At 42.7% G+C, this 115,343-nt stretch carries 75 protein-coding genes and 1 tRNA gene (2 of these 76 cut by a window edge); 37 read left to right on the forward strand and 39 right to left on the reverse strand.

Annotation, left to right across the window (positions count from 1 at the left end; genetic code table 11):
* Window positions 1-671, reverse strand: the 5' portion of a protein-coding gene (locus tag QE417_RS06260; protein WP_311948428.1) for a polysaccharide biosynthesis/export family protein. 124 nt of this gene lie to the left of the window's left edge; the window shows 671 of its 795 coding nt (coding positions 1-671); it begins with the start codon at window positions 669-671; the stop codon falls past the left edge of the window.
* A gap of 354 nt (window positions 672-1,025) precedes the next feature.
* Here QE417_RS06260 and QE417_RS06265 point away from each other — a divergent pair, with 354 nt between their 5' ends.
* The gene (locus QE417_RS06265; protein ID WP_311948430.1) at window positions 1,026-2,321 is read left to right on the forward strand and encodes a right-handed parallel beta-helix repeat-containing protein; all 1,296 of its coding nucleotides are present in this window, start codon (window positions 1,026-1,028) and stop codon (window positions 2,319-2,321) included.
* A gap of 750 nt (window positions 2,322-3,071) precedes the next feature.
* Here QE417_RS06265 and QE417_RS06270 read toward each other — a convergent pair.
* The 5 genes from QE417_RS06270 to QE417_RS06290 all read right to left on the reverse strand — a co-directional run bounded on the left by QE417_RS06270 (window position 3,072) and on the right by QE417_RS06290 (window position 9,210).
* The gene (locus QE417_RS06270; RefSeq protein WP_311948432.1) at window positions 3,072-4,232 is read right to left on the reverse strand and encodes an SDR family oxidoreductase; all 1,161 of its coding nucleotides are present in this window, start codon (window positions 4,230-4,232) and stop codon (window positions 3,072-3,074) included.
* Window positions 4,233-4,255: 23 nt separating this feature from the next.
* A complete protein-coding gene (locus QE417_RS06275) occupies window positions 4,256-4,570 on the reverse strand; it encodes a DMT family transporter (RefSeq protein ID WP_311948434.1) in 315 nt (104 codons plus the stop codon).
* A gap of 136 nt (window positions 4,571-4,706) precedes the next feature.
* Window positions 4,707-6,071, reverse strand: coding sequence for an ATP-binding protein (locus QE417_RS06280; RefSeq protein WP_311948436.1), 1,365 nt, complete (start codon window positions 6,069-6,071; stop codon window positions 4,707-4,709).
* An 8-nt stretch (window positions 6,072-6,079) separates the two neighbouring features.
* Complete coding sequence (locus QE417_RS06285) at window positions 6,080-6,757, reverse strand: response regulator transcription factor (RefSeq protein WP_311948437.1); 678 nt, start codon at window positions 6,755-6,757, stop codon at window positions 6,080-6,082.
* 35 nt (window positions 6,758-6,792) lie between these two features.
* The gene (locus tag QE417_RS06290; RefSeq protein WP_311948440.1) at window positions 6,793-9,210 is read right to left on the reverse strand and encodes an outer membrane beta-barrel protein; all 2,418 of its coding nucleotides are present in this window, start codon (window positions 9,208-9,210) and stop codon (window positions 6,793-6,795) included.
* Window positions 9,211-9,633: 423 nt separating this feature from the next.
* Here QE417_RS06290 and QE417_RS06295 point away from each other — a divergent pair, with 423 nt between their 5' ends.
* Entirely contained in the window at window positions 9,634-10,002 is a 369-nt protein-coding gene (locus tag QE417_RS06295) for an ATPase, T2SS/T4P/T4SS family (RefSeq protein WP_311948441.1), read from the forward strand.
* A 131-nt stretch (window positions 10,003-10,133) separates the two neighbouring features.
* Here the strand turns inward: QE417_RS06295 and QE417_RS23725 are convergent, their stop codons facing one another.
* Together QE417_RS23725 and QE417_RS06300 are read right to left on the reverse strand one after the other, a co-directional pair.
* Entirely contained in the window at window positions 10,134-10,307 is a 174-nt protein-coding gene (locus QE417_RS23725) for an IS1/IS1595 family N-terminal zinc-binding domain-containing protein (protein ID WP_446670063.1), read from the reverse strand.
* A 225-nt stretch (window positions 10,308-10,532) separates the two neighbouring features.
* Window positions 10,533-10,606, reverse strand: a tRNA-Pro gene (locus QE417_RS06300).
* Window positions 10,607-10,990: 384 nt separating this feature from the next.
* Here QE417_RS06300 and QE417_RS06305 point away from each other — a divergent pair.
* The 3 genes from QE417_RS06305 (at window position 10,991) to QE417_RS06315 (ending at window position 15,455) form a co-directional block, all read left to right on the forward strand.
* On the forward strand, window positions 10,991-11,500 hold the full coding sequence (locus QE417_RS06305; protein ID WP_311948443.1) for a glycosyltransferase family 117 protein: 510 nt from the start codon (window positions 10,991-10,993) through the stop codon (window positions 11,498-11,500).
* Window positions 11,501-11,537: 37 nt separating this feature from the next.
* Window positions 11,538-14,000: a protein O-mannosyl-transferase family gene (locus QE417_RS06310; protein ID WP_311954603.1), complete on the forward strand. Its 2,463-nt coding sequence runs from the start codon at window positions 11,538-11,540 to the stop codon at window positions 13,998-14,000.
* A 123-nt stretch (window positions 14,001-14,123) separates the two neighbouring features.
* Window positions 14,124-15,455, forward strand: a complete 1,332-nt coding sequence (locus QE417_RS06315) for a sensor histidine kinase (protein WP_311948445.1) — start codon at window positions 14,124-14,126, stop codon at window positions 15,453-15,455.
* A gap of 39 nt (window positions 15,456-15,494) precedes the next feature.
* On the opposite strand, the gene QE417_RS06320 is transcribed toward QE417_RS06315, so the two are convergent.
* The 3 genes from QE417_RS06320 to QE417_RS06330 are packed head-to-tail and all read right to left on the reverse strand — an operon-like array spanning window position 15,495 to window position 22,623.
* Window positions 15,495-17,468 (reverse strand): OmpA family protein, encoded by a 1,974-nt coding sequence (locus QE417_RS06320; RefSeq protein WP_311948446.1) that lies wholly within the window; start codon window positions 17,466-17,468, stop codon window positions 15,495-15,497.
* A gap of 21 nt (window positions 17,469-17,489) precedes the next feature.
* On the reverse strand, window positions 17,490-18,452 hold the full coding sequence (locus tag QE417_RS06325) for a PorP/SprF family type IX secretion system membrane protein (protein ID WP_311948449.1): 963 nt from the start codon (window positions 18,450-18,452) through the stop codon (window positions 17,490-17,492).
* Between the two features lie 28 nt (window positions 18,453-18,480).
* Window positions 18,481-22,623, reverse strand: coding sequence for a CshA/CshB family fibrillar adhesin-related protein (locus tag QE417_RS06330; protein ID WP_311948451.1), 4,143 nt, complete (start codon window positions 22,621-22,623; stop codon window positions 18,481-18,483).
* A gap of 406 nt (window positions 22,624-23,029) precedes the next feature.
* Here QE417_RS06330 and proB point away from each other — a divergent pair, with 406 nt between their 5' ends.
* Genes proB through QE417_RS06350 form a run of 4 tightly spaced genes read left to right on the forward strand, consistent with a single transcriptional unit; the run spans window position 23,030 to window position 26,744 of the window.
* On the forward strand, window positions 23,030-24,112 hold the full coding sequence (gene proB / locus QE417_RS06335; protein WP_311948454.1) for a glutamate 5-kinase: 1,083 nt from the start codon (window positions 23,030-23,032) through the stop codon (window positions 24,110-24,112).
* A gap of 3 nt (window positions 24,113-24,115) precedes the next feature.
* Window positions 24,116-25,363 (forward strand): glutamate-5-semialdehyde dehydrogenase, encoded by a 1,248-nt coding sequence (locus QE417_RS06340; protein ID WP_311948456.1) that lies wholly within the window; start codon window positions 24,116-24,118, stop codon window positions 25,361-25,363.
* Between the two features lie 31 nt (window positions 25,364-25,394).
* A complete protein-coding gene (locus tag QE417_RS06345) occupies window positions 25,395-25,616 on the forward strand; it encodes a hypothetical protein (RefSeq protein WP_311948458.1) in 222 nt (73 codons plus the stop codon).
* Window positions 25,617-26,744, forward strand: a complete 1,128-nt coding sequence (locus tag QE417_RS06350) for a formylglycine-generating enzyme family protein (RefSeq protein ID WP_311948461.1) — start codon at window positions 25,617-25,619, stop codon at window positions 26,742-26,744. It abuts the gene before it with no gap.
* A 50-nt stretch (window positions 26,745-26,794) separates the two neighbouring features.
* Here QE417_RS06350 and QE417_RS06355 read toward each other — a convergent pair whose 3' ends face one another.
* Window positions 26,795-27,685 carry a glycoside hydrolase family 25 protein gene (locus tag QE417_RS06355; RefSeq protein ID WP_311948462.1) on the reverse strand — a complete coding sequence of 297 codons (891 nt, stop codon included), beginning with the start codon at window positions 27,683-27,685 and terminating at the stop codon, window positions 26,795-26,797.
* Between the two features lie 113 nt (window positions 27,686-27,798).
* Between QE417_RS06355 and QE417_RS06360 the strand changes: the two genes are divergently transcribed.
* Entirely contained in the window at window positions 27,799-28,227 is a 429-nt protein-coding gene (locus QE417_RS06360) for an HIT family protein (protein WP_311948464.1), read from the forward strand.
* Window positions 28,228-28,286: 59 nt separating this feature from the next.
* On the opposite strand, the gene QE417_RS06365 is transcribed toward QE417_RS06360, so the two are convergent.
* From QE417_RS06365 to QE417_RS06415, 11 genes are all read right to left on the reverse strand, one after another.
* A complete protein-coding gene (locus QE417_RS06365; RefSeq protein WP_311948466.1) occupies window positions 28,287-29,081 on the reverse strand; it encodes a polysaccharide lyase family 7 protein in 795 nt (264 codons plus the stop codon).
* 61 nt (window positions 29,082-29,142) lie between these two features.
* Entirely contained in the window at window positions 29,143-30,723 is a 1,581-nt protein-coding gene (locus tag QE417_RS06370) for a hypothetical protein (RefSeq protein WP_311948468.1), read from the reverse strand.
* An 11-nt stretch (window positions 30,724-30,734) separates the two neighbouring features.
* Entirely contained in the window at window positions 30,735-32,333 is a 1,599-nt protein-coding gene (locus QE417_RS06375) for a RagB/SusD family nutrient uptake outer membrane protein (protein WP_311948469.1), read from the reverse strand.
* 11 nt (window positions 32,334-32,344) lie between these two features.
* Window positions 32,345-35,596 carry a SusC/RagA family TonB-linked outer membrane protein gene (locus tag QE417_RS06380; protein ID WP_311948471.1) on the reverse strand — a complete coding sequence of 1,084 codons (3,252 nt, stop codon included), beginning with the start codon at window positions 35,594-35,596 and terminating at the stop codon, window positions 32,345-32,347.
* Window positions 35,597-35,825: 229 nt separating this feature from the next.
* Window positions 35,826-36,578, reverse strand: coding sequence for an SDR family NAD(P)-dependent oxidoreductase (locus QE417_RS06385; RefSeq protein WP_311948474.1), 753 nt, complete (start codon window positions 36,576-36,578; stop codon window positions 35,826-35,828).
* Between the two features lie 15 nt (window positions 36,579-36,593).
* Window positions 36,594-37,877, reverse strand: a complete 1,284-nt coding sequence (locus QE417_RS06390) for an MFS transporter (protein ID WP_311948475.1) — start codon at window positions 37,875-37,877, stop codon at window positions 36,594-36,596.
* A 12-nt stretch (window positions 37,878-37,889) separates the two neighbouring features.
* Entirely contained in the window at window positions 37,890-38,777 is an 888-nt protein-coding gene (locus QE417_RS06395) for an alpha/beta hydrolase (RefSeq protein ID WP_311948477.1), read from the reverse strand.
* A gap of 16 nt (window positions 38,778-38,793) precedes the next feature.
* Complete coding sequence (locus QE417_RS06400; RefSeq protein ID WP_311948479.1) at window positions 38,794-39,144, reverse strand: cupin domain-containing protein; 351 nt, start codon at window positions 39,142-39,144, stop codon at window positions 38,794-38,796.
* Between the two features lie 6 nt (window positions 39,145-39,150).
* Window positions 39,151-41,286 (reverse strand): heparinase II/III domain-containing protein, encoded by a 2,136-nt coding sequence (locus tag QE417_RS06405; RefSeq protein ID WP_311948482.1) that lies wholly within the window; start codon window positions 41,284-41,286, stop codon window positions 39,151-39,153.
* A 48-nt stretch (window positions 41,287-41,334) separates the two neighbouring features.
* A complete protein-coding gene (locus QE417_RS06410; RefSeq protein ID WP_311948484.1) occupies window positions 41,335-42,072 on the reverse strand; it encodes a FadR/GntR family transcriptional regulator in 738 nt (245 codons plus the stop codon).
* Between the two features lie 136 nt (window positions 42,073-42,208).
* Complete coding sequence (locus QE417_RS06415; protein WP_311948487.1) at window positions 42,209-45,025, reverse strand: FAD-binding and (Fe-S)-binding domain-containing protein; 2,817 nt, start codon at window positions 45,023-45,025, stop codon at window positions 42,209-42,211.
* A gap of 314 nt (window positions 45,026-45,339) precedes the next feature.
* Between QE417_RS06415 and QE417_RS06420 the strand changes: the two genes are divergently transcribed.
* From QE417_RS06420 to QE417_RS06450, 7 genes are all read left to right on the forward strand, one after another.
* Window positions 45,340-49,434, forward strand: coding sequence for a hybrid sensor histidine kinase/response regulator transcription factor (locus QE417_RS06420; RefSeq protein WP_311948488.1), 4,095 nt, complete (start codon window positions 45,340-45,342; stop codon window positions 49,432-49,434).
* 271 nt (window positions 49,435-49,705) lie between these two features.
* On the forward strand, window positions 49,706-52,747 hold the full coding sequence (locus QE417_RS06425; protein ID WP_311948490.1) for a SusC/RagA family TonB-linked outer membrane protein: 3,042 nt from the start codon (window positions 49,706-49,708) through the stop codon (window positions 52,745-52,747).
* Window positions 52,748-52,760: 13 nt separating this feature from the next.
* A complete protein-coding gene (locus QE417_RS06430; RefSeq protein ID WP_311948493.1) occupies window positions 52,761-54,500 on the forward strand; it encodes a RagB/SusD family nutrient uptake outer membrane protein in 1,740 nt (579 codons plus the stop codon).
* Between the two features lie 36 nt (window positions 54,501-54,536).
* Window positions 54,537-57,689 carry a SusC/RagA family TonB-linked outer membrane protein gene (locus tag QE417_RS06435; protein WP_311948496.1) on the forward strand — a complete coding sequence of 1,051 codons (3,153 nt, stop codon included), beginning with the start codon at window positions 54,537-54,539 and terminating at the stop codon, window positions 57,687-57,689.
* Window positions 57,690-57,710: 21 nt separating this feature from the next.
* The gene (locus QE417_RS06440; RefSeq protein WP_311948498.1) at window positions 57,711-59,531 is read left to right on the forward strand and encodes a RagB/SusD family nutrient uptake outer membrane protein; all 1,821 of its coding nucleotides are present in this window, start codon (window positions 57,711-57,713) and stop codon (window positions 59,529-59,531) included.
* Window positions 59,532-59,790: 259 nt separating this feature from the next.
* Window positions 59,791-60,642 carry a glycoside hydrolase family 16 protein gene (locus QE417_RS06445; protein ID WP_311948501.1) on the forward strand — a complete coding sequence of 284 codons (852 nt, stop codon included), beginning with the start codon at window positions 59,791-59,793 and terminating at the stop codon, window positions 60,640-60,642.
* Between the two features lie 148 nt (window positions 60,643-60,790).
* On the forward strand, window positions 60,791-61,945 hold the full coding sequence (locus QE417_RS06450) for a glycoside hydrolase family 88/105 protein (RefSeq protein WP_311948503.1): 1,155 nt from the start codon (window positions 60,791-60,793) through the stop codon (window positions 61,943-61,945).
* Window positions 61,946-62,065: 120 nt separating this feature from the next.
* On the opposite strand, the gene QE417_RS06455 is transcribed toward QE417_RS06450, so the two are convergent.
* A complete protein-coding gene (locus QE417_RS06455) occupies window positions 62,066-63,172 on the reverse strand; it encodes a glycoside hydrolase family 43 protein (RefSeq protein ID WP_311948504.1) in 1,107 nt (368 codons plus the stop codon).
* 96 nt (window positions 63,173-63,268) lie between these two features.
* Here QE417_RS06455 and QE417_RS06460 point away from each other — a divergent pair, with 96 nt between their 5' ends.
* On the forward strand, window positions 63,269-65,209 hold the full coding sequence (locus tag QE417_RS06460; protein ID WP_311948507.1) for a sialate O-acetylesterase: 1,941 nt from the start codon (window positions 63,269-63,271) through the stop codon (window positions 65,207-65,209).
* Window positions 65,210-65,311: 102 nt separating this feature from the next.
* Window positions 65,312-68,173 (forward strand): glycosyl hydrolase 115 family protein, encoded by a 2,862-nt coding sequence (locus QE417_RS06465; RefSeq protein WP_311948508.1) that lies wholly within the window; start codon window positions 65,312-65,314, stop codon window positions 68,171-68,173.
* 62 nt (window positions 68,174-68,235) lie between these two features.
* Here the strand turns inward: QE417_RS06465 and QE417_RS06470 are convergent, their stop codons facing one another.
* Both QE417_RS06470 and yiaA read right to left on the reverse strand, forming a co-directional pair.
* Window positions 68,236-69,603 (reverse strand): sulfatase-like hydrolase/transferase, encoded by a 1,368-nt coding sequence (locus QE417_RS06470; RefSeq protein ID WP_311948510.1) that lies wholly within the window; start codon window positions 69,601-69,603, stop codon window positions 68,236-68,238.
* A gap of 246 nt (window positions 69,604-69,849) precedes the next feature.
* Window positions 69,850-70,317, reverse strand: a complete 468-nt coding sequence (yiaA, locus tag QE417_RS06475) for an inner membrane protein YiaA (protein WP_311948513.1) — start codon at window positions 70,315-70,317, stop codon at window positions 69,850-69,852.
* Between the two features lie 131 nt (window positions 70,318-70,448).
* Here yiaA and QE417_RS06480 point away from each other — a divergent pair, with 131 nt between their 5' ends.
* A complete protein-coding gene (locus QE417_RS06480; RefSeq protein WP_311948515.1) occupies window positions 70,449-71,285 on the forward strand; it encodes a hypothetical protein in 837 nt (278 codons plus the stop codon).
* A gap of 23 nt (window positions 71,286-71,308) precedes the next feature.
* On the forward strand, window positions 71,309-71,938 hold the full coding sequence (locus tag QE417_RS06485; RefSeq protein ID WP_311948517.1) for a hypothetical protein: 630 nt from the start codon (window positions 71,309-71,311) through the stop codon (window positions 71,936-71,938).
* 86 nt (window positions 71,939-72,024) lie between these two features.
* On the opposite strand, the gene QE417_RS06490 is transcribed toward QE417_RS06485, so the two are convergent.
* Entirely contained in the window at window positions 72,025-73,554 is a 1,530-nt protein-coding gene (locus QE417_RS06490) for an FAD-dependent oxidoreductase (protein WP_311948520.1), read from the reverse strand.
* A gap of 160 nt (window positions 73,555-73,714) precedes the next feature.
* On the opposite strand from QE417_RS06490, the gene QE417_RS06495 reads away from it, so the two are divergent.
* Together QE417_RS06495 and QE417_RS06500 are read left to right on the forward strand one after the other, a co-directional pair.
* Window positions 73,715-74,878: a zinc-dependent alcohol dehydrogenase gene (locus tag QE417_RS06495; protein ID WP_311948522.1), complete on the forward strand. Its 1,164-nt coding sequence runs from the start codon at window positions 73,715-73,717 to the stop codon at window positions 74,876-74,878.
* 105 nt (window positions 74,879-74,983) lie between these two features.
* Window positions 74,984-75,775, forward strand: a complete 792-nt coding sequence (locus QE417_RS06500; protein ID WP_311948524.1) for an SDR family NAD(P)-dependent oxidoreductase — start codon at window positions 74,984-74,986, stop codon at window positions 75,773-75,775.
* 80 nt (window positions 75,776-75,855) lie between these two features.
* On the opposite strand, the gene QE417_RS06505 is transcribed toward QE417_RS06500, so the two are convergent.
* The 3 genes from QE417_RS06505 to QE417_RS06515 form a co-directional block, all read right to left on the reverse strand.
* Window positions 75,856-76,077, reverse strand: coding sequence for a hypothetical protein (locus QE417_RS06505; protein ID WP_311948526.1), 222 nt, complete (start codon window positions 76,075-76,077; stop codon window positions 75,856-75,858).
* Between the two features lie 66 nt (window positions 76,078-76,143).
* A complete protein-coding gene (locus tag QE417_RS06510) occupies window positions 76,144-78,123 on the reverse strand; it encodes a PAS domain-containing sensor histidine kinase (protein ID WP_311948529.1) in 1,980 nt (659 codons plus the stop codon).
* Between the two features lie 69 nt (window positions 78,124-78,192).
* The gene (locus QE417_RS06515; RefSeq protein ID WP_311948532.1) at window positions 78,193-79,263 is read right to left on the reverse strand and encodes a PAS domain-containing protein; all 1,071 of its coding nucleotides are present in this window, start codon (window positions 79,261-79,263) and stop codon (window positions 78,193-78,195) included.
* A 298-nt stretch (window positions 79,264-79,561) separates the two neighbouring features.
* On the opposite strand from QE417_RS06515, the gene QE417_RS06520 reads away from it, so the two are divergent.
* The 9 genes from QE417_RS06520 (at window position 79,562) to QE417_RS06560 (ending at window position 95,850) form a co-directional block, all read left to right on the forward strand.
* Window positions 79,562-80,146 carry an RNA polymerase sigma-70 factor gene (locus QE417_RS06520; protein WP_311948533.1) on the forward strand — a complete coding sequence of 195 codons (585 nt, stop codon included), beginning with the start codon at window positions 79,562-79,564 and terminating at the stop codon, window positions 80,144-80,146.
* A 69-nt stretch (window positions 80,147-80,215) separates the two neighbouring features.
* On the forward strand, window positions 80,216-81,382 hold the full coding sequence (locus QE417_RS06525) for a FecR family protein (RefSeq protein ID WP_311948536.1): 1,167 nt from the start codon (window positions 80,216-80,218) through the stop codon (window positions 81,380-81,382).
* A 158-nt stretch (window positions 81,383-81,540) separates the two neighbouring features.
* Entirely contained in the window at window positions 81,541-85,143 is a 3,603-nt protein-coding gene (locus tag QE417_RS06530; RefSeq protein WP_311948537.1) for a SusC/RagA family TonB-linked outer membrane protein, read from the forward strand.
* Window positions 85,144-85,145: 2 nt separating this feature from the next.
* Window positions 85,146-86,654: a RagB/SusD family nutrient uptake outer membrane protein gene (locus tag QE417_RS06535; RefSeq protein ID WP_311948539.1), complete on the forward strand. Its 1,509-nt coding sequence runs from the start codon at window positions 85,146-85,148 to the stop codon at window positions 86,652-86,654.
* A 23-nt stretch (window positions 86,655-86,677) separates the two neighbouring features.
* Complete coding sequence (locus QE417_RS06540) at window positions 86,678-87,601, forward strand: putative zinc-binding metallopeptidase (RefSeq protein WP_311948541.1); 924 nt, start codon at window positions 86,678-86,680, stop codon at window positions 87,599-87,601.
* Between the two features lie 65 nt (window positions 87,602-87,666).
* Window positions 87,667-90,117, forward strand: a complete 2,451-nt coding sequence (locus QE417_RS06545; protein WP_311948543.1) for a zinc-dependent metalloprotease — start codon at window positions 87,667-87,669, stop codon at window positions 90,115-90,117.
* A gap of 34 nt (window positions 90,118-90,151) precedes the next feature.
* Window positions 90,152-92,488, forward strand: coding sequence for a DUF5117 and DUF5118 domain-containing protein (locus QE417_RS06550; protein WP_311948544.1), 2,337 nt, complete (start codon window positions 90,152-90,154; stop codon window positions 92,486-92,488).
* Between the two features lies 1 nt (window position 92,489).
* Window positions 92,490-93,599, forward strand: coding sequence for a thioredoxin family protein (locus QE417_RS06555; RefSeq protein WP_311948546.1), 1,110 nt, complete (start codon window positions 92,490-92,492; stop codon window positions 93,597-93,599).
* The gene (locus QE417_RS06560; protein ID WP_311948548.1) at window positions 93,586-95,850 is read left to right on the forward strand and encodes a S9 family peptidase; all 2,265 of its coding nucleotides are present in this window, start codon (window positions 93,586-93,588) and stop codon (window positions 95,848-95,850) included. Before QE417_RS06555 ends, QE417_RS06560 begins: the two co-directional genes overlap by 14 nt.
* Before the next feature lie 362 nt (window positions 95,851-96,212).
* On the opposite strand, the gene QE417_RS06565 is transcribed toward QE417_RS06560, so the two are convergent.
* From QE417_RS06565 to QE417_RS06590, 6 genes are all read right to left on the reverse strand, one after another.
* Complete coding sequence (locus QE417_RS06565; RefSeq protein WP_311948550.1) at window positions 96,213-97,328, reverse strand: FAD binding domain-containing protein; 1,116 nt, start codon at window positions 97,326-97,328, stop codon at window positions 96,213-96,215.
* Between the two features lie 8 nt (window positions 97,329-97,336).
* Window positions 97,337-98,497, reverse strand: coding sequence for an MFS transporter (locus tag QE417_RS06570; protein WP_311948552.1), 1,161 nt, complete (start codon window positions 98,495-98,497; stop codon window positions 97,337-97,339).
* Between the two features lie 135 nt (window positions 98,498-98,632).
* The gene (locus QE417_RS06575; RefSeq protein ID WP_311948554.1) at window positions 98,633-99,223 is read right to left on the reverse strand and encodes a Crp/Fnr family transcriptional regulator; all 591 of its coding nucleotides are present in this window, start codon (window positions 99,221-99,223) and stop codon (window positions 98,633-98,635) included.
* A gap of 432 nt (window positions 99,224-99,655) precedes the next feature.
* Window positions 99,656-102,910 carry a DEAD/DEAH box helicase gene (locus QE417_RS06580; protein WP_311948556.1) on the reverse strand — a complete coding sequence of 1,085 codons (3,255 nt, stop codon included), beginning with the start codon at window positions 102,908-102,910 and terminating at the stop codon, window positions 99,656-99,658.
* A 251-nt stretch (window positions 102,911-103,161) separates the two neighbouring features.
* Window positions 103,162-103,314 carry a hypothetical protein gene (locus tag QE417_RS06585; RefSeq protein WP_311948558.1) on the reverse strand — a complete coding sequence of 51 codons (153 nt, stop codon included), beginning with the start codon at window positions 103,312-103,314 and terminating at the stop codon, window positions 103,162-103,164.
* Between the two features lie 532 nt (window positions 103,315-103,846).
* Window positions 103,847-104,779: a hypothetical protein gene (locus QE417_RS06590; RefSeq protein WP_311948560.1), complete on the reverse strand. Its 933-nt coding sequence runs from the start codon at window positions 104,777-104,779 to the stop codon at window positions 103,847-103,849.
* A 572-nt stretch (window positions 104,780-105,351) separates the two neighbouring features.
* On the opposite strand from QE417_RS06590, the gene QE417_RS06595 reads away from it, so the two are divergent.
* Both QE417_RS06595 and QE417_RS06600 read left to right on the forward strand, forming a co-directional pair.
* The gene (locus tag QE417_RS06595) at window positions 105,352-107,010 is read left to right on the forward strand and encodes a tetratricopeptide repeat-containing sensor histidine kinase (RefSeq protein ID WP_311948561.1); all 1,659 of its coding nucleotides are present in this window, start codon (window positions 105,352-105,354) and stop codon (window positions 107,008-107,010) included.
* A 6-nt stretch (window positions 107,011-107,016) separates the two neighbouring features.
* Window positions 107,017-107,682, forward strand: coding sequence for a response regulator (locus QE417_RS06600; RefSeq protein ID WP_311948563.1), 666 nt, complete (start codon window positions 107,017-107,019; stop codon window positions 107,680-107,682).
* 16 nt (window positions 107,683-107,698) lie between these two features.
* Here QE417_RS06600 and QE417_RS06605 read toward each other — a convergent pair whose 3' ends face one another.
* Window positions 107,699-108,460, reverse strand: coding sequence for a hypothetical protein (locus QE417_RS06605; RefSeq protein ID WP_311948565.1), 762 nt, complete (start codon window positions 108,458-108,460; stop codon window positions 107,699-107,701).
* Window positions 108,461-108,976: 516 nt separating this feature from the next.
* Between QE417_RS06605 and QE417_RS06610 the strand changes: the two genes are divergently transcribed.
* The 3 genes from QE417_RS06610 to QE417_RS06620 are packed head-to-tail and all read left to right on the forward strand — an operon-like array spanning window position 108,977 to window position 112,230.
* Window positions 108,977-109,258: a hypothetical protein gene (locus tag QE417_RS06610; protein ID WP_311948568.1), complete on the forward strand. Its 282-nt coding sequence runs from the start codon at window positions 108,977-108,979 to the stop codon at window positions 109,256-109,258.
* Window positions 109,245-111,278 carry a phospholipase D-like domain-containing protein gene (locus QE417_RS06615; RefSeq protein ID WP_311948570.1) on the forward strand — a complete coding sequence of 678 codons (2,034 nt, stop codon included), beginning with the start codon at window positions 109,245-109,247 and terminating at the stop codon, window positions 111,276-111,278. Before QE417_RS06610 ends, QE417_RS06615 begins: the two co-directional genes overlap by 14 nt.
* Window positions 111,271-112,230, forward strand: a complete 960-nt coding sequence (locus QE417_RS06620) for a hypothetical protein (RefSeq protein ID WP_311948571.1) — start codon at window positions 111,271-111,273, stop codon at window positions 112,228-112,230. The genes QE417_RS06615 and QE417_RS06620 overlap by 8 nt, the downstream gene beginning before the upstream one ends.
* Before the next feature lie 192 nt (window positions 112,231-112,422).
* On the opposite strand, the gene QE417_RS06625 is transcribed toward QE417_RS06620, so the two are convergent.
* Together QE417_RS06625 and QE417_RS06630 are read right to left on the reverse strand one after the other, a co-directional pair.
* Window positions 112,423-114,957 carry a UvrD-helicase domain-containing protein gene (locus QE417_RS06625; protein WP_311948573.1) on the reverse strand — a complete coding sequence of 845 codons (2,535 nt, stop codon included), beginning with the start codon at window positions 114,955-114,957 and terminating at the stop codon, window positions 112,423-112,425.
* A 72-nt stretch (window positions 114,958-115,029) separates the two neighbouring features.
* Window positions 115,030-115,343 carry the final stretch of an HNH endonuclease domain-containing protein gene (locus QE417_RS06630; protein ID WP_311948575.1) on the reverse strand. The gene runs 784 nt beyond the window's last position, so 314 of the gene's 1,098 nt are visible here — the last part of the coding sequence; the start codon falls outside the window, past its right edge — the gene reads right to left on this strand; it ends in the stop codon at window positions 115,030-115,032.

Consider the following 115,343-nt stretch of genomic DNA (forward strand, 5'->3'; position numbering starts at 1 on the left):
TCGTTAGATTTCATGTAGAAGTATGGCGAAGTGAACAGATCTTTCGAATTCAAATTGATGGGGATATAAGTTCTTTTTCCATCAATTTCGCGCACCAGGGTAATGTCATCACGTTTTGCGGTGATGTTTAAATCTCCTGCCAAGCTTAAGGCTTCAGTAATAGTTAAACGATCGCTGCTGCTGCGGTAGATGTTAGGGCGCAAAACATCACCTAACACGGCTACTTTAAAGCTTACAATTTTAACCGATACATTGGGTTTGCTTAAATAAGTGGTTAATTGTTGTTGCAGTTTATCAGCCAGTTGTGAGCTCGACAAATCGGAAACTTTAACCACACCTAAAAGCGGTAAGGTAATTTCGCCTTTGTTATTCACTACATAACCATACACTGAATTTTCTGCATCAGTACCTGCATTTTGAATATTATTGGTAAATACGTTAGCCGCATCCTGGTTTAAGCTGGTTACACTAATTGATAACCGGTCTTCGGGCTGTATAATAAGCGGCGACATGTTAGTGATCTCTTCGGTAATTACTTTAGAACGATCGAGGTCTTGAAAGTAAGGTACTTTTTTATAAGAAGCACATGAGGATACGATAGTGGAGAGCGTTAACACCGCTAAACATATTTTTCCAATTTTAAAAAGGCTGGTACTGTTTTTTGATTTCATATAAAATAGTTAGAGAATTTGATTCTGTTAATTTTTAAAAAAATGTATGTGGTACGGAAACTTAATAACCGCCTACATAAATCGTTTTTATCGAATTTGGTTTGAATTAATATTTATTTTTTATTTTAAGTTTTAACAAAAAAAACTTTCAATTACAGTAAATTTTGTAAAAAACAAAAAGAGTGAATATTGATTTATTAACCAATATATAATATTAAGGCAGGCGGAAACTTCATGTCAACTATGGTGCCACACATCTATTTAAATACATTTTTTTTAAACAATAACTCTCTAAAAGGTTTGGTTTGTAAAAATTCATGGCTAAAATTTGCTGGCTCGTTCTTAATTTTATCAATGATTCCAGCGTTACTTTTTGGTAAAAACTACTACGTAAATGCTAAAACCGGGAACGATAAAAACAATGGTTTTTCGGTTAATCAACCCAAAAAAACCATACAAGCCGCAGCAAATCTTACCAGTCCAGGAGACACGGTATTTGTGATGAAGGGTACGTATAAAAATGATTGTAGTACCTGCAATGTACTTAACATTCCAAAGAGCGGAAAAAGTGCTAAGTACATCGTTTACACCAACTACCGTGATCACAAACCACAGATTGAGTTTGATGGCTGGGCGGGTATTTCTGTTAATAATGGCATTAGCTATATTAAAATTAACGGGTTTGAAGTGCACGGAAATAACGCAAACATAACCCTGGCACAAGCCCTGAAACAACCGCAAAGCTGCATAAACAAAAAAGGGAACTTTGAGCCAAAATACAATGGCAACGGGATAGTGGTAGAGAGCAATAAAAAAAAACGATCACATCATATTATTATCAGCAATAACAAAGTTCATGATTGCGGGGGTGGCGGTATAGGCGCATCGCAGTGTGACTACATAACCATTGAGGATAATGTTGTTTATAGCAACAGTTTGTATAGTTTATTTGGCACCAGTGGTATTGCTTTGTACCAATTTTGGAATTATGATAAGGCTAAAGGTTATCATAATGTAATACGAAGAAATAAATGTTATAATAACCGCTCGCTGGTACCCTGGATAAAAATGTGCAAAATATATGACGGTAACGGCATAATTGTAGATGATTTTAAGAATAAACAAAATGGCTCGAAGTTAGGCGAGTATAAAGGCCGTACATTGATAGAAAATAATATTTGCTGGTACAATGGCGGAACCGGTATACATACTTTTCAAAGTAGCCATGTTGATATTATTAATAATACGGCTTACTGTAATTCACGCAGCCCTGAGTTTAACCCGGGCCAGATATTGGCTGGTGTAAGTGATGATGTAAAAATCGTTAACAATGTGTTGGTTGCCGATCTATCGTCGGTTATTAACTCAAATTATCAAAACACCAATCTTACTTATGAAAATAACCTCCATTACAATATTACCTATCCCCTATCAGCCATCGTTAACTTATCAAGTGCAACCTGCATCGATGGAAGTAACCCTAATTTTAAAAATGCCGAAAACAGTTTAAACGCTGATTTCAGCATCGGAATAAATAGTCCTTGTGCTAATCATGGGAATAACCAGATTTACAGCAAAACTGATTTTACGAACCGATCTCGCAAAGTTTTTGGCCCGCCATGTATTGGAGCTTATGAACTTAGCTTTTAAACAATTCTATAGCAGAGATATTACATATCGGGCGCAAGATTGCAAGTCCTCGCGAATTGAGAGGAATTAAACAGGAAGCCTTTGCTATTGAACTGGGATTATCCAGCAAACCATTTCCAATATTGATAAAAGCGAAAAGATGAGGTTTTAAATATTATAGTTAAAGTTTTAGGCGTTTCTACGAAAGCCATCAAAACTTTAATGATGAGGCAGTGATTAACTTTATTGCAAACACCTTAATGACAATGCTGCATCTTAAGGCCTTTATTACAAATTAGTCCTAATGGCAGGACGAAAATACAGACACTTAAACCTATTATTTTCAAATACTTATATCAAAACCAGGCTGAACAGGGCACCGAATAGTGCACATATAATTCATACCATTTTGCGCCATTTATTTAGCGTCTGACTGTAACCTTCAGTCAATGAACTTATAACACAAACATATAAGTTATATTGAATTTAATAAAGCATTTTACTTTTAAAAGAGTTCAGCGTGTCGTGGTTCAGAATCAGATTATAGAGCAATCCATCCCCTTTATGTCGACATCCTTGGAATTTATCATGAAAGTTAAACCTAATTTTGTGTTGCAACGACCTCTATATTGCTGATTGATTGTATAAATATGAAGTAAATCAGCATTTTAAAAAAGCAAAAAAGCCGCACAAACCTGTGCAGCCTTTCCTCACTTGATAAATAGAAAACAACCACCTATGGAAATTGGTGTGGTTTCCTTTAACCGATTCTCACGGATCGATTGCACCTTCTAATAAGTTGATCCGCTCTATGTAGTGCAAGCAGTTATGTATGTACTGGTGTCCGGGTTCTGATGGTTCAATACCCAAATCTTCAATAATGCGTGAGTTGTCAAAACGCTGGCCTAATTCGGCAAATTCAATGTATGGGTCGAGGCCGGCAAACAGGATGCGCAGGTTGCTCAGGTCTTCAAACTCATATTTAAGGTGCTCCAGGTATTCGTAGTGCTGGTATAACTCGTGGCCTACGGGTAATTTGCCTTTTGCCCAAAGTTTTAGCGGGTTAAGCATTTCTTTGCCTACAAACAAATGCGGCAGCATATCGTCAAAATACTCATCAAATACCTGTGCCAGTTGCCTTGCCGATGTGCAGGCATCATTGCCGGCCGATATGTGGTAAACATTGTAGTTACGCTTCACAAACAGCAACTGCGTCATTACGTTGGCTACAAAATCAACCGGAACCATATCAAGCGAGGCAAATTGCTCGGCAGGTACCAGGCGCAGCTTGTTCATAGTTGCCAGTGCCCATAAAATTACCGGCGAACGTGGCTCTACCTTGCGGCTGTCGCCCATGATGATGGATGGGCGTACCACTAAAATTTTGTCTTCGGGCAGGTGTTGCTTAAGCAATAGCTCGCCCTGCATTTTGGTGTACGTATACTTAACCAAGTGGTTAGCGTTGAGGTTGGGTGTTTCGTCTTCGGTTACCAGGCGGTGCTTAACATCGCGGCCGCAAATAGTAGCCGTACCCACGTACATAAACGTGTTAAGGCTTTGCAGGCGTTTGGCCCATAGTAAAATTTTGGTAAGGCCGCCAATGTTGGCTTTTTCCACCAAATCGTCTTTTACCTTGGCAAAAGAGGTGTTGGCCGCCGAGTGAATGATAGTGGTTACCTGTGCTAACTGCTCGTTGCAAATTAGCTTGGCGGTTAGTTCTTCGTCAAACAAGTCGCCCAGTACCGGGATAACTTTTTGCTGGTTAAATTCATCATTGTGCAGGTTAAAAATGGTGCTTAACCTGGCTTGTGCGTTTTCGTAAGATACGGCACGGATAAGGCAGTAAATTTTTTCAATCTCGCTCCTTTTGGACAGATTTACCAAAACCTCCCCGCCTACCAATCCCGTAGCTCCTGTTAAAAATACTTCCATATAGTTTAAAATTTAATTAGAGGCTAATCAAAAAGTTCCAACCCCAGTATCCCCAGTATGATGAAGGATACCGATAAGATTTTCACTACCGATACATTTTCTTTGAAGAATAACATGCCAATGGCAGCAATAAGTGCAGTGCCGGCCGATGCCCAAATACCGTAAGCAATGCTTACTTCCATGGTTTCGAGCACAAAAACCAGCGCGGCCAGGCTAATGCCGTAAAAAACAAAAACTAAAATGGAGGGAATTAAACGGGTGAAACCGTCGGCATATTTCATGCTTATAGTGCCTAATACCTCAAACACAATCCCAGCTCCCAAATAGGCCCACTTCATCTTAATCCTAAGTTTTGTTATTAATCAATGTTGTTGTAAGGTGCCCCCCAAAACCGTTGCTTGCTTAGGGGCTTATACAAATATTGCAAGCGCGGCTTAAACCGGGCTTAAGATGAACTTAGAATAAACTTAGAATTTATAACAGGAAAGTTACAATTACCTGGTTTGTATTGGAGTCGATAATATGGTAAAAAACAGTGGCCTGATGGTACTCTAATATACGTTTTACAATGCTCAACCCAATACCGCTGCCTGATTGCCGGTTGGTGTTGCTGCCGCGGTAAAACGTGCTGAACAGTATAGATGTATCTTTAACCTGAGGTACCGGGCCGGTATTGGTAATAATAACGTTAATGCTGTGGTTTTTTTGCTTAATACAGCACTCCACCAGCTGATTATCGCTATAGAGAAAAGCATTTTTAAGCAGGTTAAGCAGCGCTATTTTAAGCAGTACCTCGTCGGCTTGTATTTCAATGTCGGTTTCGTTACTGCTGGTGTTTTCAATTTCAAACTTAAGCCTGAAGCTTGGATTTGAGGCCGAGTTTTCGGCTGCGGCTGCAAAAATAAGCTCATCGAGCCGTGCTGGTTTAAATTGCACCGCATTGCGCCGGTTGTTAACCTCGGCAAATGATATGAGCGCACTTATTACTTCAGATAGATGAAAGGCATCTTCGGCCACGCTTACTAAATGGATGCGTATGGCCTGATCTAAATCATCATCCTGAAGCATGTTTTCAACCTGGGCCGCAATACGCGCCACTGGTGTGCGTAACTCGTGTGATGCCTGGCTGGTAAACTCACGCTGGCGGCTGTAAGCGTTGTCAATCCTGTCCATCATTTGGTTAAAGGAATTGGCCAGGGCATTAATCTCGTCTTCGCGCTTTGCCTTGGGTAGCCTTATGGTAAGTTCGTTATCGGCAATTTCCTGAATTTGCTTCCTGAAAGCGTCCAGCGGCTCCAAGCTCTTTTTACTCACACTGAACGACAATAGCCAAACCAACGTGGTGCCGGTTACAAACGCTCCAATAAGCAGGTACTTTAAGTAGTTGAGCTTGCGGTTGCCATAAGTATCGGTACCTGAAATAAGTACGTAATAGTCTTTTTTTTCGGAGTTGTAATAGAGGCCTAATATCTCATTCTGCTTGTTGCGCTGGTATACACGCCCTTCGCGTTTTACCTCATCAAGCTCAGCTGATGTCCATTTCAGCTTAAAATCATCACTACTGCTGTATAGTAGTTTTTTATGTTCATCAAATACAGCAGTTTGTTCGTTGTAGAGTTTCCGTATACTGTTGCGGTCAATAGTTTTTTGCAGGTTGTAATCAATCTCTTTTACATCAACAAACAGGCGGGCAGTGGTTTCGGCTTTCTCGGCCAAACGGTCAAAAAACTCCTCCTGCCTAAAATCGGCAAATAAAAAATACACTATAAGCATAACCGCTGCCAGTATAACCGAAAACAGGCTGCTGAATATAAGCGAAAACCGCTGCTTTAAATTCATTTTTACCACTATTTTAAATAATAACCAAACCCGGCACGGGTGTGTATAAGCGGCCTGCTAAAACCTTTATCAACCTTATTACGCAGGTAATTAATATACACCTCAATGGTGTTGGTGCCGGTTTCAAAATTAATATCCCATACTTTGGTGGCAATGGTTTGTTTAGATACCGTACGTCCATCGGCTAATGCCAATAATTCCAGTAGCTTGTATTCCTTTGGGGTAAGCACAATTTCTTTACCGGCACGGGTAACTTTTAGTTCGGAAGGGGTGATGGTTAAATCGTCTATCACATAAACCTGGTGTTCTTCAACTTTGGTATTACTACTGCGCCTTAACAAGGCATTTACCCGGGCCAGCAACTCTTCAAGATGGAAAGGCTTTACCAGGTAATCATCCGCGCCTGATTCGAGCGCTGTAACCTTATCCTCAACCGCGCTGTAAGCGGTAAGCATAAGTATGGGCACCGATTTATTGCTTTGCCTTATACGCTTGCAAACCTCCATACCGTTAAGGCCGGGTACGTTAACGTCAAGTATATACATATCATACGTGGTTAATTCGGTTTGTTTAAAAAACATATTACCATCGTACACCTGGTCGCACTCAAAACCACGATTGGTGAAGAACAGACGCAGCTCGGTAGCCATTTTGTAGTCGTCCTCTAATACGAGTATTTTCTGCATAATTTAAGTTTAATAAAGCGCTGGGGCTTTTAGGTTTAATTGGTTTTAACACGTTTATTTTCCTCATCGGCGCCGGCTGTACGGGCTTCGGCAGGTTTTATGGCTTTGCTGCCAAGGTTATATGTAAACGCTAAAATAATATTCCGGGTATCATTATACTGCTTTAAGTGCAAATCAATATCCTGGTATTTAATTCGCCCGAGGGTACGGTCGCCAAAAAACATATCAGATACGCTCAAACTTATTTTTGCCCGGTTGCCCAATATCTTTTTAGCTATACCGGCGTCCACACTGCTGTTTCGGCCGGCCTTTATAAACTCATACTGGCTGGGCGTGGCGTAGTAAGCGCTAAATTGTGCAGCCCAGGTACTACTCATTTTAATATCGGCCTGGGCAAAAAACACGTGGCTCCATTTTTCGGCCTCAAAAACACCGCCCTGGTATATGGCGGCATAGCGTTGAAGCGTGGTAATTACCCCACCATAACCATCAACTACGTTGCCCACCTTAATAGGGAAATTAAGCTGCGCCGAAAAGTTTTGCGCCTCGGCCCGGTTATCGGCCACGCTAAAGCTTACCAGGCGGGGCACGCCATTGGCGTCAATAACTGTTTTTTGCTGTGGAGCATACTCCACTATAATATTGCTGATTTGGTCGTACGATAAGGCCAGCACCGGCAACCCGGTATAGGTTAAACTCAACTTGCCCGAATGCGTGGTTTGCGGCGTTAACAACGGGTTGCCCTTAGTATACGTAAGCGGATCTAAATAAACCTCAAAGGGGTTTTGCTGCTGGTAGCTTGGCCGGCCAATGCGCTTGCTGTACTGGCCCGTAATGGCAAATACACTATCGAGCCTGCGCGTAAGTAATAAGCTGGGGAAAAACTGCACATAATTACGTTGCAGCACCTTTTTACTGTTGGATGTACCGTTGGCTACGGTTTGCTCGGCACGTAAACCGGCCTGCAAGTCCCACTTACCGTAGGTGATATATAAGTTGGCGTAAGCTGCGTTTATGTTCTCTCTGTAAATAAAACGGTTGGTACGGCCTGCGTCATTCACACCATTTTGCTCAAACAACAGGTTGTTATCTATTTTGGCAAAACTGGTTTTAGCGCCGGTTTCCAACTTGGTGTTTTTACTTAAAGGCTGCACGTAATCGGCCTTTAGGGTTTCAAAGTTTACCGGGTTGTTTATGCGCTGGTAGTTGTGTATAACATTACCACTGAAAGGGTAAACGCGAATATTGCTGGTGTTTTTTAATAGGTAATGCGCAGCATCGGCATCTACCGAAAGGCTTTGGCCCGGCTTCATAAATGCGTGTCGCCAGTTTAAATTCAGGGCCAAATTATTATTTACGTTTCCTTGTTTGTTTTGGCTGGCAAAAGCATCAATAAAGCTTCCGTTAGTTTGATTAGTTTGTATGGAACCATTTTGGTAATTGCCCGAACCATTGCGGTTAAAACCGTTTACTACAATGCCTATGGTGTTCAGGCTATCGGCCTTATAATCGGCACCGGCCTGGTAGGTGTGTATGCCGTAGTTTGACGGGTTATAATTACGCTGGTCGTAAAAGCTGTTATTATTGTAGCGCTTGATGATGTTTACCTCGAATTGAGTACGGTACAGGTAGCTATAATTGCCAAACACATTAAACTTACCGCTTTGGTGGTTTATAGAAACCGAAGGGTTATAACGCTGATAGAGTTTATCTCCCTTAGCAACTTCGTTTAACCGGTATGGGTTTAATCCGGCGTCCATGCCCAATGTGCCACTGGTACCGGCAGCCTGCTTACGCTTCATAATGATGTTAATCACGGCATCCCCTTCGGCATCAAACTTAGCCGATGGGTTGCTGACAACCTCAATACGGTCGATACTGCTGGCCGGGGTAGCGCGCAGTAGCGCGTTCATGTCCTGGTACTGCGACAGGCGGCCATCAACCATAATAACCAGTTTGCTTTTGCCGGTCATAGTTACCCTGTCATTAAGCACGCGCAGACCGGGCACGCGGCGCAATACTTCGGCAGCGGTAGCGCCCGCAGTCAATATGCTGCCTTGCACATTTACCACCAGTTTATCGGCACGTTGCTCTAAAAAGGGTTTACGCCCGGTTACCACCACATCGCTAAGTTGCTTCAAGTCGGCCTTTAACTGTAAATCGGGTACGGTAATATCTTTGTTTTGAAAGCTAATAATGGCCGATGAACCCTGTTTAAAACCAACAGTACTTACCATTATTTTGTAATTACCCGGAGCGGGTTTGGTGAAGGCATATTGCCCATCGGCATTGGTTAAGGCCGATTTACTAACCGAGTCTTTTACATTCATGAGCGTAACATTAGCAAACGCTACAGGTTGAATTTTGTCATCAACTATACGTCCGGTTATACGCTGTCCCAGGGCCAGGCTGCACCAGCAACCGGCCATCATCCACAACACTAAGAACTTCATCAATCAGGGCTTAAACAATAAATGCTGTTTTGTGAAAACAGCGTTTTAAAATTAGTAAAGTGACTGAGTGATTTTTTACACATAGAAGATTCTAAGTTTATTCTAAGGCTAATACACAGATAAGTGCTTACTAAGCAATGAGCTATCAGGGAGTGAGCAGATAATTATTTTCAACAAATGATACCTTACTTAAAATTTAACAATCGCAAAAACTTCATATCGCCCCTAAGCTAAGCGGCTTCTGTTTCCCTGTACAAACCAAGGCATTGCAATGCTTAAACAGCCGAAAACATAAAGGCGTGGCATTATCGTATTCTTCCGAAGGAAAAGTCGGCGGATGTATTTGAGTTATATTATGACAATGACATCGATGAAGGCGGGCTTCGGGATGAATTAGAAATTTTAACGGGGCTCAGGGTTCAGTTGCATCCCCTCCCTCCTGCTCACATCGCCAGGCGGCTTTCCACATATTACCTGCGTGCACAAACCGATTTAACCATTACACAGGTAAATGGAGAATCGGATGCCATAAACTACCTGCAAATGCTGATAGCAGAGGCGCGGAATTTGAACAGTAGTGATATTCATATCGAATCTTACGAATCTAAATGCCGGGTACGCTTTCGTATCGATGGGATGATGATTGAACGTTATTTGCTTAAACAGGAAGATTACCCCGAGTTTATCAATATCATCAAAATACAAGCTAATCTGGATATTGCCGAAAAACGTTTACCCCAGCAAGGGCATTCTTTATTGCCAATAAATGTTTTTAATTCGTCCTCCTCATAAATGCCACCATTTTTTTTGAGGTTTGTTCACTTGGTCGGCCATCTTTTTGATGCGGTTAATTACCGTCCCTACTGCAATTCGCAATAATCGGGAGATACTCCTGATACTACAACCCTCGGTTAACAAAGCAACTATGTTTTGGCTGCAATATGGCGACCATGCTTATAACGATACATATGCAGGAAAGTTATTTTACATGCTTTGCATCGGTAACGTTGTCGGCCTCTAATCTTTCCATGCTTGATGCTAACTCCATTGCATCTCCTACATCTGATGGCACCAACACATTTGATACAGCTATTCATTGTTCAAGGTTTTAGGTGTGATATTTTGCGCTAAAATAGAACGGGCTGTGCTCATATACCATACGTTTTAATAAAGATATTTACCATAAAACCTTAAGCGTTATTGAACGTCAGCAGCTTTTGACATCAACAACAAATTTGAAACATGACCGGAGTGAAATAAAACAAAAAACCCGCAAATCAGTGTGATTTGCGGGTTTTTAACTCGATTTGGTATCGCTGTTGTCGGGATGGCAGGATTCGAACCTGCGGCCTCCACATCCCAAATGTGGCGCGATACCGGGCTACGCTACATCCCGTTTGGGTTTGCAAAGGTAAGATTTTAATATTTGTTTGCAAATTTTTCTTTAAGAAGTTTTAAATTCTTTTAGTTACTTGCTCTTACCTCAATTATTAGTATTTACAATAGCATATTTTGTAAGCTACTGTGAATATCGTTACTCGCAAACGTGGCGCAAAGATAAACTGCTAAAGCGTATTTACAATACCATAACGACATATTTTAGTCAAATACATTGCATTGTATTTATATCTTATTCATTATCAAACACAAAATTTTCAACCTAAAGCTTAAACCGCTCTACTTGATAATGTTAAAGAATGTTAATGTTCATTGAAGCTGAACTTTTATCACTGAAATTAGACCTAACTAATCTCTATGACATCACTTTTACACCTCACTCATGCTTTACAACAAAATTAATAACCTGTTAGGCTGGTTATGCTTTGGCACTGCGGCCATAACCTACACGCTCACCCTTGAGCCATCAGTTAGTTTTTGGGACTGCGGCGAATTTATCTCGTGTGCCTATCGCCTTCAGGTGTCTCATCAGCCCGGATACCCGTTATTTGCCATGATCGGCAAGGCATTCTCTCTCTTGTCAATGGGCGACAATACTAAAGTACCCTACTTCACTAACATGGCTTCGGCACTGGCCAGTGCAGCTACTGTAATGTTCCTGTTTTGGACTATTACTGCACTTGCTAAAAAGCTGATGGTAAAACGCGGCGGTAACCCTACACCACACAATCAAAAGCTTATTATGGCTGCCGGTTTAGTGGGCGCACTTGCTTTCACATTCAGCGATACGTTTTGGTATTCGGCGGTAGAAACAATTGTGTTTGCCCAAGCCGCACTTTGTGTTTCGGTGGTGTTTTGGGCCATATTAAAAATGGGAAGCACGTGCCGATGAGACCGGTGCCGACCGTTACCTTATCCTCATAGCCTACATAATGGGCTTATCAATTGGCATTCATCTGCTTAATTTGCTAACCATACCGGCTTTAACTATGGTATACTACTTCCGTAGAAGCAAGCTCATTAGCACAAAACGCACCACTATAACTGTTTTTATTGGCATTGCTTTACTTGCCTTCGTCCAATTTGGCATTATACAATACACCGTTAAACTTGCGGCCTATTTCGACCTGCTATTTGTAAACACTTTAAAAATGGGTTTTGGCAGCGGTGTATTGGTGTTTCTTTTATTATTGATAGGTTTTTTAGTCACAGGCATCATATACAGCATCCGCAAAAACAAACCTGCGCTTAACCTTGCATTTTTATGTATTACGTTTATTTACTTAGGCTATGGCTCGTTTGCTATGATACCTATAAGGGCACACGCAGGTACAAATTTAAATAACAGCCACCCTGATAATGCCTTTAAACTCCAAAGCTACTTAAACCGCGAACAATACATCGCCCCACCATTGGTTTACGGTCCATATTTTGATGCGCAGGCCATCGATCAAAAAGAAGGCGCTACCATTTATCGCAAAGGCAAAACCCAATATGAGGTGGTGGGCAAACAACAAAAACTAATTTACGACCGCAACACTATATTACCCCGAATTTATAGTCAAACAGATAACAACCCGCAGTTTTACAAGCAATGGCTGCAACTGGGCAATGAGCAATCGCCTACGTTTAAAGACAACTTAAACTTCTTGTTCAGCTGGCAGGTTTATCAAATGTATTTCCGTTACTTTTTATGGAATTTTGTCGGGCGATACAATGACCAGGATGGTCAAACCAGTACGGTTGATGTTGACGGGAACTGGACTTCGGGGTGGTTTGATGGGAGTAAACATTTACCGCCCTTTGTCATCAAAAGCAATACTTATACCCCCTTATATGCATTGCCGCTAATTATTGGCCTGGTGGGCATGGTTTGGCATTTTAAGCGCAATAAGCAAGATGCATCGGTAATTGCACTGCTTTATTTTTTTATGGGTTTAGCTATTGTGCTGTATGTAAACCAGCCCAGTATACAGCCACGTGAGCGCGATTACAGCTACGTGGGATCTTTTTATGCCTTTGCTATTTGGATTGGCTTGGGAACAATTGGCTTTGCCCAACTCCTGCAAAAAAAGGTAAATGCTAAATATGCCATGATGGTGGCTACATCGGTTTGTTTACTTGCAGGTCCGGTATTAATGGCAGTACAGGAGTGGGGAGCACACAACCGGTCAACTAAAATGACACCGCACGACATGGCCAGCAACTATTTAAACTCATGCGCACCCAACGCTATATTGTTTACTTACGGTGATAATGATACCTACTCGTTATGGTACGCCCAGGAAGTGGAGAACATACGCCCTGATGTGCGTATTGTAAACCTGAGCCTGTTTGGTACCGATTGGTACATACGCCACATGAAAAAACGTATGAACCGATCGGCACCGTTACCCATTACCATGAATGATGATTTGTACAAAGATGGCGTTCGTGACTATTTGTATTATCAGGACGCTAAAATCCCTGATTCGGTAGAATTAAAGGACATTTTTGAATTTATTACGTCCGATGCACCTGATGCAAAACTGGAGTATAACAATGGCACAAGCAGCAATTACCTGCCAACCAAAAACTTTAAAATGGCTGTAAACCCCGCCCAGGTCATAAAATCTGGCACTTTACCGGCGGCACAGCAAAGCCGTATTACACAAAACATGAAGTGGAAATATCCTTCAGACCACGTTACCAAAGAGCATATGGCTTTGATGGATATTCTTGTTCACAATAATTGGAAACGCCCAATCTATTTCACCAATTCAGCACCTGATGAAGCCATAATCGGCCTACGCCCATATCTTTATAATGAAGGATTTGCCTACCGCCTGTTACCATTAAAACAAGATACAGCTAACCAGGGCGATAAAACCAACACACTGGTGATGTATAACAACGTCATGAAAAAGTTTAAATGGGGAAATATGAAAAATGCTACCTATCTCGACCAGCAAAGCACCGCCCTGTTTTACCCGTTCATTACTACCACCTTTATGAACATGAGCCAAAACCTGATTAACGAAGGTCACCTGGCATTGGCTAAGCAGGCACTGAACAAATACGACCAGGTAATGCCCGATATTTACCCTTACATTGACGTAGCAGCCCGCAAATTTTACATAGCCGATACCGCCTGCCATTTGCAGGATTTTAAACTGGCTAACAAAATGCTCAACAGTATTAACAATTATGTAAAAGAGCAGTTGGATTACAATTACCATCAACTGCAAAAAGATGCCGATACCGTAAATCTACGCGATGTACAGCTAAGTATGTCGTTACTAAACGAGATGGCACTTTTGGGAGATAAGTATAAGCAGTTAGTCGTTAACAATCGTGTAAAAAAACAGCTTGCCGATTATCAGGAAAAATTCTCGCCGTTAATGCGGCCATAGCATTATTGACTATGAGTTTATACAGCCTGTAACTTATAATTACAGGCTTTTTTATTTTAAGAAAATTCACAACATTACGTCACACTATGCGTATGATAATTATTATATTCACGGAATAAACCCTTGAACTCCCTAATTAAAATCAAGCTGTTCTTACGGCTAAAAATCTGGCGCTGGCTGGTTGGCACCGATCCTCGGTTTGACCTTAATAACCGTGTGTTTCATTCTATTTGCCTTATTGTAATTTGCGCTTTAGGTTATAATATCCCTTTTAATTACCTGATAGGCTTAAAGCACATCGCTATACTTAGTGCGGTAAGCTTTGTGTTGTTTATCATTATATACTACTTATCAAGAGTTAAACAACTAAACTCGCTTGCATTAATTTTATTTTGCATTGGCGGTAACGCCCTGTTCATTTCAAATTTCTTCCTGAATTCAGGTATTGACGGGCCAACTGACTTGTTCTTTATTTTAACAATGGTTGTAATGATAGCAGTAATACCAATCAGGTATTACTGGCTTCTTATTACGTTCCACTTTACCATTATTCTCACGCTGCACTCGGTACAATTCATGAACCCAAACCTGGTGCCGTACTCCTATGCCAGTGTAGATAACCGCTACATTGACATGACCTCTGCTTATGTTATTGTAATTATATTAATACTCTGTAATTTTTACTTTATCAGGCATAATTACGAAACCGAACGTAAATCGGCCGAGCAAAAGGCGGCTATGATGAAACTTTTGAATGAAGAGAAAAACAAGCTTTTTTCCATCATATCACATGATTTACGCGCTCCATTAACCAACGTGCAAAACTACCTTGAGCTGATGAACGAGATAGACCTCTCGCAAGCTGAACAAACAGATATTAAAGATAAACTCCTGAGCTCCACGCGTAATACGCTCGACCTGCTCAATAATGTGCTGTCGTGGTCTAAATCACAAATGGAAGGCCTTAAATTTAAGACCACCACATTATCAGTACACGAATTATTGTTACCCCAGCTACTGCTATTTACCAATATTGCCCAAAATAAAAAAATCAAAATCGAAATATCTATCGATCATGATTTAAAGATAGTGGGCAACGGCGATATGTTACAGCTCATTATGCGTAATTTGATCAACAACGCTATCAAATTTACCGCCCCAGGGGGCCGCATTATTGTAAGCGCCAGGCAAGAGGGTAATTATGGCCTGATGCTGGTTAAAGATACCGGCACGGGCAAACCCATTAAGCTCTCTAACAACATATTTTACTTAAATAGCGAATCGACAAAGGGTACAGCGAACGAAAAAGGTGTTGGACTTGGCTTGGTGCTATGCAAAGAGTTTACCGAGGTACAAAACGGCCAAATATGGTTTGAGTGTGATTCGGTTAGTGGAACCACCTTTTTTGTAGAACTGCCGCAGTTTCATAAACATGTGGTGGCCATGAATCAGTAACAATTACAAAAATATCATACACACCTACTGAGCTTAATGCTAATACTTCAATATCACAAACTCGGTACGACGGTTTAACTGGTGCGCGGCTTCACTGCATTCAACGCCATTGCTGCATTTGTTTAACAAGCGGGTTTCTCCATATCCCCTGGCAACCAGGCGGTCTTCGTCAATATCGCCAACGGTTACAATATACTCCACTGCGGCATTTGCCCGCTTGCGAGACAGGTCCATGTTGTAATCATCATCGGCCCGGCTATCGGTGTGGGATGAAAGCTGTATAACCAGTGTAGGGTTATCCTTCATGATCTTGATGAGCTTATTCAGCTCTACCTCAGCATCTTCGCGTATATACCACTTATCCAGATCGTAATAGATATTCTCGAGCCTGATGGGTTTCTGTAGTTCTATTTTATCTAAGTAGAGGTTTTTTTTCATCACCTCGTTAGGGCTTAAACCCGCGGTTGAAAATTGCTTCAGATTATCAGTCAAGTAGCCTTTCTTTTCGCCCTTCAACTGATAATCAGCATTGGCAAAAATGGTAAAGCCGTACTCGCCATTGCTACTGGTTTGTACATTTACCGTTGCCCCTTTAATTGAGATTAGTGTTACCAGGGTATTATTAAGTGGTTTGCGCGTATTTTTATCGTAAGCAATACCCTCAAGCCTGTAAGCTACCGGAATGGTGTAAGCAAAACTGTAAATATCATCGCTGCCAACGCCACCAGTACGGTTTGATGAAAAGTAACCTGTATTAGCATCATTCAGCACATAGGCAAAATCATCCTGCGCCGAATTAACCGGGTAGCCTAAATTAAGCTTGGTATCAAAACCATCAGTTTTACGCAAAGCTTTAAATACATCTACCCCCCCCATACCTTTGTCGCCATCGGTTGATAGGTACATGTTGCCGGCAGCATCAATAAACGGCGTACGCTCGTTAGCAGCAGTGTTTACCGACTTTACGTTAATCGGTTGTCCCCACACACCGGCATCGCGCGTAGAGTAGTAAATATCGGTACCACCCAAGCCACCTGGCATGTTCGATACAAAGTAGAGCGTTTTACCATCGGGCATAATAAAGGGGTCGCCAATAGAATACTCGTCTTCTTTGTTGTAAATAAAAGCCACAGGTTTAGTCCACTGCTTGGTTGCAGGGTCTAAATGGCTGGAGTATACGCCCAGGTTTATTGTTTTAATTTTAGCCGTATCCTTCTTCTCTTTAAACAAACGGGTAAGCGTAAAGTACATTTCGGTACCATCCGCTGTAAAACTTGCGGCTCCGATGTGATAATCGGTACCGGCAATAAACGTAAACGGCTTAACGGCATCGGTTGAGCCATTGGCCGCCAGTTGCTCATACAGGTTGAGGTATTTATTACCGGTCCAACCGTAAATACGTTTATCAAGGTTGGTATTAGTATCGAACCATATTAACGGGCGCTTTTTTTTGCTTTCTATCTCTTTCACCTTTTCGGTTCTATCCGAAGTAAAAACGAGGTTATTATTATATTTAACTGCACCCCAGTCCGACTCCTGCGTGTTCACCGTGCTTAAATTGCGTATATCCACATCAACCGGTTTCTTCATCCATTTGATGGCTGAATCGCATGATGACATCCAGTAGTTCAACTGTTTAAGATCCGTATTGGGTGTTATGCTGTAATACTTGGTGTATTGCTCTTTGGCTTCAGCATATTTCAGATTGTTTTTTAATACTTCGGCATATGTGTAAAGGTTTGCAGGTTTGCTCCCTTGCATGCCAATCACCGTAGCATACCATTTTTCGGCTTCCTTGTAGTCGCGCATCATGCGGTATGAGTTGGCCAGGCGCTCGGCGGTGTACAGCGTGGCTTTCTTTTTGTAGGCTTGCAGGTACAACTCGGCCGCTTTGCTGTAATTATACAGGGCGTACTGCTCGTCGGCCAGTTTATGTACATACTGTGCCCGGGCCGTGTGGGCAACAGCGATCATTATAATGATGGTAGCTAAAGTAGATAGTTGTTTTTTCATGCCGGTTCAGGTAATTTACGGTTAAAAGAACCTTGGGGTTAACATCCGCGTTTTTTGTGTTTTTATGTAAAAACCTATTGATATTTCGTGCGTGCCGCTACTGTATCCTTTCAATGGACCAATTGATACGTCGTACGCATAACCTACACGCAGGTTTTCTAAAGCAAACACTTCAATAGCGCCAACAAACGAGTTCAAATAACTCAGATCGTTTTGCAGGTGATTTTTGTTGTACAACTTAACGCCGGTACGGTACGAACCACCTATCCAAAAACGCTCGCCAAAAGCAACAAATGCGTTCAAATCCAGACTGGTAGGTCCGGCTGCATCATCTTTAAGCAACACACTTGGTTTAAACAACACATCTTCCGACACGGGGAACAACGCACCGCCTGTTAAATAATAATGCGGCTTAGGCTGCGCTATATAACCACGGTTACGCACGTTAATGTACTGCGAGATCAAGTTATCGGCCGATATACCGGCGTAGTATTTATTATCCGAATAAAATACCCCCACCCTGCCATCGGGCACAAAAGTACTTTGCATACCTACCGGCATGTTGGGTTCAGGATCGTTAGGGTTAAGTAATGCGCCGTTGATACCCAATTGCTGAAAGCCAACGCCAAAACCTAACGCCAGCCGCGAGCTACCATCCTGGTTCATGCGTAAACGGTAGGCGTAATTGCCATAAGCCGACAGGTTACTCTGCGCACCCAACTTATCGTGCGATATTTGCAAGGCCAAACCCACGTTGCCGTTATTGGCAATAGCATCCACCGCCAGCGACATACTTTTGGGCGAACCCTCAATACCTGTCCACTGCGAGCGAAAGTAGCTGTGCACGTTTAAATTCTCTTTATAACCTGCATAAGCCGGGTTAATGTATATGCCGTTAAACATATACTGGCTTTGCTGGGCATCCTGCTGGGCAAATAAGCGTCCGGCAGTTAGTAGTAGTATGAGTGTTAAAAATTTCTTCATATCAGCCTGTTTATTGCATCCGCAATGCTTAATTGTTTCTTAGCGTACGCATTAAAGTGATATAACCTTTTAGTACCTGCCAATCGGTGGTTTTAACTTTCAGGATGTAGTAATACGTTCCTTCGTTAAGGCCCTCGCCTGTCCAGGTATTTCTATAATTGCTCTGGTGAAAAACCTCGTTACCCCAACGGTTTACGATAATCAGTTCGTTTTGCGAAAATTTATCCAGCCCGCGTATCTCAAACACATCATTAATACCATCGCCGTTTGGCGTAAACAGGTTAGGTATTTTGAGTAATGATGTTGCACTGATGTTGATGTTTACCGTTGCCACGTTGGTATAATAGCCGTTAAGGTCGCGCACGCGGTAAGTAAATTCGTCGGCACCTGCATAACCAGGGTTTGGCGTGTAGGTAACTGTGCCGTTGCCTCCAATAGTTACCGTACCATTTTTAGGTTGGGTTACAATTTCGATTGATTGCTGGTTAAATGAACTGTTGCCCGAGTTATCGTTACCTAAAATACTAATGATTACCGGCGTATTAATACCTGTAAAATCGGCATCGTTACTTGCAACCGGCGATTTAGGGAACGTAGTAGTTACACCCGAAGCACTGGTAAGCGGATTTCCCCCAGCATCAACCGCGTTAACACTGGCATTATTAATTACCGAGCCTGCATCCTTATCGGCCTGTGTGAGTGTGTAGTTAAGCGAATAATTAACGCTGGCACCAGGCTGCAACCCTCCTACCGGAAGTTGAATAGCTGACCCATTCAACCCCAGTTTACTATCGGTAAGGTTTACCGTATTAATAACCGATTGCCCGGTATTGCGTATAACAAACGTGTAGGTGATAAAATACGAGTTAAATGCCCCTGTTTTGGTCAGGCTTACAGATCCCGGCGCAACAGCAGTAACTGCAACTACGGTAGGGTCTTCGGCGGGGCCGGTTGATGGGTTATCTGATCGTTTGCTTACCGCTATGCCGTTGGCATCGGTACCATTGGCCGTAGCCTGGTTGCTGTAAAAGCCCGCAGTAACATCAGCCTGTACCACGGTGTGCCTTGCCGTAACCGTTGACGAGGCGTTTGGCGCAAGCGTTGCAACGGTAGCCGGAGATACAGAACCAGCATCGGCACCCGGATCGGTAATGGCTACGTTATTAAGCACGGTGCTGCCTGTGTTGGTTACCACAAGGGTGTAGTTAATTACATCGCCTACCCTGCTATAACCGTTGGTGGCTACTTTAGTAAGGCTCATAGCCGATGCATAGATGGTCACGTTCACCGTTATCGGGTCTGACACCACCCCATCGGGCGTGGTTAGCGTGTAGGTAAAGCTATCGGTGCCGGTATAACCCGCCACCGGCGAATAAGTTACCCTACCATTGGCATCAACCGTGGTAATACCGTGCAAGCCATTGGTTGGTGTAACCGTAGTACCGTTAGCACTGGGGCCATCATTGTTTTTAACGGTGATGTTTACAGGCGTATTTAACGGCGTAGTAACGGCATCATTAACACCAACCGGTTTAATGTTTATAGTTACGGTAATAGGGTCAGATACAATGCCATCGGGCGTTGTCAGCGTATAGGTATAAGTATCTTTACCTATGTATCCGGCCTGCGGCGTGTAGGTTACCCTGCCTGTGGCATCAACTGTGGTAGTTCCGCGCAAACCGTTTGTTGGGGTAACGGTAGTACCAATGCCGCTTGCACCATCGTTGCTTTTTACAATGGTAGTAACCGGGGTGTTTATTGGTGTAGTATCGGTATCGTTTACGCCAACCGGTTTAATATTAATAGTTACGGTGATGGGGTCAGATACAATGCCATCAGTTGTGGTGAGCGTGTAAGTGTAGGTATCGATACCTGCGTAACCCGTGTTAGGTGTATAAGTAACCTGTCCGTTGGCATTAACGGTTGTTGTACCGTGTGCACCATTGGTGGGTGTTACCGTGGTGCCGGTGGCGCTTGGGCCGTCATTAGCTTTTACAGTAGTGGTTACCGGGGTATTTATTGCGGCCACATCGGTATCGGCCACACCGGCTGGCTTTATGCTAATGCTGATGAGGGCGCTTACACTTTCGGTTCCGTAATTATCTTTTATGGTATAGGCAATTGGTGTTGCTTTACCTACAAAGGTAGCTACCGGCGTAAAGGTTACCTGCCCGCTTGTGGCATTTACCGTATAAGTGCCTTGACTTGGAATAGTAACGCTGGTCTTTTTAACATTATCGGCCGGATCAATAAGCAGAACCGTAGTCAGGTTAATAGTACCATCGGCATCAGTATCATTGCCCGGTATATTCAGGGTAATTGGCAAACCAATACCTGTAGTACCCACATCGGCCACGGTAACCGGCGCCTGGTTTATACCAAAGTTTACGTTGGTTACATCTAAACTGGTGCCCGGTGTTGATACCGATATTTGCAGATTTGGGCTACCCGGCTTTATACCGGTGTTGCCCGAATTATTATTGCCGTAAAAAGCACCCGAAGCATCCCAACCAGGCGGCAAATTAGCTGCTACCGCTGTTAAATTACCACCCAGAGCAACATCATTGGTTGATATTGCCACGGTATAAGTACCGTTGTTATTGTTAGGAAACGAATAGGAACCATTGGCAGCTACGGTTGCTTTATTAACAATTATTCCGCTGGCATTAACCAGGTAGGCATAAAGCTGACGAGTACCCACGCTTTGCAGCGGATTACCCGATATGGCATTATCGGCTGAACCGTTGCCATCGTTAACCACCGTGCCCGATATGGCTACACCAACAATATCCTTCAGTCTGTAATCTTCGGCTTCGCCATCGGCAGCAAATGAAATGCTGCGTTCATCGGCCGGGGTAGATGCATCATCCAATAAATTAGTAGTGGTAATACGTAAACGCGTATAAAGCGGACCTACTTTTATTTTACCCGAAAACATGGCGTTGGGGAAAGTCAGCGTAAACGGCTGATTAATGGTATTGGCCGGAACGGTAACCCTAATGAGTTCGTCAATGGAAAAAACGCCGTCGCCGCTAAAATCAATCCAACCGTATAAAATGGCTGGCACGGCTTTTTCATTAGTTGCGGTAACATTAAGCACCACATCTCCTACTTGATTCACCTTAACCGTAGGCAAACTTGCCGGGCTGAGCGTGCTTTCATCAGGATTATCAACCAAATCATCATTATCGGCATTTATACTGGTTACCAACTGCCCATCGGGGTCGAGGTTATTGGCTCCAATATACACCCGTGCTTTAGGTGTTAATGGCGAAGTGTTGTAGTTAACCACCTCGTAAGTACCATCACCGGGGAAGTAATTCGTTTGTTCAAAATCATCAATATAGTGGCCGGTAATACCATAGCTCAACGGATTGTCGCCCAAATCAAAAGGCAATACAAAGCCTATAGCCATGGCTGTAATACCCGAACCCATCATGCCCACATTGGTCAAATTACTGGCACCACGGGCAAACATTACAGCCTGAACGCCAAAGTTGCCGGGAGGCAAATCGGCGTAAAGTTTAAAAGACTTGCCGCTATTGGTTAAATCCATTTTGTAATGAATGTCGGCTATATTACCTTGTGTACGCTTATTGAGCAGTTGCCAGGCTACTGCGTTTGGTGTACTGCCCGAAATGTATTCACCGCCCGAATCGATAGATTCTGCATCGGCAATTACCATACCCGGATAGTTTACATTGGTCCAAACGTTATTAATAAGAATGGTTACCTTAATATCAATATCAAAATTTGCCGTACCGCCGTTACTTATGGCCACCGCCGAATTTTGCACCCCGCGCGAATCGGGCTTAGGCTGGTTATTGCCCGAAAAAATGAGATCTAAACCATCGCCAAAATAACTACCGGGTGTGTACGAAAACATATTGGCACCTGCCGAAAGTACCCGGTTGCTGATTATAGCCGTAATGCGAACGGTTGGCGAAAATTGCCAAACATAGGTACCGTTAATAATATTAGCCGAAGTGTAGCCAACAGGGGCATCTATTAAGGTTGCACCGCTTGCTGCGCGGTCCCAGGTGAGCCAGTAAACAGAGTTGGCTAACTTTACGCCCGCGCTGCCGCCAACGGCATATTGAGCCGACGCGTTGAACGCGCCGCATATAAAAACAAATAGCAGGGCAACCCTCAGTAAAAACTTATTGAGCATAAGGTATAATTTTAGGCGAAACAAAGAATCAGAAAACTCTCCTTTAAAGCTGTAAGTAGCTTTTAGCCTTTATTAAAAATTACACAGTTTGCTTTCTTAAATAAACCTTGTAAAGTTATTCTCATATTAGTTATTATATATTTTTCTAAGATTAATGGCAGATATTTTTGCCCTTATACGCAGATGGGCTTCAAAAGTTACCGAAGATAAGAGATATTAGAGCGATTTTTTAATATTAATTTCTACTTTTTCAATTGCTATTAATCGATAGTTAATCGTAGATTTTATAGTGCAATAAGCTAATCATCCGAAATTTTATAATTAAAATCTACTTAGTTAATAGAGATAGCTATTTTAGCAAACTGAACAATAGGCCGGTTGCTTTGGCCCCCCTTCAATATACCACATGAACTCATCGTACCAGCGCATAGTTATTAAAGTAGGTTCTAACGTGTTAACCCAGGCCAATGGCCTGCCCGATGCGCATCGCATTGCCAACCTTGTAGACCAGATTGCCTCCATACAGGCATCGGGTAAAGAGGTTATCCTGGTATCATCGGGCGCGGTAGCTTCGGGTAGGAGCCTCATTTCGCTTCCCGAAAAGGTTGACCCTATTGCTACGCGACAGTTACTGGCCTCGGTTGGGCAGGTTAAGCTCATAAACACCTATGCCCAGCTGCTCGAAAAGTACAACATGGTATGCTCGCAGGTATTGGTAACGCGCGAAGATTTCAGGGATAAGACGCATTACCAAAACATGAAAAACTGCCTCGATATTTTATTGAAGCACAAGGTTTTGCCCATTGTGAACGAGAACGATGTGGTATCGGTAACCGAACTTATGTTTACCGATAATGATGAACTGGCCGGCCTCATTGCCTCCATGCTTAACGCCCAAGCACTCATTATTTTGAGTAATGTAGATGGCATTTTTGATGGCGACCCTAAACTACCCGGCTCAAAACTGATTGAAGAGATTACGCACGATGGGCTGGATTTTTCATCGTTTATAAGCAGTACCGTTAAGTCGCAATTTGGCCGCGGTGGAATGATCACCAAATCAACCATGGCGCAAAAGGTAGCCCGGCTGGGTATCAACGTGCATATTGCTAATGGTACCAAGGATGGTATACTTAATCTTATTTTGAACGGCAAAGACAAGCACACTCGTTTTATCCCTAAAAAATCGGCATCAAGCAAAAAGAAATGGATAGCGCATTCGGGCAACTTTGCTACGGGTATGGTTACCATTAACGAGGGTGCAAAAACGGCGCTTACATCGGCCAGGGCAACCAGTTTGCTGCCGGTGGGCGTGGTTAAAATTGATACCGAATTTAAAAAGGGCGACATTATTCGTATTATGGACGAGAAACAAAACCTAATTGGCCAGGGCATAGCCGAATATGGTGCCGACAAAGCCCGCGAGCGCCTGGGCAAAAAGAATGAAAAGGCGCTGGTACATTACGATTATCTTTACTTACAAGCTTAACCCATGAGCTATAAAGCATATTTTGAAAACGCCGTTGCGGCCGGTTATAACATTGCCGGTTTAAGTATCGACACCATAAACAACGTACTGCTGCACGTAGCCGACCTTGCAGTTGAACAAACCGATACCCTGCTGGTCGAAAACCAAAAAGACCTCGACCGCATGGATGCGAATGACCCGAAGTACGACCGACTTATGCTCACCCGCGAACGTATTGAAGGCATTGCTGCCGACATCAGGAACGTGGCTCAACTGGATAGTCCGCTGGGCGAGGTTTTATCGCAAACCGAGCGCCCCAATGGCTTACATATCAGTAAAATTCGTGTTCCGCTGGGTGTGGTTGGTGTTATTTACGAGGCGAGGCCAAACGTTACCTTTGATGTGTTTGCCCTTTGCTTTAAAACGGGTAACGTAAGCTTACTAAAAGGCGGCAGCGATGCCGACTTTTCAAACCGGGCTATAATCGGCATTATTCACCAGGCGCTGCAAAAATTTGGTATTGATGTAAATGCAGCAACACTACTGCCTGCCGAACGGGCGGCCACAGAGGCCTTGTTTAATGCCGTTAGTTATGTTGATGTGCTTATACCACGGGGCAGCCAGCAACTTATTAACGCCGTGCGAGAGCATAGCAAGGTACCCGTTATAGAAACCGGTGCAGGCATAGTCCATACTTATTTTGACGAATACGGCGATGTTGAAAAAGCTGCACCCATCATTCACAATGCAAAAACCCGTCGTGTAAGTGTATGCAATACGCTCGATTGCCTGGTTATACACACAAACCGTTTAACCGAACTCCCCTACCTGCTAAGTAAATGCGGCGATGCCGGAGTTGAAGTTTTTGCAGATGAAGCAGCTTATGAGCAGCTTACGCATTATTACCCGCATGAACTATTGTATCCGGCACAGCCCGAACATTTTGGCACCGAATTTTTAGCCATGAAAATGGCTGTTAAAACGGTGAACAGTTTTGAGGAAGCACTTGACCATATTGCTCATCACAGCTCTAAGCACAGCGAGGCTATCATTTCGGAAGATGCCGAGCGTGTTGAATTGTTTTTTAATAAAGTTGATGCGGCGGCCGTTTACGTAAATGCCTCTACAGGCTTTACCGATGGTGCCCAGTTTGGCCTGGGTGCCGAAATTGGCATCAGCACACAAAAACTGCACGCCCGCGGCCCAATGGGTTTAGCCGAACTCACCAGCTATAAATGGGTAGTACGCGGTACCGGGCAAATAAGGCAATAAAATAATTTCACTGGTTTTAAGTTTGATAAGAATGGCCATTCGGATTTTAATAGGTGCATTATCATTGGCGGTTGCAGTTTGTATGGCCTCCTGCCAAAACCCGGCACAGCCTGCACAGGCAAAACCAGTTGCAGCGGTTAAAAAACCAGCCGCTTGTTGTACAGGCAAAACCCCGCCCCGTTTCGGACTAAAAGCACCTGTTGCTCCGCAAAAAGAACAGTTGGACAGCCTTGCAAAATCTGCTAAAAACTAAATGAGATACAGTTCTTCATTCAGCATAAAACTAACTGCACTTGCTGGCATGTTGTTACTTACGGCGGCATCATTGCTCATTGCTTCCTGTGGTGATAATTCTCAAAAAAGCAATTTTGAGACCACACAAGCTACAGCACCACAAGTCACAGCCTCAACATCTAATAATATAAAGTTTAGCGGCGATACCTCTACGCAAGGTATGGTGCTCATACCCGTAGGCACATTTATGATGGGTGCCGATAATAATCAGGCAGCCGCAGATGAGTATCCAAAACACAAGGTTACGCTATCATCCTTTTGGATGGATGAGCACGAGGTTACCAATGCCCAGTTTCGTAAGTTTGTGGAGGCTACAGGTTATAAAACTACAGCCGAACGCAAACCCGACTGGGAACAATTAAAAGCACAACTCCCTCCGGGTACACCGAAACCGGCTGATGACCAACTGGTACCGGCTTCGTTGGTTTTTACCCCGCCCGATCATCCGGTAGATTTGAGCGATTACTTGCAATGGTGGAGTTGGGTACCGGGAGCCGATTGGCAACACCCTGATGGCCCCAAAAGCAACATAAAAAGCAAAAACAATTACCCGGTAGTACACATAAGCTGGGACGATGCCACGGCCTACTGCAAATGGGCAGGCAAACGCCTGCCAACCGAAGCCGAGTGGGAATACGCCTCGCGCGGCGGACTTGCCAACAACACTTACCCCTGGGGCAACGAGGCGGTTAACACCGGCAAACCTAAAGCCAACGCTTGGGACGGGCATTTCCCCGATGTAAATACCGAACGCGACGGCTTTACAGGCACTGCTCCCATCAAGCAATACCAACCCAATAAATACAACCTTTACGATATGGCTGGCAACGTTTGGGAATGGTGCGCCGATTGGTATCGTAACGATTATTACCAAACCGTAAATTCTGCTGCAGGCATCACAAACCCGAAAGGTCCCAACACCAGCCACGATCCTGATGAACCTTACGCGCAAAAGAAGGTTACCCGCGGCGGGTCGTACATGTGTAATGATAGTTACTGTTCGGGTTATCGCAGCGCCCGACGCATGAAAAGCTCATATGATTCGGGCATGAGTAACCTGGGTTTCAGGTGTGTGCGTGATAAATAGCAAAACCTGCTTTAATAAACATCCCACGGCATTTAATGACTTAATCATTATCAACGAATAAGAAATTGCTCAAACTGAATACTATCCCCTTTAAAAGCATCAAAATCAACCGTGTGGTTAATGCCGTTTATGTGGGCCGTTTCGGAGTGCTGCCAAAACCACCAGTTGGTGTTTTTTCCGGCTTTCAGCTGCGGTTTATTGTAATGGGCAATCCATAAAGGGTAGTCTTCAAAGTCGCCTTCGAGGTAATCTTTGTAAAAGCTCAAGCCTGTGTAAATAACAGGTTTAACATGAAGTTTGCTTTCTACATGCTTTAAAAACTCGTGCAGTTCCTTACGCATTACTTCGGGCTTTACATTGTCCAGGCGCTCAATATCAACCACGGGCGGCAGATCGCCACTCTCAATATTAACATTTTGCAAAAAGAAACGCGCCTGCCACAAACCGCTTTTATACGGCCTGAAAAAGTGATAAGCCCCGCAACGGATACCGTTTTTAGCTGCCTCGCGCCAGTTACGTTTAAAGTAAGGATCAACAGTGAGCAAGCCCTCGGTAGCTTTCATAAATGCAAACTTAATGCGTACACTATCTTCTTCCATGGCTCGTACTTTGGGCCAGTCTATTTTACCCTGCGCGTATGATACATCGATGCCGTGAATTTTATAGCGCATTGGAATATCTATACCAAAACTCTTATAAGTACGGTAATGCGGATTTTTACCAATGTTTTTTACCCACTGCCAGCTTGATGAAAAAAAGTTGACCACGTACCCGTAATAAAAAGGTGATAATAGAATAAGCAAAGCCCCGATAATCACCGGTTTCCACGGAAAAGTTGCCGATTTCTTTTTAACTGCAGGCTTTCGCGTGGTTTTAGCACGGGGCTTAGCAGCCGGGCTTTTGCGTGGTTTAAAGGATTTTAATTCTTTAGGGGGCGTCACACGGCAAAGTTAAGCACTCTTGGCTGCAATAAAATAATTAAAATATTTTTCGGGAATTTACAAGCAGGTAGCCTACTTTTAGACGTAACTAATTAGCCATTCCATTACTTAATATGACAACAATTAACCCTTGCATATACTGTGCAAAAGACCAGCGCCTTACCGATTTAATGATACAAGTAGCCGAACTGGATACCTCTATTGTCTATCTTTTTAAGGAGCAAACCTATAAAGGCCGTTGCGTGGTTGCTTACAAAAAGGAACATAAAAACGAAATATTCGAGCTATCTGAAACTGAGCTTATATTATTTTCAAAAGATGTTGCCCGGGTAGCAAAAGCAGTTAACGCGGCTTTTGAACCCGGTAAAATAAATTATGGCGCTTATGGCGACAAAATGCCGCACGTACACTTTCATATTGTGCCTAAAAGGGAAGAAGCTCCTAAATGGGGAAGCACTTTTGATATGATGCCCGACGAAAAGGTATACTTAAGCGATGCGGAATACGCAGAAGTTATTGACAAGATCAAAGCAAATTTGTAAAAAGTAAAGGCCTCATATACTTAAACAATGAGGCCTTTTTACTTATCAATTTAGGTGTTTTAGTTCTCGTGCTTTACCCACACGTTATAAATTTCCACCTCGCCATAGGCATTGCATGATTCGCCCTCGGTTTTCTTGGTTCCCTGGCATGACGACTGTACGTAAGCTCCTGCTTTAAAATATCCGCCGGTAAAGTTTATATCAAAAGTGTATTTGAGCAACTCGTTATAATAGCATTTTACTTTATTATTGGCCACCACCATTTTTACGCTAAAACGGGTGCCTAAAACATAGTTTTCATCCAGTACATCACGCGTGCCGCCATTTACCGATACCAGCAGCTTTTTATCTTCAACCCGGAAAAATATCACATACTTATCGGCGTCATGAATTTGCCCCACCACCATGTGCTTGCGAACGTCGGGCAGGTGCGTAATGCGCTGATCAATGAACATCGTGTGCGTGCCCTCTGCCGATGACCATGCGGCAGATTTTTTACCGTTGTCGGTCATTTCGCGCAGCTCCGATCGCGGGAAGTTCGACCCGCTCGTGGTTGCTCCTCCGGCGTTAGCTTTAAAGGTTACTGCATCATTGGTTTTATTGGTAAAAAAGAAATCCTTATTGGTGTAAGAGTTCAGCTGCGGCTGCTTTATCTCATCGGGATTAATGGTTTCATCAGAATTTATGGGCAGGGTAAGTTTCCAGTTGGCAAGGTCAAGTACCTGGGCTGGTAACTTATCGGTTGCCGGTGTTATGTGCTGTTCGGCTTGAGGCTTGCTTTCGGGTTGAACCACTTTTTCGGAGCAAGCCAAAGTAGAAAACAGTATGCCGAATGTGTAAATGTATAACTTCATATTATGAATAATAAAAATCAACCGGCATAGTTTCCCACGCCGGTTGAAAAATTTAACCACACTATTTTTGAATAAGAATATCGAACTTAACAGTTGAGGTACCGGTACTTGATACCGCTTCCTTAGCACGTATCAGTGCATTTTTGTAAGTAGTTCCGTTGGCATCAGGTATGCGTACATAAATTAAATAGGCCGTTGTTATATTAAATACCGTGGCGGTTGCTGCTGCTACGGCATCGAAACGGGCACTGCTGCCGGTAGGTGCAGTTACCGCATTAGCGGTAAAAAAGGCATCATCAAGCGCGTCAATGGTTCCCGCGTTATATTGCGCGTAAATATTATCGGTGCCGGTTGTGCCGGGTAAAAGTACCCTGAAACGGGTTGCCCTAAAACTCGAAGCATTAGAAATAACCCATGATGCACCATTACACCTAAAGTTTGATGCCACATTGGTGGTATTGGTAGGGCTGTAAAATGCCGGACCGGTACCTGTTCCGTAAAACAGGAATGACATGGTAGATTCACTTGTATTCAAATCGCAATTGCCTTTGGTAGTTCCATTATCGGCAAAGAAAATGGTGGCCGTGCCGGTGGTTTGTGCGTTCATTACCACATCGCGGTAAAGCTGGGTTTGGTAAGTGAAGTTTAGCGGAATTATCTTTTCGGTTTGTAGATCATCAGTATCAAAAGCAATGAGTTTAATATTCGTAGCTCGCCTGCGGAAAGTGTAGTTATAGTTGAAGCTATAATTCACGCTGCTATTAAGGTTGGTAAGACTGTTTACCAATACATAAGCGCCCTGGTAGTCGTCATAAATATCTATCTTTTTTAACCCGCTTACCGATGTTACATTACCGGTAATGGCTGTTGCACCACTGAGGTTAGGTGTAATGCTTGTAGCAAAATTAATAAAGGCTGGTTTAAAGGCAGCCAAATCAACCGGCATGTTAATAATAACCTCGTTGGTTTGATTGTAAACATCAGTTGCTATCACCTTAATGTGCTGGGCAGCTTTACGATATTTGTAAGCATAATTTAGCGCATAGGTTTTAGCGTTATTCATATCGGCAATGCTCGTCACTAATTCGTAAGTGTTTTCAACTTTGGAATCGTCGTAAACATCAACTTTTTTTATACCATAGGCAGATGTAACAGTGCCGGTAACAGCAGTATTTCCACCATTTAAATTAGCCGTAACACCGGCCGGAAAGTTACTCAACTGCGGCAAAGCCGGATCGAAGTAGGTGATTTTGATAAAGCCGGGTATAGTGCTGTTATCGGTTTGCTTAGCCATAATTTTAACACCCGTAGCCTTGCTCATGTTATTAACCGGGAACGAGGTTAAGGGGATGTTCAGGGTGTAATTGGTAGGATTATCGGCCGTGTTATCGGTTACGTAAATAAGCGAATCTGTAGCGTTTGTACGAATGAGGTAGCAATACACAAAACGTATACCCTCTGATGATATTAGCTGACCGCCGATGCTTGTAGCCGGGGTAAAGTCTTTTGTGGCTTTATTAAAGGTATAATCATTGGCCGTAAAGCTACTGCTGCCACTACCTGCTACCTTATCTTTTTTACATGATAAAATAACCGTGCAAACGGCCAGCATCACTAAAAATGGTTTTAAAAATCTTCTCATATCTTTAAATTTTAGTAGCCGGGGTTTTGTTGTATACTAATCTCGTTATTGGTATCTATCTCGCGCTGCGGAATGGGCAGCAATAACTTTTGGGTATTAATATTAGCTTGCAAGGTTGCCAGCGGAATAGTTGGTGTGTAACGGCCATAGTGTGAAGTATACTCCGACGCATAATATGCCTGCATTACCACAACCGCATGCCCGGTGCGCACCAGATCGAAAAAGCGCTGGTTTTCAAAGGCAAGTTCCAAACGGCGTTCATCCAGCAGGGCGGTTAAAAACGCAGCCTGGGTGGTAATGGCAGGTGTACCCGTTGCCGGATATTTATAAAACGCAGAGGTAAAAGTACCGGTAGTGTAGTTGCCCGCCCCTGCCCTTTCGCGTATTTGGTTAATTATTCCTATTGATGTTCCGGCAACGCCATCATAACCGGTAGCCTCGGCCTTCAACAATAACACGTCCGAAAAACGGATCACCGGGAAATCATTCTCCCCGTCGTTCTTTACCAGCACCTTGTATAAAAATTTATTTACATAATACGGTGTTGTACTGGCTGCGTAATTACCTATGGTAACAGGTTTACGTGCATCGGTAAAACTGGCGGTTGATACCCTGTAAGCTGAGTTGAGATTGGTTGTTGGATAGTTAAACCCGCTGCCATCACCATTTACAACAGCATCGCCGCTGCTGGCCGGGGCAAACGTGTTTACCATTGGGTTACCTAAACCCACCAGGCCAGATTTAAACCGAACCGTAAAAAGTATCTCCCGGTTCATTTCGTTATTGATAGAAAACACGTTGGCATAGTTGGTTTCAAGACCATAGCCGCTATTGTTAATCACGTCGTTCAGCAGCGTTAACGCATCAGCCGGGCGTGGGGTTGGTAAGGTCAAATAAACTTTAGCCAGCAAAGCCTTAGCCGACCATGCATTAGCTCTACCTACATCGGTTGATGGTATTTGACCATATTTATTTGCCGGCAGCAAAGTTGCCGCACCTTCCAAATCGGCAGTAATGAATTGATAGCACTCGGCCACGGTTGACCGGTTTACCTGTTTAGATGCGGTAGGCTCGAGCGGCTGAGTTACAATAAATACACCGCCAAATAAGCGGGTTAGGTTAAAATAATGGTAAGCACGTAAAAACAAGGCCTGTCCTATCAACTGCGCTTTCTGCGCGGCAGTAACATCGGCTGTTGGTTGTCCGTAAACTAATGCTCCGTTTTGGTAGGTTACGCCTAATGCACGCAACACGTAGTTTATATTACGGATGTTTTTGTAAACGCTCAGCCAGTAATTATATATCTGCTGATGCTGTGCACCGGCGGTATATAAATTTAACTGGTTAAGCTCTACGTTGGCATTGGTGGTACTGTTTACCGAACGTTGCTTGGCATTATCGGTACGCAGTTCGGTCATCATCCACTCATATAAAAGAGGCTCCTGCATGCCGTTGTAGCATCCGGTAAGCGCGTTATTTACTTCAACATAGTTGCGGTAGTAATTCGATACAACCTCGTTTGATATAGGCTCAACATCAACCACTTTTTGGCACGATGAGGCCGTACAGAGTAGGAAGATGGCAATGGTTAAGTAATTTAATCTTTTCATATCTAAGTTATTTAGAAATTGACATCTAAACCAAAGGTGATGGTACGGTTAACCGGGAACCCGCCACGCTGATAACCCGACACTACCGGCGATGCATAAGCGCTCGACACCATACGGGCTTCGGGGTTAATGCCGCGGTATGATTTACCGGTTACAAAAAACACATTATCGGCAGCGGTATATATGCGCACAGCTTTAAAGCCTACTTTCTTTAACCACTTTTGAGGCACAGTGTAACCAACAATTATGTTGCGAAGGAATGCGTATGAGGCATCTTCTACAGCATAATCGGTAAGCAATAAGTCGGCTGCTATACCATTGGTAAAGTATGGCGTTTTGCCATCGCCTGGGTTGGTAGGGCTTACCCAACGGCCATCAGTAAAATTGCGGTTCAGCTTCTTGCTTTCGTTGTAAAACAAATCGCCGTTAATAAGCTTTCCGCCTTGCGAGCCTTGCATAATCAGCGTAAGATCGATGCCCTTGTATCTGAATGTATTGGTTACACCCCAGGTAAAATCAGGAAACGGGTTGCCGATAACGGTACGGTCGTTTATGTCTATTCGGTTATCGCCGTTAACGTCTTTAAGCTTTAAACCGCCGGGTTGAAAATAGCTTTGCAGTATGGCGGTTTGTCCGCTGGCCAGCGCGGCATCAACCTCGGTTTGTGATTGCCATACACCGTCAGACTGATAACCCAAAAACTGCACATAAGGCCGCCCTACTATCGATGCATAAATTTCGTTACGCTCGCCGTAATTGTACTGGTAAGGTTCGCCGCCTAATTTGAGTAGCTTGTTACGGTTAACCGATATATTGGCCGAGGTTGTCCAGATAAATTTTTTGCTGTTTATATTGGTTGAGCTAAACTCAGCCTCGAAGCCTTCGTTTTTAATGCTGCCGTTATTATTGTAAAACACGTTTGACCCGGTTATAGATTGCGTACCCTGCTGTAGCAGCAACTTATTGGTACGCGAGTTATAGTAATCTAACGTTAAAGTGAACTTGTTTTTCAGGAAACTCATATCTAAACCTATATCGGTTGAGTTGGTGGTTTCCCAGGTAATATCGGGGCCAAACGTAACGGGGTTATTGGGTGCCTGGCCTTGCTGAACGGTACCGGTACCTTCGCCAAATGAATAGGTGGCTTTATACAAAAGGTCGAGATAAGAGAAATCGGCAATACGGTTGTTACCGGTAACGCCGTAACTGGCACGGGCTTTTAAGCTGCTTAGCCAATTGTTGGTTTTCTCCATAAACTTTTCGTTACTCATCACCCATCCGGCCGATACCGCCGGGAACCAGCCCGTACGATTACCTACCCTGAACTTTGAACTTTCATCGGCACGTAAGCTGGCCGAAAAAAGGTATTTACTTGCATAATCGTAGTTAATACGACCTAAGTATGATAGTAAGCCAACAGGCGTTTTAGTGGTGTAGGTTTGCAACTGGTCTATAACCGAAGCCTGTGCCAAAGTGGTAAAATTATCCGACGGAGAATTAGATCCTACAATGCTCGACACATCAGTATTGGTTTTTTGAACCGTGTAGCCCAACAAACCACTGAAACTGTGTTTTTTAAAACTTTTAGAATAATTAAGGGTGTTTTCCCACAAAAGGTCGATAGTACGCGTGGTAAGGATACTGCCTGAATTTACGTCACCATCGCGCCTGGCGTTACTTTTGGTAAGTGTGGCATTTTCAACACTGCGATAATAACCGCTAACGGCCGATTTAAATACCAGCGCTTTATTAAATCTGTAGCTTAAATCGGTGCTGCCCTGCATACGGTAAAAGATAGCAAATCGGTTTTCGCGATCTGCAATGGATATAGGTGTGTTGGCTGTTGAAGAAAATGGTGCAACGGTACCCGGGCTGGTGTAAAATGAGCCATCGGGCATGGTGCCTGCGTAAACCAGGTTGGTAAAGTGTCGGGCTTGCGCAAAATCACCGGCACGCACGCCTGCCCACTGTGCATTCTGGTTAACAAAGGCCGAAGAAAAATCGGTATGGTTAACCGGTATAAACGACAGGAAACGGTAGTAATCGGTAAAGTTTACAGCCGGGGTTTGGGTTTTAGTGTAAGTTGGGTTTAGGCTTACATTTAAGCTCAGTTTGGAACTCAGGTTTGCATCTACATTTACTTTGAAGTTACCACGACGATTTTCGCTGTACTTCATAATGCCCTGATCTTGCTGCACGTTGCCTGAAACATAGTAACGCAAATCTTTTTTACCACCCGACACGCTGGCCTGGATGTTATAGATAGAAGCATTGCGCATGGCAGCTTTTTGCCAGTCGGTTGCTACTCCGGTTATCTGATTTTCGATGATATAGGCGGCACGCTCGTTGGCGGTAATTAAGTTTTGCGAAGCGGCAGGTATACTTGGGTCATTAGCGCGTTGCCTGGCTTCATCAAATAACAGTTGCGTGTATTCGGTGGTATTCATTATGGGGTGCAGTTTGTATGCCTCCTTAATACCATAGTAAGATTTAATGCTGTAACGCGGCTTATCGGCCACACCTTTTTTGGTAGTTACCAATATAACACCATTAGCACCGCGCGAACCATAAATGGCTGAAGACGCCGCATCTTTCAGCACCTCCAACGATTCTACGTCCTGCGGACTAACATACGCCAAACCATCTTCAATAGGGTGCCCATCAATCACTACTAAAGGAGATGCATTAGCACTCACAGAACTTGCTCCGCGGATGCGTAAAGTAGGTTCTGAACCTGCTTCTGAACTATTGATCTGCACCGTTAAACCGGCCAGTTTACCTATCAATGCGTTATCTAAACGCGAGGTTGGCAATTCGTCCAGTCTTTCGGTTTTAAGCTTGGCAACAGCGCCGGTCAGGTTCGATTTTTTTATGGTACCGTAACCAATTACCACCACATCGTCCAAACTTCCCCTGTCGGGTACCATGGTTACGTTGATGGTTTTTTGATTTTTTACGGGTACTTCAAGTGTTTTAAAGCCTATAAGGCTGAACACAAGCGTACCGTTTTCGGGCACACTGTTTATGCGATACTCGCCTTGCACGTTGGTGGCAGCACCTATACGGGTACCCTTTACCATAACGGTAACACCAGCAAGTATCTCACCCTGGTCGTCAACCACCTTGCCTTTAATACTAATGTTAAAGGCGGCGACTGATTTGGTTACCCCGGCAAAAACCTGTGCGTAGCATAAAGTAAAAAGCAGCCAAAATATGGCAGCACCTTTACCCCTGCAGTTAAATAGTAATTTTCTTCTCACCATTTTAATCAGTTTATTAGGTTAAATAATTAGTTGGCAGTGGTTAGCTGCCGCCAAAGGTTAGTTTGGCTTATGGATTTGGTTTAAGCTCTTGCAGCTTAAATAATTGGTTTTGTAAGCAACTTTGTGGTTAGCAAAGCATTGTATTTTTAAGGTTGAAGTATGTTTGTCGGCAATTAAACCGGTTATTAACGTCCTGTTCCCTACCCACAGGTAACAGGACGTTTTTTAATTATGAGAAGGCTAAACCTCCGTTGATATCGATGTTATTACCGCTTAAAAATGAAGAATCGGCTGAGGCCAGGTAAGCAACCAGATCGGCCACTTCCTGCGGGCTGCCCTCGCGGCGCAATGCTGTAGCATTGCTGATGTTAGCCCTTATTTGCGGTGTGCTGAAAGTATCATGAAATGTAGTTGAAATAACGCCGGGCGCTAAAGAATTTACCCTGATTCCCTGCGGGCCAAGCTCTTTAGCCATTGAACGGGTGTAGGTCATCACCGCACCTTTAGCAGCTGCATAAGCACTTGCACCAGGCCCACCACCATCACGTGCAGCTAACGATGAAAAGTTAACTATTGCCGAACCGGCTGGCATAAAAGGCACAGCGGCTTTAGTAGCCAGGTAAACCGATTTAAAGTTTAAGTCGACCACAAAATCAAAGAAATCTTCATCCATTTCTACAATTTTTTTGCGGCCTACCAAGCCTCCTGCTACATTCACTAAAATGTGTATCTCTTCGCCATAGGCTTCTTTTGTTTTTTCAACTAAACTGTTGGTATCGGCCATTTTGGTCATATCTCCGTACACCACCAAGCCTTCGCCACCTTCGCTCTCAATCATCGAAAGGGTTTCGTTAGCGGCATCTTCACTGTCGAAGTAGTTGATAACCACCTTAGCTCCCTCACGGGCTAACTGGCACGAAATAGCACGGCCAATATCTCTGGCTCCGCCCGTAACTATGGCAACTTTGTTTTTTAAACGCATGATGTTTTTATCTTATTAGTTTGTTAATTTTTTTGAATTCATAAATTTTATAGTGAGCCATGACAATGGTACTAAAACCGCCCCCAGCACAAAAAACGACACATAACTGGTTTGGGTAATTACCGGCACTGCCCAGGTAGTAAATAGCGTGCCTATAACAGCTGCCGTACCACCCATACCGGCTACGGTGCCCACATTCTTGCCGTTAAAGTAATCGCTCGGCAAGGTTTGCAGGTTACCAATCAGGAATTGGAAGCCGAACAGCACGATACCAATTAAGGCCATAACCAAAGCCGGATTCTCTTTTAATGTGCTTAAACTGGCAAGTATGCCAAGTAAGCCAATCAGCATAAGCACACATCCTAAGGTGATGGCTTGCTTACGCGCTTTGCTTGCTTCGGTACCTTTTTTAATCAGTCTTGAAGAGTAAAATCCACCCAGCAAACTGCCTATTGCGGCACACAAATACGGGAACCAGGTAAAGGCACCAATCTGCTTTATATTGAACAAAAACTGCTCTTTTAAAAACGTAGGCAACCAGGTTACAAACAGCCACCACACCGGGTCGATAAAGAAACGACCGAGAATAATACCCCATGTACCGCGGTACTGTAACAATTGCGACCATGATAGTACAACAGCGTTTTGTGAATCGGTCGCGGTCGATTTCTCCGTTGAGAGAATATGTCGCTGCTCTTCGGGCGTAATCCAGCTATGTTTATCGGGTGTGTTTTTGTTGATGATAAGCCAGGGTAACAGCCAGATAAGCCCCAACCCTCCTATCATAAAAAACGTTGTTTTCCAACCGAAGGCTACAAACAATATGGCTATAACCGGTGCCGATATTACTGAGCCTAATGAAGCGCCTGCACCAAATATCCCCTGTGCAATAGCCCGTTCCTTAGCCGGGAACCATTCGGCGTTACTTTTGGTGGCACCCGGCCAGTTCCCTGCTTCAAAAAACCCAAGCATGAATCTAAAGATGTTGAAAGAGAAAATAGACCGAGCCAAAGCGTGTAACGCAATGGAAATGCTCCAGCCTGCTATCGAAACCGCCATACCCAAGCGCGTACCCACGGCATCCATCAGCTTACCGGTAAAGGTTTGCCCAAGCGCGTAGGCCAGCATAAAGAATGTGGTTATTAGCGCCAGTGTGCTTTTATTATCAATATCGGCAATACCAAACTCGTGGTATATGTAGGGCCACATAATGTTGATGGCGCTACGGTCGATATAATTGATAACCGTGGCCAACCCAATTAGCGTAATAACAAACCAGCGTAAACCTTTAACTTTCATGTAGATATTTGATTATTGGTGTACCCCAACACTTTTCAGAAAATCCATGATCTGTGCGTTTAACTCTGATTTTTTCTCTGGCGTAAACTTGCCGTGTTCGCCGCCCGGAACGGTTACAAACTGCGACTTAACGCCCATGTCCTGATACTTTTTATAAAGGATAACCGACTGCTCGTAAGGCACCACCGGATCGGCATCGCCATGAACAATGAAGGTTGGCGGGCTACTCTTTTTAACATAATTAATTGGCGAAACCGATTCAGGAAAACCTTTTTCCTTAGCCCTCGGGCCTAACCACATGGTGGCCGATTTACTGGTTTTATGCGGACCGTAAGCCCAATCGTTCACATCGGCAATGCCGTAATTATCAATAATGGCCGCAACTTTAACGGTTTTAGTGGTTTTGCAGTTGGTATCGAATTTGTGGTCGTTCTCTAACAAACCGCCCATCAGCGCCAAATGCCCACCTGCCGAACCGCCCATGATAACAATTTTGTTCACGTCAACATTAAGCTCTTTAGCATGCTCAATAATATAAATCAACGCACAACGAACATCCTCAATTGCAGCCGGTGCAGGCGCTACCTGTACCAAACGGTACTCCACGTTAGCTACAGCGTAACCTTTTTTAAAGAACGAGTTCCAGCCCGATTGGTCTTCTTTGCGACCTTTGTTCCAGCCACCGCCGTGTATATTAATTACAATGGGCGACGGAGCTATATCTTTAGGTGCCATATATAAATCCATGCGGCCATCCCAGCCATCGACTTTAGTGTACACCACATCAATTTGTGAGGTGTAGCCAGCCGGGGTTTTGATAACCTTTGCAGCAGTGGTATCCTGTGCCTTTGCACCAACCGATGCTAAAGCCAGGCATGCTATTATTAATATTCTTCTCATTGGTTTATTAGTTTGGTTAGTAGGTTATATGCTCAATAAAATCCTCACGGTGCGGACTAAACACATCTACCAGCGTACCCGGTTCCAGGCATACACAACCATGTATTTCATGCGGGGGAACGTAATAACCATCGCCCTTGCGGATGATCTTTTTCTGCTCGCCTATGGTCATTTCAAAAACGCCGCTATCAACATAAGTAACCTGCGAATGGTAATGCTCGTGTAGTGTGCCTACTGCTCCGGCTTCAAATTTTGCCTTAACCAGCATAATTTTATCATCGTAGCCGTACATCTGGCGTTTTACGCCATTGCCTAAATCCTGCCACGGCGTTTCATCTTCTATCTGAAATAAAGTTCCTTGTAACATTGCGTATTAATTGATTTGTATAAAATTGTTCTTGTCTTGGTAATTGATGGTAATAGTGTAAGCTTTATCTTTAATCTTGAAAGTGAGTACCGTTTTGCTATCGTCTGAACTTACTACCGACAAACTACTCACCGCACTTTTAGCCCCCGAAGTAGTTTCGGCCACCGGGTCAATTTGGCCATGGTTTTCGGTCACGGTAACGAAGGTTTGATTGGTAGCTTGCGGCTGCGACAGCATAAAAGCTTTGCTTTCTAAAATGCTCAGGTTAGGATCATTTGCCCCGGTTGAAACCAGTTTTACCTTTATGGGTGTGGTACTTGCAAAGCAGGTGGTGTAAAAACTTTGTCCCTGCATTACGCTTACGTAGCCATTGTTGGCTGGCACCTCGTTCTCGCTGTTAAGCCACAAGTGCTGATAGCCCGATGATTTCCCTAAAGCTTTCAGGTTATCGCGCACAGCTTCGATTTTGAAGGATGCATCAATGATGGTTCCTTTGTACCAGTAAGGCAGATCGTACTGGTGATTGGCCGATGATGTAGCTTTCACCACATCAATTAACAAAGGTTTTGCCAGTTCGGCCACCTTTATTAGTGCCGTAGTACGCAACATTTGCACGCCGGGATAGGCATGGTCTTCTCGGGCACTTACTACCTGTATCTTATCTGTAGTTTTAAACGCTATAAATTCAGGATGATATTTCGAGGCTTCTTTAATGTTGCCTTTAAAGTTCGAAGTTTGGTCGACCACCAGTGCGTTGTGCGCTACGGTTTGCTTGGCCCACGAGGTATTTTCGGGCAGGTAACCGCCGCCGTTCTTGGTTTCGATATTAATAAAACGCGATGCGCCATAATCGGGGAATACCTCACCGCCGTTATCGTAGTACAACATGTTCAGCCTGTCGAAATGCCCGTGACCCATGCCTTGTGCGGCTGCTTTTAGTAATACAGCCTGTTGCCTATTGCCCTCTCCCCAGCGCAGGATGCCGATCCCCCCCTCGTCTCCTTTTTTACCATCAGTCATCCACATGGGTTGGTAGTTGAAGGGTTTGGCTAAACCGGCTGCCAGGTCTTTAGCTACTTTTAAACCAGCATCAGATACAATTACCTTTTTCTGCCGTGCGGCTACATCTAATAAGCCTTTATCGGGACTGATATCGGCGTAAGCAATGTCAACGGCATTGATCAATTCCGAACTTTCGAAGGTTTTATCCTTCATGGCATCATTTATAGGAAAGAACGCGCCGTTGCTGTACGTACCCTGCAAGGCTATGTTTACGGCCTTAGTTAAAATACTGTTGTGGTATTTAAATATCTGCGTTTTAGGCTCGTATTGATTAATAGCCTTGGCAAAAATCACGAAAGGCAATAACGCATAGCGCTGGTAGTAAAAACCTTCGGTGTAGTAACCATCGGGCGAAAACAGCTCGTCTACCTGTGCTAAAAAGCCCACCTGCCCGGTTTTATCGGTTCCCTTCAATGCCATTTGCACCCACTCAGGCTTGTTAAGCACGTAGCCGGTTAAACCAACAGCGGCAACTGCCCAGGTACCGTGATTATGCAAACGGTCGAATGTTTCTTTATTATCATCATAAATGAACTTAACTATTGGGGCAAACAGGTGCGTTTCAATAGTCTTGCGGTCGGCAGCAGGTATTCCGTCATACACCATATCATACCCTTGTATTACGTTTACCTGCCAAACGCAATCGTTCAGTATTTGCCAAAACATGCGCCCCGGTGGGTTGCTGTTTTCCCGTTTGGGATGCAAGGGCCATTTTTCATACTGAGCTGCGTATTGCAGGAGCATATTTTTTACGTACGTGGCATATTTTGCATCGCCGGTAATTTGATAAGCAACGCCGCAAGCCAGTATGTTTTGGTAATTACGCTTGTGTTGTTCGTGACTTGCACCACCGCCACCGTCTTTAGGAAGAGGTACGCTGATTGGAATAGTCAATGCTCTATCGGCCTCCTTCTTCACATCCTGGTACGAGCCTTTGAGCAAGGGATATAGGGTTACGCCCTTACGCACCGCCGCAATATTAGCCTTGGTAAGCATAATATTAGGATGGGTTTGCGCTTGGGCACAAACACCAAAGTACAGGCATGAAAGTAGTGTTACCACCTTTTTCAAGTAGTTCATTTTTTGTTATAATTTGGTTTCCTGTTTAAGCTGCTGCTTTGGTTAGGCTTATTGGTTGTTTATAATTTTATGAGCTGTATAATTAGTACGGCTTATTTGTAAAATCTCATCGAGGTGACCGGCCATGGCATTTTCGGCGGCATCAATGTCGCCAGCCTTTAAAGCGTCCAAAATGGCACGATGCTCGGCCATAGCTGTAATACCTCTATTCTCGCCACAAACTTTATTTTCAATAATGTTTTTAATGAGGTCGGGTATCAGCACCAGTATCATTGATTCGATAACCGAGTTATTGGCTGCTCGGGCAATCATAATATGAAAAAGCATATCCTCTTCTACTGCATCCTGGTTGGCCAGTGTTTTAGCTTCATAATCGAGCAGGGCTTGTTCAATAGCTTCCAAATCGGCTTCGGTACGGCGCTCGGCCGCCAGTTTTACGGCATCAAGCTCCAAATAATAGCGGGCTTCGATAAGTGCACTAAAATTATCTTTATTGAGCTTAATAATGTCATTAATGATGTTATCGATCACCTTAATGCTCAAGCCCGATACATACGTTCCACTTTGCGGATTGGTTTTTAGCAAACCATAAAATTCCAGCTTCAAAATAGCTTCGCGAACATAGCTGCGGCCTACCCCAAATTTTTCGGAAAGCTGGCGCTCGGCAGGCAACCTGTCACCGGGCTTTAACTGGCCGGATACAATAAGTTGCTTAAGTTCGCGGATGATCTTATCAACTGAACTTTCGGGCTGCAAAGCAGGAAGAGTTTCATTAAATGGCTTCATAAATTGGTCAACCAGATTGGTTAACCAAATATGAGGTGTTAAATTTAGATATGCAAGGAATAAGTAAATAATTTTTCAAACTTCTTTAAATCAAAAAAACAAACCACATTCACTTGAATATCAATAGAATAACAACCTAAGAACACTCATCAACCAAATACATTATTGATTCATAATTTTTACCTGTGGCTTGCGACAAGGCAATTTCACATGTTTTTGATGACGAATAGTAGCCGTCACATGTATGCTCTTTAACATCAGCTGCTTCCAATTTAGTTGCCGAGTCGGTTAATTCAGGGAATAAAAACCCACGATCGCCAGCCATACCACAACAACCTGTATGAAATGGAATTTCGACATAACCTGACAACTGCTGTGCTATTTTTAAAAACTTATCGTTAGCTCCATTCATTTTTTGCAATGAACACACCGGGTGTAGGGTAACTGTATTTCGTTTATTAATAATTGTTAACCGTGGCAAAACCAAATCATTTAAATAATCAACCGAATCGAGTATTTGTAAACGGCGATACTTGAGCTTATTGGCATCAGAAAGTGCATTGTAGCACGTAAGCAATGTTTGCGTACAGGAGCTTATATCTAAAACTACCGGGTGAGTGCCTTCGTTGGTAGTTGTCCACAAGGCTTCAATGGCATTATTCATAGTGTACTCTTTAGCGTTGCTAAAGCCTTTTGATGAATAGATTTGTCCGCAGCACAAACTTTTTATTCCGGCAGGAATCACAACGTTTATTCCTGCCTTCGCCGAAACTGATAAGAATACATCCATTATATTCCTTTGCCCGGCACCATCACCCATCACCCTTGATATACACGTAGGAAAATAGACTATACTTTGGCTGGCATCAGGCTTATTTTTCACCTTAGGGATGATTGGCGCAACCGAAAGCTGGTTTGACCATAGCGGAAATGACGAAATCACTTTTCGGGTTGCTGAGGTTATACGTTTCATGGTGCCCTGCCCAAAATAGCGGTTTACCAACTGCCCGGCTTTTAATGCGCTGCGCGTAAGGCTTACGGTTAACTTAAAATTACGGGCTGTAAACAATGCGATGTTATTGGCTATGCTGGAATGATTTTCGCGCCTTAAACGTTTAATTAAATCGCCGGTGTTAATATCAACCGGACAAGCTTCAGCACATAAACCATCAACGGCGCAGGTATCCATGCCATTATACTGGTACTCGTGCAAAAGTTGCTTGTAGTTTTGTTTATCGCCTGCGCGCTTTAAATTCAACAATTCGCGCCTTACCACAATGCGTTTGCGGGGAGTAAGGGTAATATCGCGGCTGGGGCACTTGTGTTCGCAAAAACCGCATTCCATACAACGGTCAACCTCTTCCTCAACCAGTGGCAGTTGCTTTAAATTTTTAATGTGTGCCTTTTCATCATTATTAATAATAACACCAGGGTTTAATATATTATGCGGATCAAGTAAATCTTTTAACTTTTGCATAACCTGGTATAATAATCCTCCCCACTCGGCTTCAACAAAAGGTGCCATGTTACGACCAGTACCATGTTCGGCTTTGAGTGCCCCGTTATATTTTTTTAAAACCAGGTTTACCACATCGTTCAAAAAAGCATCATAACGCTGTATTTCAGCATCTGTTTCAAAAGCCTGAGTAACTACAAAGTGAATATTGCCATCTTTTGCGTGACCAAAAATAATGGCGTTGGTATAATGATAAGCCTCAAATAGTTCCTGTAAATCAGCTATTGCCGCGCCAAGGTAATTCAACGGAAACGCTACATCTTCCAATATAACCGATGTTCCGCTGGCCCTCACCGCTCCTACCGATGGGAACATTCCTTTACGTACCTTCCACAGTTTTTCCTGCTCTTTAGGGTTGGTAGTAAATACGGGCTTATCCAACAATGCAAATTCATCAATAAAGCTTTCAAACTGGTTGATCTTAGCTTCAATGGCGTCAAAATCATAATCCTGATACTCCACCAAAAGAGCGGCCGCGCTTTGGGGCAATTGTGCAATTATTACCGGCATACCCTCTTTTGTTTCGATTGACCGTAAGGCGGCCCGATCCATCAACTCAATAGCTTCAGCACCTGATGCCTGCAAACTCAACACCGCACCGCAAGCCGTGGCTATATCCTGGAAAAACAGTAATGATGTTGCTTTGCACGGAAAATCGGGCACCGTATGCATTACGGCCTCTGCAATAAACCCTAATGTTCCCTCGGCCCCTACTAATAAATGTGCAATAATATCCAACGGGTGCTCATAATCAATAAAGGCATTCATCGAATATCCTACCGTGTTTTTAGTAAGATATTTTTTCCGGATGAGATTTGACGCTTCTTCGCTTTCCAAAATATGGTTACGTAATAAGATTACGTTTTGATAAATATGAGCGCATTCTGATTCGAAACGCTGATAATCGGCTGCTATTTCGGTTGAATACTTCTTGCCGTTTGGAAGTATAAATTTGATATGTTTTACGGTATGATAAGCATTATGCTTTACCCCGCAACACATGCCACTTGAGTTGTTTGAAATAATACCGCCCATCATGGCCGAATTAATACTTGCCGGGTCGGGACCTATTTTCTTTTGATATTTTTTTAGCGTTGCATTAATATGTGCTCCAATTACTCCCGGCTGCACCTTCACACTCCTGCCAGCATCAACAACAGAAATTGACCGCCAATGCCTGCTCAAATCAACCAAAATGCCATCAGTTATAGCCTGGCCGGATAAGCTTGTACCAGCCGCCCTGAAAGTCATGGATATGTTATGCTCGCAACAGAATATAAACAATTGTGATATTTCGGACTCGGTTATGGGTAATACAACTACTTTAGGCCGCAAGTAGTAAAAACTGGCATCGCTTGCATAAGCAACCAAGTCTATTAGTGATGATTTTATCCTGTCTTTTGGGAATATCGATTCGAGTTCGAGGGCTAAGTTCATAACGTTATTATAAAATCAGGTATTGTGCATCCTATTGGATTACAGTTACCGGCAATGCAACAGCTTTTAACGCCTTAAATACATTGTTATATTTATGAATGTAAAGATGAGATTTCGTGCTTTTATTTTCTATCAAATCCCATTATTTATCATCACTCTTGCAAAAGCATCAATTAACTATCAATGCTGCGAGTAAATTAGTACTCACAAGCTTTCCATATGTTTACTATAAACCGTGCCATAAGAATATTTATTTGAGTAGACTTTAATTATTTTTAAACGCTAATGCAAAATGTTAAATTTGGGTACCAATTATGATCTCAAACTTTACGGCCAAACTATCTCTGCTATTATTATGGGGTATAATCATATTTTTTTGTACAGGCCAGGGTTCATCTTTTGCCAAATCATCAAACGAAATATCTATCAAATATCTCGGTATTGAACAAGGGCTTTCCAATAACTCAGCAACCTGTATAACCCAGGATAAATATGGCTTTATTTGGATTGGAACTTATGATGGCTTAAACCGCTACGATGGCACCCAGTTTAAAACCTTCAGGACCATTTGGGGCGATAACCGTTCGCTTATTAATAACAAGGTCAAGTCGATAATTGCCCACGGTAATCTTATTTATATAGGTACTGAGAAAGGTTTGGCTTGTTTTGATTATAAAGATTTCAAGTTTCACTCATTGTACTTCAAAAAAAACGGTATAGTAAAAAAAATTGACTATAACGTTAACCAGTTGATTACCGATGGTAAAGGCCATGTTTATGCGGCTACTAACGAAGGCGGATTACTTAAATTTACAGAAGGTGATAGTGTAGGCGTAACTTTAACCAAAAATGCTGATCGTGTAATTGAAGTTCAGGCAATAACTTTTGATCAAAATAATCAACTGTGCTTTTTTGCAAACGGCAAAGGATTAGGCATAGCAAACCCGCTAAATGGTAATAGTCGTATTGTAAACAGCCAAATTTTATCGGCTAACTGTCTTACCACGGCACCCGATGGTCATATTTGGGTGGGCGCCAATAACGGTCTTTACATATATAATTATGTAACCCAACAAATTACCCCGTTTGAAAACCCACAAAGAAAGCTGATCGCAAATAACATATCGGGTTTGATGAGAACAGCCAATGGCGAAATGTGGATAGCCACAAACGGTAATGGCATTAACATCTGGAACGATAAAAAACAGCTGCTGCGCCATATACCTTTTGGCGAGGCGGCAAACAGTTTGCAAAGCGGGGCTGTGGCAGGAATTTTTGAAGATAGTGAGCATCGAAAATGGATTGCCACACTCAGGGGTGGTGTAAATGTTATCGACCCCAAAACAGCGGCCTTTAAGCTGTACCGGCACAGTGCGGATGACCGTAACAGTGTATCGGGAAACTTTATACGCTCTTTTTGCGAAGATGAAAACCACAACCTTTGGATTGGCACCGATGGTAATGGTATGGACTACTGGAACACCCGGAACAATACATTTACTACTTACGCCCACACACCCGGCAAAAAAACAGTTAGCGGTAATTATGTGGTGAGCATTATTAAAGATCATAAAAACCAAATATGGACGGCCACATTTAACGGTGGTATTGATGTTTTTAACCGGGATAAACAACAATTTAAACACTACACCTGCTACAAAGCGGGCAACAAGGTTGAAGAGAAAAACTTTTGGAAACTGTTTGAAGACTCGAAACAACGCATTTGGGCTTCAAGCACCTGGGGAGGCGGCGTTTACCTATATAATGAGCAGCAAGACAGGTTTAACCTTTTAGATGATAAACTGGTTGACATGCACACCTTGTATGAAGACCACACAGGCGCACTTTGGGGAGGCGATTATACCCGGCTGGTTAAAATAGATCCATGGCAAAAAAAACACAATTATTATAACATAGGCCAGCCGGTAAGAGCCATTGTTGAAGATGGCAAGCACAATTTGTGGGTAGGCACCGAAGGTGGCGGGCTTTTACTTTTTAACCGCACCAGTAAAACCTTCAAGCGTTATACCGAGGTTAACGGACTATCGAGCAACGCGGTGCTCAATATTTTGGTTGACCGCCATAATAATCTTTGGTGCAGCACCCACAACGGCCTTTCGCGTTTTGACCCGGTAACCGGTAAGTTCAGGAATTTTTATGTTTCGGACGGATTGCAGAGCAACCAGTTTTTATATAACTCGGCACTAACCTTAAGCTCGGGTAATATGGTATTCGGCGGTATTAAAGGATTTAATGTGTTCAATCCGGATAGTGTAGAAAACTCGGTAAGGCAGCCCAAACTTCGCCTAACCGATTTCACCATCAACAATATACCCCTCACCGAAACCCGTTATGCTAAAAACATACCGCTTAATAGCTTAACCGAAATAAAAATACCTTTTAACGAAGCTACATTGGGAATTGGGTTTACAGCGCTTGAGTACTCATTCCCCGAAAAAATAAGTTACGCTTACTACCTTGAGGGCTGGGACCACGGCTGGAATTTTGTTGGAAAACTGCGCACGGCTTATTACAGCCGATTAAACGAGGGAAGTTATCTTTTAAAAATTAAAGCTACCGATACTGATGGTGGTTGGGAAACCCGACCCCTGATCATAAGGCTTATTGTTATGCCCCCCTGGTATCGTACCTGGTGGGCATATTTATTTTACGTTGCGGCAGCAGCCGGTTTAATAACTGCATTCTGGAGCTATCGTAAAAAACAATTAAAACTAACCTACGAGGTTTTAATAGCCAACTTGCAAATTGAGAAAGAAAAAGAGGCTAATGAGCGTAAACTATCATTTTTTACCAATGTTTCGCATGAGTTCAGAACACCGCTGACCCTTATCATAAACCCTATTAAAGACCTGCTGAAACAAAAAACCGACCCTACAGGCGAGTTAAACACCGTTTATAAAAATGCCCGCCGACTTTTAGGACTGGTTGATCATTTACTCTTGTTCCGTAAAACCGAAAGTGAGAACACCGAGCTCATTTTATCGAAAGTAAACTTTAATGAGTTTTGCCGCGAGGTATACAGTTGCTTTGTTCAGCAAGCAAGGCTTAAAAAAATCGATTACACTTTTACATCCGGTGAAACCGATATGCCCATTTATCTGGATAAAACCAAGATGGAAATTGCCCTGTTCAACCTAATATCAAATGCAGTAAAATTCACCCCTTCGGGTGGCAGTATTGCGCTCACCCTGAGAGAAGATCAAACCTCGGTATATTTTGAAATTGCCGATAGTGGCGTGGGCATACGTACCGATATTGGCGAAAAACTATTTGAGAAATACTACCAGGTTAAAGATGGCAATTCGCTAAAAACAGGCTTCGGCATAGGCCTTTATCTGGTTAAAACATTTATTGATAACCACGGTGGCTCTATTGATTATACCAGCCAGCAGGGACGTGGTACCGTGTTTACGCTCAGTTTACCTAAAAACTCGCATCAGCTTAATCATTCGGCCATTACCATTGAAAATGAGCCGCTACTTGAACATAATTTTGAAATAATTGACCCTGATGATTTTCACAACAGTACACCACAAACAGAAGCAGGCCAACTTGAACTGCTGATTTCGGAAAAGCAAACCATACTGGTAATTGATGATAATACCGAGATAAGTAACTATATAAGGCAAATATTTTCGCTTGAATTTACGGTTTACCAGGCCGACAATGGTAATGCAGGTTTAGAGATGATACGTAAGCACCTGCCCGATATTATTATTTGCGATATTGTGATGCCGGGCATAAATGGTTTGGATTTATGCCAGATGGTTAAGAGCGATTCGGCAACAAGCCATATCCCTATCATTTTATTAACTGGCGAAACAGCCCCCGACCTGCGAATTAAGGGCCTTGAAGAAGGCGCTGTTGACTTTATTAGCAAACCATTTGATAAAGAACTGCTTGTAGCCCGGGTAAGAGGAATTATGAAGAACAAAAAAGAACTTCAGAATTACTTTTACAACGAAGTTACCCTCAAAGGCAAAAGCCAAAACCTTTCAAACGAGCATAAAGACTTTTTATACCGCTGCATTGAAGTAATAGAAAACTCATTAAACGATCCTGCCTTTGAAATAAATGTAATTGCCGACAAGCTTGGCATGAGCCACTCTAACCTGTATAAACGTGTAAAAACGATTACCGGCTACTCTATTAATGGCTTTATACGTTTTGTACGCCTGCGTAAGGCTGCGGAAATACTCATTAACACCAACTGCAATGTAAATGAAGCTGCGTTTAGGGTTGGGTATAGTGACATGAAATATTTCAGGGAACACTTTAACAAGCAATTTAACCTAAACCCATCGGAGTTTATTAAAAGGCACCGCAGTGCTTTCCAAAAATCATATAAACTCAATACTAAAGATTCCAGGTTTAAGGCAATTGATTAACGCTTCATTCACCCTTATTATTGTACACCAACTTTCTTGATTTGGGTTTTATATCTATATATCACCCCATAAAATATTGCCTTTTCAAGAGATATTTGAGTATTAATCGAATCATACCCCCTAAATATATGAATTGCCCCCCTACGGGTACTATGTGCAGCTATGTACATTCGTTTACCAATTAAGCCCCGTCATTTATATGACATTAACCAATGTCGTGTTGCTTCAAGGCGGTACTTAGTTGAAAAACAAACCAATTTATTCACTAATTATGAGATTATTGCTTAAACCCGCAATGCTATGGGGATGGGTATGGATTTTACTATCCGCTACCATAGCAACCGCCTCTCCGGGCAAAAAATGGAACGGGGTACGTAACCGGTTAGCTAAAACCGAAGAAAAACTTTACCAGGGAACTGTATTTGACGATCAAAGCATTCCGCTACCCGGCGCACTCGTAACCGTATCCGGAAAAAACCTTACCCGTAACACCAATCAAAAGGGATATTTTGAACTTACTGCAAGCACGGGCGATACCATTATTGTTACCGCCATGGGTTTCAAGCCGTTTAAGTATGTTTTAAACACCGAGCAACAATTTGCCATTACGCTTGATATTGACAATCGTACTTTGCCTTTGGCACAATCATCAGTAGTACAACAAATTTATAATACCGTACCCAAAAACCTTAATATATCTTCAACCGATGCCGTTTATAATGCCGATATTATGAAATCGCCGGTTACCAGTTTCCGTAATGCTGTTACGGGGCGTTTAGCGGGATTATATACCTTGCAAACATCAGGTTTGGCTGGTGCCGATGGGGCCACACTTTCATTAAGAGGCCAAAGCCCGGTTATTATTATTGATGGTGTAGTTACCAGTCTTACCACCTTCGATTTGGAAGAAATTGAATCGGTGACGGTATTGAAAGATGCCTTGGCAACCGCCATGCTGGGTGCGCGTGGTTCACGCGGCGCAATTGTAGTTACTACTAAAAAAGGTAGCGCCAACAAGCAACAGTTATCTTTCAGTGCTCAAACAGCTGTGCAGCAGCCTTTAACCTGGTCAAAACCACTTAATGCATACAATTACGCAACCTTACGTAACGAGGCACTTAAAAACGATGGCGTACCGGCAAACTCCGGGCTATACTATAACCAAACCGCTTTAGATGCCTATCGCAACAACTCCGACCCGATCAACTACCCTAATGTTGATTACCGCAGAGCTATAACAAAAAACACCGCTCAATTTAACCGTTACACCTTCAGCGCAAGCGGCGGCAACAAATCGGCCAGGTATTTTGTATCAATGGAGCATGTAAACCAGGGAGGATTTTTCACCACTGTTGATTCAAACACATACAATACCAATAATAATTTCAAGAGTTATGTGATCCGCTCAAACGTTGATTTAAACATTACCAACAAGCTTTCGGGCGGTTTGTATTTGCTTGGCCGTATACAAAACACAAACGAGCCGGGTGTAAGTTCAGGTACCATAATATCAAACCTGTTAAACACTCCTGCCAATGCTTATCCCCTGCTTAATGCAAACAATTCATTCGGCGGTACGCAGCTATTCCAAAATAATTTATTGGCCCAAACCATAGGTTCGGGCTACCGCCAAAGGTTTTTTAGAGATGTATTGGTAAACCTCTACCTTAAACAAGACCTAAGCGATTTATTAAAAGGTTTATGGATGAAAGGTAAGGTTGCTTACAACTCAACCCTGGCCGAAGATATTAACCGTAGCAAATCATTTGCCGTATTTCAGCAAACAGGCAACGCTTACGCGCAATTTGGCACCAACGGAACACAGGGCAACAGCAATGGTATTGCCTACCAGGGCCGTATGGATTACGAAGAGTTTTCGATAGGATACGACCGCAGCATTGACCGCCATGGCATTAACTTACTGGTATTAGCCAACCGTGATAATACTACTGATGCCAATGATGCACAGGCCCTTCCATACACCATTATGGGCGTATCAGGCCGATTGGCCTATAATTACGATGGCAAATACATGGCCGAAGCTGCTTTTGGCTTAAACGGATCAAACCGGTACCCTCCTGCAGGCAATACTAAACTTGGCTTCTTCCCGGCTTTTGGTTTGGGTTGGAATATGGAGAAGGAAAGCTTCATGAAGCCTTTAAGTGCCATTAGCCGTTTAAAACTATTTGCAACTTATGGTACCAACGGTTGGGATAATGCCGGATACTTTATGTATTACCCACGTTATTTTGACGGGCCATCGCCTTACTTTGGTACTGGTGCAGGTACGGTAACCTCGGTTACCGAGTGGACGTTAGCCAATCCAAACGTAACTTTTGAGAAAGTAAATAAATTAAACATTGGTGTTAGCGGAGCGGTGCTGGACAACCGTCTATCGTTCAGCGTAGAATATTTTAACAACAAGTTTTACGACCTGATGATGCAGAGAGGCGATAACAGCCCGTTGCTGGGCAATGTTTACCCTAATGAAAACATTGGCAAAATCCGATACTTTGGTTGGGAAGGGCAGCTTAGCTGGCAGCAAACGGTAAATAAGTTGCAGTACTTTGTTGCCATAAATGCATCAACGGTAAACAGCAAAGTTTTATATTTTGATGAAGTGCGCAAGCCTTACCCATGGATGTACCAAACCGGCCAACCTGTTGATCAGCGTTTTGGTTACCTTGCCGATGGCTTATTCCAAAGCCAGGCCGAGGTTAACAGCAGTGCCACCACGGCAGGCTACCAGGCCCAACCCGGCGATATCAAGTACCGCGATCTTAACCGCGATGGCATAATTGACCAAAACGATGTTACGGCAATTGGCACTACCAAACCGCTTCTGTACTATGGCGTATCATTAGGTGCCAGCTTTAAAGGGTTCGATATAAGCGCACTTTTTCAGGGTGTTGAAAACCGTAATGTATACCTGAGCGGCAACAGCTACTGGGCATTCCAAAACAACGGTACAGGTCAGGCCTATGAGCACAACCTTAACCGTTGGACACCTCAAAATGCAGCCAATGCTACTTACCCAAGGTTAAGCTACGGTGCCAACATTAATAATGATGCCCCATCATCTTTCTGGGTTCGCAGCGGCGATTATTTCCGCCTTAAAAACGTGGAGATAGGCTACAAACTGCCAACTGCTTTAGTGGGTAAAATAGGTTTAAGCTCACTTAGAGTATTTGCCAACGGTTACAACCTGTTCACGTCATCTTCATCACAGCTCGATGGTCTTTCGCCCGAGTCGTTTGCGGGTGGTTTCCCGGTGTTGAAACTTTACAACCTTGGCATAAATGTTAAATTTTAAAAACCTCACCTGTATGAAAAAGAACTTTTACTCGATAATTTCTTTAGGATTAGGTTTGCTGATGGTTACGGCAAACTCATGCCGCAAATATGAAGAAGAGCCAAAAGACTGGTTTGGCCAGGATATGGCCTTTGATGCAGCCGACAAAAACGGCATTGTTGCCGGTTATGTGCTCAACAATATATATACTTATATACCCGATGGTTTTACCCGCATAGGCGGCGACTTTTTAGATGCCGGAACTGATGATGCATTACCGTCAACATATAACCGCCCCGTTGAATATTTTACCCGTGGTACCATTACCGCTCAAAACAACCCCGAAGAAAACCCGGGCAATGGAACCGGACTTACTTTTTACGGCAACAGTTATTATGGTATACGCCGCGCCAACACCTTTTTGGCCAATATAGGCCAGGTGCCTGTGCTTGCACAAACCAAACAATACTGGATTACCGAAGCCCGCTTTTTACGCGCCTACTTTTATTGGGAACTGCTGAAACGCTATGGTGGTGTACCCTTACTGGGCGATAAGGTATACGGCCTCGACGATAACATTAACCTGCCACGCAATACATTTGCCGAGGTAGTTAATTATATTGTTAGCGAGTGTGATGCTATTAAAGCCAACATGCGCCCCGACCCGGTTTCAACTTCAGATTTTGGACGGGTATCAAAAGGTGCTGCGGTAGCTCTTAAATGCCGGGTGCTGCTGTATGCCGCAAGTCCGCTGTATAATGGTGGCGGTTTTGAAACCGACCCTGTAAAAAAATCACTCACCGGCTATCCCACTGCCGACCCAACCCGCTGGCAGGCCGTTGTTAATGCCTGCACCGAGTTTCAGGCTTTAGGATATTATGCATTGGTATCAACAGGTACGCCCACGGCATTTACTTCAGTTTTCACCAACAAAATGTCTACCGAGATAATTTTTGCCAAGCAAAGTGCCAACAGTATTGGTTTAGAGAACGGTCAATCACCGGTTGGCTACATTGCCTCTAACACCAAAAGCCAGGGGCTTACCAGCCCAACCCAAAACTTGGTTGATGCCTTCCCCATGCTTAACGGTGCCAATATTACTGATGCCGGTTCGGGTTACAACCCAAGTACGCCATATGCCAACCGCGACCCACGCTTAGCTGCAACTGTATTTTTCAATGGTTCGACCTGGCTTGGCCGCGCAGTGCAACTTTACGAAGGTGGTGCCGATAAGCCTAACAACACAGCCGTATCACCGGTACAAACCCGCACGGGCTACTATCTGCGTAAGTTCTTGGGCAACTTTACTACAGGAAATACTTATTCTAACACCAGCCATAACTTCCCTATTTTCAGGTATGCCGAAATAGTATTAAATAATGCCGAGGCTCTTAACGAAACCGGCCAAACCGAAGCTGCTGTACAACAGGTAATAGCCATAAGGCGCAGGGCAGGTTTAGCCGCCGGACCAAACAACCGATTTGGCATACCGGCAGGTATTAGCCAAGCTAACCTGCGTACGCTAATTATGAACGAGCGCCGAATTGAGTTTGCTTTTGAAGAACAACGCTTTTGGGATATACGCCGCTGGAAAACCGCCCCGCAGGTAATGACGCAAGCCCTTACCGGAGTAAGCATTACCAATGCAGCCACACCAACATTCCAATCGTTTAACGTACTCACCCCGGTTTGGAGAGATAAGCTGTATCACATGCCTATTCCGTTTGACGAGATACTCAAAAACCCGGCACTTATACAAAACGAGGGTTGGTAGTAAAGTAGCAGTATTCAAAATTTAAGAAAGATCACAATGAAAAATATCATAAAATGGCTCATTGCTCTTTGCTGCCTGTGCAGTACCGCGGCAATGGCACAAAATAAAACGGTGTCGGGTTCGGTGGCCGATACCACCGGCGCCCCCATAGCCGGAGCCACTATAACCGAAAAGGGCCGTACCGATAATTCTGTACAGTCAAACGCGTTGGGGCGCTTTACCCTTACCTTTAAGGGTACCGACAAGATTCTGATTATATCAATGGTAGGCTTTACCTCCCGCGAGGTAAATATGGGTAACCGCCAAAGCATCAGCATTAACCTCAAAGAATCGTCGCAAGGCTTGTCTGAAGTGGTGGTAGTGGGTTTTGGCAAACAACGTAAACTCACCAGTACGGGTGCTATAAGCTCGGTATCGGGCGAAGATTTGCGGCAAAACCCGGCGGCCAGTATTCAAAATACCATGGCCGGAAAATTACCGGGCTTTTTCTCACAGCAGGTATCGGGCAGGCCCGGAGCCGATGGCGCCAACTTTTACATACGTGGGGTAAGTTCATTTAATACCGGTAATAACTCTCCCACTATTTATGTTGATGATATTGAGTACACGCTTGAGCAATTTTCGAGGCTCGATCCTAATGAAATTGAATCGGTAACGGTTTTAAAGGATGCTTCGGCCACTGCCGTGTTTGGTGTACGGGGTGCAAACGGTGTAATTATAGTTACCACGCGCAGGGGTAAAATTGGTGCTCCGCAAATCACCTTCCGCGGCGAAACCAGCATACAACAACCAACCATATTTCCTAAGTTTTTAAATGCTTATGATGCCGCAGTTTTGTACAACCAGGGCCGCAAGAATGACAACCAAACACCTTTCTTTACTGATGCCGACCTTGCTGCTTACCGCGACCATACCGACCCTTACGGACACCCGGATGTAAACTGGAAAGATGAGTTATTTAAAAAATTCAGCAGGCAGCTGCGTGGCAATTTTGATATTACCGGCGGTACTCAAAATGTGAGGTACTTCCTTTCGGCCGGCTACCTTAACCAGGATGGTATGGTTAAAGATTTTGGCAGCAAACAAGGTATAAATAACAACTACTTTAACGAGAGGTATAACTACCGTTCAAACCTCGACATAAAGATCACCAAAACTACTGATCTCCGCCTCGACCTTTCGGGAAACATCAGCACCATTAATACGCCACAGGTAGGCAGTCCTAACGGCTGGAACGATGTGTTTGCCGATTATGGTAGTATTTGGACACTGGCACCCTGGGCATATCCTATTTACAACCCCGATGGCTCGTTGGGCTACAGCGCATGGCAACGCAGCCCCGGCACCGGTGGCACTGTATACGATGCAAACAATATTGTGGGCCGTTTAACCTACCTGGGTTACAACCGAACATTTGAAAACAATATGAACCTGGTAAGTAATATTACCCAAAAGCTTAATTTTATCACACCCGGGCTATCATTAAAAGGCGTTTTATCATATGCCTCAAACTATAACAACCCCAACGTGAGCATGAGCGGTGGCGAATTTCCGTCGTTTATTTATAACCCAACAGCCAACACTTACGAACCACGCAATGCCAATACCTTTAGGGTGCGCAGGCTTATACGCGGCTCAAACAACGGTAGCACCATTCGTGTGTTAACTACACAGGCATCACTTAATTATGATAGAAGCTTTGGTTACCACCACGTATCAGGTATGGCCTTGTTTATGCAACAGTCTGATACGCGTGCAAACTCCGCCAGTACTTACAACTTTATTCCAAGCAAGTTCAGAAGCTATGTAGGCCGTTTTACCTATGACTTTAAGCAACGCTACCTTTTTGAGGTGAACGGCTCGTACAATGGGTCTGATCGTTTTTCGGAAAGCAAACGCTTCGGCTTCTTCCCTGCCGTATCGGCCGGTTGGAACATAAGCGAAGAAGAATTTTTCAAGAAGAATTTTGGTGTGGTAAGCCTGTTTAAATTGAGAGGCTCGTATGGTTTAACTGGTAATGATAAGCTGGGAGGAAATTTCAGTTACTACTACCAGCAAATTTATACATCATCTGGCAACCAGGTCTTTTTTGGTAACCCAAATCCCAACACTTCCAATGGTATTTACGAAGGAACCTTAGGCAATCTTGAGGTTGGCTGGGAAAACGAAAAGAAGTTTGACTTAGGTCTGGAAATGGGTTTCTTTAAAAATAAACTTACTGCAACCATCGACTACTTTAACAACAATCGTTACGATATTTTAACCGACCGTAGCGGCCGGGCCGACCCTCGTTTTGGTTCAGTATCGCTCACATTTGGTCAAACACTACCACCGGTAAACCTGGGTAAGGTAAATAATAAGGGTATTGAGGTTGAGCTAAATTATAACGGCAAAGTGGGTAAAGACCTTAGCTACTCTGTTAAAGGCACCTACTCAATTGCCAAAAACAAAATCGTATTTGCAGATGAACCTACATATGCGAACGAATATCAGGCTTACACCGGCAAAGCAATTAACACACAGCGTGTATACACCTGGATAGGTTTTTACCAGGATGCTAATGATATTGCTAACAGTGCCAAACCAGGGCAGGCTGTACGCCCCGGAGATCTTAAATACGCCGACCTGAATGGCGATGGTGTAATTAACGGGTTTGACACCAAAGTACAGGGCGATCCTAACATTCCTAATACTACCGGTGGTATAAACCTTTCGGTACGTTACAAAAACTTCAATATCGGGGCATTTTTCCAGGGAGCAATGAACTTTAACGTTCGGGGCGTTGCCGAGGCTATACAACCGTTTGGCTCTAATTTTATGGCCATCCATCAACAAGCCTGGACACCTGAATTAGGAAATAATGCCAAATTCCCGCTATTATCATTCATTCCTGGCATTAGCGACTCAAGAGCTAACCCGTCAACTTTTTGGATGATACCGGGCGATTACATCCGCCTGAAAACAGCTGAAGTTGGATACACGCTTCCTCAAAGCTTTGTAGCTAAACTTCACATGAAATCTATTAAAGTTTACTCAAATGGCTATAACCTGCTCACGTGGACCAAGCTAAGCAGCCTGTATCAGCTCGACCCCGAAATTGGGCAGGGTTCAACCGGATCAAGTGGTACCGACAGGGCAAATTATCCACCACAGCGAATTTTCAACTTTGGTGTATCGGCCACATTTTAAACATTTTATAACAACATTAACATGAGAAGTTTAATCATCATAATAGGAACCTGCATGGTTTTGGCGGCATGCAGTAAAGAGGGCGGTTTTTTGGCAAATACCACAACCCCTTTGGATGAAGCCCAAACCTTTACCGATAGTTTGCGCACCATACAATTTTTAAACGGTATATATGCCGAGGGTACTTACAACGATGCCAGCTATGCCGGCGTAGGGTTTGCATTTAACAAACGCCGTTGGGAAACACACGGTAACTGGGAAACCTCGGTAGATGACTCTGAATACTCTTTAAGTTCGGCCACACGCCCATCGGTAATGCTATACCAGGGAACGCTTTCGGCGGCCAATTACGGAGCTAACCCCAAAGCCACCGAGGTATGGGCTACCCCCTATCGTAACATACGCCGTTGTAACGTATTATTAAAAAATATTGACAGGTCTCCATTATCAAACGCTACCAAAAACCGTATGCGTGGCGAAGCCCGTTGTTTACGTGCCTGGTATTATCTGCAATTATTAATTGTATACGGCGGTGTACCCAATGTAGGCGATAATGTTTATGGGATTGAAGATTTCCTCGATCTGCCACGTCAAAACTTTGCCGAACTTGTAAGTTATTTGAGCACAGAGCTTGACCAGGCAGCACTACTGCTTCCTGCACCCAACGCAGCCCCTCCTGCCGGTTACCAGGATCTTGATTTTGGCCGCGTTACCAAGGGCACTGCTATGGGCCTTAAATCGCGCTTGTTGTTGTACGCAGCAAGCCCCTTATTCAACGGCGGGGCACTGGCCTCGGCAACAGCACAGCAAAAAGCCATTGTTAGTTACCCTGAGTATAATGTTAGCCGCTGGCAAACTGCTGCTACCGCTGCAGAGGCTGTTATTAACAGCGGTTACTATGCGCTAAATCTAAATAATACCGTAAAACCGGGCTATGGCTTTTACGAAGTATTTTTAACAAGGGCAAGCCGCGAGTACATTTTTATGGTAAGTCGTCCTAATAATAAAGATTTTGAACTGTACTACCTGCCGGGCACACGCAGCGGTCAAAACTATTCGCGTCCAACCCAAAACCTGGTTGATGCTTTCCCGATGAACAACGGCAAAGCCATTACCGATCCTACATCCGGCTATGACCCTGCTAACCCCTATGTAAAACGCGACCCTCGTTTTAATTACAGCATTATTTTTAACGGTAGCCGGTATCAAAGCAATGCCAACGTACAAGATTTTGTATGGACATTTACCGGTACTGGTTCCAACGGTGATGCTTTTTCGTCGGGTGGAAATACTGGCTATTTCTCACGCAAGATGTTAGATAGTACGGTGACCAACAGCGTGGGTGCCAATCCGCAACGTAACTGGCCGCTCATGCGCTACGCCGAAATTTTACTGAATTATGCCGAAGCTATAAATGAAACCGGCAATACAGCCCTTGCCTATCCTAAGTTGCGTGAATTACGTGAGCGTGCCGGTATACAGCCTGGTGCAGATAACAACTACGGCATGAACCCCAATATGAACCAAACCGAAATGCGTGCCTTCATCCAAAACGAACGCCGTATTGAACTGGCATTTGAAGACCAGCGTTATCATGACATACGCCGCTGGAAAATTGCTATGACATTGTATAATGGCACTGCAAACGGATACAACCGCGTTATGCACCCTATACGTGTAGGTTCGGCCGGTTCGCTTACTACTGGTGTTGGCTTAACATTCACTTATCAAATCGAAAACAACATCCGTCAGCACGTTTTCAGGCCCGAAATGTATTTGTGGCCAATTATGGACGAAGAGATAAGAAAAATGCCTTCTATGATTCAAAACCCGGGCTGGTAACTAAGTGTGAATATTCAGTAACAGCCTTTTGTTCCCTTGATAGTCTGCCTGTTAGGCGGCTATCGGGGAACTTTATATGGTATAATTTGAGCATTTGTCACAAAGCTATTACCATCAAATTAGCCCCTGTATTTTATCATTTAGCCCCCTTTGCGTTACTTTATTTTGGCCTTATTTGCAACATACCTGCTTTATTCAGTTTAAAGCATTGAATATTCCATTTGTAAGGGTGATATATCATATTATTATGCTCATCTATATGCTAAAAACAAATCTATTGTCCATTCTACTGGTTACTACTATTTTCCCTGCTGTGGTAAATGCTCAATCAAAAAACAACGGTTACAAACTGGTATGGAGCGACGAGTTTAACACGCCCGGTGCTCCCAATCCTAAAAACTGGACCTATGAAAAAGGATTTGTAAGAAATAATGAACTACAATGGTACATCACCCAGGAAAATGCCGTTTGTAAAAACGGAAAACTAATTATTGAAGCCCGGCGCGATACAACCGCTAATCCTAATTATGAACAAGGTTCAAAAGACTGGCGTAAAGCAAGGTCTACTAAAGGATATACCTCGGCCAGTTTAAAAACATCGGGACTACAATCATGGCAATATGGCCGCTTTGAAATGAAAGCCAGGATCGATACCGCCGTTGGCTTATGGCCTGCCTTCTGGACTTTAGGTGTAAACGGCCAATGGCCCTCATGCGGCGAAATTGACATTATGGAGTATTACCAGGAGAAAATTTTGGCCAATATAGCCTGCGGCACCTTAACCCGCTACAAGGCCAAGTGGTTCAGCAATACCAAACAAATTTCAAGCTTTGCCGATAAACAGTGGAGCAGCAAATTCCATGTATGGCGAATGGATTGGGATGAGCAGCAAATAAGCCTCTTTGTTGACGACCTTTTGCTCACCAAAGTATCGTTAGATGAGCTAAATAATGCTAACGGGAATCCGCCCAATCCTTTCAAGCAGCCACATTATATTTTAATTAACCTGGCCTTAGGTGGAGATAATGGCGGCGACCCGTCGAAAACCAGTTTCCCCAGAAAGTACGAGATTGATTACGTACGCGTGTACCAAAAAATACAAAAAAATTAAGCTGAGAATGATATTTAAGTTGGGAAAACCTTTGACTCAAAGCAATAAGTAGTGAAGTTTTCATCTTACCATCGCCATATGCGGCTGCCCAACTTAAATCAAACTGACACCTTTTTCCCCTTCCCATCTAACTAATAAAAAAGATTGCATGAAACATCTACCCTATAAAGCTGCAGTTATAACAACATTTTTAACCATAACTATATCAAGCTTATGCGCAGCGCAAAAAAAAGCTAATTCCACGCAATCGGCTCAAGAGGTTGTGAATATCATACATAAAGTAAACCGTTACTGGCAGGCCGGGCACCCCGAACATGGTCGTCCGTTTTGGGATAACGCCGTTTACCATACGGGCAACATGGAAGCCTATAAACTAACTAAAGATAAAGCCTACCTGAACTACTCTATTGCCTGGGCCGAACATAATGAATGGAAAGGCGCAAAATCAAACGACCGCAGCAAATGGCTCAGTAATTATGGCGAAACGGATCAGCATGTATTGTTTGGCGACTGGCAAATATGCTTTCAAACCTATGCCGATCTTTACAACTTAGCACCGCAGTCCATTAAAATTAAACGCGCCCGCGAGGTGATGGAATACCAAATGCAAACCCCAAAAAACGATTACTGGTTTTGGGTTGATGCCTTGTACATGGTTATGCCCACCATGACCAAACTTTATAATATAACCCGTAACCCGCTGTATCTCGAAAAAATGCACAACTATGTACAATCAACTGATAGTGTGATGTACGATAGCAATGAAAACCTGTATTACAGAGATAAGAAGTATTTATATCCTCAACACAAAACCAATAATGGCCGCAAAGATTTTTGGGCACGTGGCGATGGCTGGGCACTTGCTGCTTATGCCAAAGTATTAGCCGAATTACCAAAAACTGATAAACACCGCGCCGGATATGTAGATAAATTTAAAAAAATGGCTAAAGCTGTAGCAGCCTGCCAACAGCCCGAAGGTTACTGGACACGAAGCATGTTTGACCCACAGCAAGCCCCCGGCCCCGAAACCAGTGGCACCGCACTATTTTCCTATGGCATTTTATGGGGAATAAACAACGGACTACTCGATAGGGCAACTTATGAACCTGTTGTAAAAAAATCGTGGAAGTATCTTAGTACGGTTGCCCTGCAACCCGATGGTAAAGTAGGCTACATTCAACCCATTGGCGAAAAAGCCATACCGGGGCAAATAGTTGATGCAAACTCAACCTATAATTTTGGTGTAGGCGTTTATTTGCTGGCAGCTTGCGAGGAGGTGAAATTTTTGAAAAAGCGTAAATAATTAAACATAAAAAAGAGTTGCTCTAAACTTATGTATGGCGGTGTGCCATTCAATACGTTTAAAACAACTCTTTTCAGTTGATAAAATTATTTGAGTTTAACCTCTTAAATAACCATTCAATTATTTATTGGGGTATATCATCTCAATTTTTCCATCAGGGGTGTGGTTAAGCTCAGTTACCTTAACATTACGCAAATGAGTTTTGCCCGACAGTTGAGTGTCGTGATAAAAAATGTACCATTTGCCTTTAATCTCAATAATAGAATGGTGCGTTGTCCAGCCCTCTACCGGTTGCATAAAAGTACCGGCATAAACAAACGGACCTATAGGTTTGTCACCTATGGCATAGGCAAGTAAATGGGTATCACCGGTTGAATAAGTAAAGAAATATTTGCCGTTAAACTTGTGCATCCACGATCCCTCAAAAAAACGGCGATTATGGTCTTTTCCCAAAATTGGTTTGCCAGCACTGTCAATAATTGCAGCATCTTTAACCGCTCCGTCAAACTCTTTCATGTTTGGTTTAAGCTTGGCTACTTTACAATTCAGGGCGGGTGCATCATCCCGTTGTAAATCGGTTTTCGAACCATTGGCATCATATTTACCCTCTTTCCAGCGTTGTAGCTGACCACCCCATATACCGCCAAAATACATATAAGTGCTGCCGTCATCATCGGTAAACACAGCTGGGTCAATACTAAAGCTGCCCGGTATAGGTTTAGGCTCGGCTTTAAAAGGCCCCGCAGGGTTTTTAGAAGTAGCCACCCCTATTGCAAAAACATCGTTTTTATCTTTTAATGGAAAATACAGGTAATAGGTACCATCTTTAAAAGCCACATCAGGTGCCCATAGCTGACGACCGGCCCACGGAATATCTTTAATATCAAGCGCCACGCCATGATCGGTTACCTTGCCGCCAATACTATCCATCGACAGGATGTGATAATCCCGCATATTAAAATGGTCCCCGTTATCATTCTCTTTTATACCCGATTCTACGTCGTGCGAGGGATAGATATAAATTTTTCCATTAAATACATGAGCTGATGGATCGGCCGTGTAAATAGAGCTGATCAACGGCTGCGAAAGATATTCCTTTTTGCCGCTATCCACTTTACTTTCGGTTTCGCTATTAACTTGCTTAGCGCTTTTTTGCTGACACGATGATACAAATGCGGCCATGGTTACTGTAGCCAGCATCAACTTTCCGGATGTTTTTAATATCATAAAATATAGGTTTTTAAGTGGTTTAATCTGATTTTTACAATCGATTGCAATATATACATATCTTTGCTATGTTTACAACAATTACTAACCAGTATTATGCATAAATTTTTCAAGGCCCTCCCCTGCCTGCTCATTTGCCATTCGTTGGCAGTGGCACAGGTACGTTTACCACAGCTAATAAGCGATGGTATGGTTTTACAGCGTAATAAACCCATTAACTTATGGGGATGGGCGCAAACCGGCGAGAAAGTAACCCTGAAATTTGCCGGTAAAACCTACCGCACCATTACCGGTACTGATGGCAAGTGGACCATACAAGCCAAGGCCCTGAAAGCAGGCGGTCCGTACACGCTCACTATTAATGCAAGTAACCACATAACGCTGAACGATATTTTAATTGGCGATGTATGGTTTTGCTCCGGCCAATCAAATATGGCATTGCTCGTGAGCCGGGTAAAGGAGCGTTTCCCTGATGAAATTAAATCAGCTGATTATCCTCAGATACGTAATTTCTTTATTCCAACGGTATCTGACGTAAGCAAAATATATGATGACCTCCCGCCGGGAAAATGGTTAGCGGCAACACCGCAGCAGGTATTATCATTTGGGGCTACCTCATGGTTTTTTGCTAAAAAAATTTATCAAAAGTACCGGGTGCCTATTGGCATTATAAACTCCAGCGTGGGTGGCACACCGGCACAAGCCTGGATAAGCGATGATGGAATTAAACAAATTCCGGCGTATGCATCCCGGCTTGAGCAATTACACAACACCCGTTATTTGGATAGTATTAAAAGCATTAAGCCCCCTGAAAATCCTAACCCGGTTACCTCAAAAACTGATGAAGGGCTTAACGGCGCATTACCCTGGTTTGATGTAAACTATAAACCTGAAAACTGGAAGCCCTTTTGGCTACCCGGATATTGGGCCGACCAGGGCATCAGGAATTTAAATGGCATAGTATGGTTCAGAAAAGAAGTTGATATACCGGCAGAGTTAGCGCAAAAACCGGCTACCTTGTTTGTAGGCCGAATTATTGATGCCGATGAAACCTATATAAATGGCAAAAAGGTTGGCAATATTACATATCAATACCCGCCCCGCATTTATCCTTTGCCGCAGGATAAAAAACTCCTGCATGCGGGCAAAAATGTGATAACGGTACGTGTAATCAATTACTCGGGTAAGGGTGGCTTTGTGCCCGATAAAACATATGCTTTAGCCTTTGGCAAAGATACTATTGACCTGCGCGGCAATTGGCAGTATAAAGTTGGACAGGCATTTACCCCGGCTTACAGCAACTACAAACCGTTTTCGGCACAGGATGAGCCTACCGGCTTATACAACACCATGGTTGCCCCGGCAATTAATTATGGCATAAAAGGCTTTGTATGGTACCAGGGCGAAACAAATGCCGGCAAACCACAGGAATATGACTTACTGCTAAAAACATTAATTACCAACTGGCGCAGTAAATGGAAAGATGATAAACTGCCGTTTATATACGCTCAACTACCTAACTTTATGGAGGAGCAATACCTGCCCTCAAGCAGCCAATGGGCCGAAATGCGCGAAGCACAGGCAAAAGCGCTTAGCATGCCCGCCACCGGCATGGCCGTAACCATTGATGCCGGCGAATGGAATGATATACATCCGCTCGATAAAAAAACAGTAGGCGAACGCCTTGCCATTGCTGCAGAGAAAGTAGCATACGGCGAACAAAAAATTGTCAGCTCTGGCCCTATCCTGCTTTCATCAAAAATTAACGACCGCGAGATCATACTTACTTTTAGCAATACGGGCAGTGGCCTGGTAGCTAAAGGCGGTGGCAAGCTCAGGTATTTTGCTATTGCCGGTGATGATAAAAGATTTATTTGGGCCGATGCACGCATTGAGGGCAATACGGTAATTGTATCTAACGATAAAATTATCCAGCCCAAATTTGTACGTTATGCATGGGCCGATAACCCTGATGGAGCTAACCTTTACAATATAGAGGGTTTGCCTGCATCACCATTCCGTACTGATGGTTTATAATCAAATTAACTTATCGAAATAAAAACTGCCAGGTCTCTGCCTCCAAAAGCCTACGGTCCGGCAGTTAGCTTTAAAGCGTACCCAATACTATAAACTTCAATTATGAAGAAGATACTTAACTGTCTTGCAGCATTAATCATCACGCTTATAGCAGCATCACATAGCAATGCCCAGAATAGCAACACATATATATCTGCTAAAAAGGTACCGGGTACTTTCCCTTTGGCGGCGGCGGGCAGGGTGGCTCCGCTTTGGGTAAGTAATGCCGACTATCCGGGTGTTATACGTGCTGTAAAAGATTTACAGACTGATGTTAAGGCAGTTACTCAATCCTCTCCGCAATTGCTCAGCAATGCATCGGGTTCAAAACAGGTTGTAATTATTGGCACCATTGGCAAAAGCCCGGTTATTGATCAGCTTATTAAAAACAAAAAACTGAATGTAAGCGGTATTGCAGGTAAATGGGAAACATTTTTGTTGCAAACAGTTCAACACCCCATGCCGGGTGTTGAACAAGCACTTGTTATAGCCGGTAGCGATAAACGCGGAACTATTTATGGTATTTATGATCTTTCGGCGCAAATTGGAGTATCGCCCTGGTATTGGTGGGCTGATGTACCGGCTAAGCAACAAAAGAATCTACACGTATTGCCCGGACGCCATACCATGGGCGAACCGGCCGTAAAATACCGCGGTATATTTATTAATGATGAAGCGCCGGCATTTTCGGGGTGGACCAAGGAGAAATTCGGAGGTTTTAACAGCAAAATGTACGCTAAAATGTTCGAGCTTATTCTTCGCCTGAAAGGCAATTACCTTTGGCCTGCTATGTGGGGAAATGCCTTTAATACCGACGATCCGGCAAACCGTGCCACTGCCGATGAATATGGTATTGTAATGGGCACATCGCACCATGAGCCCATGGACCGCGCCCAGCAGGAATGGAAACAATTTGGCAAAGGCGACTGGAACTACAATACTAATGGCGAGGTTTTACGCGATTTTTGGCGTAAAGGCATCGAAGGCATGGGCAATGCCGAGACCTTGGTAACCATAGGCATGCGCGGCGACGGGGACATGGCCATGGAACAGGGCACCAATATTTCCCTGCTTGAAAAAATTGTAGCCGACCAGCGCAAAATCATAGCAGATGTAACCCAAAAGCCAGCCGAACAAACACCCCAGGTTTGGGCCCTGTACAAAGAAGTACAGGATTATTACGATAAAGGTATGCGCGTACCCGATGATGTAACCCTGCTGCTGTGCGACGATAACTGGGGCAACATACGCAAACTGCCCCAACCGGGCGAAAAGCCACGCAAAGGCGGCTTTGGTATTTACTACCACTTTGATTACGTGGGCGGTCCGCGAAATTATAAATGGTTAAATACCAACCCAATTGCTAAGGTATGGGAGCAAATGCACCTGGCCTATGAGCACAACGCACGCCAGTTATGGATAGTAAACGTTGGCGATTTAAAACCAATGGAATTTCCCATTTCATTTTTTTTAGATTATGCCTGGAACCCCGAAAAGCTGCCGGCCAACTGTTTACAGGAATATACCCGGCAATGGGCTGCGCAACAATTTGGCGAAAAGCACTCGGTCGAGATTGCCAGTATGTTATCTCTCTATACCAAATACAATGGCCGGCGCAAGCCCGAATTATTAAATACTGATACGTACAGCCTAACCAATTACAGGGAATTTGAGCGCGTGGTTACTGATTACAATAACCTGAAAAAACAAGCGGAGAAGTTAAATGAGCAAATTCCTCAAACGTATAGGGATGCTTATTATCAATTGGTTTTACACCCCATACAGGCTTGTGCCAATCTTAACGAAATGTATTATGAAACTAACCTGAACCTCTGGTACGCTAACCAGGGCAGGGCGGCTGCTAATGATAAGGCTGCTAAAGTAAAAGCACTGTTTGCCCGTGATGCAGAAATTTCGAAATACTATAACACCCAATTAGCTAATGGCAAATGGAACCATATGATGGATCAAACCCACATCAGTTATACCTATTGGCAGCAACCACCAGTTAATAAGATACCCGATGTTAAAGAAATTAAAGTGCCCGAAAAAGCATTTATGTGCTTATCGGTAGAGGGTTCGGGTAACTGGTGGCCATTGTCGGCAACGCACCCTGCACTTCCGGCATTTAGCAAATACGGGCCAAAAAGCTATTACATAGAGATTTTTAATCGTGGTGCCCAACCATTTACTTTTAAAGCCACACCATCCGTACCATGGCTTAAAATTACGCCGGCACAAGGCACAGTTGATATGCAACAACGCATCGAAGTTTCGGTTGATTGGGCTAAAGCCCCGGCATCGGCCTGGAATGAAACTATCCGGCTTAAAGGATCGGAAGGTGGAGATATTACAGTAAAAGCACAGTCGGATAAAGCATTTGCCCAAGTCCCTACCCAGGGGTTTGTACAAAGTAATGGCTACATTGCCATTGATGCCCACCATTATAGCAAAGCCATCAGTTCATCAACCATTAAGTGGCTTAGCCTTCCCGATCATGGTCGTACCTCCTCGGCTGTAACACCAACGCCTGTTACCGCACCGCTCCAAACGCCGGGCGGTAATAGCCCGTATTTAGAGTATATGGTTAATTTGGCCGATACTGGATTGATAGAATTAAACGCTTACCTGTCTCCTACTATTGATTTCAGCGGTAGCAAAAAGCTGCAATATGCGGTATCCATCGACGATGAAAAACCACAAATTTTTCATCTGAATGCCGATTCATCACCCAGGGTATGGAACAAAGCCGTGTCGGAGAATATTATCATCCAAAAGTCTAAACATAATATTCAAAAGCCCGGAGTGCATACCGTAAAGTTTTGGATGGTTAGCCCCGCAGTGGTTCTACAGCGTATGATATTGAATATTAATAACGGTTTACAGCCTTCATATTTAGGTCCGCCAGAGAGCCAGAATTTATAAGGCTATATTTATGCTATGAAGAAATTTTTAAAGTAAAATAATCTGTTGATTGTAACAACACATTATTTTACCGGCCAATAAGGAGAATCGGTACGTGCAGTTGTAAGATAACTTTTAATTTTAGCTACAACAGCTACATTTTGAGCCGAAATATCATTGTCTTCATGAATGTCTTTTTCCAGATCGAATAATGATAATTTACCGGCTTTTATAATGGCTTTCCATTTGCCATAACGTACAGCTTGTGTAAAACCATCTTCAAAAAACTCCCAGTACAAAAAGCGGTCTTTGGCCACTTTTTGCTTGTTCAGTAAAAATGGCGACAGATTGGTACCGTCGGTTTTTATGGTAGATTTATAATTTGCCAGCCCTGCAAAAGTTGGCATTATATCGGCAAAATATCCGGGTACAGTAATGGTGCGGCCGCTGCCAACCAGTTTTTTGTTCCATACAATCATTGGTATGCGTATACCACCTTCTGTTAAATCGCGCTTATACCCTTGCAATGGGCCGCCCGAATCAAAGAATTGGGCAATAGCGGTAAGTGCGGGTGTAGGCTCTGAGCGCGGGCCATTATCCGAGCAAAATATTATGATCGTGTTTTTATCGAGCCCGTTATCGATCAAATACTTCTTAATACGCCCTACCGAATTATCAAGGTAACTTACCATGGCAGCATAAGTTTTGGGCCCTGCTGGCCAATCCTGCTTTTCGTAAATAGTATTTAAAGGCGCATCTAACGGAGAGTGTGGGTTAGAATGGTTCACCATTACAAAAAATGGTTTGTTATCGCCCTTATGCTTGTTCATGAATTTTATGGCATCATCAGTGATCAGCTCACTCACATAATATTCCTTTTTACCATTAAGATTTTGTGGTATATCAACAATGTTGCCGTTACGGTACCAGTGGCCGGGCCAGTAGGTGCTTGAATAGGTTTCGGGATAGGCAATAAGCCAGCCCGAAAAATCATGAAAGCCATGCTGTAACGGTGTGGCCAATGAATCAAAACCATCAACATGCCATTTGCCCATTAAGCCGGTTGTATATCCGGCTCTTTGCAACAGGGTGCCAATAGTGGCCTCTCCGGGCAGTAAATTAGCTCTGTAAACTATTTTGCCTGCTTTTCCACCCGGTTTTCCTCCGGTAATTGTCATATTGCCTCGGATGGTTGCATGCCCTGTGTTTAAGCCTGTAAGCAGCGAACCACGCGACGGTGAGCATACCGGCGCACCTGCATAAAAATCGGTTAGCTTTGCACCTTCACGGGCTAAAATATCAATGTTTGGCGTTTGAATTTTCTTTTGTCCATATACACCTACATCACCATAGCCTAAATCATCGGCCAATATAAATACGATGTTTGGCCTTTGTGCTTTTACGCTTAAAACAGCAAGCATGGCCATTATAAATACACCCGTTCTTTTCATTTAGTATGAGCTTAGCATTACCGGTTTACAGCAACCTGTGTTGCTTTGAAACATAGGTACGTTATAAATAACGGAATTAGTAAACATTTGTGCAAATGCTGATATGTAATTATTACATGCAATTATAGCTTTAATAATTATCCTCTTGCTTTCACGTACTATATGCCAATTAGGGCAGTTCTGCTTTTAAAGCATAAAAACCCGCAGGCCTGCCGGAGCAAGGCACTGCGGGTTGCAACCGCTACGTTACAGTTCTTTATCGGCCAATAATTTTGCGTCGCGGGTATTTTTTTGTACTGCAATAGCCGAAAACATGCTAAGGCAGAATGCCATGGCGTAAAAGCCTTTCTCGCTTCGGGCTATGCCGGCATTCCACAGGCCAATGGTTAATAATACCATCGATGCTATAGTGGCAAACCAACTTAGGCCGTAATAAAGGTCTGTTACAGCAAGTCCCTCGGCCCTGTCTCTAACGCTTTTTTGCACCGAGATTACTGCAAACAAGCCAAATAGTAATATGGTAAAATAATAACCCTTTTCGTTCAACTCCATAGTGGCATTCCACAAGCCTATACAATAGGCCACGGTACCGGTTAATAAGGCAAACCACGAGGCCCCTATAAATGCGCCTGTTGGTTTAAAAGGATTTCTACCTTTTTCACCGTATTGTACCATGTTTAAATTTTCGTCTGTTCTTTTTTGTAGCGGTTCCATAATATTTGTTTTTGTAATTATTATGCAAGCAAATGTCGGGTGCAAAACACAACTACAAAAGTTAGAATGCTGAGTTTACTGACGATATATTTAATACTTTTTGTATAATTATGCCTATAATATATAGCCCTATGGATTCATTATCGGAGCTAATCAATTTGCTTAAAACATCAGATAAAAAACAATTCAGGCAATTTCTGAAGCAGAAAAACAAACGAGCTGACGTAAAAAACCTGCAGTTACTAAAATTGATAGAATCTGACGATATAAGTAGCTTGGATAAGCTGTACAGCACCGATAAAAAAACTGATGCCTATTACGCTTTACGCAAAAGATTACAGGATAGTTTACTGCAGTATTTATCGCAAAAAACTTTTGAAGGCAGCCATTCAGATACTTATGATGCCCTTAGATTGGTGGTGGTAGGCCGTTTTTTATTAGAGAATGACACAGTTAAAACTGCTTTTAAATGTTTAGATAAGGCCGAACGCCTGGCTCAAAACCTGGAACAATTTAATTTATTGAATGAACTGCTGCTGCTGAAGTTACAATACGCACATTTGCCGGGTGCCGATAACCTGGACTCTTTAACCACGCGCTTTCAACAAAACCAGTTGAATATGCAGCGCGAGGCTAAACTAAATATAGCCTATGCGTTTTTACGCAAAGAGTTACAACAAATACAGCTGGAAGGAAAGGTTGTTAATTTAACAGCTTTGATCATTACCATTATCCGCAAATACAAAATTTCCGGGCAGGAGCTGATGACCTATAAATCGGTGTACCAAATTCTTTTTATAGCCAATGAGTATGCAGACATACAACAAAACTATGGCTTAATTGAGCGCTACATTAACCGCACAGATCAATTTATTAAAAGCCAAACACATCAACGATCTTATATTTTTTATCATATATATATTCTGTATTTTCTGGCTAATTTCCACCTAAGGCGAAAAACTTCATAAAGAGCGCATCTTATCTTAAAGAAATGATTGGTTTAATGGAAACCGACAGCCGTTACTATGCCCTGTTTTATTTGCGTCATAATTTGCTTTATGCACTCAATTTGTTTTTTACCGGCCTTGCCGATGATGCTATTGCGAGATTGCAAAAGTCGCTTTCGAATACAAAAAACACGACTAAACCTGAAGATGTTGAGGATTTAAGGATATGCCTGGCCATGTTTTTAGCTTTACGTAACGACCGGGGTAGTTTAAAGCAATTAACCTTGTTAACACGCACCGATGCCTGGTATGAAAAGAAAATGGGTATGTTATGGACTATCAGAAAAAACCTGATGGAAATATTGATACAGGCGCAATTTGATAACATTGAGCTTGCTACATCGCGCTTAAGCAGCTTCAGACGACGATATAAAAAATATCTGCAAAAAGCTTCGGAAGAACGTGTGCTGGTATTTCTCAGGCTGGTTGAAAAATATCTGCAGAAACCTGATGTTACCTATGACACGAACTACAGGGGCACCGTTTTAAACTTTTTGAATCAAGCTCAAAACAACGACATTTTTACACTAACCTTTATTGCCTGGCTAATGGCACGATGGGAGAAAAAAAACACTTATGAGGTTGTATTAAACCTGGTAAATCCTCAAAATTAATACTATTACCGATGCATACCAACTGTATATACTCCTAATTGTTGCAATACATCAAACCCTCATAAAACTGTAATAAATTTATAGTTCTATACATTAACCTTTTCAAGATTAACAGTGGCCGGCCCGGTTACAACATTTCCATCAATATCAAAACGGGCCCCATGGCATGGGCAGTCCCAGCTTTTTTCGGTAGTGTTCCATTTTACGGTACACCCCATGTGGGTGCAAACCGAACTTAAGGTATGCAGCTCACCTTGCTCATCCCGGTATGCGGCAACCTTTTTACCATCTAATTCAATAATCTTTCCAACACCGGTTTCAACATCATTTAAAGCCTTTATTTCTTCTGCCTTAAACCTGTCGGCCACAAAATGCCAGGCCACATCGGCATTCTCTTTCACAAATTCGGTAAAGCCATCAATAGGCTTAAATCTTTTAATGCTGAATAATTGCGACAGCGGATTAGCGTTACCCAAAATCAAATCGGCAAGTATGGCACCGGATACACTACCCAGCATCATACCGTTGCCATTAAAACCTGTTGCGCAATAAATACCATCGGCCCGGTCGGGCATTTCACCAACATATGGCAATCCATCAACAGGCACATAGTATTGTGACGACCAGCGATATTTTACCACATCAACATTGTAGTATTGGCGGGTGTACTCTTCCAAATCGGCAAAGGCGGCCTCTTCATCATCATGCCCTGTTTTATGATCGTTACCACCAATTATAAGCAGCTTTTGGCCATTAATAACGTGTGTGCGTACATAATGATAAGGCTCCTGCAAATCATAAACTAAAGCATCAGGGTATTTATCATCCTTTAATTTTACGCCAAAAACATAACTCCGGTAAGGTGCACAGCGCATGTTAAGCACGTTAATTCCGGGTGGCATATGGGTAGCGTAAATAATACTTTTAGCTTTAATGGATGTTTGGCCTGTTTTGGCCACATGCACTCCATCGCCTGATTCTACTTCATCAATTTTAGTATACTGGAGGATAATGCCTCCGGCTTTTAAGTACTCTTGAGCAAGTCTGTGTAAATATTTTATAGGTTCAAACTGTGCTTGTCCGTCAAATTTTAAGGCCTTTTGATAAGGCACATTAGTTGGAACATCCGATACATATTCAACAGGTACCTCAACACTAACCGCTCCTTTGTAAATATCATCAAGCTGTTTTACCTGCTCTTCATCCTCGGCATACAAATAGCCCGGAAGTATTTTAAAATCACAATCAATACGGTACTCCTCCACATTTTTACGGATGAGGTTTAAGCCTTCATTCACCGCATGAGCAAACTGCCGGGCTCCTTCTTTTCCAAAAGCGCTTTCGGCTTCGGTGTAGGTGGTATCAGCAAAGGTATTTATATGTGCGCTGGTGCCGCCGGTGGTGCCGTATCCAATGGTAAAGGCTTCGGCAACTAAGGTGGTTTTACCCGCCAGTTGCAACTTTAGCGCTGCGGTTATGCCGGTAATTCCGGCACCTACAATCAGGCAATCATATACCATGTTTTCATGGTGATGTATAACCGGTATTTTGCTCGTATGCTGCCACGGGCTAACCTGTTTTCCGTCGCGGTTAAGTTTTGAAACTACGTTTTTCATGTTGAATGTTTGTATGATGAATACAAAGCAAAACTTGCAAATGTTTCATCAATCAGAACTATTAGCTATTTTATTTTCTTTTTAATTAAAACATAAAACCATAAAATTAAATATCTGTTCAAACATTATACTTAAGGCAATTATCTAATTTTAATTATCTATGAAAGCAGCAGTATTTCACAAACCGGGCGACATTAGTGTTGATACGGTTGATGACCCGAAGATTGAGCATCCTAATGATGTAATTCTTAAAGTAACCTCAACGGCAATTTGCGGCTCCGACCTGCATATTCTAAGCGGCGGCGTTCCTCAGCCTAAAGATTTGGTTTTGGGGCACGAGTTTATGGGCATTGTTGAGGAAGTTGGCTCCAGTGTTACCAAACTTAAAAAAGGCGACCGCGTGGTTGTACCTTTTCCCATTTCGTGCGGGCATTGCTTTTTTTGTACGCACGGCGCATCGCCCCATTGCGAAAACTCAAACTATGAGCATTATGGACCCGATGGTGACCTGACCGATAAAAAGGGCGGCGCACTATATGGGTATACCGATTTATACGGCGGCTACTCGGGTGGCCAGGCCGAATATGTGCGTGTACCTTTTGCCGATGTCAGTCCGCGTATTGTACCCGATAACCTTACCGATGAGCAGGTACTTTTCCTTACCGATATATTTCCGACAGGTTGGTCGGCTATTGACTGGGCGCAGCTAAAAGGTGGCGAAACAGTAGCCATATTTGGCTCAGGGCCGGTAGGTTTAATGGCGCAAAAAGCAGCCTGGCTTAACGGCGCGGGCCGTGTGATTGCAATTGATGTGTTAGATTACCGCTTAGAGAAAGCTAAAGCCGTAAACCATGTAGAAACGCTGAACCCTCATAAAGTAGATGTGGTAGAAGCTATACGCCAGATGACCGGCGGTCGTGGTGCCGATGTTTGTGTAGATGCCGTGGGTTTTGAACCTGAACGGGGTATTATGGACAAAATTAAGTCGGCCGTAAACTTTGAGGTGGGCAGTATGAAAATATTAGACCTGTGCTTTGAATCAGTTCGCCGCAGCGGTACAGTAAGCATTGTGGGTGTGTATGGCTCTCCGTATGATAACTTCCCCATGTTCCGCATATTTGATAAAGGCATAACCATTAAGCAAGGCCAGGCGCCTGTGCTCAACTATATTGATCATTTAATTGATTTGGTTAAGGAAGAAAAAGTGGTGCTTGACGACATCATTAGCCACACCCTGCCTTTGAGCGAAGCCGCGAAGGGTTACGAAATGTTCCAGAAAAAAGAAGATGATTGTACTAAAGTGGTGTTAAAGCCCTGGGGATAAAACCATGCTCTTCTCTCTAAAAAGAGTTAGTAACTAAATTTAAAAACAGGCCTGCAAATCTATAGCCATTGGCCAATAGACTATTAGAGGCATAAAAATACAACTATGAACAACAAACCATGTGCATTAATTACCGGTGCTTCAGACGGCATTGGTTTTGAGTTGGCCAAGCTTTTTGCAGCCGATGGATATAACTTAATTTTAGTAGCCCGTAATGAGCAGCACCTTGATAATTGTGCAGCTCAATTACGCCAAAATGGTGTGGATGTAACTACCTTATCTAAAGACTTGTTTAGCCGCGAGGCTGCTTTTGAGGTATATAACGAAATTAAAGCCAAAGGCGTACAGGTTGATGTATTGGTAAACAATGCCGGGCAAGGGCTATATGGCGAATTTAAGGATACTAACATCAAACGCGAGCTTGGTATAATTGACCTGAATATTGCTTCGTTGGTAATTTTAACCAAATGCTTTTTGCAAGATATGGTAGCCCGCAATGAGGGTAAAATTCTTAACCTGGCATCAATAGCCAGTAAAGTACCTGGCCCATGGCAGTCGGTTTACCACGGTACAAAAGCATTTGTACTATCATTTACCGAAGCCATACGCGAAGAATTAAAAGACAGCAATATCACCGTCACCGCTTTAATGCCGGGGGCAACTGATACGGATTTCTTTAACAAGGCCAATATGCAGGACAGCAAAATAGTTCAGGATAAAAGCTCATTAAGCGACCCGGCAGATGTTGCTAAAGACGGCTATGAGGCCCTGCAGGATGATAAGGACAAAGTAATTTCGGGCTTTAAGAATAAAGTGCAGATTGCCATGAGCAACATAACACCCGACAGTACGGTTGCCCACATGATGAATGAGCAGCAAAAGCCCGTAAACGAATAATTAAATGGGTATGGCTATATTTTGCCATACCCGTTCAGCAAAAAAGCGGCTGTATATGTTACACAGCCGCTTTTGTTATGCTATAATAATATTACCCACTTGTTTTCATCATTTAACGCATAGGTTAGTCCGTCGCTCATGTCATATGCTTCACGGGCATATTTATCGCTCTGATAATTTTTTAATGGTTTGATAACGGTGCCACCATATTCGCGGCGTAAATACAATTCTAATGCGGTGAGATTAGGTGCAACATCACTTAATTGCTCACTATCTCCTTCACGTACAAATGCTGAACTCATATCAAATCAACATACCAGGATAGATATAGTTTACCTTAAAGTGACTGATTGAGATAGTTGCTTACTTTAGTTTAAGAGTGTTGAGGTATTAAGCCAATGCTCTGCTTCTTCCCTATTATCAAAAAAGCGGGTTTGTAATTCATTGGGTACATTTTCGAGAGTTTTGTTAGCCGCAAGCTGGCTAAATTTGCTGGGAGAGTATATCCATGCAAAACGTGTGAGCCCGGCTTCTACCATGGCAGGAAACCAATATTCAGCTCCCCAGTCGGCTGCTTCAGACCAGTTACCCATTACCTTGGTATTATCATTAAGTACGCGGCTGCAGTTATTTTTTCTAAGTAAATCGAGCATAATCATGCAGCCTTTTTTTACCGATTCCAGGTTTTGATAGCCTACCCAGTCTGCCTCCAACCTGTATTTTTCAGGGTTGTAATTAATGTTTAAAAAGTTGCTGTAATAGTAAGAATGTCCATCGGTACCATTTTCCTGAATTAAACTCTCGCCATTAAGTGGTAGTATAAAATAAAAAATCGATCCTTTACCTGGTTCGCTTTCTATCCAAAGGCTACCATTGTGCCTCTTTAATACCTCGGCCGATATATAAAGCCCCAAACCAAGGCCTTCAAATTTCATGGCTGCATTATCGGCACGATAGTATCGGTCAAATAGTTTAGTCAAATCATCCTTGCTAATGCCTATACCATGATCCTGTACCGATACTACAATATTATTTGCCACCACTTTAGAACATATGATCACTTCATTGGCATTGGGCGAATATTTAATAGCATTTGCCAAATAGTTGTTCAACACTTGTTCTATACGATGTTTATCACCGGTAACAGTAGCCGGTTCATTAATTTCAACTTTTATATGATGTTTAGTAGTAGTTGATTGTACAATTGCCGTCAATTCAGTCACCATATCGTTAAACTCAAATGGCTGAATTTCATAATTCATTTTACCGGCATTTATCTTACTTACATCTAACAAATCAGAAATCAAACGCTCCAACCGTTGTATATGACTAAACGAACGTTCAATAAACTCCTGTTTCTTATCGGGACTGCCGTTTTTTGCCGCAAGCTGATTATAGAGCTTTAAACTGGTTAATGGTGTTTTTAACTCATGACTGGCAATACTCAAAAACTCATCTTTTTGTGTTTCTTTAGCTTTTTGCAGGTCAATGTCGGTATTAGTGCCCAGCCATATAGTATTTTGATTATCATCAATTACCGGCACAGCGCGGCTTAAAAACCAATGATAATAACCACCCGCATTGCGCAGCCTGAACTCATATGTAAAAGGACTACCGGTTTTAATGGCATGCTTCCAAGCTGTCATACAGCCGCCAGCATCATTAGGGTGAATAATGTCCTGCCAGCCGTTTATCAATAGTTCGTCTTCATCACACCCAAAATAGGCGCATGATTGGTTGTTAACAAACCTGATATTGCCCGAAGCATCGGCCGACCATACCTGCTGCGGCATAATATCGGTCATTCGTCTAAACCATCTTTCTCTTAAAAGCAGGTTATGCTGCGATAGCTTTCGTTCGTTAATATTCTCAACTATGGTAAAGCCCAAGGTACCTCCATCATCGGTAAACAGTATAGATGTTACACTTACCCAAAAATCGTTACCCTTCTTATCAACCATACAGGTTTCCAGGCTAAATGAGGGCAGGTTTTTACGCCACAATTTTTCCTGAAGTTTTTGCCAGTCGGCTTTATAATCGGGGTGTGAAAATTCTAAAATATGATGCCCTATGAGTTCATCCTTGGTTTTGCAGCCCAACATACTCACAAGGGTATTGTTTACCTGCAATATTTTAAGATCGGAAGAGATTATTTTGTTACCTAAAAGCGAGTTTTCGAAAATAGTTTGGTAACGGATATTTGATTGCCGAACCTGCTCTACTGCTGCTTCACGAATGTCGCGACTATCATTTTCACTACGGCCCGATGTTTTTAAACGCAAATTCTCAGCAAGCAACTCCCTGTTCTGCTGTTCTAAAATACGTATGCGTTCTTCACTACCGGTCATAAAGCCTGTTTAAACTGGCAGTGTAATAACCAGCAATTGTTAAAAATAACTACTAAGAAATGTAAATGTTTACTTTTTACTGTTATTTAGTATATTTAATTCCTGGTTTATGCGCATGAGTTCTTCATTGGCAGCGTTAAGCTCTTCGTTCAGGGTCTCTAATTCTTCCTGGCGGTTTTGCAGTATCTGCTGGGCATCAACACTTTCGGTAACATCGTTAAACGTAACCAGCACGCCTTCCACGTTGCCTGCGGTATTAAAAAGAGGATCGTAACTAAAATCAACAAAAATTTTCACCGGTTTACCATCGCCCTGTACAATCAATATAGGCTGAGCTGTTAAAGTGAGCATTTTTTTATCGGCAACCACTTTTTCCAGCAATGCCGGAAAAGGCTGCCCCTTTAACTCAGGAAAAACCTCGAGCAGCGGGCGTCCTGTTACGTCTTGCTGTTTACGTCCCCACAAAGCCAACATTGGTTTATTAGCTTTTTGTATTACAAATTGGCTTCCTTTTAAAATACATAAACCTACCGGGGTTACGGCAAATAAACGGCTAAGCTCGTATTCACTGTCCGAAAGGTTTTGGGTACGCCGGTTAACCTGCTCTTCGGTATTTTCGGTTGCCTCAACAAGCTGTCCTTGCAATATTTTTATCTGCTCATCTCTATCCTGCTGGTTTATGAGCATAGCTGCCTGTTCCTGGCTCCCACGCAGTATTTGCATCTGGTCTTCCACATGAATGGTAACATTGCGGGTAGTACATAAAAGATAAGCAATATCGCCATTATCATCATTAACGGGTGAAATATCAACCTGCCACCAGCGTGGCTTTAAACGACTGGCAGATGTAGCAGAAATATCATACCTGAAAATAGGCAGCTTCATTTCTGTTTTGTGCAGCAGTACATCGTTCAACCCTTGTTCAAAAATTTCCTTCACATTTGAACTGGCCGTATTTGATCCAAAAACCTTCCAAAGGCTTTGCCCGGCAAGATCCTGAGCCGCATAACCGGTTGCCACAGCATAAGCCACATTTACAGTTACAATAGTAAAATCGGGAGCGTTTGGTTTAATAACCAAACGCGGCTCGGGCAATTGGTTAAAAAGGCCCATAAACAATGTATCACTTGAATGAAGCATAAGTATAACTAATCAAACAGCTTAAATTAATTCCTCTGAATATGTATCGGCAGAAAAAAGAACTTTGAGAAGTCGGCAGTATATATTTATAGAAGAATTTTTCTCAAAAGTACAAATTGCACTCGAGTTACAGCAAGAATATTCTATTGTACTCCGAATTGGTGTAGATCTGTGCCATAACAATAGGCAACACTTGTAAATTGTAAATACTATTTCTTTTAAGCCATATTACCAGATTACCTGATATTAAAAAATCATTAATTTTTTATAATATTGTATTACTAATCCCCCTGATTAAATGTCCGGTTATCATTTATGTACCGAAGCAGAGTTGATCGCAAAGTTATCTGGCGATGATGATGCTGCTTTTACAGAAATTTACCGTAGGTTTTGGGATAAGGTTTTTGCCGTTGCCTTTCATCGCCTTGATGATCAGGCCGAAGCTGAAGAGGTAGTTCAGGATGTTTTTTTCAGCCTTTGGAAGAGAAGGCATATTCTTGACTTACAATATAGCCTGAATACCTATTTAAGTACAGCCGTAAAGTATAAAGTTATTAATTATCAAAGCCGGCGATATTTTAAAGGCAAATTGATCGATATTGAGGAAGCCGCAGGCGAGGTTAGCGGAGTAGACAGCACTCAACTTTGGCTTTCGGAACGGGAATTGAAGCAACAATTGGACTACCATATTGAACAATTGCCCGAAAAATGCCGCCTGGTATTTAAAATGAGCCGCGAAGAGTGTATGAGTCATGCGGAAATTGCTCAAAAGCTCGAAATTTCAGAAAAAACAGTCGAAGCCCACATTACGCGGGCATTAAAAGTGCTTAAAAATAATTTAAAAGTTGAAATTCCAATTATTTTATGCCTTTTATTCAAATAGTTTAAATTTTTTTCACAATCTATATAGGGTTCAATATCCATTTTGTGACTATGTGGTTAAAATATCACATTGAAATCCAAAAACGATCAAAAATATATTCAGGAAATTGCCCATAAATGGGCAAATGGCGAAGCCTCAACCCAAGAAAAGGAATTTTACGAAAAGTGGTATGCTTCTTTTGATGATACTGATGTAGAATTAGAAAATTCCCGTTTCAAAAGCCCTGATGATTTAAGGGTTGATATTTATAACCGGTTAATGGCTAAGGTTAGCCTTGATAAAAAAGCCCCATCCATATTAGTTGCTTATAAAAAATGGTTTAGTGCCGCCGCTGCAATATTAATAATAGCATCTGGTTATTGGGTGTTCAGCGTAAATGCTTTAAAGAATTCTTCTGTACAAGATGTAGCTCAGGTTCACTCAATTCATCCCGGAAAAAACACAGCAACTTTAAAGTTACCAAACGGTCAGCTCCTGCAACTGAAGGATAATAAGGAAGGACTGGTTATTGATACCCGAGACTTACATTATAAAGATGGCAGCGGTATTAACTACGCTAAAGAGGCGCTTGCCAAACAACAGGAAATGGTGTTAAGTACACCAAAAGGCGGCACCTATCAGGTTGTTTTGCCCGATGGTTCTAAAGTATGGTTAAATGCGCAAAGCAGTATTACATTACCTGCTAATTTTGCCACCCAGTTTAACAGGCGCTTAAATCTTAAAGGCGAGGCATACTTTGAGATTGCCAAATCGCAGATGCATATGAGCGGTAAAATGCACCGCAGGCCTTTTATGGTGACAGTTGGAAGCGATGTAGTAGAAGTACTGGGTACAAAATTTAATATAAAAAGCTATGCCGAAGAGCCGGCGGTTAAAACTACATTGCTGGAAGGCAGCGTAAAGTTTACTTCAGGAAAACAGCAAAAAATTATGCTACCCGGCCAGCAGGCCACAGCCAATGCCGAAGCCATTACCACCACATATGTTGATGTAGATGAAGCAACTGCTTGGAAAAACGGAAATTTTCAGTTTACAGAGCAAAAAATTCAGCGCATTATGTTTGAAATAGGCCGCTGGTATAATGTGGATGTAGTGTACCAGGGTGCCATATCACAAGAAAGCTTTGGGGGCACTATTTCAAGAAACAAACCCATTACAGAAGTTTTAGCCTCATTGGAGGAAACCGGAGCCGTGCATTTTAAAATTGAAGGAAGGAGGGTGATTGTTATGCCTTAAACATACAACACCATTCAAAAAATAACCGGAAGTGGGTCCAAGCACTTCCGGCTAAAAGTTTGGATTGGTTCAGATCAAAGTACTTTAATAAACTAAACCCCTAATTACCAAACAACTCGGATACCTAAGCCTACGGCGTGGGTAACCTCTTCAAAGATATGCAAAAATCCATGTTATTGGAAAGTAAGCCGTGCGCTTATTCTTCCGGTCAAGTTGTGCGGCGTATACTAAGATTAACTATTGTTTTACTCAGTATTTTCGCCTTACAGATCAGAGCAGCAAAAGCTCAGGTTGTTACAATTTCTAAAACCAACGCCAAACTGGTTGATGTATTTAAGGAAATAAGAAAGCAAACTGGTTACGACTTTGTGTACACCTCGTCGCAAATGAATGAGGCCAGACCGGTAACTGTAAACCTGCAAACAGCAACCTTAGAAACTGCTCTGGCAGCCTGCTTTCGCGATCAGCCTTTAACCTACTCCATCAAGAATAAAACCATTATTGTTAAAGCTAAGCCCGTATCGGAGTCAAGAACCACAGGCTTACCATCTCTTGTTAAATACCGTTTGGTTACAGGCCAGGTTAATAGTGCAGATAATAAACCTGTAACCGGCGTAACCGTAGTATCAAAAGAATTAAATGTTAGAACGGTAACCGATAAAGAAGGTAAATACCGCATTGACGTAATTGACCAAGGGCAGGCCATGTTGATATTTAGCTATGTAGGCTTAGAAACCAAAGAAGTATCGGTTATGGGCCTATCTGTAATGGACGTAACCTTACAAAAAGCGGTTAAAGAGATGAATGAAATTGTGGTTACCGGTTACCAGGTGCTTAAACGCAGCGATGTGGCAGGCTCGGTAGCCAGTATACAAGCCAAAGACCTTAATCTTAATGGTATAAACACGTTGGAACAAGCCCTGCAAGGCAAACTGGCCGGTGTGGTGGTAACCAATAATAGCGGCATGGTGGGCACCAAACAAAACGTGAGAGTACGCGGAACATCGACCCTTATTGGCAGCCAGGAACCTATATGGGTGGTTGATGGTATTATACAGGAAGACCCATTGCCTTTTAAAGCTCAGGAACTAAATACTTCGGGTGGTATTAACTCTGACAACTTTGATTACCTGCGCAATTTTGTGGGTAACTCTATACGTTGGCTAAACCCTAATGATATACAAGATATTACTGTACTTAAAGATGCATCGGCAACAGCTATTTATGGTGTGCGTGCGGCAAACGGTGTAATTGTGATCACCACAAAAAAAGGACAGGTTGGTCCGCCATCTGTTAATTATTCAACCAATTTAAGTGTAACTGACAAAGTAACTTACAATAAATTAAACCTCATGAACTCCAAAGAACGGGTGGCCGTATCGAGAGAGATCTATGAGCGAGGACTTACATCTCCGTTTGTAAACAATAATATTGGTTTTGCGGGTGCATTAAATGAGTACCTGTATTTAAAAACAATAAACGAATCGGAATTTAACGCCAAAGTAGCCGCTATGGAAACGGTTAATACCGATTGGTTTAAATTGTTGTTCCGTAAGCCCTTCAGTATGTCGCACAACCTGGGTGTTTCGGGCGGAAATGCCAATACCAGGTATTACTCATCATTTGGATATAATAAAACATACGGGACGGCTATAGGCAATGATATTAATAACATTACGGGAAACCTGTCAATGACCACCCAGCTTTTTAAAAATCTTACGCTCGGGTTACGCCTTTCGGCATCAAAGAATACTACCAACGGCTTTTACCAGGTTAGCCCGTATGATTATGCTTCAAAAACAAACCGTGCAATTGCCGCTTATGACAGCAACGGTGAACTAAGTTTTTACCGGACTAATTCAAATTACTTGTTTAACTTTTTAAACGAGAGAGATGAAACCGGTAACGTGAATAATGTGCTTAGCACTAACGCGGTAATGGATGTAAACTACCAGCTATCAAGTAAATTCCGCTTTCAAACATTGTTCAGTTACAATGCTTCGGCTACAAATGGCAATACTTACGCAACCGAAAAAACAGAATATATTGCAAAATCTTTCCGCTTTAATGATGGCCTAAAACCGTCCGATCCTGCTTATGGCAACTCAAAGTTGCCAGTGGGCGGAGAATATAATCAACTCAATAGTACTAACCGCACCTGGGGATGGCGTAATAGTTTATCATACGGCCAAACTTTTGCTCAAAAACACAACGTATCGGCTATGGTAGGTATTGAGGCCAACAGTTCTCAATTTGATGGGTTTCAATCAACCGCGTACGGTTATTTAAGAGACAGGGGCAAATCTTTTGCCACACTACCGCTCACGGTCACCTCTTCTAAAACAGTTAACTCTTTATTGGTATCTATACCTACAATTACCGATAGAAGAGTAAACACCATGGGGGTTTACCTTACCTCAAGCTACTCGTACGATAGCAGGTATGTGTTGAATTTTAGTGTTAGAAATGATCGATCGAACCGTTTTGGCCAGTTTACCAACGAAAAGTTCAACCCGGTATGGGCAGGTGGTTTGCGTTGGAATATTGCCAACGAAAAATGGTTTACTACCAGCAATTGGTTGAGCGGGCTAAGCTTGCGTAGCTCGTTAGGCTACCAGCGTAACATAGCTTCCAATGTAAGCCCCGATCTGATTATTAAGCTTCCAACGGGCGCAGCAGCAAACTCAACCGAGTCGTTTACTCAGGAACAGTTATTAACTGTACGCAGCCTACCATATGGCAACCTGCGTTGGGAACAGAATTTAAGCTTAAATTTTGGTATGGATTGGAGCCTGTTTCAAAATAAAATAAGCGGCTCATTTGAATACTACACTAAACGCGGTCGCGAATTACTCACCAGCCTTTCGGTACCTGTAGAGTACGGGGTAAGTTCAATGATCATTAATGGCGGCTCTATGAATAACTCGGGCTGGGAATTAACAGCCGGATTTGTACCAGTACGCACAAAGAATTTTACCTGGTCGGTAAATTTAAATACTTCAAAAAACAATAACCGTATCACAAAAACCGGCGCACAGGTGGTAAGCTGGCAAACAGCAGCATCAGGGCAGCTTAATTCCGTTGGTCAACCGGTTTCCGGGTTTTATGCATTCAGGTATACAGGTATTAATCCGGCAAATGGCGAACCTACTTTTGACCTAAGTACTGCTCCGGGCAGCGATCCTAAAGACCCAACCTCGTTTATGCAATACGTGGGTAAATTAGATCCTGATTTTACTTCAGGCCTGGGCATGAATTTCAGATATAAAATGTTGACCTTCAGTAGTTCATTTTATCTGCAGTTAGGTGGCAAACGCTTTTTAGCACCGTTGTACAATTATGCTGCTACCAACAGCGGTTTGCCAACCGAATACGAAAACCTGTCGCGTTTGATATTAGACAGATGGACACCATCAAACCCTAATGCAACCGTTCCTGCTTTACCTAACGGAACTTTGCCCAACATTAATCTGCCAAATGGAGATGCACGAGGGAATAGAAATGCTTATAACTTTTATAACTATAGCACCGACAGGGTGGTAAGTGCATCAAGCCTTCGCTGCAACAACATCAACGTAAGCTACTCTTTGCCTGCCGAAGTTGTTAAGAAATTGAGATGTAAAAATTTAGCGATAGGTGGTGGCGTAAGTAATCCATTTGCTATTAACAGCAGCGACTTCAGAGGTATTGACCCCGAAGTAGCGACCGGCGGACAGCCAAGAACGAGAACGTACACGTTTAGCATGAACTTAAGCTTTTAAACATGAAAAAATTATACATATATACCCTTCTGTTAATATCGACGCTGACATTTTCGTGCAAAAAATTTTTAGAGGAGTATAGCCAGGATGAAATGCGTCCTGGAACAATTAATGATTTGAACTCGCTGATGTATGGCGACGCCTACCCATACACTGTCTCTATGGAAACCTTTGACGTGCTTGCAGATGATGTGCAGAATAATCCGTTGGTAAATGTAAACGGATCGCCGGTTGCCACTTACCTGGGAGCGTTACAAGCTAATACACTCATGTACACCTTTAACCCTACCATGTTTGATGGTTTGGCCACCACGCCGGAGTCGGCAGACGTGTATACCAAAATGTACTTAAAAATAAAAGGTTGTAACGTGCTGATCGATTATGTTGATAAAGTATCTGGAACTGTGACCGATAAAAATGCTGTTTTAGGTCAGTGCCTTTTTTTAAGAGCGTACTACTACCTTAAATTAGTTACGCTTTATGGCCAATCATATATTGCTCCGGGCGTAAACCCCGAAACCAGCCTTGGCGTACCGCTGGTATTAAGCAGCGAGGTTAAAGACGGTGGCTTGAAAAGAAATACGCTGAAAGAAGTATATGATCAAATTGAAAAGGACCTGATAGCTGCTGAAGATCTTTTACGAAATAACTTTGTACAGCCTAACGCATTTCGTGTTAACAGTGATGTAGCCAATGGCCTGTTATCTCGTTTTTACCTCTATCGGGGTTTAGATACCGACTGGGGCAAAGCCATACAGCGTGCCGGCCAGGCTTTGCAAAACCGGTCAACTTTAACAGCTTTGTCAAGCTGGGTAGGCGCTAACAATTCTATTGCAGCCAACGGTATTTACAATTCAACAAGCCCCGAAGTGCTTTGGGTTTACGGTGGCACACATTCGCCAATTTTAGTTCCGGAGATAGATAGCAGGGCATTGCCTCCGTTTTCCGTATCGGCAGATCTGATCGCGCAGTATGATAAGGGTACAAATACGTCAAACTATGGTGATCTACGCTTCCAGTTCTACTTTCAATCATTTACCGTAAACGGCAGCAGGTTAACATATCGTACGGCAAAAAACACCATTAATGCACAATATGGCACTAAAGGATTGAGGGTTGCCGAACTTTATCTTAACCGTGCCGAAGCTTACGCACGCAGGTTTTTGGCTACGGGTAATGCCGGTGACAGGCAGGCGGCACTGGCAGATCTGAACACCTTACGGCAAAGCCGTTTCGATACGCGCAATACACCCTACGTGCCGGTTAATATTACTGCCGCGCAGGACCTATATAAATTTTGCCAGGATGAGCGCAGGCGTGAATTATGTTTAGAAGACGGGCATCGCTTTGTTGACCTGAAGCGTTGGGGTTTAGGCGTAACACACGTATTTACCGGCACCGATAATGTTACAGCTACTTACACGCTGGCTCCTAACGCCCCGCTGTTCACACTGCCAATACCCGCTAATGCTATGAACAACAATACCGGGCTTATACAAAATCCAAGATAACTCACGTTTTGAAAATTGATTTCATGAAAAATTATATCAATATATTGTTGGCGCTGGTTATCTGTACTGGCATTAACGCATGCTCAAAAAAGGAGGAAGCACTTACTCCTTCAAACATTGATGTTACCTATCATTTACCACAGGGTAATAATGCTTTTGATCAAACTATTAAAGGATATTTTGATAATTACGGCACCTTTGTGTTATATAAATTTAATGACCGTGATGCATATTGGACGCCAACCAGCTTTAAAAAACCAGCTGTTGGCATAAACGGTTTTTGGAGTACAGGTGTGGATGTTGTGCCATCTAATACTGATTATGTTGCCTTGCAACTTGATCTATTAGATAAAAGCTTATTCAGCCTTTACCCAAGCAGCTTTTTAAAACAATTTTTACCCATAAAGTTGCTGTTGTGTAGCAAAGTGGATTCGGTATCAACTACTATTGCCGCATCAAAAACGGTAAAAAAAATTCCTGCTTACTATAGTTATGATAACATTACTGTTAATTATGGCGATGCTTCTATCAGCCAAATGACAGCGGCTGAAAAACTGACATTTTTAGCGCGGATAAACCAGGTTTTTTTTCAAAACATTAATGAACGGGCATTAATAAAACCAATACCCGAATTTGTTAATAGTGCCGATTATACCACCTCAAACGGCACAGCGGCTGCGGCTTACGCTAAAGGTATAGTAGCCAGCTACACATCGGCCAATGTTAATAACGATTGGAATGCCTACATAATGGCAATGGTAACTTTATCTGAAGCTGATCTGAATCGTTTAGTTTCAAATACCATCAATAGCCCGTCAGGAGTTCTTAATCCCGCCAAGGATGTTAACGGTCTTATAAGAAAGCGTTACAATATTGTACGAAACTACTTCATTAATACTTACCAGGTTGATCTTCAAAAAATAGGTAATAAAGCCAAAGGTTTTTAACCTGCCCAAAGAACTTAAACAACGCATAGCTCATCATTTGGTGAGCTATGCATAAAATCAAACTAATGAAACTACTTATAAAGTTGTTGCTTCTGGCACAGGTATGCTTTTGTACAACCATGTACGCCCAAACAGCAACTCCACTTCCGGCCATCGGCTCGTTTATAAAGCCGGCTGCAACCAGGCATGCCGGTGTATTTAATGTTTATGTGCAGGATGCCAAATATTACCTCGAAGTCCCCGACTCATTACTGAAACGGGACATACTGGCCATGATCGTAATTAACCGTGGTTCGGCCCAGTTAGCACGTGATCCGCGCAGGCGTTACGGCTTTGCGGGTGATGTGGTGCACGAAACCATTTTCAGGTTTAGCAAAAATAAACGTGGCGGTATTAATATGGAGCAGCCGCAATTTTATAATGCACCCGGCGCAAAAAGCAGTTATTATGCCACGCTGCAAAATAAGGCAGTGCCTATAATATTATCTTTTACGCCGGTGGCACAAAGCAAAGATGCATTACTGATTGATGTTACTACAGCACTAAATTCTGATATGCCTTTGTTATCGTTAAGCGGTGCCAAAGAAGAACTTGGATTGGGTGCATACCAGGCCAATTTATCGTCCCCGCTAAGCGTTTCGAGTTATAAAAATAACCTTGTATTTCGTTCCACGCGTGCTTACGGCCCTGGAGTAGCGGCGCAAAAGCCGGCTTCATTAGCCCCGGGCGAACCACAGCAGGCTGAGGAAGCAGATAAGCAGGTAAACGGTCCAACAGCCTGGGAGGTAGGTGCCAGCTGGTATTTACTGCCAGCAAAACCTATGCGCCAGCGTATAGCCGATAAGCGCGTGGGCTTTTTTACCCGGGCAATTAAAGATTACACTCAAGACCCCAGCAAGGCCGATGATATAATTTTAACCGCCAGGTGGAAGCTTGAACCCAAAACTGCAGATATTAAAAAATACAACCGCGGTGAACTGGTTGAACCTGCCAAACCCATTGTGTTTTATGTAGATAAAAATACGCCCGCCTATCTGCAACCTTATTTTATTGCGGGAGTAAACGCTTGGCAAAAATCCTTTGAGAAAATTGGTTTTAAAAATGCCATTACGGCCAAAATGGAGCCGGATTCAACACAAGATCCTGAGTTCTCGATGGATAATGCCAATTATTCGGTAATATCTTACAAGCCGTCAACCACGGCTAATGCTTACGGCCCTATGGTGGTCGATCCGCGCTCTGGTGAAATATTGAGTTCACATGTGGCCGTGTTTCATAACATTACCGATTTATTACAGCGCTGGTATTTTGTAATGTGTTCAACTAATGACCCTCGTGCCCGTAAGCTGCCGCTATCTCAAGATATTATGGGCCGTTTGGCGCAAACGGTAATCACCCATGAAGTTGGCCACACCCTTGGCCTCAGGCATGATTTTGCCGGAAGCCATTCGTACGATGTGGATAGCGTGCGCAAACGCTCTTACGTTGCAAAAAATGGATTTGGAGCATCGATAATGGATTACCTGAGGTTTAATTACGTAGCCCAGCCCGAAGACGGGTTTACTGCCGATGAGTTACTGCCTCAAATTGGCGTTTATGATGATTACGCCATTGAATGGGGATACAAGTACTTGCCACAATACAAAACCCCTGCCGACGAAGCTGAAAAACTAAAGCAATGGGTATCTGAAAAACGTAAAGATTCACGGTTATTTTACTTTCCTGAGGGTGATTTTTATGACCCGAGAGTTCAATCTGAAGACATGGGCAATAATGCCATGAAGGCGGCAGCGCTTGGCATCAATAATTTAAAGCTCATTATGAGCAATCTGGAAAGCTGGCTGGAAAAAGATGATGATGAGAATTACACCATGTTGAAAAAAATGCATACCGCCGTAGCAAGCCGTTATAATGAATACCTGGGGCATGTATTAAAAAACATTGGCGGCCACTATGCCGACCAAGCTTTAATAGCCGAAGGTAAACCTAATTACATACCTGTAAGCCGCCAAACACACAAGGAGGCCATGGACTTTTTAAACAAATATTTTTTCCAGGAGCCTTCGTGGATGTTTCCTCAAAATATTACCAATAAAACTCGGTTTGTTTTTGCCGGCCAGGTAGAGGGAGATTATGAAGTTTTTATGGCAAGGATATTTTTCAAATTCTCGGCCATATCCCGTAATGAACGCATTCAAGGCTATCAAGCTTACACTGCTGCCGAATATTTTGATGATATATATAACGGGATATTTCTTGACCTCAACGACAATAAGCCTATATCAAGCTACAGGCGTATGCTGCAACGCACCTATGTTAACAAGTTGCTGAGTTCGATTTATAATCCTCCTACCTACGAAAACGATGTAGCCATTATATTAAAACAGCAAGCCGAAAAAATTAAGCAGGCCTGCAATGCATCGCTCAAAAATAAAACAGATGATGCTACAATAAACCACATCAAAGCCATTACATCCATGATAAGCCAGTGGGAAGGCAATAAACCTACCATTTAATTAACCATCGTCTAAAATTATTCAGAATATTAACGTGAAAAAACTATTCATCATAGCACTGTTAACCTCCGGCTTTCTTTATACAGCTGTTGGGCAACAGGCAAAAACAACCGGGGCACAAAGCTTCGATAAATTTTATAAAGATAAAATGCAGGTGGTGCAGGGGCTGTTTCCTGTATACCAGCAGGATGATAAATACTTCCTGCAAATAGGTCCGGGCCAGTTACAAAAAGACATATTGGTGGTGGGCGATGTTCATTACGGTAGTGCCATTATATCAAAATCGTCGGGCATATTAAGATTTGTTAAAGGCCAGGGCGACAACTTGTATGTAACGCGCAGCAACTATAGCGAGCAGGCACCGGCAAAAACACCTATGGCCGATGTACTGAGCAACTCAACCCTCGAACCCATCAATTACACCTTTAAAATTGAAGCACAAGGCAAAGAGCCCGGTAGTTACATTATTGATATTACCAAGCAACTTACCGATGGCGGTGAATTGTTTTCGTTCAAAAACTATAACCAGATCGCCAGCCCCGATCCTTTACGTTCGGGCGTAGAAAGTGTTAAGCCTATACATAACGGCATGTATTTTAACGTATTCCGGTCGCAAACTGGTGCGGGTAGAGACTACAACGGCAAGCAAACCGATGTAGCATCAACTTTTCAATTGGGCTTATTGCTGCAGTTGCTAAACCCAACATCGATGCCTGTAAAGGTAAGTGACCGCCGTATTGGTTTTGACACGCGTTCGTTTACCGATTTTGGGGCTACCGGCTATGCCGCAAAAAAAGTGAACATCATCAAAAAATGGAATATTGACGTTAAGCCCGAAGATGTTACAAGGTACAAAGCAGGTGCAGTAGTTGAGCCACAGCAGCCAATACAAGTTTATCTGCATCCATCAATACCTGCATATTTAGTACCTGCGGTTAAGGATGGAGTGTTAGCGTGGAATAAGTGCTTTGAAACAGCCGGATTTAAAAACGTGCTTAAAATAATGCCTCAAAACGCCGACGCCGACCCTAAAATGGAAGAGGGAAGTTTAGTAATTGCCTGGGGCGGTGTTGCGCCAAAAGTTGCGGTCGACCTTATTGACGACCCACGCACCGGAGAAATTAAAACCGCTAAAATGACTATATCAGATATAGTGATTGATGGTTTGATGCAAAAATACTTTATACAATGCGGTCAATATGACGAGCGTATTCAAAAAGACTCCAATTCGCCACAGGTTCGTAAAGATATACTGAAGTTTAAGGTTGCTCAGGCCATGGCAGCAGTGTTGGGCATGCTGCCTAACTGTGCCGCAAGCGCTGCTTATAGCACACAGCAAATAAGTGATGCTAAGTTTGTAATGCAACATGGTTTTACCTCATCGGTAAGTGATGAGCTGGAGTTTAATTATCTCATTAACCCTGGCAAGCAAAAAGACAGTAAGTTGTTCATCCCATCGGTGGGTGCGTACGATCATTTGGCGGTCAACTGGGCTTACCGCAGGTTTAATGCCGAACCACAAAATGCAACTCTTGCTAAAAATGGCAAAGTAAATCCGGTATACTATTTTTCAACCGAAGATAAAAATAGCCCGCTCGCACAGGCCAATGATCTATCATCACAAAATATAGAAGCCGCACAAACAGGTATAAATAATCTCATTACATTTTATCCAAAACTAAATGGGTTAGCTGCTAAAATGAAGGATGATAGTTGGGACACTTACATGCTGCTTGCTGCCAATTTTATTATGTCGTACGATGAGTATGTGGTTAGTGTGTTGCCCAATATTGGCGGTAAACAACGCTACACTGTAATGAAGGGCTACAACGATGTGCCATTTACATATGTGCCTAAAGCAAGGCAGTTGGCTACGTTTGATTTTCTGAATCAAAATGTGTTTAAAGGCGTACCCGCCTGGACCCGTAATGACAGGGCGCAATCAATGGATGGTTCTAATACCGAAACTTTGATCACCAAAACGGCTGTAAAGGTTGTAAATGCGTTAGTGAGCGTAGATATGATCAGAAATTTGTTGGAAGCCGAAAATTCGGGAGAAAAGAATGTGTTTACAACAAAGGATTTATTCGGGCAGATCAATCGCTGCGTTTTCCTTGATTTTAATCCCAACATCGCGTTAACCAGCTATCAACGTAATGTACAGGCCACGCTCACCAGAACCTTATTAACCCTGGCAGCTAAAAACAAGATTGCAAGCGGCCTTAATGAAGTAAACGTAGTAATAAGCAATAACCTGGAAGCATTGAGCGCAAACATTAATAGCGCGGCCAAACTGCATAAGGACAAAATGACCAAAGAGCATTATCAGCTAATGAAAATGATGATCAATAACGAACAATCTAATAAGTAATATGAAAAAGATATTCATGATAGGCATAGTACTTTTAACCACCCTGGTAACAAAAGCACAGAACAGTGAAATTCACTTTGAAAAACTATCGCTTGAGGAAGCATTAACAAAAGCCAAGGCAGCAAATAAACCAGTTTTTGTGGATTGCTTTACCACATGGTGCATTCCGTGCAAGCACATGGAGAAGAATGTGTTTACGATAGATAGTGTGGCCAATTTCTACAACACAAATTTTATTAATGTAAAAATTGATATGGAAAAGGGCGAAGGCCCTGCATTAAGAAAGAAATATGTTGTTGAGGCTTATCCATCTTACCTGATTTTAAACAGCGACGGTAAGATTAAAAATAAGTTTGTAGGCGGCATGTCGGCCAGTGAGTTTTTAGGTCATGCCCGTAAAGGCGCTTCTACCAAAAGCGATGAGGCTCAATTAAATGCCCGTTACGAAAGTGGCGATCGTTCTCCGGCATTTTTAAGAGAATACATCAAACACAAAATTAAGGTGATGGAAATTTCGAAAGCCAAACAAATCAATAATGAACTGATGGCGATACTAAGCCCTAAAGAAAAGGCAAGCCCCGAAAACTGGTTCCTGTTTGGGCAGAACAGGTATACCATGTACCTTTCAGATTTGTTTAGTCCGAATTTTAAGTATATGGTTGAGCATTGGCAAGATTTTGCAGCCCAAAATACTAAAGACACCGTTGACCGCAAAATATCATCGGTATACCGCCAAATAGCTTCATGGACGCTTAACGGTTTCTACTTTAAAGTAAAGCCTTATGACAAACAAACCTTTGAGCTATACAAATCGCAGATCAAAAAAACAAAGGTACCAGATAAAGCTCAGCTATTGGTTATGATGGATATTGCCATGGCTGCTGCCGAAAAGAATGAACCTGAAGTAACCAAGCTCTTTTTAGCCAATCTCGGGAGTTTTACCGAAGAAAACCGTCATGTTCTTTTCGACTATGTAACCTTTGGCCGATCAATAAAGGGTTATAATTTCCCGCAAATAACAGCACTATCTGATGAGATTGCCAAAACATCGAGCAATCCATTTTTGGTAAGCTTATTTAAAGACATAAAAAAAAGATATGCGGCTAACTAATATAGGTATTGCGACACTCTTAATATGTGCTTGCAGTTATTTTTCACTGTTTGCGCAAAAAGCCGATTACAGTGCTGCCCAAAAGTATGATGCTCCAAACCTGGCTAAAAAAGTAGGTACACTTAAAATTATACCTTTCTTTTTGAAGAAAACAAACCGGTTTTGGTTTTTGGCAGAGGAAGCAATATCTCCAGTTGCAGGCTTAGATATAGAAAGCAACACCGGTGACGAGCGCAGGCTAAGAACATATTATGTAGTTGATTTAAAAACCGGTTCCAGGAGCGAGTTATTTGATAAGGTGGCCATTGCAAATGCTTTGAAAAAAGTAGCGCCCGGCAGTTTTAACGAACAACAAATAGCTTATCAGCCGGATTTTTCGAAAGACGAACAAACCGTTTTGGTTAAATACGGCACTAAAACTTACAATTATAACTATGTAACAAAAGAGCTAACCCCACGCCCCTATTTAAGCCAACGGATTAACTATCCAATGGTTGGGGCTTCACCAGACGGCCGGTACGAGGTTTACACCCGTGCACATAATCTTTACCTGGCCAATGCCGGAAGCAAGGCTAATGAGTTACAGTTAACTGTTGATGCTGAGCCCTATTATTCTTTTTGTGTTGATGAAAAAGGCGAATACAACAAAGACAAGAGCGTACCATCCATAGCCAAATGGATTAATGCCAGATATTTTTATGCCTTACGTACCGACAGGCGAAAAGTTCAAACCTTAGCTGTGATCAATTCGGGCTTTATGCCCAGGCCATTGGTATCTACTTATAAAGAAGAACTTCCGGGCGATAAATTTGTAGCACAGTATGAACTTTTTATTGGCGATACCCAAACGCGTACATTAAAAAAAATAGCACTTGACCGTTGGCCCGATCAGCAATTGGAAGTAATACCGGCACCCAATAGTAATGAAGACTTGTACGTATTGCGCCGAAAACGTACCCGGGACGAAATGGAGCTATGCGCCGTAAACCTTAATAATGGCATTGTTCGAACGATTATTCATGAAACCAGCAAGCCGTTTATAAATGAGGATATGTTCAATGTATCTATTATTAAAGCCGGAAAAGAAATTTTATGGTGGAGCGATAGAAGCGGTTGGGGTCAATATTATCGTTACAATTCAAAAGGCGAATTACTCAACCGCATTACCAAAGGTGATTTTACAGCCGGTAAAATTATAGGTATTGATACCGTTAAAAGCTGTGCTTACCTGTATGCTTATGGTAAACAACCAAATGTTAATCCGTACTATGCGTATGTATATAAAGTTGACTTGAATGGCAAGAATGAGCACCTATTAACGCCTGAAAATGCTACGCATAGCGTATTTATTTCGCCTGATAAAAAGTTTTTGATAGATAGCTATTCGAGCATTGATGTACCACCAGTAACCAAGCTTCGCACTACAGAGGGTAAGGAGGTTGCCGAAGTTTACAAAACCAATGCAAGTGCTTTATATGCGTATGGCTGGAAACACCCCGAACCATTTACAGTTAAAGCAAAGGATGGTGTTACCGACCTCTACGGCTTAATGTGGAAGCCGTTTAACTTCGACCCGAATAAAAAGTACCCTGTTATATCGCAGGTATATCCCGGCCCTCAAATTGAGACGGTTTGGCCTGATTTTACCGTGCTCGATAAGTACAACAACACTTCATTGGCTCAAATGGGTTTCATCGTTGTTTGTGTTGGCCATCGGGGTGGTTCGCCGTTGCGTAATGCCGCTTATTATAAATACGGACATGGCAATTTGCGCGATTATGCCATTGACGATGATAAATATGCTTTGGAGCAATTAGGCCGCAAATACGCTTATATGGATATGAGTAAGGTGGGCATGTTCGGGCACTCGGGCGGCGGTATGATGACTGTTGCCGCCATGTGTAAATATCCTGATTTTTATAAAGTTGGAGTTGCCTCATCAGGCAATCATGACAACCGTATTTATCACCGTGCGTGGGGCGAAACCTATCAAGGGTTTGATATTAAAATGCCATTGAACCAGGATTTGGCTAAAAATCTTAACGGTCACCTCATGCTGGTAACCGGAGAGGTAGACGAGAACGTGAACCCTGCCAATACTTACCGCATGGTTGATGCATTGATAAAAGCAGATAAGGACTTTGATTTATTAGTGCTTCCGGGGCAAAACCATACTTATGAAGGACAGGCCAAAGCCTACTTTCAAAAGCGTTTAAGAGCTTACTTTGCTAAGTATTTGATGGAGGATTAAAAATAATAAGTGCCAAGCTAAGCCACTCAAATATTTGGAGCAACCCCACAAATAAAAAAAGCCTTTAAATCATATGATTTAAAGGCTTTTTTTATTTAGTTGTATTCCAGCGGTGAGGGAGGGATTCGAACCCTACCACACAACTATTTGTTTATTAACGTGATAGAAACAACTGAGGCTTTCGACTACACGAATGACTCACCCGTATCATAGTTGATTCAATTTCTATTGAAAATCTATTACGAATATAAGCTTTTTATGTTACTCTTTATGCATTTTTACATTGGTTGAATGCTGACTTTATGGTATGTGAAACTCATGCACTATCATCGTGCTTATGTTGGCAGGCTCCTCGCTTACGATTAAATCCCCAAACCACTGCGTGCAGCCAACTGCCGGCCGTGTATAGCCAATGCTCTTGCATGATGAAGTTGCTCCTCATTCCAAAAACCCAGTGCTGTTTGTATATCCCGGCGTTCTTCTATGCTCATAGCTAATGTAATCGCATCACGGTAAGCCTTCGCCGTTCCGGAAGCGGTATGAGGCCTAACCAGGCTTGCGGCATCTCCCAACACAGCTACATTGCCCTTATACATTTTCGGCACGGCCATATCCAAAATTACCTGTACAAATGGCTGTGCTGTTTGCAGCACGCGATTTCGCAACACCGGCGGCAGTTGTTCATAAGCAGTTCGGTCCAGGTCTTCCTGACTTGCCTTACTTAAGTAACCGGCCGGAACTGTAAAATCACGTTTATGCCTATTTTTATCTGTTAATAAATGGTCTAATTCCTCCTGTGTTTTATTTTGATACCAAACCCAGTTGTATAATCGTTTACCCTCAGCTAATTCACCATTAGGGCCCGGAACCAGGTAGCATAACAGGTGCGAGTTATCATAAGGATAGATAGAAAACTTGTCGCCGAAGAAAGCCACCTCTTGCTTAGTTAACTTACTCTCGGGAATCAATCCACGGTAAGCAACATAGCCGGCATATAGCGGTTGAATTTTAGGAGCTACATATTCTCTCACCACCGAGTTAAACCCATCGGCCCCGATCAGCAAATCGGCAGTTCTTTCTTCGCCGTTTTTAAATATAGCCGTCACGCTGCCGCCATTATCGGTAACACTGTTAAGTTCGAAACCGGTAAAATAATTAGCTGATGGAAAGAAATCTTTTAACCTGCGCCATAGATAATTCCAGGATGTAAAAATGGTATCATTAGGATAGATCATTGCTGTATTACCGTTATCATCCAGTACCTGCCGTTGCGTGGCCGGTACACCAAATACCTCCCGTGGCGCTATGCCTTTTTCTATCAGGTAATCCATCAGATCGGGCTGAATTACCAACCCGGCACCCCGATCTTTCATATCGCCCGGAGAGCGTTCATAAATGGTTACCTGATGTCCTTTTTCTTGCAGTGCGATACCTGCACACAGTCCGCCGATGGAACCCCCTATTATAATGATATTCATTTTGCTAATTATTTAGATATAGATTTGCCTGTAACCACGTTTACAATTGCTGCAACTGCTAACAGCGCCATAAAAGAGGTTGACCAGCCCCAGCCGCCTGCATTATATAGCTGGATAGCGATAAAGGAGCCCAAAGCGCCGCCGATAAAATAGCTCGTCATGTAAACGGTGTTAATGCGGCTGTTAGCCAGATGATCCAATGTATAAATAACGGCGATGTTGGTAACCTGGGTGGCCTGAACACCAATGTCGAGCAGAATAACGGTGATCCAGATTGCAGCAATAGTACCTGGAAACAGTATTAACATAAGGATACTTACTAATGTCAGGCCAGTGGCAAATAGTAAAGACCTGCGAGGTGTGCCATTGTCAGCCAGTTTACCAAAAATGGGTGCTATCAAAGCCCCTGCTGCGGCAAGTAATCCAAACAATCCAATATGCGATGCGGAGTAATTAAACGGTGCATCACTCAGATAAAAAGTAAGGGTTACCCAAAAAGCACTGAGTGTACCAAAAGCAAGCATGCCGGTTAACGCACTACGGCGCAGCAGTGAAAATCTGCGTAACTGGGCAATTGTTGATTTGAGCAGGCCGCCGTAAGTACCGGTAAAACGTTCGCTTGTTGATGGGAAATCAACCTGCATGAGTATGGAGGTGCAAAATACCATAGCAGCCGAGATCAAGTACACATACTGCCAGCCCAGCCATCCTGTAATAAAACCGCTGTAAACCCGGGCCACCAATATGCCGACCAATATGCCTGTGAAGATTTGCCCTACTATTTTGCCACGGTTCTCTTTAACCAGGCTGGCCGCCATAGGCAAGATAACCTGCGCCACAACCGAAAATACACCTATTAAAAGGCTTCCGGCGTACAGTATGGTAAGTGTAGGCGAATAAGCAACCAGTAATAAGGACAAGATCAAACCTATCTGAAGATAGAGAATCAGTTTCTTTCGTTCGATCATATCCCCTATCGGCGTCAAAAAAAACAAACCAACGCCGTAGCCAATTTGAGATAGTACAGATATGGTTCCCGCCTTTTCGGCGCTGATATGAAATTGTTGTGCAATCGCATGCAATATAGGTTGGCTATAATAAACATTCGCTACGGCAATCCCTGCGGTAGCTGCCATAATTAAAACCTGGGTTTGTGTTAAAGATTTCATTGTTATTCGTTGTTATTATATTGCTTTGTTTATCCTGACCGGACAATACAAAGTTGGCAACAACGAGTGCTTTACACCAATGAACTGGTTTAGGAAATAAGGGCGAACTGGATCAACAAAAAATGTTGAACTATATTAACTTTCACGCGATACCCGCTTATTGCGGAGCTTGGAAAGATACTCGGTAGTCATGCCGAGAAAAGATGCCAGGGCATATTGCGGCACTTTACTTACGATGGCAGGATAGCGCTCCAAAAAAAGTTCATAGCGTTGCTCGGCCGTTTTGGTTAGGTTAACAATAACCCTGCGCGCCATATGAGCGGCAGTATTTTCGGCTAACATGCGGAAGAAGGTTTCGTATATATGCTTACGCTTTTTAAGTTCTTGTTCTGCTTCATAACTTACTTGTAGCACTACGCTGTCCTCCAGAGCCATCACGAACATCGAGGCAGGCCGCTGAAAAATATAACTGTTATAATCGGAGATCCACCAATCGTCTATGGCGAACTGAATGGTGTGTTCTTGACCCTCATCGCCAATTACATAAGCTCTGAAACTACCCTGAACCACATAAAATCGGTATTTCGCGACAAATTCGGGTTGTACGATAAACTGTCGCTTCTTGACTTTAACCAGTTTAAAGCTTTGGCAGAACTCATTTAACTCATCATCGGTAATACTGATGCGTTTGCGAATATGTGTTGCAAGTAAATGGAATTCTGCCATGTGAACCGCCTAAGCCTTTGAATAATTAAATGATGTAGCAAGATAATCATAAGTTCGACTCTGAACGTATAACAAGTTTAAAGTAGTCGTGAATCTTGACTTGACCCATATTCGGACTTAGGCATACTCCACAATCTTAATTCTCAACGTCAATTCCCTTATTCGAAGACCCTTCCAATAAATCAGAGCACCGCTGTGTGGCAACATCAAAACCGCTTCCGGAACTTGCAGGATAGTATTGACAAAAACATCACTGTTCGTAATATCAGTATATAAGATCCAGCCAAAATCACCGTCGTGAAATCTTATCATTGGAACGAACCATATTCGTACAATATACCCAACGTAATCAAGAAAGAATATGCACTTTATTGCTTAATAAAAAGAACGTTGGTATTTTTTACAGACGGTTTTTTTAAGCTGATAAACTAATTAGGCACTTCCAATTACCTTCAAATTAATATCAGCAAATTCTTTGACGAACGTTTGCGTAACCCCAAGTAAAGTTAATATATCATCAGACACAGCAGCTTTAGAAAGTGCGGGCTGCACAACGTAGATTTCAAACTCAACCGGAATCTCATTTTTCATAACGCTTTCAAGCTTGGCTAGGTCTGCCTTACTTCCCTTTTCCAAGCGGCTCCGGGTAGCCCCATTCCTCGTCTTTGTTTCTCGTCTGAGTAAGTGACCAACGAAATCTTTCCCCCCCTTGTGCTTCCAGTGAATGGACTTTTGTGCCTGTCCGCAAACTTCATAGAAGTTAGTGATCTGGTTGCTGGTATTACCTCCAGCTGCATACTTCAGGTGATAAAGCTTGATCTGAATTTTATCAGTCTCCTGTTTGATGGCAATCACATCAGCTATCTCTCCGGAATAATCATCATCATAAACAAATTCATAATGCTGAGCCTTCAGTTCCTGTATAACTTTGTATTGAATAGAATCGGTTTTCAACGGATGCACATGCTGAGACTCGTTGGCCAGGTTTACGCCTGTCCAATCCCAAGTAAGAATATCCGCTTTGGCAAACAGACCGATTTGCTGTTTCAGTTCAACAAATTCATTACCAGTAAGTGCAGACCCGTCCGCAAACCAGATCGTTGGGATGTATTTGGAGAAGAAAGCATCTGCAGGAATATTTTGGGTGCCAAATTCCACGGTAACATCTTCCGGCGTGAGCTTTATTATTTTAAAATCGGCATATTCATCATCCCCTGATTTGGTTTTGAACAACTGCATTTCGAACGTCGCCTTTCGATCCTCTGCTGATAAAGAGAACTTCAGTGGTCCTCCTGCTTTAGGTTCAGTCAGGCACAACTCAATGGATGACAAATCATACCGAAAACCATTAATATAAAATCGATACTTAGTTTCCGTTTCCATGTACATATCCACATCCCAGTCGATCCAGACGGGAAACCGGTTAGGCACTTCAGTCACCAGTTCAGGAATCAACGTTTCTTTTAGGATTTGGTTAGGATCAATCGTTTCATCAATTAATTTTTTCCCCATCGCTTTGCACCAGTCGCGGTACGACTTCAGATCGCCTTTCAGTTTTGTCCAAATGCGACCTTTATAGGATGCACCAACATTCACCGCCTCTCCCGCCTCATAACCATTCCCCATCACAAAAGCCTTTTCGCCACGTTCTTTTTCTGCTAAAGATAGGGCTTCGCCGACATCACTGCCGACCATCATCCGGAACCGTATATTTTTGCCCAAGAACTGTCGCAAACCGACATTCTGCAATTTAACCCGCTTAATATTGTAAAAGGATCGGAATACATTGATGCCTCTGACCATTTCAGCATTATCTCCAATGATCGCCTTGGCCAATCCGTCATACAGGCTGCCGTTATCTGAGCTGTTAATAAATAACAAATTGGTTTTGGTATCCCAAAAGATAACGATCATGTCCCACTGTACATTATAGAAATCTTTGTGTTTGATCCACTCTACCGGCTGTTGTCGGCCGGTAATAATAACCAGTACTTTTTCCTTTTCATTCAGTTTGTGGAATTTGAAATCAAACTCTTCAAACCCTTTGATACCCGTATGGAAGTTTGAAGGGAACCACCCTTCGGTTTTATTTTTATAGGCTACTGTACTAAGTTTGGCCACAATGTTTTGAAAGGGAATATTGAGCTCGCTCAGATTTTGAAAACCTTCCATGAAATCTTTGAATTCGACCTGTTCATTGATGCGTTCATAGCTTGTGTCGGAAAGTATTTCATTCCAGTCAGCATCTTCTGCATAGAGCTCTTCTAATTCTGCCCTCACATTTAAATCTGCTATATTAGCGATGAACGACGCTTCCCCCAATTCTTCATCGTATTTGGTACGCGTAAAGCGGCCAGCAAACTGTAGCGTAATAGGCAAGCTACGACGAATGTCATGGAAAGCAGCGACTTTAAGTTCCGGCAGGTCAAATCCTTCGCCCAACATATCTACACAGACGATTATTTTAGCTTCCTTTTTAAGGATTTGTTCATAGACCGCTGCAAAATTTGGGGAACCGGAGTAGATAACCACGGGCTTCAGGTCTGCTTCACCTTCATAGAGCTTAAATATTTTTTCTGCTCGCGTTTTGGTGGCACAGCGGGCCATCAATATATGGTTAAAGCCATTCTGATGATCTTCACGAAGTCGTTTAACCGCTAGGTGAGCTATTTGCTGATCCGCTTTATCACCGTCATATTCGCGAACCGCTATAAATTTGATTTTCTTATAATAACCTTGTTGCTGGGCCAATTTCAAAGGAAAATTTGATATGATTTTACCATCTAGCCGCTGGCCATCATTTCGGAACGGTGTTGCTGTAAATTGAACAACTTTTATGTCCGGAAAATGCTTTCGAAATGCATCCCAGGTATGTGCCTTCACATGGTGTGCCTCGTCAATAAATACTTGGCTAAATAGTTCAGCAATCTGCTTTTGATCATCGATGGATTGAGCTGTTAACCAAGCCATAGTGGTTACTACTACATTACAGCGTTGCAAAAATTCAGTCATTTCTGCGCTAGTTTTAAAGCGATTTTTGATTACCCCGACTATTGGATACAGGCTATCTTCACTAACAACTCCAAATTTCTTCAATAAGCCGAGCGATATGAATTTAGAAGCTATCTGCTCCCTTAATGAATCAGATGGAACAGTGACCAGTAATCGCTCGCATTTAAAAGCCACCAATGCCGACAGCATAGTTTCTGTTTTACCAGTACCAGTTGGCATAACCACGGTACCACTCTCCATCGGCATCCTAAGATGCCCCATCAAATTATGCAAAGCAGAAAGCTGAGGCGCTCGTAATCCCGGCTCTCCGCTTTCAATATCTTCCTCCTTATATGAGAACCCATTTTTCCAAGATCCAATAACATCAGTTGGGCTATGATCTTTCAACTGGGGATGTCTAATCCAATTTTTAAATTGAATAGTAGCGTTTTCTAACCTCGATTTTTTCGGAATAACATTTGTCAGAATGCCATAATCGCAATTTTCAGGAATTGAATCCAATTTGCTGGTAAGATGAATTTCTTCTGATCCAAATTCAATAACTGCATGGTTCGTAGCCGTGCTTTTAACACTCAAATTGATGTTCTGAGATGGAGCTACCATCTGAATGATTTCGTTTTTACTACCGATCTCCTTATAAATAGTCTTTACCAGCGCAGGAATTTGTATGGTCATTAGATATACTTAAGTTAGTTTAGGATATTTTTTTATTGAGTATGAATTTAACAAAATACCTTTTGGAATGCCTATAAATATTACGACCTGCAATACTACTATCATATCACATCTTGGCCCTCCGGTTGATATTGAAGGTTACTTACATACTTTAGAGCATCACAAATTATCCAAAAAGCCTAATTGCTCAAGCTGATTATTTAATTACTCAGTCAGGAAGGCACAAGTTTTGACAACTTGTACCTTTGCAATTAACGTTTTTTTTCACCAGGTTTATGCACATGCGGTTTTAACGCAGGGTGTTTGGGGGCAGTTGGTGGATCTACCCGCTGTCTCTTATCAGGAGTACCGTCTTGATTATCACGCTTTGGTCCAGGTTTGATCGCTTGAATTGATATGTTCATGTTGTTGATGTTTTTCCAAAGGAACATATTTCTTCATGCGTTATATTACGGAAATCCGTATAACAGCTATTTTAAATATTGAAAAGAATCGAGGTTGAACTTATGGAAGACTTTTATTGGAGTAATCACCGAGTTGATTGATCGCGTTTGCGTGCCTCAATAAGGTAAAGTATAGAAATCGTTTAAATCTGCCAGAATGAGGTGCGGATTACTTTTCAAATTTACAGAGTTCAAGTTTTTTCTTTTTGGCATCACTCAATGTAATGTCAACGATACGATGAGTACAACGGCTTAAGCCGTGACAATCATTTTTCAGATGATATTTTTTTGCGTTGGGACTATCGCAATAATATACGATGTCTTTTGGTTTGGCCTGGCTGTGCATTAAGAACACAACAAACAGCAAATACGGCTTCATAACAATCTAGGATCAATAACTTTAATAAATCTCCGACTTCATTCAGAATCAGCAAGTTTCTCAAAATTAAATTTTATCTGAGGATATAAATACGGTTTACCGTAACACAACCATTTATTTTTTTGACTTGCGGTTATCGAGGACGTTAACAACATAGTCCGTGACCTTTTTAAGCGTTTTATTGGGATATAAAGGATGCGTGCCACCCGAAGTATAAATTTCAATTTGCCCATCAATACTCACCCACCAAAGCTTACCCACGGAATTTTTAGTAATAGTGTCGATACGTTCAATTCGAGTAAAGTGTTTCAATCTGGCTTCGTCAAGCGCGATAAGCGGTGTATCTGGCCGCGGAACGTTGCAGGAAGTCGCCACATAATGATAGTTGTCCCAATACATACATTCATTAATGTGGGTATAACGCCAATAAATGACCCCTAAGAGCAAGATCATAGCGATTCCTATGTACCATTGTCTAGTGATCACACTTTTAGGTTTATCCCCTTGGACACCCGTGCCAGATGTATTTGACACCAGTGGACGAATATTAACCTCATTCGTTGGTATACCTGATCGGGTGGATATTACAGTCTCTTGCTCCTCTTTACCCGCATGGTCGCTTTGCCTCTCATTTTCCTGATCCCTTATAACATCCTCTTTTGCTTCAACAGGCTGAGTATGCTGGTTTGCCAGATACTTAGCAAAAGGCCTGTCTTGAAAATCCACTAACCAACTTACCAATTCTACAATTGCTGAAGCCGGATTTCTGGATGGCTCTTTTAAAAATTGATAAAGCGCCTGAAAGTAATCAGCATCCGTGGCATTGACCGCAGTCAAATATTCCCGGTCACCAGCTTTCATTTTCAAATAATCGCTAATGGCCCGATGATCATCCGGCTCTACTCCCCTCTCGATGCGTTCAACGCAATAATCACGGATCTTTCTTCTATTTAAATCGACAAGCCAGGACGCATTGGCTTGTGCGCTCTTCTCGAGAAAAGCAGCTACAACCTTCTCTTTATATAATCTGAAATTCTCGGAATACATCGACCTAAAATAAACTATTTCCGGAAACTTTCAGGAGTTTTCGGAATAATGCCGGAATCAAGGGAATCTTCGGAACACTCTGGCATCAAGGTTTTTACCCATACTACATTTGCTTCACAATCAACAACAACCCTGGTCGGCCGGTCAGGCAGTGCACGAAATTGATTTAAACAGCGCAAGGATGCGGGAGCCGGAAACCGGCTTGGGAAGCAGTCAAAAGCTCCCAATTCCAAACGCTCACTTCCCAAAAATTAATCTGCAATCCGCGGGATAGTCCCGATGGAATGGCAGCATCATTAACCATTAATTTTTAAAAAAATGTTTGAATTTTTTTTCGCCATTTTCATGGCACTGTCATGCCCTATACATACAAATACTAACAATTGTCAACATGGTACGATCATAACCACCCAGGATACGTCATCATCTGACACGGGCGGTGAAGACGGACACGTACCACCAAAACCTCCCAAGCCATAATTACTTTTACTTATAAGGGCAAGTCAACAGTACTTGCCCTTTTTTATTGGTCCGTCTTTTCTCTGATTTGTTATCTTTAAAAAAAATAAACGTTGAAAAGAGCGGTCATCTTTACCCTACTTAGTTTTGCCTTATGGGCCTGTACCAAGCCACATTCTGTTGTAAAGAACAGACAAAATCTATATTTCGATAAAGCCGAACGTTTACTTAATGAACAAAAAAGTGACTCGGCATTTTATTATTTCGAAAAATCAGCAAGCACTTCGAAGGATAGCCTCTCCGTTGCCATGGCATATAATTACATGGCATCCATTCAATCTGATGCTGGCGACATCTACGGCGCTCAGGAAAGTTTAACGACCTCATTGAAATATCTTGATGAACGCAAAAAGGAAAATCGATACTGCCTTTCATCAAACTACAATGAACTGGGGATGACCAGTTCAAGACTTGGAAATTTTGATTCCGCATTAAGTTACCTGGATTCAGCGATCAAGTATACGGATGAACAAACATACAGATATACCTTTCTTAACAACAAGGCAAATGTTTATCGCCGAAAAGGATCATATAAACAGGCACTCAGGATTTATCGCTCAATATTAAACGTAACTGAAAAAGGTGGAAAATATTATGCCAGATTATTATCCAATATGACTTACACGCAATGGCTGGACAACACTGCTTATCCTGCAGCCGGTGGCTTGCGCTACGCGTTACAACTCCGGCAACAGTTGAAAGATCACTGGGGTGAAAATGCTAGTTATGGCCATCTGTCTGACTTCTATAGCGCAACAAAAGCTGATTCGGCCCTGATTTTTGCTAAAGCAATGTATACAATTGCAAAAGAACTGCATAGTCCGGATGATCAACTTAGCGCGCTTGAAAAGCTTATTCACCTAAGTCCGGGAGACAAATCAAAGGGTTACTTTGATAAATTTAATCGACTGAACGACAGCTTACAAACCGCACGAAACGCAGCCAAAAATCAATTTGCACTTATCCGCTATCAATCTGAAAAGCACAAAGCTGACAATTTGCGTTTGATGCAGGAAAATACAAAAAAGGAAGATGAGATTTTCCGACAGCGTCTTTATCTGGCAATTGGCCTCATCTTATTGATCGGTACGACAATTTGGTTTCGTAACCGTCGTCAACGTCTGTTATTGGAGGCTGATAATCGAATTCGTCATTACAGACTTAATTTAATGCAAAAAGTCCACGATGTGGTAGCTAACGGTATTTATCGGGTGATGAACGAAGTAGACTACAGCGATAACCTGGATAAAGGTTATATCGTTAGTCAACTGGACGAGATGTATGAACAATCACGTAAGATCAGTCAGGATGAAGATATAAATGTGCAAGAAGACTTTAGTGATAAATTGGAACGCCTGGCAAATGCCTTCAAAAGCAGCGATATAAAACTGGCTTTTTCCGGTAACGAGCCGGAGCTTTGGGCAAAGGTGAACCATAGAGTTAAACGTCAGCTGGAAATCGTTGTACAGGAGCTTTTGGTTAACATGGCCAAGCACAGCCATGCCTCACAAGCCATTATTGATTTTGAACAGATTCGTGATGACCTTGTTATGAAATATCGGGATAACGGAGTTGGATTTCCTACAGATATTCATAAAGGAAAAGGCCTTCAAAATACGGAAAACCGTATCAATGCTATCGGTGGTCATCTTACCTTTGAAGCTCACGAACAGCGGGGCGCTCGTATCCAAATCGTGACCCCAATTCAATAATTCATTATGTTTGAACGTATTATCATTGCGGAAGATCAAGAGATCTACAACAATTCACTGCGGAAGACGCTTGAAGACATGGGTATTCCTAAACCGGATTATGCATTTTATTGTGACCTGACCTTGGCAAAAATTCGGAAAGCCCTTTCCGATAATAGGCCTTATGACTTATTGGTTACTGACCTTTATTTTGAACCTGATGAAAGTGCCCGTCAGCTTCCTGATGGTGCGGCACTAATTAAGCTGGCCAAAAGCTTGCAGCCCACCTTGAAGACACTGGTCTTTTCAGCAGAAAGTCGGCCGGGAATCATCCGGCCATTGTTTGATGATTTGCATATTGACGGTTACGTTCGTAAGGCGCGGGGAGATGCAGGTGTTCTTAAGGACGCCCTGGAGCGCATTGCCAGGCATGATCGGTATTATCCTAAGGAACTTCGCAGCGCTGCTGCCCAACAAAACATGCATTCCTTTACCAATTATGACAAAACCATCGTTCGTTTACTTGCTGAAGGAACGCCGCTTAAGAATATCCCCGATTACCTGGCCAAAAACAATATGCAGCCTGCCGGGAAAAGTAGCATGGAGAAACGCTTGAATCATATCAAGTCGGCCATGAATTTTACAAATAATGAGCAACTCGTGCTATTTTGCAGGGAAATGGGGCTGATATAAAAATCTGAGCGATCTGCTAATATTTCGCCTTATTTTTTTTCCAATTTCTACCGCCCAGTTCCTTGTAATGGAAATCCTGATAGGGATACCAATCCCTTACTTCTACTGCATCAAAGGTAGAGAGTGAAATAAGGTGATCGGCTAAGCGTAAGTATTCCCGATCATTTAGCGGATAAACCAGCACTAAACTTTTAATTGAGCGGCTATCGTAGACGGCCACATTACATTGCATCGAACAATGCTTTTTGCGAAATGCTTTCGTAAAAGCGAAGACATAGTCCTCGTCAAATCGTTTTCGCTTCAGCCAAACGTGAAAGTTTTGCACAGCAGGCCGATGATCAGTTACTATCACCTCATATTCCTTAGGATCGATCGTGATGGTGGTTATGCTATCTACTTCGCCTACGCTGACTAAGACGTCGTCGGGGATCCACCCTACATGAGTATCGCTGAGCCATTCCGGCTCTATAATACGTATTTTAGTCCAGTTTGCTTTTTTAGCCAGCACCTCAGCTTTGACAGACCGGTCGACTGTGCAATACTGCGTTTCATGAAGGGCTTCCGTTGCCTTTTCATTTATAAGCCTTGGGAATTTTTCACCAGGCCCGGAACGAATAACAACATCATCCTTTTTAATCGTGTACAGCAATGGTACGCTATCGACAGGCATTGAGGTTGATTCGATCACGGAGCTACTATTATGATTTTGCCTGTCCGAACAGGCAAGCATCGACAGCACCGCCACAATTATAATAGTTTGGTAAAATGTTTTACGCATGATAAAGCAAGGGTAATATGAGTTAAAGAGATGATTAGCCGAATGATTTAATTCGCATCAGCACACATCATCTCCTTCTCAACGTAAAAGTAAGCTTTTAATTAACTGGTATGACACGGTCTTGAACAGTAATAACAACCGTTTGCCTTTTTGTATCCCTTGTCTTTGGCTTTCTGAACTGCCGGAGAACAGGTGTTGTATTCCCCGAGGTATTCCCGGTTTGAAGCATTTGGAAGGAATGAACAGGTCTCCTCATGCACTTCGTGGTCACCATTACTTTGTGCATTTGTGTTTAAGTAATAACTTTTCATGACTATAATTTTAATTAACTCAAAATTAGGACGGCGATTCTATCCGTTTTTACGGAAAACCGTACCCCAAAAAACAATTAAACCGAAGATATCTCAGTCGTTCGCTTGCCCTACTACACACCTTTGACCTCTAAAGTCACCATTACGGTTTTCCGTAAAAATATGCGCGCTGCTCCCGGTAAATTTGAATCGTCAATAACGAACAATGGATACAATTGTCACTTTCGACATCAAACGAAACCACAGCGAAATAAAAGCCGGATTAATAAAACTTGGTTACAAAGACGCTGTCGATGGATCTGAAAAATGCACAAGCGAACCTACAACTATAAAATTGCCTGATACCACATTACTTAAATATGGAGCGATCAGCACTGACGCCGTAATGGATCATGTTGTTAGCGTAATTGAAAAACATGACGGCGGATTAGACGGCATTTTTTGTACCAAACTAACGGATCCGATAAAAAGGAGTGGCCAATCATAATGAACAATATTCAAGTAAAGCTTATCAGATGACAGACACAATTGACCAACAGGTTATTGACGACAACAAAGAAATTTTCGCTACTATCCTCCTTGAACTACGGAAGGCAGAGTTTGAAATACTAATTGCGACTGCGTGGTTCACCGATGATGAACTTTTTGCAGTTCTACTTGACAAAGTAGCACAGGGTGTTCATATTGAAGTGATTGTTGCTGACAATCAGGAAAATGAAAAGCTCGACTTTCAACTTTTAGTTGCCAAAGGCGCTTTAGTGAAAAAGATTAAAAATGTTGGTTATGGGATCATGAATCAAAAGTTCTGCGTGATCGACAAACGGCTCGCTTTGCATGGTTCTTACAACTGGACAGTCAACGCTAAGAAGAACAACCACGAAAGCATTATCATTACCAATCACCAGGAAACCGTAGAGTCGTTAATCAGAAATTTCAGCAACATCAAGAAGAGAATTATCGAGATTGAAGGCGGTGGCGTTACGGAAGAGCTGCCTGAACGACCAAAGCCAATTACTATAGCGCCACCCCAAAAAGCCGGTACTGAATTTGAGAAAGTACTTGACGCCATGATCGCCGCTGAGGTAGGCAGTTTTGACCGCAAGCTGTTGAGAGCACAAGGTTACGAGCGCTGTCAGTCAAATCAAGGCAACCATCAGGTACTTTATAAAGCATTTGACACGGTATATTCTGTATTCATCAATGATATAGACGTTATAGATGATAAAAAGAAACGTCTGATTGCCCGAATTGAGGAGCATCGCATTCGTACAACAGATCTGTTGAACCAAACGAGCCAGTTGCACCTTGAACATTTGGAGCACGACCATCGATTAACCCAATCAAAACTCCAGGGCCAGCGAACTAATCTGTCCGCTGAGATCGAAATTGCTAATAAATCAGTGGATCACATCAATAATGAGAAAATCCCGGATATTGAAAAAAAGAAAGCAGTCCTCGAAGAAGAGATCAGGATTATTGAACGGGATACAATCACACCAAAAGTAAAATGGTTTGAAGTGATCCCAACGGGAATTTTTTGCCTGGCTTTGCTTGTCTATTTATTTGTTTTTTACTCGTCTGCGGCCTACATATTATTATTTAGCGTAGCGGATGCTAACGAAGCAAAAATGGCTGGCTCGACGATTGGGACTTCGGTGCAGGTTTTCAATCCACTAGCGGTAGGAAAAGCATTTCGAAAGGGCGGTACTGCACCCTCCTTCATCTTTTTGTTTGTTTTTATCCCACTTGCATTTGCAGTAATGGATGCGTTTGTAAAAGAAAGGTGGAAACAAATAGCCTCTATTTTCTTCGGTATTTTTGTTCTCGATGTGGCCGTCGCGTTCAAAGTTGCCGAAGCTGTCCATGAAGTGAACTACCTGAGTGGTAACACCCTCGAAAAATGGCACAGTAGCTTGGCTTTCACCGATACGAATTTTTATCTGGTTTTCGTCTTCGGAGCGTTTGGGCTGTTACTTTTTAAAGTTGTTTTTAAGAAGTTGATGGAAGCTTTTGAAGACCGCAATCCCGACACGATCAAACAGCGCCAATTACTTGTAATTAAGCAGTTACAACAAGAATTAAATGCGCATGATGCTGACATTTCAACTTTGAAGAATGAAGCGTCTGCGCTGCAAACACAAGTGATTCAACTAAAAGCTGAAGATAAACATACCGAACATGAACTGGCCGAGTTACCGATCAACTTGAACCGTGAAGTTCAACGCAACAAAGAAAAGTTGTCCATCGATATCAACACCATTGAAAAAACAGCCGCTGTCTATGTAGTTCACGTTCAATCCGACAATCTGCCGATCTCAGTTGATGCATTGAAAGACCGTATCAATGTATTTCTGGAAGGTTGGAATGATTACCTGTTTGGAGAGCTCGCTGTTTCAAGAGCTACAGTCAAGTCCATGGAAGCGTTTGAAATAGCGATGAAATGGCAGCAGGAAAAACTTCAATTAACTAAATTAGATAAACGCGTAAAATTTAATACCAGTGAGTAAATTATTAAGCTTCATCTTGATGACTTTATTGTTGGCACCTGCATCCACGGATCATAAATATGTCATCACACATTACAACATCACCTTTGCGCCCGATCTTTCTAATCGGGTGAACCCGAAGTTATATAAAAGGCCCCTCAATGATGTTGATCTTTTAAATATTATTACAACCAACCTTTATCCAACGATCCTAAATGAAAAGCGGTCACAGTATCAACAGGATAAATTGCTGGTTGATTTCATGAATAAGGGCCTGATCGGCGCGTTTAACATTCAAACCGACAAACTTAGCATCGACTTTGAATTTCCAACACAACTGGAAAGAATAAATTATGTGTTGATGAGTAAGCCGCCGAAACGGACCCTGGGGCAAGATATTGCCAAAATGAACAAGGAGTTCAACCGTGTTTATGGCAACGTCATTAAAAACAATGTAGGTGCCGATGTTTGGACATATTTTGATCAGGGTATAAATGACGAAAACGTTCTGCAAGATGAAAAGCCCAAACAAGGCGAAGGCTTTACTTATGTGAACCATTACCGCAATATATTGATCCTGCCAACCGATGGCTACGTTGAAGCTGGAATATTTGGCAAAGGATATGATCTGGCTCAGGAAACCATCAACCGGTTTCGAAGTGCTTTCCTCAAATCTGGTGAAACAGACCTACAAAAGTTTTACAGGAAAAACAGTATTTATCACATTAAACCAGCTCATAATCCACGGTTAAAAAATTTAGAAGTATTAGTTATGGAAATGTACGATCGTTCGCTTACACCATCAGGTTCTGCAACGGTTCATCCTACTGATATGGAAATTATGAAAATTTTTTGGTCGGACTGGCTTCACAAATCAGGTGTCAAACATTTTGAATTACACCCGATTGTGAACTCCCGCAATGAGGCTCAAAAGATTATCCTAAACTTTATGAATATCAGCAAACCTAATTAATTTAACACCTAAACCTTATCACATTTATATAGCGTCCATATCATATGCCATTTTACGCTACGAATTGATTTATTAAATGTAAGACAGGCCTCTTCTAAAAGCGTGAATGCATCATTCGTCATGCAAGAATTATATATATAATAAACATCCTACATAGCGGTGGTGGCCTTAATGATATCGCTCAATCGCTTCCTACCCTACTAAACTTCTATTAATTTGAACATCGTTAACTGAAATGCCAACTTTGTTTAAAGGGATTTTCCCTTTACATTTTGGATAGTGTAAACATCCGTAAAATTCACTGTGGGGGCCGGATCTTTTGGTCATCGGCCCACTGCAATCGGGACATCTCACGTTAGAACTACCTGAAGCTTGTAGTTCAATGATGAACTTACTAGCCTGGTTTTCGTTATACATGAGAAAGTTCTTATACCGGGCCCTAGTGATGGCCACATAAAAAACGCGTCGTTCTTCCGCGTTTTCAAAATTATCGCCTTCCTGAAGTAAATAGTTAAGCATGGGATCATCAGCCATTTCAGAAGGGAAACCGAGAATACCGGAATTAAGATCCAGTAGAACTGCATAATCACAAGTCATACCTTTCACGCCGTGTGCGGTGTAAAATTTAATATCAAGGCCGGCAAATTGCTGAATTAATGTGTGCAGTTCTTTTGGCGCGTTAGATTTATACCGGCCAATAAGGAATACTGTTGCATTGGATTGTTCAGATCTGATTGCTTCCAGAGTATCTACTAAGACCTGCTTTCTCTTAGCACCATTGTGGTACTTTACAAATTCGAAACTGGAATGACCCAAAGGCGCCGAATGAAAGGCCGTTAACTGCTTGGCGATCTGGTTAGAATTTTTCTGGATAAACTCGCTGCTTACCTTGAGGATCTGATCGTTGAATCGATAAGTCTGCAATACAGCGGATTGGCTCGTAACACCGAAATGCTGCTTAAACTGAGTAATGATGGAAAGGTCACTTCCGGTAAAACGGAAAATAGATTGCCAATCATCCCCAACGGCATAAATTTTAATACCGGGGTTTTGTGAACGTATTGCTTTTAGGAGCTCATAGCGACCAAGGGACATATCTTGAAACTCGTCTATCAAAATATATTTGTAGCTCTTTTTAAATGCGCCATTTTTAAAATGTTGAGTTGCATGAATAATCATGTCGTTAAAATCTACCGCGGGAATATTGTTGAGGTGGTGTTCGTAAGCGTGGTAAAGAGGTCTGATGAGATCAAGAAAAACCCGAAAACGTTTGTCTCCTCTATTAGGTGAGAGTTCATCCGGTGACTTTCCGCAGGATTTCATCAAAGTCAAGAATACATAGATGAAGTTAATGAAATCCTCGTAATCTGGAGATTGCTTAATAAGACTCATGAGCTCATCCCCGCTGCGCTCACGCATATCCACGCCTTTTTCGGCCAATTTATGTTTGAGATTACTGATCAGTTTGCCCTCAGCTGCTTCGTGAGCAAAAGATTTGATCAACTGGGTATTGTATTTTTCGTGAATACTATCCTTCCATGCCATCCCAGCATGGTAGTATTCTCGCGCCGTCGCATAAGGCGGGCGGGTTGTAAAGCTCTTCGGCACGTCCCCATTCTTGGAGATGCCATAGTGCTCATGCCAAATTTGGTAATCAGGCAAATAAAAGTCGGGTTGGTAGATGCCAAATGCAGGGTTGCGATCCTCAATCTCCAGAGGATAGTGGCGTTCATATTCATAATTGATATTAAAAAGGCAAAAGAAATTTGCGATTTGCAATTCCTGATGGCTTTTAACTTTCTTTCCGTCTAGCGTTGTGTTTTTGAAACCTTGCTCATAATTTAAATAGTCGTTTCTGTTCTCGAAGTCTGACTCCTCTTTAAGAGGCCGATTGAAGAAAGCCAGGTAGTTGACCGCTTTTCTTTTAAAGGAGGCATCTTCTGTGAACAGTTCATTGAATTTTTCCTGTAGGAATTGCTTTGCTTGCTCAGCGTCATCAAAAGCGACCCGTATCTCCTGGTTAGAACAACTGCGACATACCAGAAAACCATAGCTATTGAAAGTGCGAACTTCTAAATCTTTGGCAGCGTCAATATGCCGACAAAATCTTGCGGTTCTTTCCTGCATTTCCTTTGCGGCATTATTAGTAAACGAAATGATCAATAATTCTTCCGGTCTTGCCAATCCTTTTTCCAGCAAATAAGCCACTTTACCAGAAATCGTTGTTGTCTTTCCCGTGCCTGCGCCGGCGAGAACAAGATTATTGTCTTCATCACGGATGATTGCTTCGGTCTGGTCAGAAGACAAGGGATAGGCTTCCAGTCTTGCAAAGAAATCTCCAAATTTTACTTGTTCATGCCGGACAAACTCATCGTTGTAGTCTTTACGCCTGACCGCGCAATTATCGAAATTGTCACAAAATTGCTGAAGAAGTTTTACCGTCTCGTCGTCCAAACCCAAAGCGGCATAATTATTTACTATTGCTTTACGCGTTAGCGTATTAATCTCCAAAAACCGAAGCTCGTCCGCATAACAGAAGTACTGCTCGAAGTTGGTGATAGTTGTAAACGAAGCATTGGCATCCCTGACCTGATCGATGATTGCCGATAATTTCTTTTTGAAAGCTCTTCTTAATAACCATTCTTTTATCAGCCAATAAATTCCGATTACCGACGCTATAAGCAAGATAAATCGGATGACTTTAATGACGATCTTACTGTTGGGCATGATATCGTTAGGTTAAGGAAATTGAAATTTCAGCATAAATTTACAAATAACCAAGCTTTTGAATTTTCACTCTCATAAGGTCCAGGCTTCAAACCCCCTTGTTGTGATCAGGTAATCACAGCTTTTCTGTAGCTGCTCAATAGCAAGCTTGGACCAATCATTCTTCGTTTGATAGCCGAGCAGGGAAATCTGGAGCTCTTTTTCAAATCTGTGCATTTTGTGCCTCCGAATGAGGCTCCAGTAATGCGTTATTTCGTCGCGACGCTGTTCAATAAAATTGGGACTAGGGATTTTATCCCGTTTCTGGTTGTTTAAGTCAGGGCGAGCGGGCAGCAGATTCCAAAGGTCATTGTTTTTCCAAACGCTAAACGGTATGATGTGGTCAA

Source organism: Mucilaginibacter terrae (assembly GCF_031951985.1).
GTDB classification, from domain to species: domain Bacteria; phylum Bacteroidota; class Bacteroidia; order Sphingobacteriales; family Sphingobacteriaceae; genus Mucilaginibacter; species Mucilaginibacter terrae_A.

Excerpts from the sequence above, each read along its gene's own strand:
- QE417_RS06425 (WP_311948490.1), top strand. The coding sequence starts at position 49,706 with ATGAGATTATTGCTTAAACCCGCAATGCTATGGGGATGGGTATGGATT.
- QE417_RS06265 (WP_311948430.1), top strand. The coding sequence starts at position 1,026 with ATGATTCCAGCGTTACTTTTTGGTAAAAACTACTACGTAAATGCTAAA.
- QE417_RS06565 (WP_311948550.1), bottom strand. The coding sequence starts at position 97,328 with ATGAATATCATTATAATAGGGGGTTCCATCGGCGGACTGTGTGCAGGT.
- QE417_RS06560 (WP_311948548.1), top strand. The coding sequence starts at position 93,586 with ATGCGGCTAACTAATATAGGTATTGCGACACTCTTAATATGTGCTTGC.
- QE417_RS06350 (WP_311948461.1), top strand. The coding sequence starts at position 25,617 with ATGAGATACAGTTCTTCATTCAGCATAAAACTAACTGCACTTGCTGGC.
- QE417_RS06490 (WP_311948520.1), bottom strand. The coding sequence starts at position 73,554 with ATGAAAAACGTAGTTTCAAAACTTAACCGCGACGGAAAACAGGTTAGC.
- QE417_RS06520 (WP_311948533.1), top strand. The coding sequence starts at position 79,562 with ATGTCCGGTTATCATTTATGTACCGAAGCAGAGTTGATCGCAAAGTTA.
- QE417_RS06420 (WP_311948488.1), top strand. The coding sequence starts at position 45,340 with ATGATCTCAAACTTTACGGCCAAACTATCTCTGCTATTATTATGGGGT.
- QE417_RS06325 (WP_311948449.1), bottom strand. The coding sequence starts at position 18,452 with ATGAAGAAATTTTTAACACTCATACTACTACTAACTGCCGGACGCTTA.
- QE417_RS06435 (WP_311948496.1), top strand. The coding sequence starts at position 54,537 with ATGAAAAATATCATAAAATGGCTCATTGCTCTTTGCTGCCTGTGCAGT.
- QE417_RS06555 (WP_311948546.1), top strand. The coding sequence starts at position 92,490 with ATGAAAAAGATATTCATGATAGGCATAGTACTTTTAACCACCCTGGTA.
- QE417_RS06575 (WP_311948554.1), bottom strand. The coding sequence starts at position 99,223 with ATGGCAGAATTCCATTTACTTGCAACACATATTCGCAAACGCATCAGT.
- QE417_RS06330 (WP_311948451.1), bottom strand. The coding sequence starts at position 22,623 with ATGCTCAATAAGTTTTTACTGAGGGTTGCCCTGCTATTTGTTTTTATA.
- QE417_RS06375 (WP_311948469.1), bottom strand. The coding sequence starts at position 32,333 with ATGAAAAGATTAAATTACTTAACCATTGCCATCTTCCTACTCTGTACG.
- QE417_RS06530 (WP_311948537.1), top strand. The coding sequence starts at position 81,541 with ATGCAAAAATCCATGTTATTGGAAAGTAAGCCGTGCGCTTATTCTTCC.
- QE417_RS06540 (WP_311948541.1), top strand. The coding sequence starts at position 86,678 with ATGAAAAATTATATCAATATATTGTTGGCGCTGGTTATCTGTACTGGC.
- QE417_RS06455 (WP_311948504.1), bottom strand. The coding sequence starts at position 63,172 with ATGATATTAAAAACATCCGGAAAGTTGATGCTGGCTACAGTAACCATG.
- proB (WP_311948454.1), top strand. The coding sequence starts at position 23,030 with ATGAACTCATCGTACCAGCGCATAGTTATTAAAGTAGGTTCTAACGTG.
- QE417_RS06280 (WP_311948436.1), bottom strand. The coding sequence starts at position 6,071 with ATGAATTTAAAGCAGCGGTTTTCGCTTATATTCAGCAGCCTGTTTTCG.
- QE417_RS06515 (WP_311948532.1), bottom strand. The coding sequence starts at position 79,263 with ATGCTTCATTCAAGTGATACATTGTTTATGGGCCTTTTTAACCAATTG.
- QE417_RS06610 (WP_311948568.1), top strand. The coding sequence starts at position 108,977 with ATGGATACAATTGTCACTTTCGACATCAAACGAAACCACAGCGAAATA.
- QE417_RS06605 (WP_311948565.1), bottom strand. The coding sequence starts at position 108,460 with ATGCGTAAAACATTTTACCAAACTATTATAATTGTGGCGGTGCTGTCG.
- QE417_RS06450 (WP_311948503.1), top strand. The coding sequence starts at position 60,791 with ATGAAACATCTACCCTATAAAGCTGCAGTTATAACAACATTTTTAACC.
- QE417_RS06285 (WP_311948437.1), bottom strand. The coding sequence starts at position 6,757 with ATGCAGAAAATACTCGTATTAGAGGACGACTACAAAATGGCTACCGAG.
- QE417_RS06460 (WP_311948507.1), top strand. The coding sequence starts at position 63,269 with ATGCATAAATTTTTCAAGGCCCTCCCCTGCCTGCTCATTTGCCATTCG.
- QE417_RS06580 (WP_311948556.1), bottom strand. The coding sequence starts at position 102,910 with ATGACCATACAAATTCCTGCGCTGGTAAAGACTATTTATAAGGAGATC.
- QE417_RS06485 (WP_311948517.1), top strand. The coding sequence starts at position 71,309 with ATGATTGGTTTAATGGAAACCGACAGCCGTTACTATGCCCTGTTTTAT.
- QE417_RS06320 (WP_311948446.1), bottom strand. The coding sequence starts at position 17,468 with ATGAAAAAACAACTATCTACTTTAGCTACCATCATTATAATGATCGCT.
- QE417_RS06535 (WP_311948539.1), top strand. The coding sequence starts at position 85,146 with ATGAAAAAATTATACATATATACCCTTCTGTTAATATCGACGCTGACA.
- QE417_RS06275 (WP_311948434.1), bottom strand. The coding sequence starts at position 4,570 with ATGAAGTGGGCCTATTTGGGAGCTGGGATTGTGTTTGAGGTATTAGGC.
- QE417_RS06370 (WP_311948468.1), bottom strand. The coding sequence starts at position 30,723 with ATGAGAAGATTTTTAAAACCATTTTTAGTGATGCTGGCCGTTTGCACG.
- QE417_RS06385 (WP_311948474.1), bottom strand. The coding sequence starts at position 36,578 with ATGCGTTTAAAAAACAAAGTTGCCATAGTTACGGGCGGAGCCAGAGAT.
- QE417_RS06465 (WP_311948508.1), top strand. The coding sequence starts at position 65,312 with ATGAAGAAGATACTTAACTGTCTTGCAGCATTAATCATCACGCTTATA.
- QE417_RS06505 (WP_311948526.1), bottom strand. The coding sequence starts at position 76,077 with ATGAGTTCAGCATTTGTACGTGAAGGAGATAGTGAGCAATTAAGTGAT.
- QE417_RS06440 (WP_311948498.1), top strand. The coding sequence starts at position 57,711 with ATGAGAAGTTTAATCATCATAATAGGAACCTGCATGGTTTTGGCGGCA.
- QE417_RS06570 (WP_311948552.1), bottom strand. The coding sequence starts at position 98,497 with ATGAAATCTTTAACACAAACCCAGGTTTTAATTATGGCAGCTACCGCA.
- QE417_RS06500 (WP_311948524.1), top strand. The coding sequence starts at position 74,984 with ATGAACAACAAACCATGTGCATTAATTACCGGTGCTTCAGACGGCATT.
- QE417_RS06430 (WP_311948493.1), top strand. The coding sequence starts at position 52,761 with ATGAAAAAGAACTTTTACTCGATAATTTCTTTAGGATTAGGTTTGCTG.
- QE417_RS06380 (WP_311948471.1), bottom strand. The coding sequence starts at position 35,596 with ATGGTGAGAAGAAAATTACTATTTAACTGCAGGGGTAAAGGTGCTGCC.
- QE417_RS06445 (WP_311948501.1), top strand. The coding sequence starts at position 59,791 with ATGCTAAAAACAAATCTATTGTCCATTCTACTGGTTACTACTATTTTC.
- QE417_RS06400 (WP_311948479.1), bottom strand. The coding sequence starts at position 39,144 with ATGTTACAAGGAACTTTATTTCAGATAGAAGATGAAACGCCGTGGCAG.
- QE417_RS23725 (WP_446670063.1), bottom strand. The coding sequence starts at position 10,307 with ATGAATAGCTGTATCAAATGTGTTGGTGCCATCAGATGTAGGAGATGC.
- QE417_RS06590 (WP_311948560.1), bottom strand. The coding sequence starts at position 104,779 with ATGTATTCCGAGAATTTCAGATTATATAAAGAGAAGGTTGTAGCTGCT.
- QE417_RS06340 (WP_311948456.1), top strand. The coding sequence starts at position 24,116 with ATGAGCTATAAAGCATATTTTGAAAACGCCGTTGCGGCCGGTTATAAC.
- QE417_RS06410 (WP_311948484.1), bottom strand. The coding sequence starts at position 42,072 with ATGAAGCCATTTAATGAAACTCTTCCTGCTTTGCAGCCCGAAAGTTCA.
- QE417_RS06390 (WP_311948475.1), bottom strand. The coding sequence starts at position 37,877 with ATGAAAGTTAAAGGTTTACGCTGGTTTGTTATTACGCTAATTGGGTTG.
- QE417_RS06365 (WP_311948466.1), bottom strand. The coding sequence starts at position 29,081 with ATGAAGTTATACATTTACACATTCGGCATACTGTTTTCTACTTTGGCT.
- QE417_RS06415 (WP_311948487.1), bottom strand. The coding sequence starts at position 45,025 with ATGAACTTAGCCCTCGAACTCGAATCGATATTCCCAAAAGACAGGATA.
- QE417_RS06600 (WP_311948563.1), top strand. The coding sequence starts at position 107,017 with ATGTTTGAACGTATTATCATTGCGGAAGATCAAGAGATCTACAACAAT.
- QE417_RS06545 (WP_311948543.1), top strand. The coding sequence starts at position 87,667 with ATGAAACTACTTATAAAGTTGTTGCTTCTGGCACAGGTATGCTTTTGT.
- QE417_RS06360 (WP_311948464.1), top strand. The coding sequence starts at position 27,799 with ATGACAACAATTAACCCTTGCATATACTGTGCAAAAGACCAGCGCCTT.
- QE417_RS06480 (WP_311948515.1), top strand. The coding sequence starts at position 70,449 with ATGGATTCATTATCGGAGCTAATCAATTTGCTTAAAACATCAGATAAA.
- QE417_RS06585 (WP_311948558.1), bottom strand. The coding sequence starts at position 103,314 with ATGAACATATCAATTCAAGCGATCAAACCTGGACCAAAGCGTGATAAT.
- QE417_RS06470 (WP_311948510.1), bottom strand. The coding sequence starts at position 69,603 with ATGAAAAGAACGGGTGTATTTATAATGGCCATGCTTGCTGTTTTAAGC.
- QE417_RS06305 (WP_311948443.1), top strand. The coding sequence starts at position 10,991 with ATGCTTTACAACAAAATTAATAACCTGTTAGGCTGGTTATGCTTTGGC.
- QE417_RS06405 (WP_311948482.1), bottom strand. The coding sequence starts at position 41,286 with ATGAACTACTTGAAAAAGGTGGTAACACTACTTTCATGCCTGTACTTT.
- QE417_RS06290 (WP_311948440.1), bottom strand. The coding sequence starts at position 9,210 with ATGAAGTTCTTAGTGTTGTGGATGATGGCCGGTTGCTGGTGCAGCCTG.
- QE417_RS06495 (WP_311948522.1), top strand. The coding sequence starts at position 73,715 with ATGAAAGCAGCAGTATTTCACAAACCGGGCGACATTAGTGTTGATACG.
- yiaA (WP_311948513.1), bottom strand. The coding sequence starts at position 70,317 with ATGGAACCGCTACAAAAAAGAACAGACGAAAATTTAAACATGGTACAA.
- QE417_RS06345 (WP_311948458.1), top strand. The coding sequence starts at position 25,395 with ATGGCCATTCGGATTTTAATAGGTGCATTATCATTGGCGGTTGCAGTT.
- QE417_RS06625 (WP_311948573.1), bottom strand. The coding sequence starts at position 114,957 with ATGCCCAACAGTAAGATCGTCATTAAAGTCATCCGATTTATCTTGCTT.
- QE417_RS06510 (WP_311948529.1), bottom strand. The coding sequence starts at position 78,123 with ATGACCGGTAGTGAAGAACGCATACGTATTTTAGAACAGCAGAACAGG.
- QE417_RS06395 (WP_311948477.1), bottom strand. The coding sequence starts at position 38,777 with ATGAGAAGAATATTAATAATAGCATGCCTGGCTTTAGCATCGGTTGGT.
- QE417_RS06270 (WP_311948432.1), bottom strand. The coding sequence starts at position 4,232 with ATGGAAGTATTTTTAACAGGAGCTACGGGATTGGTAGGCGGGGAGGTT.